The sequence below is a fragment of the Streptomyces sp. NPDC126499 genome, from assembly GCF_040302485.1.
GTDB lineage: Bacteria > Actinomycetota > Actinomycetes > Streptomycetales > Streptomycetaceae > Streptomyces.
This window is the reverse complement of sequence record NZ_JBEOUO010000027.1, coordinates 1-99,545: the sequence shown is the minus strand read 5'-3', so window position 1 is coordinate 99,545 and position 99,545 is coordinate 1. Positions and strand designations below refer to the sequence as shown.

98 protein-coding genes, 1 rRNA gene and 1 riboswitch are annotated in these 99,545 nt (G+C 73.4%); of the genes, 33 read left to right on the top strand and 66 right to left on the bottom strand.

Annotated features, from left to right (window positions below; all coding sequences use genetic code 11):
- The 3 genes from ABTZ91_RS29750 to ABTZ91_RS29740 all read right to left on the bottom strand — a co-directional run.
- On the bottom strand, window positions 1–1,775 hold a 1,775-nt coding region (locus tag ABTZ91_RS29750), incomplete at its 3' end, for an SMC family ATPase (protein ID WP_352080310.1).
- The gene (locus ABTZ91_RS29745) at window positions 1,772–2,941 is read right to left on the bottom strand and encodes an exonuclease SbcCD subunit D (RefSeq protein WP_352080309.1); all 1,170 of its coding nucleotides are present in this window, start codon (window positions 2,939–2,941) and stop codon (window positions 1,772–1,774) included. The genes ABTZ91_RS29745 and ABTZ91_RS29750, both read right to left, overlap by 4 nt.
- Before the next feature lie 54 nt (window positions 2,942–2,995).
- Complete coding sequence (locus tag ABTZ91_RS29740; protein ID WP_352080308.1) at window positions 2,996–3,622, bottom strand: YigZ family protein; 627 nt, start codon at window positions 3,620–3,622, stop codon at window positions 2,996–2,998.
- Between the two features lie 135 nt (window positions 3,623–3,757).
- Between ABTZ91_RS29740 and ABTZ91_RS29735 the strand changes: the two genes are divergently transcribed.
- Entirely contained in the window at window positions 3,758–4,186 is a 429-nt protein-coding gene (locus ABTZ91_RS29735; protein ID WP_352080307.1) for a CoA-binding protein, read from the top strand.
- 66 nt (window positions 4,187–4,252) lie between these two features.
- Here ABTZ91_RS29735 and ABTZ91_RS29730 read toward each other — a convergent pair whose 3' ends face one another.
- Entirely contained in the window at window positions 4,253–4,828 is a 576-nt protein-coding gene (locus ABTZ91_RS29730) for a YbaK/EbsC family protein (RefSeq protein WP_352080306.1), read from the bottom strand.
- A 44-nt stretch (window positions 4,829–4,872) separates the two neighbouring features.
- Window positions 4,873–5,445 (bottom strand): XRE family transcriptional regulator, encoded by a 573-nt coding sequence (locus ABTZ91_RS29725; RefSeq protein ID WP_352080305.1) that lies wholly within the window; start codon window positions 5,443–5,445, stop codon window positions 4,873–4,875.
- A 104-nt stretch (window positions 5,446–5,549) separates the two neighbouring features.
- On the opposite strand from ABTZ91_RS29725, the gene ABTZ91_RS29720 reads away from it, so the two are divergent.
- Entirely contained in the window at window positions 5,550–6,419 is an 870-nt protein-coding gene (locus ABTZ91_RS29720) for a DMT family transporter (RefSeq protein ID WP_352080317.1), read from the top strand.
- Window positions 6,420–6,560: 141 nt separating this feature from the next.
- On the opposite strand, the gene ABTZ91_RS29715 is transcribed toward ABTZ91_RS29720, so the two are convergent.
- Window positions 6,561–7,340 carry an acyltransferase gene (locus ABTZ91_RS29715; RefSeq protein ID WP_352080304.1) on the bottom strand — a complete coding sequence of 260 codons (780 nt, stop codon included), beginning with the start codon at window positions 7,338–7,340 and terminating at the stop codon, window positions 6,561–6,563.
- Between the two features lie 123 nt (window positions 7,341–7,463).
- Between ABTZ91_RS29715 and ABTZ91_RS29710 the strand changes: the two genes are divergently transcribed.
- Window positions 7,464–8,009, top strand: coding sequence for a gamma carbonic anhydrase family protein (locus ABTZ91_RS29710; RefSeq protein ID WP_352080303.1), 546 nt, complete (start codon window positions 7,464–7,466; stop codon window positions 8,007–8,009).
- A 148-nt stretch (window positions 8,010–8,157) separates the two neighbouring features.
- Here ABTZ91_RS29710 and ABTZ91_RS29705 read toward each other — a convergent pair whose 3' ends face one another.
- The 3 genes from ABTZ91_RS29705 to ABTZ91_RS29695 all read right to left on the bottom strand — a co-directional run bounded on the left by ABTZ91_RS29705 (window position 8,158) and on the right by ABTZ91_RS29695 (window position 12,420).
- The gene (locus ABTZ91_RS29705; protein ID WP_352080302.1) at window positions 8,158–8,931 is read right to left on the bottom strand and encodes a DedA family protein; all 774 of its coding nucleotides are present in this window, start codon (window positions 8,929–8,931) and stop codon (window positions 8,158–8,160) included.
- Window positions 8,932–8,979: 48 nt separating this feature from the next.
- Window positions 8,980–11,529: a glycoside hydrolase family 3 C-terminal domain-containing protein gene (locus ABTZ91_RS29700; RefSeq protein WP_352080301.1), complete on the bottom strand. Its 2,550-nt coding sequence runs from the start codon at window positions 11,527–11,529 to the stop codon at window positions 8,980–8,982.
- 453 nt (window positions 11,530–11,982) lie between these two features.
- Window positions 11,983–12,420 (bottom strand): DUF4442 domain-containing protein, encoded by a 438-nt coding sequence (locus ABTZ91_RS29695; protein ID WP_352080316.1) that lies wholly within the window; start codon window positions 12,418–12,420, stop codon window positions 11,983–11,985.
- A 109-nt stretch (window positions 12,421–12,529) separates the two neighbouring features.
- Here ABTZ91_RS29695 and ABTZ91_RS29690 point away from each other — a divergent pair, with 109 nt between their 5' ends.
- The 3 genes from ABTZ91_RS29690 (at window position 12,530) to ABTZ91_RS29680 (ending at window position 15,396) form a co-directional block, all read left to right on the top strand.
- Entirely contained in the window at window positions 12,530–13,621 is a 1,092-nt protein-coding gene (locus ABTZ91_RS29690; RefSeq protein ID WP_352080300.1) for a hypothetical protein, read from the top strand.
- Window positions 13,618–14,934 carry an MFS transporter gene (locus tag ABTZ91_RS29685; protein ID WP_407078055.1) on the top strand — a complete coding sequence of 439 codons (1,317 nt, stop codon included), beginning with the start codon at window positions 13,618–13,620 and terminating at the stop codon, window positions 14,932–14,934. Before ABTZ91_RS29690 ends, ABTZ91_RS29685 begins: the two co-directional genes overlap by 4 nt.
- 78 nt (window positions 14,935–15,012) lie before the next feature.
- Window positions 15,013–15,396: a VOC family protein gene (locus ABTZ91_RS29680; RefSeq protein ID WP_352080299.1), complete on the top strand. Its 384-nt coding sequence runs from the start codon at window positions 15,013–15,015 to the stop codon at window positions 15,394–15,396.
- Window positions 15,397–15,436: 40 nt separating this feature from the next.
- Here ABTZ91_RS29680 and ABTZ91_RS29675 read toward each other — a convergent pair whose 3' ends face one another.
- The 5 genes from ABTZ91_RS29675 to ABTZ91_RS29655 all read right to left on the bottom strand — a co-directional run bounded on the left by ABTZ91_RS29675 (window position 15,437) and on the right by ABTZ91_RS29655 (window position 20,448).
- Window positions 15,437–16,324 carry a GNAT family N-acetyltransferase gene (locus tag ABTZ91_RS29675; protein ID WP_352080298.1) on the bottom strand — a complete coding sequence of 296 codons (888 nt, stop codon included), beginning with the start codon at window positions 16,322–16,324 and terminating at the stop codon, window positions 15,437–15,439.
- Window positions 16,325–16,393: 69 nt separating this feature from the next.
- Complete coding sequence (locus ABTZ91_RS29670) at window positions 16,394–17,239, bottom strand: fused MFS/spermidine synthase (protein ID WP_352080297.1); 846 nt, start codon at window positions 17,237–17,239, stop codon at window positions 16,394–16,396.
- 4 nt (window positions 17,240–17,243) lie between these two features.
- A complete protein-coding gene (locus ABTZ91_RS29665) occupies window positions 17,244–18,104 on the bottom strand; it encodes a patatin-like phospholipase family protein (RefSeq protein ID WP_352080296.1) in 861 nt (286 codons plus the stop codon).
- A gap of 79 nt (window positions 18,105–18,183) precedes the next feature.
- On the bottom strand, window positions 18,184–19,362 hold the full coding sequence (tuf, locus tag ABTZ91_RS29660) for an elongation factor Tu (protein ID WP_352080295.1): 1,179 nt from the start codon (window positions 19,360–19,362) through the stop codon (window positions 18,184–18,186).
- Between the two features lie 312 nt (window positions 19,363–19,674).
- Window positions 19,675–20,448 (bottom strand): DNA alkylation repair protein, encoded by a 774-nt coding sequence (locus tag ABTZ91_RS29655; protein WP_352080294.1) that lies wholly within the window; start codon window positions 20,446–20,448, stop codon window positions 19,675–19,677.
- A 279-nt stretch (window positions 20,449–20,727) separates the two neighbouring features.
- Here ABTZ91_RS29655 and ABTZ91_RS29650 point away from each other — a divergent pair, with 279 nt between their 5' ends.
- The gene (locus ABTZ91_RS29650; protein ID WP_352080293.1) at window positions 20,728–21,456 is read left to right on the top strand and encodes a TVP38/TMEM64 family protein; all 729 of its coding nucleotides are present in this window, start codon (window positions 20,728–20,730) and stop codon (window positions 21,454–21,456) included.
- Window positions 21,457–21,547: 91 nt separating this feature from the next.
- Here ABTZ91_RS29650 and ABTZ91_RS29645 read toward each other — a convergent pair whose 3' ends face one another.
- On the bottom strand, window positions 21,548–22,717 hold the full coding sequence (locus ABTZ91_RS29645; RefSeq protein WP_352080292.1) for a thiolase family protein: 1,170 nt from the start codon (window positions 22,715–22,717) through the stop codon (window positions 21,548–21,550).
- Between the two features lie 130 nt (window positions 22,718–22,847).
- On the opposite strand from ABTZ91_RS29645, the gene ABTZ91_RS29640 reads away from it, so the two are divergent.
- The 4 genes from ABTZ91_RS29640 to lnt all read left to right on the top strand — a co-directional run bounded on the left by ABTZ91_RS29640 (window position 22,848) and on the right by lnt (window position 26,749).
- Window positions 22,848–23,309, top strand: coding sequence for a helix-turn-helix domain-containing protein (locus ABTZ91_RS29640; protein ID WP_352080291.1), 462 nt, complete (start codon window positions 22,848–22,850; stop codon window positions 23,307–23,309).
- Between the two features lie 114 nt (window positions 23,310–23,423).
- Window positions 23,424–24,299 (top strand): undecaprenyl-diphosphate phosphatase, encoded by an 876-nt coding sequence (locus ABTZ91_RS29635; protein ID WP_352080290.1) that lies wholly within the window; start codon window positions 23,424–23,426, stop codon window positions 24,297–24,299.
- 81 nt (window positions 24,300–24,380) lie between these two features.
- On the top strand, window positions 24,381–24,818 hold the full coding sequence (locus tag ABTZ91_RS29630; RefSeq protein WP_352080289.1) for a nuclear transport factor 2 family protein: 438 nt from the start codon (window positions 24,381–24,383) through the stop codon (window positions 24,816–24,818).
- Between the two features lie 119 nt (window positions 24,819–24,937).
- The gene (gene lnt, locus ABTZ91_RS29625; protein ID WP_352080288.1) at window positions 24,938–26,749 is read left to right on the top strand and encodes an apolipoprotein N-acyltransferase; all 1,812 of its coding nucleotides are present in this window, start codon (window positions 24,938–24,940) and stop codon (window positions 26,747–26,749) included.
- 116 nt (window positions 26,750–26,865) lie between these two features.
- On the opposite strand, the gene ABTZ91_RS29620 is transcribed toward lnt, so the two are convergent.
- Complete coding sequence (locus tag ABTZ91_RS29620; protein ID WP_352080287.1) at window positions 26,866–27,771, bottom strand: Gfo/Idh/MocA family oxidoreductase; 906 nt, start codon at window positions 27,769–27,771, stop codon at window positions 26,866–26,868.
- A gap of 55 nt (window positions 27,772–27,826) precedes the next feature.
- Complete coding sequence (locus ABTZ91_RS29615) at window positions 27,827–29,014, bottom strand: FAD-dependent oxidoreductase (protein WP_352080286.1); 1,188 nt, start codon at window positions 29,012–29,014, stop codon at window positions 27,827–27,829.
- Window positions 29,015–29,132: 118 nt separating this feature from the next.
- Here ABTZ91_RS29615 and ABTZ91_RS29610 point away from each other — a divergent pair, with 118 nt between their 5' ends.
- The 3 genes from ABTZ91_RS29610 to ABTZ91_RS29600 all read left to right on the top strand — a co-directional run bounded on the left by ABTZ91_RS29610 (window position 29,133) and on the right by ABTZ91_RS29600 (window position 30,933).
- Window positions 29,133–29,765 (top strand): TetR family transcriptional regulator, encoded by a 633-nt coding sequence (locus ABTZ91_RS29610; RefSeq protein ID WP_352080285.1) that lies wholly within the window; start codon window positions 29,133–29,135, stop codon window positions 29,763–29,765.
- A gap of 52 nt (window positions 29,766–29,817) precedes the next feature.
- The gene (locus ABTZ91_RS29605; RefSeq protein WP_352080284.1) at window positions 29,818–30,345 is read left to right on the top strand and encodes a DinB family protein; all 528 of its coding nucleotides are present in this window, start codon (window positions 29,818–29,820) and stop codon (window positions 30,343–30,345) included.
- Window positions 30,346–30,489: 144 nt separating this feature from the next.
- The gene (locus ABTZ91_RS29600) at window positions 30,490–30,933 is read left to right on the top strand and encodes a hypothetical protein (protein WP_352080283.1); all 444 of its coding nucleotides are present in this window, start codon (window positions 30,490–30,492) and stop codon (window positions 30,931–30,933) included.
- 43 nt (window positions 30,934–30,976) lie between these two features.
- Here ABTZ91_RS29600 and ABTZ91_RS29595 read toward each other — a convergent pair whose 3' ends face one another.
- From ABTZ91_RS29595 to ABTZ91_RS29555, 9 genes are all read right to left on the bottom strand, one after another.
- On the bottom strand, window positions 30,977–31,426 hold the full coding sequence (locus ABTZ91_RS29595) for a hypothetical protein (protein ID WP_352080314.1): 450 nt from the start codon (window positions 31,424–31,426) through the stop codon (window positions 30,977–30,979).
- Between the two features lie 144 nt (window positions 31,427–31,570).
- On the bottom strand, window positions 31,571–32,254 hold the full coding sequence (gene ung, locus ABTZ91_RS29590; RefSeq protein WP_352080282.1) for a uracil-DNA glycosylase: 684 nt from the start codon (window positions 32,252–32,254) through the stop codon (window positions 31,571–31,573).
- 102 nt (window positions 32,255–32,356) lie between these two features.
- Window positions 32,357–33,937: an ABC transporter substrate-binding protein gene (locus ABTZ91_RS29585; protein WP_352080281.1), complete on the bottom strand. Its 1,581-nt coding sequence runs from the start codon at window positions 33,935–33,937 to the stop codon at window positions 32,357–32,359.
- A 148-nt stretch (window positions 33,938–34,085) separates the two neighbouring features.
- The gene (locus ABTZ91_RS29580) at window positions 34,086–34,853 is read right to left on the bottom strand and encodes an SDR family oxidoreductase (RefSeq protein ID WP_352080280.1); all 768 of its coding nucleotides are present in this window, start codon (window positions 34,851–34,853) and stop codon (window positions 34,086–34,088) included.
- Window positions 34,854–34,879: 26 nt separating this feature from the next.
- Window positions 34,880–35,641 (bottom strand): 3-oxoacyl-ACP reductase FabG, encoded by a 762-nt coding sequence (fabG, locus tag ABTZ91_RS29575; RefSeq protein WP_352080279.1) that lies wholly within the window; start codon window positions 35,639–35,641, stop codon window positions 34,880–34,882.
- A 177-nt stretch (window positions 35,642–35,818) separates the two neighbouring features.
- Entirely contained in the window at window positions 35,819–36,202 is a 384-nt protein-coding gene (locus ABTZ91_RS29570; protein WP_352080278.1) for a DUF3037 domain-containing protein, read from the bottom strand.
- The gene (locus tag ABTZ91_RS29565; RefSeq protein WP_352080277.1) at window positions 36,199–37,056 is read right to left on the bottom strand and encodes a HipA family kinase; all 858 of its coding nucleotides are present in this window, start codon (window positions 37,054–37,056) and stop codon (window positions 36,199–36,201) included. Before ABTZ91_RS29565 ends, ABTZ91_RS29570 begins: the two co-directional genes overlap by 4 nt.
- A gap of 111 nt (window positions 37,057–37,167) precedes the next feature.
- On the bottom strand, window positions 37,168–37,332 hold the full coding sequence (locus tag ABTZ91_RS34190) for an integrase (protein WP_407078056.1): 165 nt from the start codon (window positions 37,330–37,332) through the stop codon (window positions 37,168–37,170).
- A 294-nt stretch (window positions 37,333–37,626) separates the two neighbouring features.
- On the bottom strand, window positions 37,627–38,043 hold the full coding sequence (locus ABTZ91_RS29555; protein WP_352080276.1) for a VOC family protein: 417 nt from the start codon (window positions 38,041–38,043) through the stop codon (window positions 37,627–37,629).
- 77 nt (window positions 38,044–38,120) lie between these two features.
- Between ABTZ91_RS29555 and ABTZ91_RS29550 the strand changes: the two genes are divergently transcribed.
- The 5 genes from ABTZ91_RS29550 (at window position 38,121) to ABTZ91_RS29530 (ending at window position 41,822) form a co-directional block, all read left to right on the top strand.
- Complete coding sequence (locus ABTZ91_RS29550) at window positions 38,121–38,714, top strand: TetR/AcrR family transcriptional regulator (RefSeq protein WP_352080275.1); 594 nt, start codon at window positions 38,121–38,123, stop codon at window positions 38,712–38,714.
- A 208-nt stretch (window positions 38,715–38,922) separates the two neighbouring features.
- Window positions 38,923–39,168: a DUF3072 domain-containing protein gene (locus ABTZ91_RS29545; protein ID WP_352080274.1), complete on the top strand. Its 246-nt coding sequence runs from the start codon at window positions 38,923–38,925 to the stop codon at window positions 39,166–39,168.
- A complete protein-coding gene (locus tag ABTZ91_RS29540) occupies window positions 39,161–40,846 on the top strand; it encodes a RecQ family ATP-dependent DNA helicase (protein WP_352080273.1) in 1,686 nt (561 codons plus the stop codon). Before ABTZ91_RS29545 ends, ABTZ91_RS29540 begins: the two co-directional genes overlap by 8 nt.
- 148 nt (window positions 40,847–40,994) lie before the next feature.
- Complete coding sequence (locus tag ABTZ91_RS29535; protein ID WP_352080272.1) at window positions 40,995–41,396, top strand: hypothetical protein; 402 nt, start codon at window positions 40,995–40,997, stop codon at window positions 41,394–41,396.
- Between the two features lie 51 nt (window positions 41,397–41,447).
- A complete protein-coding gene (locus ABTZ91_RS29530) occupies window positions 41,448–41,822 on the top strand; it encodes a hypothetical protein (RefSeq protein ID WP_352080271.1) in 375 nt (124 codons plus the stop codon).
- Window positions 41,823–41,883: 61 nt separating this feature from the next.
- Here the strand turns inward: ABTZ91_RS29530 and ABTZ91_RS29525 are convergent, their stop codons facing one another.
- Complete coding sequence (locus tag ABTZ91_RS29525) at window positions 41,884–42,351, bottom strand: RICIN domain-containing protein (protein ID WP_352080270.1); 468 nt, start codon at window positions 42,349–42,351, stop codon at window positions 41,884–41,886.
- A 156-nt stretch (window positions 42,352–42,507) separates the two neighbouring features.
- Here ABTZ91_RS29525 and ABTZ91_RS29520 point away from each other — a divergent pair, with 156 nt between their 5' ends.
- Window positions 42,508–43,497: an NAD(P)/FAD-dependent oxidoreductase gene (locus tag ABTZ91_RS29520; protein WP_352080313.1), complete on the top strand. Its 990-nt coding sequence runs from the start codon at window positions 42,508–42,510 to the stop codon at window positions 43,495–43,497.
- Window positions 43,498–43,548: 51 nt separating this feature from the next.
- Here ABTZ91_RS29520 and ABTZ91_RS29515 read toward each other — a convergent pair whose 3' ends face one another.
- The 5 genes from ABTZ91_RS29515 to ABTZ91_RS29495 form a co-directional block, all read right to left on the bottom strand.
- Window positions 43,549–44,151 (bottom strand): XRE family transcriptional regulator, encoded by a 603-nt coding sequence (locus tag ABTZ91_RS29515; protein ID WP_352080269.1) that lies wholly within the window; start codon window positions 44,149–44,151, stop codon window positions 43,549–43,551.
- A 112-nt stretch (window positions 44,152–44,263) separates the two neighbouring features.
- Window positions 44,264–45,406 (bottom strand): acyl-CoA dehydrogenase family protein, encoded by a 1,143-nt coding sequence (locus ABTZ91_RS29510; protein WP_352080268.1) that lies wholly within the window; start codon window positions 45,404–45,406, stop codon window positions 44,264–44,266.
- Window positions 45,407–45,410: 4 nt separating this feature from the next.
- Window positions 45,411–46,160: an alpha/beta fold hydrolase gene (locus ABTZ91_RS29505; protein WP_352080267.1), complete on the bottom strand. Its 750-nt coding sequence runs from the start codon at window positions 46,158–46,160 to the stop codon at window positions 45,411–45,413.
- Window positions 46,161–46,162: 2 nt separating this feature from the next.
- Window positions 46,163–47,809: a GMC family oxidoreductase N-terminal domain-containing protein gene (locus ABTZ91_RS29500; protein WP_352080266.1), complete on the bottom strand. Its 1,647-nt coding sequence runs from the start codon at window positions 47,807–47,809 to the stop codon at window positions 46,163–46,165.
- Window positions 47,806–51,078, bottom strand: coding sequence for an amino acid adenylation domain-containing protein (locus ABTZ91_RS29495; RefSeq protein WP_352080265.1), 3,273 nt, complete (start codon window positions 51,076–51,078; stop codon window positions 47,806–47,808). Before ABTZ91_RS29495 ends, ABTZ91_RS29500 begins: the two co-directional genes overlap by 4 nt.
- Before the next feature lie 223 nt (window positions 51,079–51,301).
- On the opposite strand from ABTZ91_RS29495, the gene ABTZ91_RS29490 reads away from it, so the two are divergent.
- Entirely contained in the window at window positions 51,302–51,889 is a 588-nt protein-coding gene (locus ABTZ91_RS29490) for a flavoprotein (protein ID WP_352080264.1), read from the top strand.
- Between the two features lie 70 nt (window positions 51,890–51,959).
- Here ABTZ91_RS29490 and ABTZ91_RS29485 read toward each other — a convergent pair whose 3' ends face one another.
- The 9 genes from ABTZ91_RS29485 to ABTZ91_RS29445 all read right to left on the bottom strand — a co-directional run bounded on the left by ABTZ91_RS29485 (window position 51,960) and on the right by ABTZ91_RS29445 (window position 60,655).
- Entirely contained in the window at window positions 51,960–52,367 is a 408-nt protein-coding gene (locus tag ABTZ91_RS29485; RefSeq protein ID WP_352080263.1) for a RidA family protein, read from the bottom strand.
- Between the two features lie 93 nt (window positions 52,368–52,460).
- A complete protein-coding gene (locus tag ABTZ91_RS29480) occupies window positions 52,461–53,918 on the bottom strand; it encodes an FAD-binding oxidoreductase (protein ID WP_352080262.1) in 1,458 nt (485 codons plus the stop codon).
- Between the two features lie 70 nt (window positions 53,919–53,988).
- Complete coding sequence (locus ABTZ91_RS29475; protein ID WP_352080261.1) at window positions 53,989–54,738, bottom strand: methyltransferase; 750 nt, start codon at window positions 54,736–54,738, stop codon at window positions 53,989–53,991.
- Between the two features lie 109 nt (window positions 54,739–54,847).
- A complete protein-coding gene (locus ABTZ91_RS29470) occupies window positions 54,848–56,074 on the bottom strand; it encodes a Cmx/CmrA family chloramphenicol efflux MFS transporter (protein WP_352080260.1) in 1,227 nt (408 codons plus the stop codon).
- A gap of 373 nt (window positions 56,075–56,447) precedes the next feature.
- The gene (locus tag ABTZ91_RS29465; RefSeq protein WP_352080259.1) at window positions 56,448–56,912 is read right to left on the bottom strand and encodes a group II truncated hemoglobin; all 465 of its coding nucleotides are present in this window, start codon (window positions 56,910–56,912) and stop codon (window positions 56,448–56,450) included.
- 63 nt (window positions 56,913–56,975) lie between these two features.
- Window positions 56,976–57,803, bottom strand: coding sequence for an AfsR/SARP family transcriptional regulator (locus ABTZ91_RS29460; RefSeq protein ID WP_352080258.1), 828 nt, complete (start codon window positions 57,801–57,803; stop codon window positions 56,976–56,978).
- A 344-nt stretch (window positions 57,804–58,147) separates the two neighbouring features.
- Window positions 58,148–59,122, bottom strand: coding sequence for a class I SAM-dependent methyltransferase (locus tag ABTZ91_RS29455; RefSeq protein ID WP_352080257.1), 975 nt, complete (start codon window positions 59,120–59,122; stop codon window positions 58,148–58,150).
- A 274-nt stretch (window positions 59,123–59,396) separates the two neighbouring features.
- On the bottom strand, window positions 59,397–60,143 hold the full coding sequence (locus tag ABTZ91_RS29450) for an alpha/beta fold hydrolase (protein ID WP_352080256.1): 747 nt from the start codon (window positions 60,141–60,143) through the stop codon (window positions 59,397–59,399).
- A complete protein-coding gene (locus tag ABTZ91_RS29445) occupies window positions 60,140–60,655 on the bottom strand; it encodes a hypothetical protein (protein WP_352080255.1) in 516 nt (171 codons plus the stop codon). The genes ABTZ91_RS29450 and ABTZ91_RS29445 overlap by 4 nt, the downstream gene beginning before the upstream one ends.
- Window positions 60,656–61,038: 383 nt before the next feature.
- On the opposite strand from ABTZ91_RS29445, the gene ABTZ91_RS29440 reads away from it, so the two are divergent.
- Window positions 61,039–63,966 carry a BREX system ATP-binding domain-containing protein gene (locus ABTZ91_RS29440; RefSeq protein ID WP_352080254.1) on the top strand — a complete coding sequence of 976 codons (2,928 nt, stop codon included), beginning with the start codon at window positions 61,039–61,041 and terminating at the stop codon, window positions 63,964–63,966.
- Window positions 63,967–63,991: 25 nt separating this feature from the next.
- Here the strand turns inward: ABTZ91_RS29440 and ABTZ91_RS29435 are convergent, their stop codons facing one another.
- Window positions 63,992–64,720 (bottom strand): TetR/AcrR family transcriptional regulator, encoded by a 729-nt coding sequence (locus tag ABTZ91_RS29435; RefSeq protein WP_352080253.1) that lies wholly within the window; start codon window positions 64,718–64,720, stop codon window positions 63,992–63,994.
- Window positions 64,721–65,213: 493 nt separating this feature from the next.
- On the opposite strand from ABTZ91_RS29435, the gene ABTZ91_RS29430 reads away from it, so the two are divergent.
- The gene (locus ABTZ91_RS29430; protein WP_407078054.1) at window positions 65,214–65,930 is read left to right on the top strand and encodes an adenosylcobinamide amidohydrolase; all 717 of its coding nucleotides are present in this window, start codon (window positions 65,214–65,216) and stop codon (window positions 65,928–65,930) included.
- A gap of 177 nt (window positions 65,931–66,107) precedes the next feature.
- Here ABTZ91_RS29430 and ABTZ91_RS29425 read toward each other — a convergent pair whose 3' ends face one another.
- Both ABTZ91_RS29425 and ABTZ91_RS29420 read right to left on the bottom strand, forming a co-directional pair.
- The gene (locus ABTZ91_RS29425; RefSeq protein WP_352080252.1) at window positions 66,108–67,496 is read right to left on the bottom strand and encodes a deoxyribodipyrimidine photo-lyase; all 1,389 of its coding nucleotides are present in this window, start codon (window positions 67,494–67,496) and stop codon (window positions 66,108–66,110) included.
- Window positions 67,497–67,660: 164 nt separating this feature from the next.
- Entirely contained in the window at window positions 67,661–69,220 is a 1,560-nt protein-coding gene (locus ABTZ91_RS29420) for an SDR family oxidoreductase (RefSeq protein ID WP_352080251.1), read from the bottom strand.
- A gap of 262 nt (window positions 69,221–69,482) precedes the next feature.
- On the opposite strand from ABTZ91_RS29420, the gene ABTZ91_RS29415 reads away from it, so the two are divergent.
- Window positions 69,483–69,920, top strand: coding sequence for a Rieske (2Fe-2S) protein (locus tag ABTZ91_RS29415; protein ID WP_352080250.1), 438 nt, complete (start codon window positions 69,483–69,485; stop codon window positions 69,918–69,920).
- Here ABTZ91_RS29415 and ABTZ91_RS29410 read toward each other — a convergent pair.
- A complete protein-coding gene (locus ABTZ91_RS29410) occupies window positions 69,907–70,557 on the bottom strand; it encodes a cysteine hydrolase (protein ID WP_352080249.1) in 651 nt (216 codons plus the stop codon). The genes ABTZ91_RS29415 and ABTZ91_RS29410 overlap by 14 nt on opposite strands.
- Before the next feature lie 128 nt (window positions 70,558–70,685).
- Here ABTZ91_RS29410 and ABTZ91_RS29405 point away from each other — a divergent pair, with 128 nt between their 5' ends.
- Complete coding sequence (locus tag ABTZ91_RS29405; RefSeq protein ID WP_352080248.1) at window positions 70,686–71,162, top strand: pyridoxamine 5'-phosphate oxidase family protein; 477 nt, start codon at window positions 70,686–70,688, stop codon at window positions 71,160–71,162.
- Between the two features lie 175 nt (window positions 71,163–71,337).
- Here the strand turns inward: ABTZ91_RS29405 and ABTZ91_RS29400 are convergent, their stop codons facing one another.
- Entirely contained in the window at window positions 71,338–72,669 is a 1,332-nt protein-coding gene (locus ABTZ91_RS29400) for an aminotransferase class I/II-fold pyridoxal phosphate-dependent enzyme (RefSeq protein WP_352080247.1), read from the bottom strand.
- A 35-nt stretch (window positions 72,670–72,704) separates the two neighbouring features.
- On the opposite strand from ABTZ91_RS29400, the gene ABTZ91_RS29395 reads away from it, so the two are divergent.
- Window positions 72,705–73,400 carry a pyridoxamine 5'-phosphate oxidase family protein gene (locus tag ABTZ91_RS29395; RefSeq protein WP_352080246.1) on the top strand — a complete coding sequence of 232 codons (696 nt, stop codon included), beginning with the start codon at window positions 72,705–72,707 and terminating at the stop codon, window positions 73,398–73,400.
- A 10-nt stretch (window positions 73,401–73,410) separates the two neighbouring features.
- Window positions 73,411–74,076 (top strand): FMN-binding negative transcriptional regulator, encoded by a 666-nt coding sequence (locus tag ABTZ91_RS29390; RefSeq protein ID WP_352080245.1) that lies wholly within the window; start codon window positions 73,411–73,413, stop codon window positions 74,074–74,076.
- Here the strand turns inward: ABTZ91_RS29390 and ABTZ91_RS29385 are convergent.
- The 4 genes from ABTZ91_RS29385 to ABTZ91_RS29370 all read right to left on the bottom strand — a co-directional run bounded on the left by ABTZ91_RS29385 (window position 74,066) and on the right by ABTZ91_RS29370 (window position 77,610).
- Window positions 74,066–74,476 (bottom strand): hypothetical protein, encoded by a 411-nt coding sequence (locus ABTZ91_RS29385; RefSeq protein ID WP_352080244.1) that lies wholly within the window; start codon window positions 74,474–74,476, stop codon window positions 74,066–74,068. The two genes, ABTZ91_RS29390 and ABTZ91_RS29385, sit on opposite strands and share 11 nt — an antisense overlap.
- A gap of 205 nt (window positions 74,477–74,681) precedes the next feature.
- Entirely contained in the window at window positions 74,682–75,692 is a 1,011-nt protein-coding gene (locus ABTZ91_RS29380; protein ID WP_352080243.1) for a DMT family transporter, read from the bottom strand.
- A gap of 176 nt (window positions 75,693–75,868) precedes the next feature.
- Window positions 75,869–76,873 (bottom strand): EamA family transporter, encoded by a 1,005-nt coding sequence (locus ABTZ91_RS29375; RefSeq protein ID WP_352080242.1) that lies wholly within the window; start codon window positions 76,871–76,873, stop codon window positions 75,869–75,871.
- A gap of 41 nt (window positions 76,874–76,914) precedes the next feature.
- Complete coding sequence (locus tag ABTZ91_RS29370; RefSeq protein ID WP_407078053.1) at window positions 76,915–77,610, bottom strand: Clp protease N-terminal domain-containing protein; 696 nt, start codon at window positions 77,608–77,610, stop codon at window positions 76,915–76,917.
- Window positions 77,611–77,806: 196 nt separating this feature from the next.
- On the opposite strand from ABTZ91_RS29370, the gene ABTZ91_RS29365 reads away from it, so the two are divergent.
- The gene (locus ABTZ91_RS29365; protein WP_352080241.1) at window positions 77,807–78,019 is read left to right on the top strand and encodes a hypothetical protein; all 213 of its coding nucleotides are present in this window, start codon (window positions 77,807–77,809) and stop codon (window positions 78,017–78,019) included.
- A gap of 68 nt (window positions 78,020–78,087) precedes the next feature.
- Window positions 78,088–78,516 (top strand): SRPBCC family protein, encoded by a 429-nt coding sequence (locus ABTZ91_RS29360; protein WP_352080240.1) that lies wholly within the window; start codon window positions 78,088–78,090, stop codon window positions 78,514–78,516.
- 67 nt (window positions 78,517–78,583) lie between these two features.
- Here ABTZ91_RS29360 and ABTZ91_RS29355 read toward each other — a convergent pair whose 3' ends face one another.
- Window positions 78,584–79,210, bottom strand: coding sequence for a PadR family transcriptional regulator (locus ABTZ91_RS29355; RefSeq protein WP_352080239.1), 627 nt, complete (start codon window positions 79,208–79,210; stop codon window positions 78,584–78,586).
- 185 nt (window positions 79,211–79,395) lie between these two features.
- Between ABTZ91_RS29355 and ABTZ91_RS29350 the strand changes: the two genes are divergently transcribed.
- Window positions 79,396–80,205, top strand: a complete 810-nt coding sequence (locus ABTZ91_RS29350; protein ID WP_352080238.1) for a PhzF family phenazine biosynthesis protein — start codon at window positions 79,396–79,398, stop codon at window positions 80,203–80,205.
- A 70-nt stretch (window positions 80,206–80,275) separates the two neighbouring features.
- On the opposite strand, the gene ABTZ91_RS29345 is transcribed toward ABTZ91_RS29350, so the two are convergent.
- The 3 genes from ABTZ91_RS29345 to ABTZ91_RS29335 all read right to left on the bottom strand — a co-directional run bounded on the left by ABTZ91_RS29345 (window position 80,276) and on the right by ABTZ91_RS29335 (window position 83,537).
- Window positions 80,276–81,064, bottom strand: a complete 789-nt coding sequence (locus ABTZ91_RS29345) for a CPBP family intramembrane glutamic endopeptidase (RefSeq protein ID WP_352080237.1) — start codon at window positions 81,062–81,064, stop codon at window positions 80,276–80,278.
- Between the two features lie 147 nt (window positions 81,065–81,211).
- Entirely contained in the window at window positions 81,212–82,003 is a 792-nt protein-coding gene (locus tag ABTZ91_RS29340; RefSeq protein ID WP_352080236.1) for a hypothetical protein, read from the bottom strand.
- A 25-nt stretch (window positions 82,004–82,028) separates the two neighbouring features.
- Window positions 82,029–83,537: a glutamate--cysteine ligase gene (locus ABTZ91_RS29335; RefSeq protein ID WP_352080235.1), complete on the bottom strand. Its 1,509-nt coding sequence runs from the start codon at window positions 83,535–83,537 to the stop codon at window positions 82,029–82,031.
- 486 nt (window positions 83,538–84,023) lie between these two features.
- On the opposite strand from ABTZ91_RS29335, the gene ABTZ91_RS29330 reads away from it, so the two are divergent.
- Together ABTZ91_RS29330 and ABTZ91_RS29325 are read left to right on the top strand one after the other, a co-directional pair.
- Complete coding sequence (locus ABTZ91_RS29330; protein ID WP_352080234.1) at window positions 84,024–84,635, top strand: hypothetical protein; 612 nt, start codon at window positions 84,024–84,026, stop codon at window positions 84,633–84,635.
- 302 nt (window positions 84,636–84,937) lie between these two features.
- Window positions 84,938–85,144: a DUF5999 family protein gene (locus ABTZ91_RS29325; protein WP_352080233.1), complete on the top strand. Its 207-nt coding sequence runs from the start codon at window positions 84,938–84,940 to the stop codon at window positions 85,142–85,144.
- Between the two features lie 97 nt (window positions 85,145–85,241).
- On the opposite strand, the gene gcvP is transcribed toward ABTZ91_RS29325, so the two are convergent.
- Window positions 85,242–88,127, bottom strand: a complete 2,886-nt coding sequence (gene gcvP / locus ABTZ91_RS29320; protein ID WP_352080232.1) for an aminomethyl-transferring glycine dehydrogenase — start codon at window positions 88,125–88,127, stop codon at window positions 85,242–85,244.
- 176 nt (window positions 88,128–88,303) lie between these two features.
- Window positions 88,304–88,402: riboswitch (glycine riboswitch) on the bottom strand.
- Between the two features lie 113 nt (window positions 88,403–88,515).
- Here gcvP and ABTZ91_RS29315 point away from each other — a divergent pair.
- Window positions 88,516–88,890: a PRC-barrel domain-containing protein gene (locus tag ABTZ91_RS29315; protein ID WP_352080231.1), complete on the top strand. Its 375-nt coding sequence runs from the start codon at window positions 88,516–88,518 to the stop codon at window positions 88,888–88,890.
- Between the two features lie 106 nt (window positions 88,891–88,996).
- On the opposite strand, the gene ABTZ91_RS29310 is transcribed toward ABTZ91_RS29315, so the two are convergent.
- From ABTZ91_RS29310 to rrf, 11 genes are all read right to left on the bottom strand, one after another.
- On the bottom strand, window positions 88,997–90,433 hold the full coding sequence (locus tag ABTZ91_RS29310) for a DNA polymerase IV (protein ID WP_352080230.1): 1,437 nt from the start codon (window positions 90,431–90,433) through the stop codon (window positions 88,997–88,999).
- Window positions 90,434–90,543: 110 nt separating this feature from the next.
- Complete coding sequence (locus ABTZ91_RS29305) at window positions 90,544–91,167, bottom strand: MerR family transcriptional regulator (RefSeq protein ID WP_352080229.1); 624 nt, start codon at window positions 91,165–91,167, stop codon at window positions 90,544–90,546.
- A 252-nt stretch (window positions 91,168–91,419) separates the two neighbouring features.
- Window positions 91,420–91,902, bottom strand: coding sequence for a bifunctional nuclease family protein (locus ABTZ91_RS29300; protein WP_352080228.1), 483 nt, complete (start codon window positions 91,900–91,902; stop codon window positions 91,420–91,422).
- A 53-nt stretch (window positions 91,903–91,955) separates the two neighbouring features.
- Window positions 91,956–92,699 (bottom strand): MerR family transcriptional regulator, encoded by a 744-nt coding sequence (locus ABTZ91_RS29295; RefSeq protein ID WP_352080227.1) that lies wholly within the window; start codon window positions 92,697–92,699, stop codon window positions 91,956–91,958.
- Window positions 92,700–92,727: 28 nt separating this feature from the next.
- Window positions 92,728–93,690, bottom strand: coding sequence for an FHA domain-containing protein (locus ABTZ91_RS29290; protein ID WP_345490413.1), 963 nt, complete (start codon window positions 93,688–93,690; stop codon window positions 92,728–92,730).
- A 61-nt stretch (window positions 93,691–93,751) separates the two neighbouring features.
- Window positions 93,752–94,735 carry a DUF881 domain-containing protein gene (locus tag ABTZ91_RS29285; protein WP_352080226.1) on the bottom strand — a complete coding sequence of 328 codons (984 nt, stop codon included), beginning with the start codon at window positions 94,733–94,735 and terminating at the stop codon, window positions 93,752–93,754.
- Window positions 94,736–94,740: 5 nt separating this feature from the next.
- Window positions 94,741–95,073: a small basic family protein gene (locus ABTZ91_RS29280; protein WP_015032176.1), complete on the bottom strand. Its 333-nt coding sequence runs from the start codon at window positions 95,071–95,073 to the stop codon at window positions 94,741–94,743.
- Entirely contained in the window at window positions 95,070–95,996 is a 927-nt protein-coding gene (locus tag ABTZ91_RS29275) for a DUF881 domain-containing protein (RefSeq protein ID WP_352080225.1), read from the bottom strand. The genes ABTZ91_RS29280 and ABTZ91_RS29275 overlap by 4 nt, the downstream gene beginning before the upstream one ends.
- A gap of 111 nt (window positions 95,997–96,107) precedes the next feature.
- A complete protein-coding gene (locus ABTZ91_RS29270) occupies window positions 96,108–98,603 on the bottom strand; it encodes a mannose-1-phosphate guanyltransferase (RefSeq protein WP_352080224.1) in 2,496 nt (831 codons plus the stop codon).
- Window positions 98,604–98,717: 114 nt separating this feature from the next.
- Window positions 98,718–99,326 carry a CDP-alcohol phosphatidyltransferase family protein gene (locus ABTZ91_RS29265; protein ID WP_352080223.1) on the bottom strand — a complete coding sequence of 203 codons (609 nt, stop codon included), beginning with the start codon at window positions 99,324–99,326 and terminating at the stop codon, window positions 98,718–98,720.
- 136 nt (window positions 99,327–99,462) lie between these two features.
- A 5S ribosomal RNA gene (rrf, locus tag ABTZ91_RS29260) occupies window positions 99,463–99,545 on the bottom strand; the annotation flags it as partial.

The following is a 99,545-nucleotide window of genomic DNA, read 5'->3' as shown; positions in this document are numbered from 1 at the left end:
GCCCGGTCGCCGCCCGCGTCCGGGGCCGACGGCGCGCCCGCCAGGACCTCCTGGCGGGCGGCCTCGTGGGCCTCGGTGGTGGCGGCGACGGTGGTTTCGGCGGTGGTGCGGATCTCGTCGGCGCGGGTGTAGGCGGCGTAGGCGGCGTCTTCGGCGGCGCGGTCGACGTGGTCGGCGGTGGTGCGCGCGGGGGCCGGGTGGTCGGCGGAGCCGCAGACCTGGCAGGGGGCGCCGGGCCGGAGGGCGGCGGCGAGTTCGGCGGCGATGCCGCGCAGGCGGCGGGACTTGACGTCCAGCCAGTGCTCGTGGGCCTCGTTGCGCCGCTCGCGGGCGGCGGTGAGCCGCTCCCGGGCGGCGGCGAGCTCGGCGGCGAGCTCGTCGCGGCGGCGGGCGGCGGCGAGCCGGCGGCGGGCCGGTTCGAGGCGTCCGGCGAGCTGCTCGGCGCGGGCGGTGGCCTCCTGGGCGGCCTCGACGCGCCGCTGGAGGGCGGCACGGTGCGGCTCCCAGCCGGCCAGCCAGGCGTCGGCGTCGAGCAGGTACTCCTCGTCCGCGCGGGCCTCGCGGTCGAGGGCGGCACGCTCGGCGGCGATCTCGGCGCTGCGCCGTTCGGCCCGGCGGGCGGACTCCAGGCCGCCGAGCTCCTCGCGGAGCCGGCGTTCGACGGCGGAGAGCTGTTCGGCTCCGGCCTCGGCGAGCTCGGGCGGCAGGACGGCCCGGGCGCGCTCGCGGGCGGCGGTCGCGGTGCGGTGGGCGCGCTCGGCGTGCTCGCGCAGGCCGAGCGCGGGGGCGACCCGGTCGGCCTTGAGGGAGCGGTCGAGGGCGGTCTGCCACTGGTCGCGCAGCGGGCGCCGGGCGGTCAGCTCCTCCTGGCGGCGCAGTGCGTCGGCGTGCCGGGCCTGCCGGTCGGCGAGCTCGCGCTCGGCGTCGAGGGCGGCACGGGCGGCGGCCTGTCGTCGCTCGGCGGCGGCCAGCCGCAGGTGGGCGATGTCGAGCGCTTCGCGGGCGTCGCTGCGGGTGAGGGCGGCCCGGGTCTGGACGGCCTCGGCGAGGCCCGGTTCGCCGGGACGCTGCTCGACGGGGTCGGCGGCGGGGCCGGTGGCGCCGGTGGCCTGGGCCATCCGGTGGGCGAGGGCGAGGAGCCGCTCGTCGCCCTCGCGGACCTCGCGCTCGGCGGCCTTGCGCAGCTCGGCGAGGCGGTCCTCGACGGCCGCGAAGCGGCGGGTGTCGAAGAGCCGGCCGAGGAGCTTGCCGCGGGCTTCGGCGTCGGAGCGCAGGAAGCGGGCGAAGTCGCCCTGGGGCAGCAGGACGACCTGGCAGAACTGGTCGCGGCTCATGCCGAGGAGCTGGGTGATCTCCTCGCCGATCTCCTGGTGGGAGCGGCTGAGCGCTCGCCAGGTGCCGGTCTGGGTGTCGTACTCGCGCAGCCAGCTCTGGGCCTTCTCCGTGGTGAAGCCGCCGCCGCGCTTCTTGGGGCGCTGCTGGGCGGGGCGGCGGGTGATCTCCAGGCGCCGCTCGCCCACGGTCAGGTCGAGGGTGACCTCGGTGTACGTGCCGGGGACGGCGTGGTCGCTGCGCAGGGTGGTGCCGGGGCTCTGGCGGGCGCCGGGGACGGCTCCGTACAGGGCGAAGCAGACGGCGTCGAGGACGGAGGTCTTGCCGGCGCCGGTCGGTCCGTGGAGCAGGAAGAGGCCGGCCGACGACAGGGGGTCGAAGTCGATCTCCTGAGTGGTGCCGAAGGGTCCGAACGCGGTGATCGACAGGCGGTGGAGCCTCACCGTCCGCTCACCTCGCGCTCGGCGGAGTCCACCCGCACGTCGTCGAAGGCGCCGTACAGGACCGTGCGCTCGGCCTGGTCGGGTCCGGCGCCTCTGACGTGGGCCACGAAGTCCTCCGCGATCTGCTGGTCGCTGCGGCCGCGCAGCCGGGTGGCGTAGGAGACGAGCGGGTCCTCGTCGGTGCGCTCGGGCTCGAAGACCAGGTTGAGGGTGTGCGGGAAGCGTTCGGTGAGCCGGGCCATGGGATCGGCGGGCCGCACGGGGTCGGTGAGGGTGGCCTCGACCCAGGCGTCCTCGTGACGGCCGAGGGCGGGGTCGGCGAGCAGGTCGTCGAGCCGGCCGCGGATCCGGGCGAGCGGCCGGGGCACGGGGCAGTCGATCCGCTCGGCGGTGTCGATCGCGCCGTCGGGGCCGAGCTCGATCAGCCACGTGGTCTTGCGGTGGTCGGCCTCGGAGAAGGAGTAGGCGAGGGGCGAGCCGGAGTAGCGGACCCGGGGCGTGAGGGTCTGGCTGCCGTGGAGGTGGCCGAGGGCGACGTAGTCCACGCCGTCGAAGACTCCGGCGGGCACGGCGGCGACGCCGCCGACCGTGATGTCCCGCTCGCTGTCGCTGGCTTCGCCTCCGGCGACGAAGGCGTGGGCGAGGACGACGGAGCGGGTGCCCGCGGGGCGGGTCGCGAGGTCGGCGCGCACGCGGTCCATGGCGGCGGCGAGCACGGACTCGTGCCCGGCCTTCTCGGCGCCGAACCGCTCGCGCACCAGGGCCGGTTCGAGATAGGGCAGGCCGTAGAGGGCGACGTCGCCGTGGGCGTCGGAGAGGACGACGGGCGTGCCGACGCCGGCCGGGTCGGTGCGCAGGTGGATGCCGGCGCGCTCGATGAGGCCGGCGGCGACGCCGAGCCGGCGGGCCGAGTCGTGGTTCCCGGAGATCATGACCGTGGGCACGCCGGCGTCGGCGAGCCGGTGCAGGGCGGTGTCGAAGAGCTCGACGGCGGCGAGCGGCGGCACCGCCCGGTCGTAGACGTCGCCCGCCACCAGGACCGCGTCGACCTCGCGCTCGCGCACCGTCGCCACCAGGTGGTCGAGGAACGCGGCCTGGGCGTCGAGCAGGGACACCCGGTGGAACGAGCGTCCCAGGTGCCAGTCCGACGTGTGCAGAAGCCTCATGATCCCTGAGCGTATCGGTGGGGTACGACAACGCCGGCGGCCGAGCGGGCCGGCTCAGGCATCTCCGTACGCCTCCCCGCCCGGTTCGAAGGTCGCCTCGCCCGCCGTGACGTCGGCGAGCCAGGCCGTGAAGTCCGTCACGTCGGCGTCGGGGAGCCCGATCTCGATGGTGACGGCGGCCCCGTAGGTCACCTCGCGCACCGCGCGGCCGGTGGCGCGCAGGTCGTTCTGGAGCTTGCCGGCCCGCTGGTGGTCGACGGTGACGGTGGCGAGCCGGTAGCGGCGGCGGGTGACGGTGCCGAGGGCGTCGAGCGCCTCGCCGACGACGCCGCCGTAGGCGCGGATGAGGCCGCCCGCGCCGAGTTTCACGCCGCCGTAGTAGCGGGTGACGACGGCGGCGACGTAGCGCATCTCGCGGCGCAGGAGCATCTGGAGCATGGGCACGCCGGCGGTGCCGCCGGGCTCGCCGTCGTCGGAGGCCTTCTGGACGGAGGCGTCGGCGCCGACGACGTACGCGAAGCAGTTGTGGGTGGCGGTCGGGTGCTCGCGGCGGACGCGTGCGACGAAGGCCTGCGCCTCCTCCTCGTCGGCGACGGGCGCGAGCGCGCAGATGAAGCGCGAGCGGTTGATCTCGGTCTCGTGGACGCCCTCGCGGGCGAGCGTCAGGTACTGCTCCTGCATCCGGCCAGCCTATGCGCCCGCGCGCCGGGTCCCGTACGGGACGGTCTCGGGGTCGGATCAGGGTCGGGCCGGGAATGACCGACGGTCACCGGCCGTTCACCGGAGCGAACAGTCATTCACGGAAGGCAGCGTCAGATGAGCGTCGAGACCAGGGCCGCCGAGGCCGAGTCGGAGACCGTCCGCCGGATCCTCACGGAGAGCGGCGACACGTGGGCGATCGTGGGGCTCTCCGGCAACCGCTCGCGCGCGGCCTACGGGGTCGCGGCCACCCTCCAGCGCTTCGGGAAGCGGATCGTGCCGGTCCACCCGAAGGCGGAGACGGTGCACGGGGAGCGGGGGTACGCGTCGCTGGCGGACATCCCGTTTCCGGTGGACGTGGTGGACGTGTTCGTGAACAGCGGCCTCGCGGGCGGGATAGCGGACGAGGCGGTCGCGGTCGGCGCCAAGGCGGTCTGGTTCCAGCTCGACGTGATCGACACCAAGGCGTACGCGCGGACCCGCGAGGCCGGTGTGGACATGGTGATGGACCGCTGCCCGGCGATAGAGATCCCGAAGCTGGGCTGAGGCCGGACCGGCTGGGCCCAGCGCGGATCGGCTGGGCCCCGCGCGGATCGACGGGCTGAGCTCGGGTCAGCCGGACTGCGGTTCGGGGGCGATTCCCAGGCCCTCCAGGACGACGGCACCGGGCAGCTCGGCGAAGGCCTTGCCCGGCAGGATGAGCTTGCCGCGCCGGCGTCCGCTGCCGACGAGCACCCATTCGGTGTCGACGACGGAGGCGTCGACGAGCACCGGCCAGTCCGCGGGCAGGCCGATGGGGGTGATGCCGCCGTATTCCATGCCGGTGTCGCCGGTCGCGGTCTCGACGGGGGCGAAGCGGACCTTGCGCGAGCCGAGTTCGCGGCGGACGGCGCCGTTGACTTCGACGCGGGTGCCGGAGCGGACCACGCAGGCGGCGAGGGTGGTGGTCTCGCCGCGCTTGCCGGCGACGATCACACAGTTCGCGGACTCGTCGAGCAGCTGCTGTCCGTGGTGCTCGACGAAGACGGCGGTGTCGGCGATGGCCGGGTCGGTGTCCACGTAGAGGATCCGGTCCGCCGGCACGGTTCCGCGCCAGGCCCGCAGGGCGGCGGCGACGGGAGCGGTGAGCAGGTCGAGGCAGTCGGGGGCGGGCCGGGCGTCGTCGAAGTCTCCGATGGGTGCGCGCATGTCCGCCACGCTAACAAGCCCGCGGCCGGGGGCGGTTGGGCGTCTCAGCGTACGGGCGGGATGGAGACGGCCATCGTCATCTCGACCGTCTCGTCACCGTGGTTGCGGTAGGCGTGCGGCACGTTGCTCTCGAAGACGGCGGAGGTGCCGGCCGGGACGGTGTGCTCCTCGCCCTCCACGACCAGGGTGAGGGTCCCGGAGGTGACGTGGAGGAGTTCGGTGGTGCCGTCGGGGTGCGGGTCGGAGGCGCTGCCGTCGCCCGGCATGAGGGTCCAGTGCCAGAGCTCCAGGGGGCCGCGGGCCTCGGTGCCGGCGAGGAGGGTGGTGTGGCTGCCGGTGGAGGTCGACCACATGCGGACGGCCTGGTCCGGCGGCACGAGGCGGACCTGGGGGTCCTGGTCGTAGTCGAGGAGGGTGGTGATCGAGACGCCGAGGGCGTCGGCCAGTTTGACCGTGGTGCCGACGCTGGGGTTGGTGCGGGCCTGCTCGATCTGGATGATCATGCCGCGGCTGACCCCGGCGCGGGCGGCGAGCGCGTCCAGCGTGAAGCCGCGTTCGTTGCGCCAGCGCTTCAGGTTGCGGGCGAGCGACTGGGTGAGCTGATCGAGGTCCGACACTTTCCGTCCAATATTGTGAATGACAGAGTTCAATACGCTGTACTACCGTGTGGTGCACCCGATTGTTCACTGCACTGTACTGCGAGGCCCTTCCCATGACGGCACTGACGGCGCTGTTCGCCCTCGCCACCAGTCTCCTCTGGGGCCTCGCCGACTTCGGCGGCGGACTGCTGACCCGCCGTTTCCCCGCGCTGACCGTCGTGGTGGTCTCCCAGACGATCGCCGTCGTCGTCCTCGGCACCCTGGTGCTCGCCACCGGCGCCCTGAGCGAGGCCGGCCCCCGGCTCTGGTACGCGGTGGCGGCCGGTGCCGTCGGTCCCGTGGCGATGCTCGCCTTCTACAAGGCGCTCGCGCTCGGCCCGATGGGCGTGGTCTCCCCGCTGGGCTCGCTCGGGGTGGTCGTGCCGGTCGCCGTGGGACTGCTCCTGGGCGACCGGCCGGGCCTGCTCCAGTTCGCCGGGATCGTGGTGGCGATAGCGGGCGTGGTGCTCGCGGGCGGCCCGGAGCTGCGGGGCGCGCCGGTGCAGCGGCAGGCGGTGCTGCTCACCCTGGTCGCCGCCTTCGGATTCGGCGCGGTCATGGCCCTGATCGCCGAGGCCTCCACCACCCTCACCGGCCTCTTCCTCGCCCTCTTCGTGCAGCGCGTGACCAATGTGGCCGTCGGCGGCGGCGCCCTGTGGCTCTCCGTCCGGCGCGGCGGGCGGGCGCTTCCCGAGGGCGGCGGCGGCCCGCGGGCGGTCGCGGCCGCGGTGCCGGCCCTGGCCTTCGTCGGCCTCGCGGACGTCGCCGCCAACGGGACGTACGCGCTCGCCGCGCAGCACGGCCCGGTGACGATCGCCGCGGTCCTCGCCAGCCTCTACCCGGTGGTGACGGCCCTGGCCGCCCGCGGGGTGCTCAAGGAACGGCTCCGGTCGGTGCAGGCGGCGGGAGCGGGCCTGGCGCTGGTGGGCACGGTGCTGCTCGCCACGGGTTGACCGCCGGCTCGGCGCGCCTTCGGCCCACGAGAGGCCGGGCCGAAGCGCGGTCGTACCGCTCCTCGGTCCGCCAAGCCGGGCCTCCGGCGCCCCGCGTCCTGAGTCCGCCACGCGCCGGGCCGGGCCTCCGGCGCCCCCCCTTCAGCTCGCCGGCTCGGAGGACAGGCCGTTCAGGTGGTCGAGCTCGTCCAGGCTCAGTTCGGCGAGGACGGCCAGCTGCTCCGGGGTGATGCCGGCCGGGATCGGCTTGGGGGCGGGGGTGCGCAGGGGCGGCTGCCAGCCGCGTTCCGGGTCGTAGGAGCGGACCACCTTGGCGGGCGCGCCCGCCACCACGGCGTGGTCGGGGACCTCTCCGCGTACGACCGCCCCGGCGGCCACCACCACGTTCCGGCCGAGCCGGGCGCCGGGCAGGATCACGGCACCGGTGCCGAGCCAGCAGCCGGGACCGATGACGACGGGCTCCGCGCGCGGCCACTGCCGGCCCACGGGGACGTCCGGGTCGTCGTAACTGTGGTTGGTCGAGGTGATGTAGACGTACGGCCCGCAGTAGGTGTCCGAGCCGATGGTGATCGGCGCGTCCGCGATGACGTGGCTGCCGCGGCCGAGCACGACGCCGTCGCCGAGGGTCAGCACGGTGTCCGCGCCGAGGTCGAGGTCGGGCAGCATGCCGGCGGTCAGGGTGACCTGTTCGGCGATGATGCAGCAGGCGCCGATCTCGATCCACGGCTCGCCGAAGACGGTGCCCTGGGGGAAGGCGAGCCGGGTGCCCTCGCCGAGCCGGCGGAAGCGCAGCCGCCCGGGGTGCTCGGCGGTCACGGCACCCGCCTGCTGGATCCGGCGCCAGCCGCTCTGCAGGGCGCGGGCGACCACACGGCGCCGCCAGGCGGTCAGCGATGAGAACGTGTTTCTGTTCCGGGGCACCCGGACACCGTAGTCGGCGGCGTCATGGCTGATCAGTGCGGTGCGCTGTGATGTCCGTCATGGGACCGGACTAGTGTTCCGCCCGAGGCGCGAGTGACGATCCGAGCGAGCAGGAGCGAGAAAATGGCAGAGGTGCCGGAGGTGTCGGGGGCTTTGATCAGGGCCGTGGGCGGCAAGGAACCGAAGGTCGATCCGACGGCCTTCACGGCGCCGACCTCGGTGGTCCTCGGCGAGGTGACGCTCGGGCCGCGCGCCAGCGTCTGGTACCACGCGGTGCTGCGGGCGGACTGCGGGCCGATCGAGGTCGGCGAGGACGCCAACGTCCAGGACAACTGCACGGTCCACGTGGACCCGGGCTTCCCGGTGTCGATCGGCGCGCGCGTGACGGTCGGCCACAACGCGACCGTCCACGGCTGTGTGATCGAGGACGACGTACTGGTCGGCATGGGCGCGACGATCCTCAACGGTGCCCGGATCGGCACCGGTTCGCTGGTCGCCGCGCAGGCCCTGGTCCCGCAGGGCATGGAGGTGCCGCCCGGCTCCCTGGTCGCCGGCGTCCCCGCGAAGGTGCGGCGCCCGCTGACCGAGGAGGAGCAGGCGGGCATCCGCCTCAACGCCGAGATGTACCTGCACCTGGCCAAGGATCACGCCGAGGCGTTCGGGGGGTAGGTGCCCCGGGGGCGGCCGCACCGGCCGCCCCGTCCGGGGGCGGCCCTCTTCGGCGCCCCTCTTCGGCGGCCCACGGAGCGGCCCTCCTCGGCGGCCCTACGGCGCGGCCCTCTTCGGCGGCCCTATGGTGCGGCCCTGCTCGGCTGCCCTAGTCCGCGGCGGCCCGCGCCGGGGCGGCCACCGGCGCCGCCGCGGTCGCCGCCGCCCCGACCGGCGCCAGGCCCTCGTCCGTACCGGTCGCCCCGGCGGTCACTCCCGTGGTCACCCCGGCGGTCGCCTCGGTGCCGACGGCGGCCGGCCCGCTCTCGGCGGCGTGCGCCGCGGCCTTCCTGGCGCGGTTCTTCAGGACGAGCATCGAGGTGAGGCCGAAGAGGACCGCGAGTACGAGCCCCAGCCACGAGAAGCGCTTGAGCCAGGCCTCGGCGACGATGCCCACCGAGTAGATGACGGCCGTGGTGCCGCCCGCCCAGAGGATGCCGCCGAAGACGTTGGCGAGGGCGAACTTCCAGTAGGGCATGCGCAGCACGCCCGCGAGCGGCCCGGCGAAGATCCGCAGCAGGGCGACGAAGCGGCCGAAGAAGACCGCCCACATGCCCCACTTCTGGAAGGAGCGCTCGGCGAGGGCGATGTTGGCCTCGCCGAAGTGCTTGGGGAACCTCTTGCCGAGCTTCGCGAGCAGCGGCCGGCCGCCCTTGCGGCCGATCGCGTAGCCGATCGAGTCGCCGATGATCGCGCCGGCGGTGGCGCAGGCGCCGAGGACGTACGGGTCGATGTCGCCGTGCTGGGAGGCCAGCAGGGCCGAGCTGACGAGGACGATCTCGCCGGGCAGCGGGATGCCCAGGCTCTCCAGGCCGATCACCACCCCGACCAGCGCGTAGACGGCGACCGCGGGGATCGTCTCCAGCCACTCCTGGACGTGCACGCGCCTTACCTCTCCCGTATCGCGACCGAACCCCGGCAGCCTACCCGGTCACCGTGCGCCGACGACGGCCTCGGCCCGCAGCGGCAGCACACGGGAGGACGCCCCGGCGCGCACCTCGCGGCGGCCGGTGCCCGGGACCCAGCGGTGCCGGGCCTCGTCCCAGGAGGAGAGGGTCCGGGCGGCCACCGGGATCGTGATCCGGCGGCGCTCGCCGGGGGCGAGCCTGAGGCGCCGGTAGCCGGCGAGGAGCCGGTGCGGCTGGTCGACGCCGACGGCGGCGAGGTCCGGCGACGGGCCGACGTACACCTGCGCCACCTCGATGCCGGTGCGCCGTCCGGTGTTGACGACGGTGAAGGTGACGTGCAGCCCGTCGTCGACGGGGACGGCGCTCAGCCGCTCGTAGGCGAAGGTCGTGTACGACAGTCCGTGGCCGAACGGGAAGAGCGGGGTGACGTCCTCGGCGTCGTACCAGCGGTGGCCGACGTGGATGCCCTCGCCGTACACCTCGACGCCGTTCACCCCGGGGTAGCGGCGCGGGTCGCCGGCGGTGGGGTGGGCGTCCTCGGAGAGCGGGAAGGTCTGGGTGAGGCGGCCGCCGGGGTCGACGTCACCGAAGAGCACGGCCGCGGTGGCGGGGCCGCCCTCCTGGCCCGGGTAGTACATCTGGAGCACGGCGGCGGTGTCGGCCAGCCACGGCATGGTGACGGCCGACGAGGTGTTGAGGACGACGGTCGTGCGCGGGTTGGCCGCGGTGACGGCCCTGATGAGGGCCTCCTGGCGGCCGGGCAGGGCGAGGCTGGTGCGGTCGCGGCCCTCGGTGGCGTCCTCGTAGGCGAACAGGATGGTGCTGTGGGCGGCGCGGGCCGCGGCGACGGCCTCGGCGACGTCGGCGGCCCGACTCGCGCCGTTGGCCGCGCGCAGCCGGAAGCGCTGGCCGTCGGTGCCGCCGTGGGCGGTGACGGCGATGCGGTGGGTGCCGGCGGTGAGCCGGTGGTCGGCGCGGCGCACGGTCAGTCCGTCGGCGGCGCGCCCGCCGACACCGCCGGTGAAGTACGTGGCGACGCCGGCCTGGAAGAGGTCGGCGCCGTCCAGGGTGACGGTGGGCCGGCGGCCGCTGTAGTGGACGAAGAAGCTCCAGTCGTCGTCGGCGGTGGTGGTGAGGGTGCCCTCGTAGGTCCAGATCTCGCCGGCGGCGACACCGACGTCGTCGAGGGAACGGGCGGGATCCGTGGGCGCCGCGGCGTCGCCGAGGGACAGGGGCTTGCCGAGGACGTCCTCGCCGACGGCGTACGTCACGGTGGCCCGGTCGCCGGCCCGGGTGCGCAGGGCGTCGAGCGGGCTGGTGGCGGCGTCGGGGACGACATGGGCGCTGCCGCCGCCGCTGACGAAGGGCACGGAGCCGGTCGGGCCGATGACGGCGAGGGAACGGGCGGCCCGGCCGGTGAGCGGCAGCGTGCCGTTCTCGTTGCGCAGCAGGGTCGCGCCGGCGGTGGCCACGCGGAGCGCGAGGCGGGCCCCGGCGGCGGCGTCGCGCTCGGGCCGGGCGTCGGCCTGCTCGTCGAGGAGGCCGAAGCGTTCGCGTACGGAGAGGATGCGGCGTACGGCGGTGTCGACGACGGTCTCGTCGATCCGCCCCTCGCGGACGGCGCGGCGCAGGGCGGCGCCGTAGTGGGCGCCGCCGGGCATCTCCATGTCGCAGCCGGCGGTGAGGGCGGGCCCGGTGGAGTGGACGGCGCCCCAGTCGCTCATGACCCAGCCGTCGAAACCCCACCGGTCCCGCAGGATGTCGGTGAGCAGCGTGCGGTTCTCGGTGGCGTACGTGCCGTCCACCTTGTTGTACGCGGCCATGACGGAGCCCACGCCGGCGGCGACGGCGGCCTCGAAGCCGCGCAGTTCGGTCTCGTGGAGGGTCTGTTCGCCGGCCCGTACGTCGACGGTCATGCGGTCGCGCTCCTGGTTGTTGAGGGCCAGGTGCTTGACGGTGGCGATCAGGCCCTCGGCCTGGATGCCGCGGATCTGCTCGGCGACGAGGTCGGCGGAGAGCAGGGGGTCCTCGGAGAAGGTCTCGAAGTTCCGCCCGGCGTAGGGGGTGCGGATGAGGTTGACCATCGGGGACAGCAGGACGTCCTGGCCGAGGGCGCGGCCCTCGCGGCCGAGCGCGCGCCCGTAGGCGCGGGCGAGTCCGGGGTCGAAGGCGGCGGCGAGCATGACGGGCGCGGGCAGCGCGGTGGCCTTCTTGTGGACGCGGACTCCGGCGGGCCCGTCGGCGAGCCGTAGCGCGGGGATGCCGAGGCGTGGCACCCCGGGCACGTATCCGGCCTGGCCGAGCCGTTCGGGGTCCGTGGCGCCGTGCAGCAGGGCGGTCTTCTCGTCGAGGGTGAGCCGCGCGAGCAGTCCGTCGACCCGCTCGCCGGCCGCGCCCGCCGCACCGGCTCCGGCGGCTGCGGATCCGGCTCGTGCCGTCCCGACGGGCACGGCGCTGAACGCCGCCGCGCCGGCGAGCGCGAGCAGCAGCCGCCGCCGGGAGAGTCGTCGGCGCGGTGGAGCGGCGGCGGTGGTCGGCTCGCCCTGGGGGTCCGGGGTGGGTGCGTGGGACACGGCGACGCTCCTTCGAACCGGCACGATTCCTGCGATCATGCGTTGATCGCACTATGCGTGACGGTGCGTCGGTTTTGTCGCCGCCGTGCCGGGACGGGGGCCGAGGTGGTCCGGTCGAACCGGTCAAGCAACCGGCCATCGCCGTCGGGCCGTGGCCACGGAGGCCGACCTCGCCCCCGGTCACCGCGGCGGGCCCGGGAACGCGGCGGGTCGGCCGAGGCCCGAGGGCCGCTCAGCCTCTCCGTGACCGCACGCGGGTCAGGGACTCGGCGCAGGCTCCAGTGGTGGAGCCGGCCGAGACCCCGCCCCCGTCACCGCGGCGCGGGGGCAGGAATGCGGCCGCGGTCCCCGAGTCGGCGGGCCGCAGCCCACCCCGGCCCCAGGCCCGGGCCGACCTCACCCCCGCCCCCCGCCGCACCGCACCGAGCCCGGCCCCTCCCCGCCGCGCGTGCCTCAGGAGTTCGGGCGCAGCGTCCAGACGACGGTCATCTCGCCCGTCACGGCGCCGTCCTCGCGGGTGAGGGCGATGTGGACGGGGAACTCGGGGCGCCGACCGGCGTCGAGGTCGGCGACGACCTCGGCGGCGGGGCGGCCGAGGGTGGCGGTGGCGGTGACGACGCCCATCGCGAGCTTCTTGTAGCCGATCTCGGCCTTCACGGCGAGGGGCACCGCGCGGTTCAGCTGGTCGCCGAAGGCGGCCAGGACGATGGCGCCGCTGGCGGACTCGGCGAGGGTGAACATGGCTCCGGCGTGCGGGCCGCCCACGTGGTTGTGGTAGTCGGCCTGGTCCGGCAGGCGCACGACGGCGCGCTCGGCGGTGGTCTCCAGGAACTCCAGGTTGAGGGTCCTGGCCATGGGCACCGTGGCGGCGAGCATCTCGCCGACGGTCATCTGGTCTGCGCTCATGAGCCGCGATGTTACCCGCGAGTAGCAGTCTTCGCCATCCCCGCACGGGGGCGGCCGTAGCCCGCCACCGGCCGCACCTCTATCGTTACTGGCCATGTGGCCAGGACAGCAGCCGCCCGGGGGCGAGCAGAACCCGCAGGACCAGAGTCAGAACCCGTACGCACAGCCGGGCGCGCAGCCCGGTGGTTACGGCCAGCCGAATCCGTACCCGCAGCAGCCGGGTACGCAGCCCGGCGGCTACGGACAGCCCAATCCGTACCAGCAGCCGACGGTGGCTCAGCCGGGCGGCTACGGACAGCCGAACCCGTACCAGCAGCCGACGGTGGCGCAGTACGCGATGCCGGGCCCGGCGCAGCCGGGCGGCGACGGCGGGAAGAAGAAGCAGACGACCGTGGTGGCGATCGTCGCCGCCGTGGCCGTGCTGGCCGCCGCCGGTGTCGCCGGCTATCTCGTCCTCGGCAAGGACGACGAGAAGAACGACCGGGCCGATGACCCCAAGCCGACGCAGTCGGCCTCCTCGGCCCCGGCCGGCGGCCCGGCGTCCCCGTCGATCGACAACCCGCGCGACGGGGCCGACCACCAGCCGACGATCCCCGGCTGGAAGGTCGTCTACAACCCGAAGTACGGCACGCTCTTCGACGTACCGCCGGGCTGGGAGGTGTCGAAGCCCGGCACCGCCACCGGCTTCGAGGACGAGAAGAAGGGCGACGGCTCTCCCGTCGTCTCGATGTCCGCGCCCGCCTACCTCAAGAGCAGCTGGTGCGCGGTGGACACCGACCACAACGGCACCGAGGAGACCTGGGGCCTGAGCTCGGCGGGCACCAAGGGCGGCCAGGGCGCCAAGGACACCGCCGAGGCGGCCTACAACGAGGCCGGCAACTGGGTGTGGGCCGGCTACGCCCAGCACATGCCCAAGGGCACCATCAAGATCTCCAAGGCCGTGCCGTACACCACGAAGGCCGGTCTCCAGGGCAGCATGGCCACGGCCGTCGCCCCCGGCATCAAGAAGCGCCACAAGTGCGAGACGGACGGCAAGTCCGTCGCGTTCTCCTTCAAGAACGCCAAGGGCGACTTCTCCTCCTTCGTGCTGTACGCCGCCAAGGGCGTGAAGGACGAGCTCCCGGACGCCACCATCCAGCAGATCGTCTCCACCGTGCGGCTCGCCCCCGAAGCCCCGGAGTCGTGATCCTCACCCGCCCCCGCACCCGCAGACCCGACTGGGCCGGGCGCAACTACCTGCTGCTGACCGCCGCCGCGATCGTCACCAACCTGGGCACCCACGGCGCCCTGATCGCGGCGGCGTTCGCCGTCATCCAGTCGGGCGGCGACGGCGGGGACGTCGGCCTGGTCGCGATGGCCCGCACCCTGCCGCTCGTCCTCTTCCTGCTCATCGGGGGAGCGATCGCCGACCGGGTGCCGCGGCACCGGGTGATGGTCGCCGCCAACGCCCTCAACTTCGTCTCCCAGGCGGTGTTCGCCGTCCTCGTCCTCACGGGCGAGGCGCGGCTGTGGCAGATGATGCTGCTGACCGCGCTGTGCGGCACGGGGCAGGCGTTCTTCAGCCCGGCGGCCGAGGGCATGTTGATGTCCAGCGTCAGCGGCGAGCAGGCCAGTCGCGCCTTCGCCCTCTTCCGGATGGCGATGCACGGCGCCGGCATCGGCGGGGCCGCGCTCGGCGGCGCGCTGATCGCGGCCGTCGGACCCGGCTGGGTCCTCGCGATCGACGCGGCCGCCTTCGCGGTCGCGGGAGCGCTGCGGGCCTTCCTCGACGTCCGGCACATCCCCGGGCGCGCGCCGGGCGGCGGGCTGCTCGCGGATCTGCGGGAGGGCTGGGACGAGTTCGTCGGCCGCCCGTGGCTCTGGTCGATCGTCGCGCAGTTCTCCATCGTGGTGGCGCTGGTGGGCGCGGCCGAGTCGGTGTACGGACCGCTGGTCGCCCGCGACGAACTGGGCGGCGCACGGCCCTGGGGCCTGGCGCTGGCCGCGTTCGGCGTGGGCACCCTCGGCGGCGCGCTCCTGATGGCCCGGTGGAAACCGCGCCGGATGCTGCTCGTGGGGACCCTGTGCGTGTTCCCCATCGCCCTGCCGTCGGCGGCGCTCGCCGTGCCGCTCGACGTGGTCGGGCTCTCGGTCGCGATGTTCGTCAGCGGCGTGGCGATCGAGGTCTTCGGCGTCTCCTGGATGACCGCGCTGCACCAGGAGATCCCCGAGGAGAAGCTGTCCCGCGTCTCGGCCTACGACTGGTTCGGCTCGACCGCCATGCTCCCCCTGTCCACGGCCCTGGCCGGGCCGGCGGAGAGCGTCTTCGGCCGGAGCAACGCGCTGTGGGGCTCGGCCGCCCTCATCGTGCTCGTCACGGCGCTGGTACTCCTCGTGCCGGACGTACGGAATCTGTCGCGCCGTACGAAGCAGGTGGCGGGGGCGCCGGGCGTCCGAGCCGGTCAGGCCGGCGAGGGCGAGCAGGCGGGCGAGGGCGAGCAGGCGGCGGTGAAAGCCTGAGCCCGCCCGGCGTTCGGCGGGAAGATCGGGAAGGCTCGTGGGTGGCGTTCGACGGGAAGATCGGGAAGGCTCGGGGGCATGTTTTCCGTGGTGCAGAACGTGGCGATCGACTGTGCGGATGCCTATGAGCTGGCCCGGTTCTGGAGCGGTGTGACCGGCCGTCCGCTGCATCCCGACAACCGGCCCGGTGACCGGGAGACCCAGGTCCTCCTGAAGGAGGGCCCGGTGCTGTACTTCAACCAGGTGCCCGAGGGCAAGACCGGCAAGAACCGGATCCATCTGTGTCTGCGCCCCGAGACCTCGCGCGACGAGGAGGTGGACCGGCTCCTCGGCCTCGGCGCCGCCTTCGTCGCCGACCACCGCAATCCCGACGGCACGGGCTGGGCCGTCCTGGCCGATCCCGAGGGAAACGAGTTCTGCGTGCTGCGCAGCGCGTCGGAGCGGGCGGCCGCGGACTCCTGATCGCCGGCTCGGGTGAGCCTGGGCCCGGGCGGAGAAGCGTCTACGCGACCCGGCAGCGGTCCCGGACCTCGGGGCAGGGGCGGAAGCCGGCGGAGGTGTAGGTGGCGACGGCGGCCGTGTTGGCGCTCGGGGTGCAGACCAGGGCGCTGGACGCGCCCAGGTGCCGGAGCGTGGCCGCCGCGGCGAGGGTGACCGCCGTGCCGTGGCCGCGGCCGCGGTGGTCCGGGTGGACGCCCATCGGTTCGAGCACGCCGGGTCTGCCGGGACCGGCCGACCAGACCGTCACCGACGCCACCGCGGCACCGAGGCCGTCGTACGCGAGCAGGCTCCGGGCTTCGGCGTACGGCAGTCCGGTCGCCATCGCGTGCCACCGCTCGGCCGTGAAGCTCGACCCGTCGAACGCCGCCCGGTGGACGGCGGCGTACGCGGCCGCCCGCTCCGGGCCGACCACCTCGATCCGTACGCCCGGGTCCGGCACGGCCTCCGTGAGGTCGCGGCGCAGCGGCGTCCAGGGCTCGTCGAGGCCCCAGCCCGCCTCGGACAGCAGATCGTCCACCAGGGCGCCCGCCGGGGCCTCGATGTTCACCCGGCCTGCGGGCAGCACGCCGCGCTCCGGGTCCGTCACGTCCGCCACGATCCGCCGCGCCGGCTCCTCGTCGCGCCGGGCCTCCGGCGCCATCGCGAGCCGCAGCAGCGTGGGGCCGTCCAGCAGCCCCACGGCGAGGATCCGTCCGTCCCGGTGCCAGGTCCTGACCGCCGCGGCGGTCGCCCGCGCACCCCGACGCCAGAACCAGCCCAGGTCTCCCGGATGCAGCTGCACGGGTGCCCCGTCGTCCTGCCATGCGCGCAGTGCGTCCACGGCCTCGCGCAGGACGTCCACGGCCTCGCGCGGCCCGTCGGTTCCCGGCGTCCCCAGCACGATCGTCATGAACCGATCACACACCACCGCGCCGTCGGACCGCATCCGGTTTCCGCCGCCCCGGCCCCGGGCGACGGGTCAGCCGATGCCGAAAGCGCCGTTCGGAGGGACGGGGGACGGGACGGCGTCGGCGTCGTGGACCGGGCGGGCGCCTGTGGTGAGGCGGGTCAGGGCCTCGCCTCGTTCCACCCGCGCCGGGAACGGGTCGGCGGCGGTGCGGCGGGCGAGCGGCGCGGTGTCGATCTCGCGGTCGGAGGCGAGCAGCACCGCGTTGCCGAAGCGGCGGCCGCGCAGGACCGACGGTTCGGCGATCAGCGCGAGCTCGGGGAAGACGGCGGCGAAGGTGGCGAGCTGGGAGCCGAGGAAGGCGAAGGGCGCGCCGTCCGCCAGGTTGGCCGCGTACACGCCGCCGGGGCGCAGCACCCGCCGGGCCTGCCGGGCGTACTCGACCGAGGTGAGGTGGGCCGGCACCCGCGAGCCGCCGAAGACGTCGGCGATCAGCAGGTCGGCGGAGGCGTCCGGTGCGGTCTCCAGCCAGGCGCGGGCGTCCGCGCCGTACACGCTGATCCCGCAGTCCTCCGGGAGCGGCAGGTGCTCGGCGACGAGGGCGATCAGGCCCCGGTCGGCCTCGGCGACCCGCTGCCGGGAGCCGGGCCGGGTCGCGGCGACGTAACGGGGCAGGGTGAGCGCCCCGCCGCCGAGGTGCACGACGTCCAGCGGGGCGCCCGCCTCGGCGGCGAGGTCGACGACGTGGGCGAGCCGCTGGGCGTACTCGAACTCCAGGCGCGTCGGGTCGTCGAGGTCGACGTACGACTGGGGCGCACCGTCGACCGTGAGCAGCCAGCCCCGCTCGGTGTCGACGTCGGGCAGGAGCCGGGCGGTGCCCCGGTCGACGTCACGGATGACGGGAATCTGCTCGTTCACGCCCTCATTGTGCCCACAGCTCCGCGACGGCCCGGGCGTGGGCGGCGGCCTGCGCCCGTCCGGCGCGGGCGGCCGGGACCCGGAGGGCGGGGTCGAGCGAGCCCTGTCCGAAGACCTGCCGGGACTCGGCGTCCGGCGTGACGACCTCGACCCGCGCGCCGGCGGCGGCGAGGTCGGCGCCCTGCCGGGCCGGGGAGAGGATCACCTTGTTGCCGGTGGCGCTGGGCGCGATGACGACGACGCGTTCGTAGCCGGCGGCGAGGTGGGCGTTGGCCGTGGAGTGGACCCCGCCGTCGATCCAGCGCCGCCCGGCGACCTCGGCGACCGGCCAGATGCCGGGGATGGCGCAGCTGGCGGTGACGGCGTCGGTGAGCGGGACGCCGGAGTCCGCGTCGAAGGCGGTGAGTTCGCCGCTGTCGGCGTCGACGGCGGTGATCAGCAGCCGCGGCCGCTCGGGCCATTCCACGGCGGGCCCGAGCCGGCCGGCGACCACCTCGCGCCGGGCCTCCGGCGCGACGGTCCGCGCGGCGCCCGCCAGCCGGCCGAGCTTGCGCCCGTACGCCTCGGGGGTGCGCGAGCCGAGGACGGCGAGCGTGTACTTCAGGATGGCGCCCATGCCGAGGCGGGCGGGGAGTTCGCCGTCGGGTTCGGTGAGCTGGCTCTCGTAGAGCGTGTCGAGGGAGAACTTCCCGGAGGCGAGCTGCGCGCCGACGACCGCGCCGGCGGAACTGCCGACGATCAGATCGGCGGTCGTGAGGTCGGTGCCCGCCTCGGCGAGTCCCTGGAGAACCCCGATCGCCCATCCCGCGCCGGCCATCCCGCCCGCGCCCAGTACCAGTGCCCTACGCGTCACCATCTCGCTCATGGTCCAAGTCTGGAGGAGGGGGTGGGGCAGGCGGCGGGCGGGGGCCGGTCCACCACGCCCCCGCCCCGACGCCCCCTCCTCACAGCACCTCGGTCACCGTTCCCGCCCCGACCGTCCGTCCGCCCTCGCGGATCGCGAAGCCCAGTCCCGGCTCCAAGGGGACCGGGCGGCCCAGCTCGACGGTCACGGTGACCGTGTCGCCGGGGCGGGCGAGGGGGGCGGCGCCGAGGTCGACGGTGCCGACGACGTCTGCCGTACGGAGGTGGAACTGCGGCCGGTAGCCGGTGCCGATCGGGGTGGCGCGGCCGCCCTCGCGGGCGGACAGCACGTACACCCGGGCCGTGAACCGGGTGCGCGGCACGACGCTGCCGGGGCGCGCCACGACGTCGCCTCGGCGGACCGCGCCGCGCGGGACGCCGCGCAGCAGCAGGGCCACGTTGTCGCCGGCCTGTCCCCACTCCATGGGACGGCCGAACGTCTCGACCCCGGTGACCACCGTCTCGGTTCCGGCGCCGAGCACGTCCACCCGGTCGCCGACCCGGACCGTGCCGCGCTCGACGGCGCCGGTCACGACCGTGCCGCGGCCGGAGATGGTGAGCACGCTCTCGACGGGCATCAGGAACGGGGCGTCCACGTACCGCTCGGGCACCGGCACATACGTGTCCACCGCGTCCAGCAACGCCTCCACGGACGCGGTCCAGCGCGGGTCGCCCTCCAGGGCCCGCAGGCCGGAGACGCGCACCACGGGCACGCCGTCGCCGCCGTAGCCGTGCGCGGTGAGCAGTTCCCGTACCTCCAGCTCGACCAGGTCGGTCAGCTCGTCGTCGGCGCCGTCGGCCTTGTTGAGGGCGACGACGATGTGGTCGACGCCGACCTGCCGGGCGAGCAGGACGTGTTCGGCGGTCTGCGGCATGATCCCGTCGAGGGCGGAGACGACGAGGATCGCCCCGTCGAGCTGGGCGGCTCCGGTGACCATGTTCTTGATGTAGTCGGCGTGCCCGGGCAGGTCGACATGGGCGTAGTGGCGGGTGTCGGTCTCGTACTCGACGTGCGCGGCGTTGATGGTGATGCCGCGCCGCGCCTCCTCGGGGGCCCGGTCGATCCGGTCGAAGGGCACGTACGTGGTGGGGCCGCCGTCGGTGCGCTCGCTGAGGACCTTGGTGATGGCGGCGGTGAGGGTGGTCTTGCCGTGGTCGACGTGGCCCATGGTGCCGATGTTGAGGTGCGGCTTGGTGCGCGCGTAGGCCTGCTTGGGCATGGCTGATTCGCTCGATTCGGGTGTGCGAAGCGTGTGTGGGGACCCCGGGGCCGGACCGACCCTCCCCCTGTGGGGTCCGCCGGACGATCCGGGAAGGGTCAGCTTCGGTCGCCGCCGAGCGTCACGGGCGCGGCGGGCACGGCAGGCGCGGCGAGCACGGCAGCCTTCGGCACGTCCGCGACTGCGGACGGCGCTGTGGGAAAGGCGTACCGGGACATGCCCCGATCATGGCCGCCCGGAGCGTCCGCGTCGATCGAATTACGGGGCGGCCAGGGGCCCTTCGGGCTCGACGGGCTGGGAGGGCGCCGGGGCTCAGAGGTTCCTGAGGGCCTCGCGCACCGAGAGCGGGGAGAGCCGGGAGGTGTTCCGCGCGACGAAGGCGCGGACCTCGGCGGGGGCGGTCTTCGCGTACTCGCGCAGGCTCCAGCCGATCGCCTTGCGGAGGAAGAAGTCCGGGTCCCCCGAGCGCAGCAGGCAGTAGGAGAAGAGCCGCTCGGCGTCGGTGGCGTCCTTGAAGCGCAGCTGGTGGAGCAGGGCGGTGCGAGCCACCCACACGTCCTCGTCGGCGATCCACTCGTCCATGCGGGCGGCGAGCGCGGGGTCGGCGGCGACGAGCCCGCCGACGACGTGGGCGGCGAGGTGGTCGACCGTGTCCCACCAGGAGACGGTGGTGACGAGGTCGCGCGCCACCGGCAGGAAGGCCGAGGAGCAGCGCTTCACGTGGCGGCGGAGGTAGTCGACGGCGAAGTAGTGGTATTCGCGCTCCGGCAGGGCGAAGCAGCGCAGGGCGACGGCGGTGCAGTCGGCCTCGTCGGGGGCGGGGAGTCCTTGGAGGACGGTACGGGACAGGGCGCGGCGCTCGGGGGTGCGGATCCCGAGGAAGGGGGCCGCGCCCTTCATGTACGCGACCATCTCCTGGGCCCGGAAGGGGTTCCCGGCGGCGGGGTAGAGCGCGGTGAGCCGGGCGAGGACGGTGTCGGCGAGGTCGCTCGGCGGGACGAGCGCCGGGGCGTGCCGGACGGTGTCCGCGGCACCCGAGGTGGCGGCGGGGTTCGCCGCGGCGGTCGCCGGCTCGCTGTCACTCACGCGGCCACTGTAAGCGCGGGCACGGTGCGCGCGGGCGCTGTGACGCGGGCCCATGGCGGGCGCGGAGCCACGTCGGGCGCGGGGCCATGGGGGACGCCCAGCCATGGCCCGGGCCGTGGCGGGCGCGGGGGCACGGCGGACGCCCAGCCATGGGCCCGGGCCATGGCGGACACGGGGGCACGGCGGACACGGGGCCACGGCGGACACGGGGGCATGGCAGGCGCGGGGCCATGGCGCACATTACGGCGATCACACACGGGTGTCGGCTACTCTCCCCGGATGCTCCTCTCGCCCAAGGCCCGACTGGCGTACCTCGCCGTGATCCTGCTCGCCGCGGGCGTGTCGGTGCTGCTCTTCGAACCGCAGCGGCTGCTGTCGGCGGGCTGGCCGCCGCAGGTGAGCGGTGCGGGCGCGGTGCTGGTGTTCGGTCTCGCGTACGGGGTCTGCACGGCGGCACTCGTCCCGCGACCGATCCTCAACCTGGCGGCGGGCGCGCTGTTCGGCACCCAGGCGGGCTTCGCGGCGGCCCTGGGCGGGACGGTGCTCGGCGCGGGACTCTCGTTCGCGCTCGGCCGGACGCTCGGGCAGGAGGCGCTGCGGCCGTACGTCCGGGGGCGGTGGCTGCGGGCGGCGGACGGTCAGCTGAGCCGGCACGGCTTCCGCTCGATGCTGGCGATCCGGCTGTTCCCCGGGATGCCGTTCGCGGTGGCCAACTACGCGGCCGCCGTCTCCCGGATGCGGTACCTGCCCTTCCTCCTGGCGACCGGCCTCGGCTCCGTACCGAACACCCTGGCCTACGTGGTCGCCGGCAGCCAGGCCACCTCGCCCACCTCCCCCGCCTTCCTGGTCTCCACGGGGTTCATCGTGCTGTCGGCGTCGGTGGCCGCGGTGGTGGGCTGGCGCAAGCGGCACCGGTTGAGGGAGGTGGCGGCCGGCGCCTCGGCCGCGAGGCCGCCCGAGGCGGTACGGGAAGCGGCGGCAGCGGGCGCGGCCACCCGAGAGACCTGAGCCTCCCGGGGCCGACCGGTCCCCGGCCGGGGACCGGGGCGCGCGACACCTGAGCCCCCCGCCGCCCGAACGCCGCCCCCGGCCCCCGTTCTCACATCGCTTCGACGATCATCGCGTTGGCGAGCCCGCCGGCCTCGCACATCGCCTGCAGGCCGTAGCGCCCGCCCCGGGCGCGCAGCGCGTGCACCAGGGTCGTCGTCAGGCGGGTGCCGCTCGCGCCCAGCGGGTGGCCGAGGGCGATCGCGCCGCCGTGGACGTTGACCTTGGCGGGGTCGGCGCCGGTCTCCTGCTGCCAGGCGAGGACGACGCTCGCGAAGGCCTCGTTGATCTCGAAGAGGTCGATGTCGTCGAGGGCGAGGCCCGCGCGGCGCAGCACCTTCTCCGTGGCGGGGATGACGCCGGTGAGCATGAGGAGCGGGTCGGAGCCGGTGACGGCGAAGGAGTGGAGGCGGGCGAGCGGGCGCAGGCCGAGGGCGCGGGCGGTGTCGGCGGCCATGACGAGGACGGCGGAGGCGCCGTCGTTGATCGGGCTGCTGTTGCCGGCGGTGACCGACCAGTCGATCTGCGGGAAGCGTTCGGCGAAGCCGGGGTCCTGGAAGGCGGGCCTGAGGCCGGCGAGGACCTCGGGGGTGGTGGAGGGGCGCACCGACTCGTCGCGGCGGACGGTCCCGTAGGGGACGACCTGGTCGTCGAAGAGTCCGGCCTCCCAGCTCCGCGCGGCCTTGGCGTGCGAGTCGGCGGCGAACTCGTCCATGGCCGCCCGGCCGATGGACCACTTGGCGGCGATGAGTTCGGCGCTGATGCCCTGCGGCACCAGGCCCTCCGGGTAACGCTCGGCGACACCGGGGCCGAAGGGGTCGGCGCCGGGCGGCACGTTGGACCACATCGGGACCCGGCTCATGGACTCGACGCCGCAGGCGACGGCGATGTCGTACGCGCCGGACGCCACCCCCTGCGCGGCGAAGTGCACGGCCTGCTGGGAGGAGCCGCACTGACGGTCGACGGTGGTGGCGGGCACGGTCTCGGGCAGGCCCGCGCCGAGCCAGGCGTAGCGGGTGGTGTTCATGGCCTGTTCGCCGACCTGGTCGACGGTGCCGCCGATGACGTCGTCGACGAGAGCGGGGTCGATGCCGGTGCGGTCGATCAGGGCGCGCAGGGTGTGCGAGAGCAGCGCGACGGGATGGACGTCGGAGAGGGCTCCGCCTGGCTTGCCCTTCCCGATCGGCGTACGGACGGCTTCGACGATGACGGCGTCACGCATGACACGGCTCCCGAGTGGTCGAGGGACGACGGGCTTGGTGGGTTGGAAAACTGGATGCGCACTCGCCGGTAACATAGCCCAGAGAGTTGGATTCTCAAACCCTCTCTGTCGGCTGCCTTAGGCTTGGCCCATGAAGGCCGCCCCCCGCCCCTGCTCCATCGCCGACACGCTCGCGCTCGTCGGCGAGAAGTACTCCCTCCTCGTCCTGCGCGAGGTCTTCCTCGGCGTCCACCGCTTCGACCGCATCGCCCGCAACACGGGCGCGCCGCGCGACATCCTCACCACGCGCCTCAAGCGCCTGGTCGAGGCCGGGATCCTGGAGAAGGCGGCGTACAGCGAGCGGCCCCCGCGGTACGAGTACCGGGCCACGCCGGCCGGCCGGGAGCTCGGGCCCGTGCTCATGACCCTGATGGCCTGGGGCGACCGCCATCTCCGCCCCGAGGACCGCCCGGTGGTCCTGGAGCACAGCTGCGGCGCGGTGCTCAGCCCGCGCGTGGTCTGCGCGCACTGCGGCGAGGAGGCGGACCGGGCGAGCCTGACGACCCATGTACGGGCGCCCGGCTGGACGACGGCGGGACCCGTGGAGAACTGAACCGCCGGGCCGGGGCCCGCGCCCGAGCCCTGGGCACGGTCCTGTCACTTCGGGACGGTACGCTGCGCACCGACCTTCTGACCGCACACGTACATACGGGACGGCCCTGGCCCCATGAGTTGGTTCGAATCATTCATCCTCGGACTCGTCCAGGGGCTGACGGAGTTCCTTCCCATCTCCTCCAGCGCGCATCTGCGGCTCACCGCCGCCTTCGCCGGCTGGCACGACCCGGGGGCCGCGTTCACGGCCATCACCCAGATCGGCACCGAGACGGCCGTCCTCATCTACTTCCGCAAGGACATCGCGCGGATCGTGTCCGCGTGGTTCCGCTCGCTCTTCGACAAGGCGATGCGCGCGGACCACGACGCTCAGATGGGCTGGCTGGTCATCGTCGGCTCGATCCCGATCGGCGTCCTCGGCGTCACGCTCAAGGACCAGATCGAGGGCCCGTTCCGCGATCTGCGGCTGATCGCCACCACGCTGATCGTCATGGGCATCGTGCTCGGCATCGCCGACCGGCTCGCCGCCCGGGACGAGATCGGCGGCCGGCACCGCGCCATCCGCGAGCGCAAGACGCTCAAGGAGCTCGGCGTGCGCGACGGCCTCATCTTCGGCGTCTGCCAGGCGATGGCCCTGATCCCGGGCGTCTCCCGCTCCGGCGCCACCATCTCCGGCGGTCTGCTCATGGGGTACACCCGTGAGGCCGCGGCCCGTTACTCCTTCCTGCTCGCCATCCCGGCCGTACTCGCCTCCGGCGTGTTCGAGCTGAAGGACGCGGGCGAGGGCGGCCACGTCTCCTGGGGGCCGACGATCTTCGCGACCGTCATCGCCTTCGCCGTCGGTTACGCGGTGATCGCCTGGTTCATGAAGTTCATCACCACCAAGTCCTTCATGCCGTTCGTGATCTACCGCATCATCCTGGGCATCGTCCTGTTCGTCCTGGTCGGCACGGACGTCCTCAGCCCCCACGCGGGCGAGTCGGCGGGCTGACACCCCCCGTCCGCGCCGCCCCGGACAGCGGGGCCGCGCACACCCCTTGGCGCCGCTCCCCCACTGCCCGACACTGAACCGATGACACAGCGCGTGGACCTCGCGAACGTGATGGACCGGCTCGCCGTCGACGACGTGATCACCGGTTACGCCATGGCCGTGGACGACTCCGACTGGACCGCGTACCGGGCGCTGTTCACCCCGGACGGGCGCGCCGACTACCGCGGTGCGGGCGGCGTCGAGGGACCCGCCTCCGAGGTCGCCGACTGGCTCGCCGGGACGATGCGGCTCTTTCCCGTACGACAGCACCTCATCGTCAACCGGCGCGTACGCGTCCAGGACCTCGGGGGCTCTCCCGGCGACGAGGCGACCGCGCGCGCCGACTACGTGAACCCCATGCGGTTCGCGTCGGGCGAGGACTTCGTGTGCGGCGGGCGCTACGCCTTCACGCTGCGCCGCGCGGACGGCGGCTGGCTGCTGTCCTCGGTGGTGGTCGAGGAGAGGTGGCGCCGGGGCTGAGAGCCCGCAGGCCGGGAAGGGGGAAGAGGACCGGCCGAGAGCGGCGCGCCCGAGGGCCTGTCGAGCCGCCCCGCGGGGCCGGTCGCGCGCACACTGGAGGCGACACCTGGAGGCAGGGTATGCGGACTCCGTTCGCCCGGCGCTCGACCCCGGCCGGCAGGGCCGCGGCCGGACCGGGACCTGGCACCACCGCCGACGCCACGACGGGCCCCCACACCGGCGCGGGCGCGGGCCCCGGCGCGGGCACGGGCCCGGGCCCCGGCCCCGGCGCGGGGACTGGTCCGGGCGCGGGCACTGGTCCGGGCGCGGGCCACGACGGTGGCACCGGCGCGGCTCCCGGCGCGGGCCATGACGCCGGCACCGGCACCGGGCAGAACTACGTCGCCGCCGACACCGTACGGACCCGGACCCGGGCCCGGACCCGGCTGCCGGGCATCGGCCGGTCCGCGCTCGCCGTCGCCCTGGGCGCCCTGCCCGCCCTCGCCTTCCCCGCCCCCGGCCTGTGGTGGTGGGCGTACCTGGCCCTCGTCCCCTGGCTGCTCCTGATCCGTACGGCGCCGAGCGCGCGCCGGGCCGGTCTGGACGGCTGGTGCGGGGGCGTCGGCTTCATGCTGGCCGTGCACCACTGGCTGCTGCCGAGCCTCCACGTCTTCATGCTCCTGCTCGCCGCCCTGCTCGGACTGCTCTGGCTGCCGTGGGGCCGGCTCGTGCGCGGCCTGCTCGGCGGCTCGCCGTCCCCGCGCCGGGCCGCCGCCGCGCTGCTCGTGGTGCCCTCCGGCTGGCTGCTGATCGAACTGGTCCGTTCCTGGGAGGGCCTCGGCGGCCCCTGGGGGCTGCTCGGGGCGAGCCAGTGGCAGGTGCCGCCCGCGCTGCGACTCGCCTCGGTCGGCGGGATCTGGCTGGTGAGCCTGCTGGTGGTGGCGGTGAACACGGCCGTCGCCCTGCTCGTGGCCGTGGCGCCGGTGCGCAGGACCGCGCTGGTGGGGCTGGTCGGCTGCGCCCTCGTACTGGGGCTCGCCTGGTGGGGCACCGCACCGCCGCGTCCCACCGGCACCGTACGGGTGGCGGTTGTCCAGCCCGGTGTCCTCGACCCGCCGGGCGGCGCCGAACGGCGGTTCGCGCGGGGCGAGGAGCTGACCAGGACGCTCGCCGGGCAGCGGCTCGACCTGGTGGTCTGGGGCGAGAGCAGCGTGGGCGCCGATCTGGACGCGCGGCCCGACCTGGCCGCCCGGCTCGCGGCGCTCTCGCGCTCGGTGGACGCGCCGGTCCTGGTGAACGTGGACGCGCGCCGCTCGGACCGCCCCGGCATCTTCAAGAGCGCCGTGCTCGTCGACCGGGACGGGCCGACCGGGGACCGCTACGACAAGATGCGCCTCGTGCCGTTCGGCGAGTACATCCCCGCGCGGGCCGTGCTCGGCTGGGTCACCTCGGTCGGCAAGGCGGCCGGCGAGGACCGGCAGCGGGGCACCGCGCCGGTCGTGATGACGCTGCCGCCGCCGGACGGGAGCGAGGGCGCGGGGCTGCGGGTCGGGCCGCTGGTCTGCTTCGAGTCGGCCTTCCCCGACATGACCCGGCGGCTGGCCCTGGACGGTGCCGACGTGGTGGTGGCCCAGTCGGCCACCTCCACCTTCCAGGACAGCTGGGCTCCGGCCCAGCACGCCTCGCTCGCGGCGCTGCGGGCCGCGGAGTCGGGGCGGCCGGTGGTGCACGCGACGCTGACCGGGATCAGCGCCGCGTACGGCCCGGACGGGCGGCCCGTGGGCACGACCCTGGGCACCGGGACCAGCGGCGCCGCCGTCCTGGACCTGCCGCTCGGCGGGGGCGTGACGACCCCGTACGTCCGTCTCGGCGACTGGGCGGTCCACGGGGCCGTCGCCGTCCTCGTCGCGCTGTGCGTGGTCGAGGCCGTGGGACGGCTCAGGCGGCGCTGAGGCAGAGGCGCGGGCGGTGCGGCGGGCCGGGAGGACCGGCGGGAGCCGGCCTACCGGGAGGACCGGCGGGAGCCGGGAGGACGGCGGGGACCCGAAGGACCGGCGAAAGCCGGGGGTCAGGTGGCCTGGGCGAGTGCCTGGCGCACCACGTGCTCGCACAGCTCGTGCGTCAGGAGGGCGTCGCGGGCGCTGAGCGGCCGGCCTTCGCGTACGGCTTCGAGGAAGGCGATGACGGCCTGCTCGATGCCGCGCTGGCGGGCCACCGGCACCCAGTCGCCGCGGCGGCGCACGGTGGGCTGGCCCTTGTGGTCGACGATCTCGGCGAGGTTGAGGACCTGCCGCTTGGTGTCCTGGCCGGAGACCTCCAGGATCTCCTCGGTGGAGCCGTTCAGCCGGTTCATGATGCCGAGGGCGGTGAAGCCGTCGCCGGACAGCTGGAGCACGACGTGGTGCAGGAGCCCGTCGCGGACCCTGGCGCGTACGTCGGTGTGCTCGACCTCCCCGGGGAGCAGGAAGCGCAGGGTGTCGACGACGTGGATGAAGTCGTCGAGGACGAAGGTGCGCGGGTCCTCGGGCAGGCCGATGCGGTTCTTCTGCATGAGGATCAGGTCGCGCGGGTGGTCGAGGCACTGGGCGTAGCCGGGGGCGAGCCGGCGGTTGAAGCCGACGGCGAGGCTGACCGCGTGCTTCTCGGCGAGTTCGACGAGCCGCTCGGACTCGGCGTACTCGTAGGCGAGCGGCTTGTCGACGTACGTGGGGACCCCGGCCTGGAGGAGGCGGGTGGTGATCTCGGGGTGCACGGGGGTCGGGGCGTGCACGAAGGCGGCGTCGAGTCCGGCGGAGAGCAGCGAGTCGAGGTCGCGGTGGCGCCGCGCGGCGGGCACGTGGAGGCTGTCGCCGACCAGGTCGAGGGTGGCGGGGGTGCGGGTCTGGAGGTGGAGTTCGATCCCGGGAAGGGTGGACAGGACGGGGAGGTACGCCTTCCGGGCGATGTCGCCGAGTCCGATGCAGCCGACCTTCACTTCGGTCTCCCTTGCCGTCGTTCCCCGGCCCCCGCGGTGGGGCCGTTCGCGCCGGTCAGCTTACGCGGGGCGCTGCGGCGCCGACCGGGGGGCGCCAGTCGGCGATGCCGTCGAAGCCGCGCAGGATCAGTCCGGGGCCGAGGCGGGAGAGGGTGGTCACGGCGGTGTCGCGCAGGGCGACGGCGGGGCGGGCGGAGAGCAGCGCGAGGCGGCCGGTGCGGGCGGCCTTGCGGACCAGGGCGGTGGTGCGGGGCAGCCGGTCGGCGGTGTACTCGGTGAGCGCGGCCGGCACGGGCAGGCCGCGGCCGGTGTGGTGGGCGAGGACGATGGCGTCCTCGACGGCCTGGTTGCCGCCCTGGCCGAGGGTGGGCTGCATGGCGTGGGCGGCGTCGCCGAGGAGGGCGACGCGGCCGCGGTGGAAGGCGGGCAGCGGGTCGATGAGGTGGTGGACGTCGTGCCGGAGGACGCCGGTCTCGCCGGCGGCCTCCAGGATGGCGGGCACGGGGTGGTGCCAGTCGCCGAAGAGGCGCGTGAGCTCGGCCTTCTCGCCGTCGGCGGCGCGGGCCCCGGCGGGCGCCGCGGCCATGGCGTACGCGTAGACGCGGCCGTCCTTGAGGGGCTGGCTGCCCCAGAGGCGGGCGGGGCCCCAGGTCTCGTGCGGGGCGAAGGGCCGCTCGGGGGCGGGGATGACGGTCCGCCAGGTGGTGAAGCCGGAGTAGCGGGGGCCGGGGTGGCCGGGGAAGAGGGCGGTGCGGACGGTGGAGCGGAGGCCGTCGGCGGCGACGACGAGTTCGGCCTCGATGGCGCCGTCGGGGGTGGAGACGCGGGCGGGTCGACGGGCGTCGCCGGCGTCGTCGAGGCGGGCCGGGGTCGCGGTGCGGACGGCGGCGGCGGGCAGGGCCGAGGTGAGGAGGTCGACGAGGGTGGCGCGGTGCAGCAGGACGAGCGGGCCGCCGAAGCGGGCGGCGGCGGCCGTGGCGTCGGTGCGGCAGAGCCAGCGGCCGTCGGGGCGGCGCATGCCGCCGTCGCCCTGCCAGGCGGCGAGGTCCCGGACCGGGTCGCCGAGGCCGATGACGTCGAGTGCGCGCAGGGCGTTGGGGGCGAGGGCGATGCCGGCGCCGACGGGGGCGAGGCCGGGGGCGCGTTCGAGGACGGTGACGTCCCAGCCGCGCTGTCGCAGGGCGACGGCGGCGGTGAGGCCGCCGATGCCGGCTCCGACGACGACGGCACGGTGCTGTTCCATGACTCCCCCTTGGGGCGGCGACAGTGGACTACGGATGTAGTGAGCCTCTCGGAGCGACCGTACTACAGCTGTAGTCAACGGGACAGTCTCGGGGCGCCGGGGTCGATAGATTGCTCTCATGACCGCAGCACCCGCTTCCGACGCCCCGCCCACCCGCGCCGAGCTCATCGGGGACGCGGCCCTCGACCTGCTCGTGGAGCGCGGGATGCGCGGGCTCACCCACCGCGCCGTGGACGAGCGGGCCGGACTCCCCCAGGGCTCCACCTCCAACCACGCCCGCACCCGGCAGGCCCTCCTGGAGGCCGCCGTCCGGCGCCAGGTCCAGCGCGAGGCGGACGTCCTGGCCCCGCACGAGCTGCCCGCCGCAGACGCGGGCCCCGACGCCCTGGTGGACGCGCTCGCGCTGGCCCTGCACCGCTATCTGACGGACCACCGGGCCCTGCTGGTCTCCCGCTACGAACTGGCCCTGGAGGCCACCCGCCGTCCCGAGCTGCGCTCGTTCTTCGACTCCGCCGGAGCCGTCTTCCACGGCCCGCTGATCGCGATGATGGCCGCCGCCGGGTCACCCTCGCCCGAGCGCCACGCGCTCTCCCTCATCGCCTGGTCCGAGGGGCTGATGTTCTCCTGCGCCGCCGGCTCCTTCCACGCGGCGGTGCCGAGCCGCGCGGAACTGCGCACCGGCTTCGACGAGCTGCTGCGTGGGATGCTGGGCGGCTCGCCGGGCAGGTCGCCGGGGGGCGAGCGCGGCTGAACCACCGTCAATCCACTGGCCCCGCGGGGCGATCATCGGCGACGATGCGGGCATGACTGCCGAACGCATCGCATCCACCCCCCGCGTCGACCCGGACACCCTCACCGGCGAGCGCGCGGCCCTGGAGGAGTGGCTCGACTTCCACCGGGCCACCCTCGCCATGAAGTGCGAGGGCCTCGACGACGCCCAGCTGCGCACCGCCTCCGCCCCGCCGTCCGACCTCAACCTGATGGGCCTGGTCCGGCACATGGCCGAGGTCGAGCGCGGCTGGTTCCGGCGGACCCTCGCGGGCGAGGACGCCGGCTGGATCTACTGCACCGAGGAGGACATGGACCGGGACATCCATGCCACCGAGGAGGACACCTGGGAGGAGGCGTACGCCACCTGGCAGGGCGAGATCGCCCAGGCCCGCGCCCACGCCGCCGGGCGCGCGCTCGACGACGTCGGCACCGGGAAGCACCGCTCGGGGAAGACGTACAACCTCCGCTGGATCTACCTGCACATGATCGAGGAGTACGCCCGGCACAACGGCCACGCCGACCTCCTCCGGGAGCGCATCGACGGCGCCACCGGCGACTGAGCCGCACCGGGGACCTCGACGCCACGGGCGCGGGGGTCAGCCCGCGGCGGGGTGATCACTCATGCGGGGCATTCCCGGCGAGTAGGGGTGTGAAAAAGCTGCTCGCCCCGCAGAGTTGCGCGAGTGCATGGAACCAGAACACGAGTGACGCTGTTCGCCGGGGCGGCCATGGCCGCCCTGTCGGGCTGCGTCGCGGTCGAGCCGCCGCCCGCGGCCCCCGCACCCGCCCCCCGTCTCTCGGCCGAGACCCCCGGCCAGGACGTCGCGCCCCAGATCGTGCAGGGCCCCGCCCGCGAGGCCCTGGAGGCCGCGATGCCCGATCCGCCGGCGCCCGAGCCGCGGTCTGCCGTCGAGCGGCACCGGACGGACGAGGGCGAAGGGGCCGAACCCGCGCGCCCGCGCCGCACCGAGAAGCCGCGCCCCACCTCCGTACCGAAGCAGCGGCACCGGCATCCGGAGGTCGAGATTCCCGGGCTCGCGAAGGTGCCCCGCGGCCGGGCGGACGTCTGCGAGCTGGGCGAGCGGTACGGCGGCTGGAGCCCCCGCAGCGAGCAGGCGAAGATCTGCCGGGGCACGTACGGCCGCTAGGACGGACGCCGCTCCCTGATCCGGCCCGATCGGCGGGACACCCCTAGAACCCGCCCGGAAGGCGCCGCAACCGCAGCTCCAGGCGCTCGATCGCGGCCCGCACCCCGTTCCCGTAGCCGTCGTGGTCCAGGGCCTCGGCGGCGGCGCGGGCCCGGTCCAGATGGACGCGGGCCGCGTCGGGGCGGGCCAGTTTCACGTAGTCGGCGGCGAGGTTGAGGTGGAGCGAGGGGTACAGGGCGCGCAGGGCCACCGCCGAGTCGTGGCGGGCCGGCCGGTCCTCGTCCAGGCCCTCGGCCGCTGACAAGGCCCGCAGGTCCCAGGCGAGCTCGGCGTCGGGGTCGTCCTGGGCGTCGGCCATGTAGTGGGCGAGGGTGCAGCGGTGCAGCGGGTCGCCGTCCGGTCCGAGCTGGTCCCAGATATCGCCGAAGCGGTTGCGGGCCTCTTCGCGGTCGCCGCCGTGGAGCAGCATCATCGCCTGCCCGATCCTGGTCATGACGGGATCGTCCGCCACCTGCTGCCCGGTCACTCGGCCTCCTCGCGTTCTCGTCGGCCCCCTCGCTCCGAGACTGCCGGATCCGGCGCCGGGTGCGGCTCCGCCGCGCCGGACCCGGCCTGATCGTCACGACACCCGGCGTGTTCAGCCGAGGTCGGGGATGCGCCAGTCGATCGGCTCGTGGCCCTGGGCGGCGACGGCCTGGTTGATCTGGGTGAAGGGCTGGGAGCCGAAGAACTTCTTCGCCGACAGCGGCGAGGGGTGGGCGCCCTTCACCACGGCGTGGCGGCTCTCGTCGATGAGCGGGAGCTTCTTCTGGGCGTAGTTGCCCCACAGCACGAAGACGGCCGGGTCGGGGCGGGCGGCGACGGCAGAGATCACCGCGTCGGTGAACTTCTCCCAGCCCTTGCCCTTGTGCGAGTTGGCCTCGCCGGCCCGGACGGTGAGCACCGCGTTGAGCAGCAGGACGCCCTGCTCGGCCCACGGCATCAGATAGCCGTTGTCGGGGATCGGGTGGCCGAGCTCGGCCTGCATCTCCTTGTAGATGTTCCGCAGCGAGGGCGGGGTCTTCACGCCCGGGCGGACGGAGAAGCACAGACCGTGGCCCTGGCCCTCGCCGTGGTACGGGTCCTGGCCGAGGACCAGGACCTTCACCTGGTCGAACGGGGTGGCGGCGAGGGCGGCGAAGACCTCCTCGCGCGGCGGGTAGACCGGCCCCTTGGCCCGCTCCTCCTCGACGAACTCGGTGAGCTGCTTGAAGTAGGGCTTCTCCAGCTCCTCGCCGAGGACGCCGCGCCAGGACTCGGGCAGCATGTCGGTGTCGGTCACGTCAACAACCTCCGGTGGGCTTCGTTGTACTCCATACGAGAACCTACCGGGGAGCACTGACAACGCCGTCCGCCCGGGTCCCCCGGGGACCCGGGCCGTCGGCTACCAGCTGGTGCGGCGGCTGAGCTCCCACATCTGCATGACGGTCTGCGGGTCGAGCGCCCGCTCGCCGCCCGCGATGTCCTCGCTCGCGGCGATGTACAGCTTGCCCTGCCACAGGGGCAGCAGCCGGACGTCGCGCACCATGATCTCCTGGGCCTGCTTGAACTCGTCCGTGACGGCCGCGCGGTCGCTCTCGCGCCGGGACTTCGGGAGGAGCTCGCCGGTGATCTCGGGGCTGACGTACGGGGTGCCGAGGACGTTCTCCTCGCCCACGAACGGGGCGATGAAGTTGTCCGGGTCCGGGAAGTCGGGGAACCAGCCTCGGCCGAAGACGGGGTACTCGCCCTTCTGGTAGCCGGCCTGGAACTCCTTCCAGGGCTTGCCGTGCAGGGTGACCTCGAAGAGGCCGGACCCCTCCAGCTGGCGCTTGAGCTCGGCGAACTCGGGCGCGGTCGAGGAGCCGTAGCGGTCGGTGGTGTACCAGAAGTCCAGCTCGACCGGCTCGGTGATGCCGGCGGCGCGCAGGATGGACTTGGCCTTGGCGGGGTCGGGCTCGCCGAAGCGGTCGTAGAAGCTGGTGGTGTGGCCCGCGATGCCCTTGGGGACCATCGAGTACAGCGGCTCGGCGGTGCCCTGGTAGACCTTGTTGACCAGTTCCTCGCGGTTGACGAGCTGGGCGATGGCCTTGCGGACGGGCAGCTTGGCGACCGAGGCGTCCTTGGTGTTGAAGACCAGGTAGCGGATGTCGGCGCCGGTGGACTCGACCAGCTGGAGGCCCTTGTTCTCCGGCTTGTCGGCCTGGAGGTCGACGACCTCGGCGGCGGTCAGACCGCGGTAGGTGGCGTCGATCTCCTTCTCCTTCAGGGCGGTGACCATCGCCTCGGACTCGGCGAAGTACTTGATGGTCACGCCGCCGTTCTTGCGGTCGGCGAAGCCCTTGTAGCTCGGGTTGCGGCTGAGCTCGGCCTTCTCCTTCTCCTTGTACTCGTCCAGGACGTACGGGCCGGAACCGACGAGCTTGCCGTCGGTGCGGAGCCGGTCCGCCGGGTACTCGGCCGGGTCGACGATCGACATGGCCGGGGTGGCGAGGACGAAGGGGAAGGTGGCGTCCGGCTTGTTCAGCCGGAAGACGACCGTGTCGGGCGCGACGACCTCGATCTTGTCGAGGGAGCCCAGCATGCCGTTGGGGCCGCCCTTGTGGTTGATCGTGCGGATCCGCTCGATCGAGTACTTCACGGCCTCGGCGTCCAGCTTGTGACCGTTGGAGAAGGTCAGCCCCTCGTGGACCCGGCACTCGAAGACCCGGCTGGAGGAGCCCTCCTTGAACCTGCAGTCCGCGGCGTCCGACTCGGGCGTCGTCCGGCCGGTCGGGAAGCTCACGAGAGTCTGGAAGACATTCCGGAAAAGCTCCCAGGAATTGTCCCAGGCGGCGGCCGGATCGAGCGTCGAGGGCGAGCTCGTCGTCCCCACGACGATTCTCTGTTCCGTTGCGGATTCACCGTCCGAAAACACACCGCATCCGGACAGGAGGGATATGGACGCAAGGGCTGCAGCGGCCTGCAGACTGGTCCGGTTGAACACGTGCACGCTCCTCGTTCAGCCTGGGGTCGGCCGACGATACCGCAGCGCCCCGCCAGGTCAATGATCGGCCCGGGCGGGGCACTTGAGGCATTCTCTGAACAACCGGGGCCAAACCGGTCAGGAATTCAGGAAAGTGTCCGGATATCGGTCACCCGACACCGGCGTTCAGGAAAATGCCGCCGTCGACGACCAGTGTCTGGCCGGTGATCCAGTCCGACTGGGCGGAGGTCAGGAAGGCGGCGGCACCCCCGATGTCCTGCGGCTCTCCGAGCCGGCCGAGGGGGTAGGAGGCGGCCGCCTCGGCCTCCCGGCCCTCGTAGAGGGCCGCGGCGAATTTCGTTCGCACGACGGCCGGGGCGATGGCGTTGACCCGGACCGCGGGTGCGAATTCGTGCGCCAGCTGGAGGGTGAGATTGATCATGGCCGCCTTGCTCATTCCGTACGCGCCGACGAACGGCGAGGCGGCGATTCCGGCGACCGAGGCGATGTTCACGATCGCCCCTCCGTGTTCCTTCTGCCACGCCCGGTACGTGTGCTGGGCGAAGCCGAGCGCCGAGACCACATTGGTCTCGAAGACCTTCCGGGCGACCGCCAGGTCGAGTTCGGCGATCGGCCCGAAGACCGGATTGGTGCCGGCGTTGTTGATCAGGAAGTCGACCCGGCCGAAGGCCTCCATGGTGGCGGCGACGGCGGCGGCCTGGTGGGCCTCGTCGTGCGCCTTGCCCGGCACCGCGATGACCCGGTCGGCGCCGAGCCGTTCCACGGCCTCCTTCAGGGCCTCCTCGCCGCGTCCGGTGATGCAGACCCGGTCGCCGCGGGCGACCAGCGCCTCGGCGACGCCGTAGCCGATGCCCCGGCTGCCGCCGGTGACGAGGGCGACCTTGCCCGAGGGCTCGGGCAGTGCGTTCGCGCTCATGTGCGTTCTCCTCCCGCGCCGTGGCGTCAGTTGAGCGGGCCGCCGGCCACGTACAGGACCTGGCCGGAGACGAAGCCGGCGTCGTCGCCCGTGAAGAAGGCGATGGCGTTGGCGATGTCCTCGGGCCGGCCGACGCGCTGGACCGGGATCATGGACGCGGCGGCGGCCTGGAACTCCTCGAAGCCCATGCCGACCCGCTCGGCGGTCTGCGCGGTCATCTCGGTGACGATGAAGCCGGGGGCGACGGCGTTGGCGGTGATGCCGAACTTGCCGAGCTCCTTGGCGAGGGTCTTGGTGAAGCCCTGGAGACCGGCCTTGACCGCGGAGTAGTTGGCCTGGCCGCGGTTGCCGAGCGCCGAGGAGGAGGAGAGCGAGACGATCCGGCCGAAGCCGGCGTCGACCATGTGCTTCTGGCAGGCCTTGGCCATCAGGAACGCGCCCTTGAGGTGGACGTTCATGACGGTGTCCCAGTCCGCTTCGGACATCTTGAAGAGCAGGTTGTCGCGGAGCACGCCCGCGTTGTTCACGAGGATCGTCGGCGCGCCGAGCTCGGCGACGACACGCGCGATCGCGGCCTCCACCTGGGCGCTGTCGGAGACGTCACAGCCGACGGCGAGCGCGGTGCCGCCCGCGGCGGTGATCTTCTCGACGGTGTCCTTGCAGGCCGCCTCGTCGAGGTCGAGTACGGCGACGGCCCGGCCCTCGGCGGCGAGCCGGATCGCGGTGGCGGCGCCGATGCCCCGCGCCGCACCGGTGACGACGGCTACGCGCTGCTCGGTGGTGGACATGCTTGTTCTCCTCGCCCTTGGATCGTCCCTGGATACGGCGGGTACCGCGGCCGCTCGCTCTCCCGCAGGTGAGCGACCGCTTAGTATCGACCGTAGACGAGACGCTAGAAGCCCTGGCACCCGGTGTCAACGGCCCACCGGGTGCACCCGATCACTCCGCGCGCCGCCCGGCGCCGTTCAGCGCACGAGCAGGTCGAGCAGGCGTTCCACCTCGGCCTCGGGATCGGCGGTCAGGCCGGTGTGCACGGGACCCGGCTGGACCACCGTCGAGCGGGGCGCGATCAGCCAGCGGAAGCGCCGGCCGGCGTCGTCGCGGGCGGCCTGCCCGGCGGCCTCGCCGCCCGCGCAGACGCCCTCGACGGCGTGCAGCGCGGCCCGTACGCCGGTGACGTCGGCCGCCGGGTCGAGCGCGGCCAGTTTGGCCTCGTCGAGATGGGTGCGGGCGGCCACGAAGGAGCGGGCGCGGCAGTAGACGACCACGCCGGCGTTGAAGCACTCGCCGCGTTCGACGCGGGGCACCACGCGCAGCAGCGCGTACTCGAAGACATCGCGGTCGGTCACGGGGTGCTGTCCTTCTCCATGGCGTGCTCGGTGGCCTGCGGCCGCGGGGCGAGGCGTTCGGCGAGCCAGCCCGGGGGCTGCTGGGGCCGGCGCTCGGTGCGCGGTCCGAGGGTGATCCGCTCGTGGATGGTCGCGGCGCGCGGCAGCAGGGCCTCGACGTACGCGGCCCGCAGCTCGTCGGCGCTCGTGAAGCCGGGCTCGTCGACCAGCCACGCGTCGGGCACGTCGGCGGCGACCTCGGTGAGCAGCTCGCGGGTGACGAGCGGCGCGAGCTCGGCGGCCGCGGCGGCGACGTCGGGCGAGAAGGGGGCGAGGGCGTGGTCGGAGGCGTCGTACGGCTTGGCGGCGGAGGCGGCGGCGCCGGGCCAGTTGTGGTGCCAGATCATGGTGGCGCCGTGGTCGATGAGCCACAGGTCGCCGTGCCAGACCAGCATGTTCGGGTTGCGCCAGGACCGGTCGACGTTGTTGACGACCGCGTCGAACCAGACGACCCGTCCGGCCTCCTCGGGGTCGACCGCGTAGGCGAGCGGGTCAAAGCCGAGCGAGCCCGGCAGGAAGTCCATGCCGAGGTTGAGCCCGCCGCTGGCCTTGAGGAGCTCCTGCACCTCCTGGTCGGGCTCGGACAGTCCGATGACCGGGTCGAGCTGGATGGTGACGAGCTCCGGCACCCGCAGCCCGAGCCGGCGGGCGAGCTGCCCGCAGACGACCTCGGCCACCAGGGTCTTGCGGCCCTGTCCGGCGCCGGTGAACTTCATGACGTACGTGCCGAGATCGTCGGCCTCGACGATCCCGGGGAGCGAGCCGCCCTCACGCAGGGGCGTGACATAGCGGGTCGCTACGACCTCTTGCAACACTTTCCCAGGCCACCCATCTCTTCAACCTTGCCATCCACGGAAGGCTTCTCCGGAGCGTAGAGGCCGGGAACACGGGTCGACAGCGCTGGGGAGAATCTGGGGAGTTTCGGCCTAGCGAGCTGATCCCCGGCGCTCCCCAAGCAGACCGTCGATGGTGCCGCGTCCCTTGCTGCCGGCCTCCGGCATGAAGTGAGCATAGTAACCGAGAGTGATCGCAGGCGAGGAGTGTCCGAGCCACCGAGCCAGGGTCACGACGGACTCTCCGACTTCCGACATGATCGAGGCGCAGGTGTGCCGAAGCACGTGGTGAGCAGCAAGGAAAACTTCTGACTCTTCCCCTTCGGCAGGGTGGAGACAGCCTTCCAAGGAACGCCTGTACTCGGCCCCGAACGTGAAGCAGGCCGCGGCTGCAGATCAGCCAGGGAGTGTCCGCCGGCATCGACGGCACGCTCCGCGCCGACCACGGCTGGGCCCCCGAGGGGGCGGACCTCCTGGGGTCCCCGGCGGCGGCTACGCCCTCCGGTCCCCGATGGCAAGGCCGTCCCATAGAGATCACTGAGGCGCTGGAGGTCAGCTGGTGACGTACTGCTCGCGGTACTCCGCGGTCGGGGCGATGGGTGTGATCACGTCGATCAGGACACCGTTGGGATCGGCCACGATGAAGTGCCTTTGCCCGAAGTCCTCACTGCGCAGGTCCAGGACGGGGTGAAGCCCTTCGCTGGTGACCAGCCGTTCCCATTCCGCGTCCACGTCCTCCACCTCGAAGTTGAGCAGCAGGCCCTGTGCGGGGACCCGGTGGCCCGCAGGAACCGTCGGGTGCCTGTGGTCGAGCAGGGCGAGCTCGTACCCGGGGTTCCCCGGCTGGCGCAGACTGACGTACCAGTCGGCCTGGAACGTCGTCTCGAACCCCAGCAGCCGGGTGTAGAAGTCGTAGGACTCTCGCAGCTTCGCCGTGCCGATCACGGGATAGAAGCCGGTCAGTTTCATGCGTGCACCTCTTTCACATACCATCAGTATGCGAATGACGCTATTCACATACTGACGGTATGTCAATGAGGAGCGCGATGCGACAGCACGGCATCCGGGCACAGCGGCGGGAAGAGACCAGGCAGGCGCTGGTGCGGGAGAGCAGGCGCCTGTTCTCGGGCAGCGGCTACGCTGCGGTGGGCCTGGCGGAAATCGTCCAGGCAGCCGGAGTGACCAAGGGTGCGCTCTATCACCACTTCACCGGCAAAATGGATCTCTTCCGCGCCGTCCTGGAGGAGATGCAGCAGGAAGTGGGCCGACGCGTGGCCGCGGCCGCCGACGCCCACGACGATCCTTGGACCCAACTGATCGCTGGCTGCCAGGAGTTCCTCGCCGCGACCACCGATCCGGACATCCAGCGCGTCATGCTGGTCGACGGGCCTGCCGTGCTGGGATGGAGCCAATGGCGGGCGATGGACGAAGCCGCCTCGGCCCGCCACCTCGCCGACGCGCTGTCCTCCCTCATCGACGCGAGGATCATCGCCCCGCAGCCAGTCGCACCACTGGTCCACCTGCTGTCAGGGGCGATGAACGAGGCCGCGCTGTGGCTCGCGACCTCCTCCGACCCCGAGGATCTGGACCACACCAAAGCCGCACTGACGCAACTCCTGCAGGCCCTGCGAGCCCGTTGAAACGTCGGCGCCTCCTACGGAAGCCCCCTGAGCATCAACCGCGTCACCGCGATCGCCCAGCCTGTCCTCGTCCTTCACCACGCGTCAGCGTGAGGTGGGAAAAGGCATGACCCAGGGTGATGGCCGGGGAGGAACACCCGGCCCTGAACGGCCGACCGCCTCCGACGGCGCGGTGGGATTCCCCGCGTGAATCGGGTAGCGGTACCTCATGAGCGACGCACAGGACCCCAGCAAGGATGTCGAGGACTGGGTGACCGGCGACGAGCCGGCCACCGGCCCGCAGCTGAGTTATCTCCGGACCCTGGCCCGTGAGGCGGGCGAGGAGGTGCCGCCCGACCTGACGAAAGCGGAGGCGTCCAGGATGATCGACCGCCTTCAGGGGGCTTCCCCCCGCACGGCTGGGAACGGGAAGCCGGACTCCGGCTCGGCGGAAGACGGGGCGGGCGGTGGCTGACACCGCCGACCGGCTCCGAGCGGCGGCCAGGACGGCGTTCGGCTGGCCGGAGCTGCGGCCGGAGCAGCTGAGGGCGATGCGGGAGGTCATGGCGGGGCGCGACACCCTGGTCGTGATGCCGACCGGGGCGGGAAAGTCGGCGGTCTACCAGGTGCCCGCGCTGCTGCTCGACGGCCCCACCGTCGTCGTCTCACCGTTGCTCGCCCTCCAGCGGGACCAGATCGCCGGGCTGCTGGAGCACCGCGCCCCGCAGGCCGTCGCCGTCAATTCGGCCCAGTCCGCGGAGCAGACGGAGGAGGCGTGGCAGGCGGTGCGCGCCGGGGACGCCGAGTACCTCTTCCTCTCCCCCGAGCAGCTGGCCAAGGACGAGGTGCTGGAGCGGCTCTCACGGCTGTCGCCGGCGTTGTTCGTCGTCGACGAGGCGCAGTGCGTCTCCGCCTGGGGGCACGACTTCCGGCCCGACTACCTCCGTCTGGGCCAGGCCGCCCGGCGCCTGGGCCGTCCGCCGCTGCTGGCGCTGACGGCGACGGCGGCTCCCCCGGTACGGCAGGAGATCGTCGACCGGCTCGGCATGGAGGAGCCGGCTCTGGTCGTCGCCGGTTTCGACCGGCCGAACATCGCCCTTCACGTCGTACGGTTCCAGGACGACGACGACAAGCGCCGCGCCGTGGTGGAACGGGCGGCCGGCGAGCCGAAGCCGGGGATCGTCTACGCCGCCACCCGCAAGGACACCGAGCGGTACGCCGAGGAGCTGGCCGGCCTGGGTCTGACGGCCGCCGCCTACCACGCGGGCCTGCGCAGCGGTGAGCGGTCGCGGGTGCACGACGCCTTCCTCGACGGAACGCTCGACGTCGTCGTGGCGACCTCGGCCTTCGGCATGGGCATCGACAAGGAGGACGTACGCTTCGTCCTCCACGCCGCCGTCCCCGGCTCCCTGGACGCGTACTACCAGGAGATCGGGCGGGCGGGCCGGGACGGAGAACCGGCGGTCGCCGTGCTGCACTACCGGCCGGAGGACACCGGCATGCAGAACTTCTTCGCCGCCCGCACGCCCGGCCGCGAGACCCTCGGCGAGGTCGCCCGGCAGCTCGACGGGCGGCACGAGCCCCTGGACCTGGACGAGCTGCGGGACGAGACGGGGCTGTCCCGCAACCGCCTCACCGCCGCCGCCAACCTCCTGGAGGAAGCGGGCGCGGCTCACACCGACGACCGGGGCGCCTTGCGTCCCGCGTCCGGTGTGTCCGCCGACGAGGCGGTCACCCGGGCCGACGAGGCCGCGCAGACCCACCGCAGGCTGGAGCGGACGAGGGTCGAGATGGTCCGCGCCTACGCGGAGACCACGGGATGTCGCCGCAGGTTCCTCCTGGGCTACTTCGGCGAGCCCTACGAGGCGCCGTGCGGGAACTGCGACGTGTGCCGGGCGGCCGCACCGGGCACCCCCGACGCGGCACCGGCCGCGGAAGGGCCCGGGGCCGCGGTCGCGGAGCGGGACCAGACGCCGTCCCCTTTCCCCGCCGGGGCACGGGTCCGCCATCCGGAATGGGGCGACGGCACGGTCCTCAGCGAGGAGGACGACCGGATCACCGTCCTGTTCGACACCATGGGCTACCGCACCCTGTCGCTCGCGACCGTCGCCGACCACGACCTGCTGTCGGTCCTCGAACCACCGCCCGGCTGACACCGGCCCCTACGGCACCCCATGAAGGTCCGGGCCGGCTCCGGTTTCGGGGCCGGAAACGAGTGCGCCCCGTGCGCCCCCGTACGAGCGTCCGCGAGCCCCTGTGCCAGGGGCATGTGCCGCCACCGCGGTGTCTATGTTGATCGACATGTCACGGTTTCTGACCTGCTGCGCCGCACTCGTCGGCCTGCTGCTCGCCGCGTCCGCCCCTGCCACGGCGACGCCCCCGGCCCCCACCGAAGGCATCGCCCCTTCGCCACGGGCGTCGGTCCTCTTCGACATCTGGTTCAACCAGTTCGGCTACTCACCCACCAAGAACCTCACCGTGGGCCGCCACTGGTACACGCTCTCCGCCGACTGCGACGGCGGCGGCTCGGTGGCGGGCCAGCTGTACCACTCCGCGCTCGGCGTGGACAAGAAGGTCGGCTCGGTCTTCCTCGTGCCCTGCGGGGGATCGCGGAACGTCACCTACAACGTGCAGGGCGGTTGGTACTACTTCTACTTCCTCTCCGGCGTCGACAACACCCGTGTCATCGGTGAAGGCGCCTGACCGCGCGCACTCCCGTCCCGTCTCTCTCCCGCACCGCTCGGAAAGGCCCTCATGCGTGCTGTTCTCGTGGCCGTGACCACGGCTCTCACCCTCGGTCTCGCCGGCGTCCCGGCGGCGTCGGCCGAAGCGACCCCGTCGGCTGCCGCCGCCTCGTTCGACGTCTGGTTCAACGGTCACGGCTACTCGCCGAAGGCCGACCTCGCGGCCGGCGCGCACAGCGTCTCTCTCCGCGCCGACTGCGACAGCGACGTCGTGGCGGGTCAGCTCTACCACGTGACCTGGGGACGCGACCGGAAGGTCGGCAACGTGGTGAGGATCCCCTGCGGGGGATCCGCCCACCCGCTCTACCAGCTGAGCGGTGGTGAGTACTACTTCTACTTCCTGTCCGGCGTCGACAACACCCGTGTGGTGGGTGCCTGGGCCTGAGGGGCCGGAGCCGGAGCCGGGGCCGGGCCCGGCCCCGGCTCCGGCCGGCGTGGTCAGTGCCTCAGTGCCACAACTGATAGCTGGAGCTGTTGCACCTGAACGTGCGGACACCCTGTTCGCTGTCGTCCAGGCACAGCCCCGTCGCCCTGTTCCCCAGGGTGATGTTCGGCCCGACTCCCACGGCAAGCCACTGCTGGTTGCGCGACTGGTGGTCGCACTGTTCCGTCTTCAGGCTGCCCGCCCACCCTCCTTCGTCCACCAGGCAGTCGGCCGTCACGAGGTTCTGCAGCACCGCGTAGGCGCCGTCGACCCGGTGGACCTCCCATTTCTGCCAGGCGTCGCCATGACACCGGAACGTGCGCAGCCCCGCCTCCTGACTGTCGTCAAGACACAGGCCCGTGTACACGTTCTCGAACGTCTGCAAGGGGGCGGCTCGTTCCGCCGCGGGGGAAGCGGGAGCCGGTGAGGCGGTGGTCAGGGAGCACGCTGCCGTGAGGATCACCGCACCGGCCATGATTCGGATGCGCATGAGGCCGACGGTAGGGACCTCGGGGCCCGGCCGATGGCTCGGCGGCCCCGGATTCACCCCAAAGGACGCCCCGCCCGGCGGGCCCCGTCCCGGGAACGGCAACAAAGATTGCCCGGCAAGGCGGTGGACCGCACCCTGGCGGCGGAGGTGATCGCCATGACCGGCGCCAACAACGACACCAGGAACCGAACCTCGTACGACGTCATCGTGATAGGCGGCGGGGCGGGCGGGCTGAACGCCGCGCTCGTGCTCGCCCGGGCCCGCCGCTCCGTCGCCGTCGTCGACTCGGGGGAGCCCCGCAACGCCCCCTCGGCCCACATGCACAGCTTCCTCTCCCGTGACGGCGTGCCCCCGCTCACCGTGCTGGAGGCCGGCCGGGCGGAGATCGCCCGCTACGGCGCGGTCCGGATCGAGGGCCGGGTGGACCAGGTGGAGGCCGGGGTGGCCGGCGGGTACGTGGTCCGGCTGGAGGGCGGCGCGAGCCTGGACGCCCGGCACGTGGTCCTCGCCACGGGTCTGCGCGACGAGCTGCCCGAGATCCCGGGCGTGCGCGCGATGTGGGGCGAGGACGTGCACTTCTGCCCGTACTGCCACGGCTACGAGGTCCGCGACCAGCCGATCGTCGTGCTCGGCGTGCACCCGGCCTCCCCCGGGCAGGCGCTGCTGCTGCGCCAGTGGTCCCGGCACGTCGTGTACGTGCCGCACAGCCGCCCGCTCGACGACGAGGAGCGCGAGCGCATGGACGCCCGCGGGGTCGAGGTGGTCGAGGGTCCGGTGTCCACGCTGCTGAGCAAGGACGGGCGGCTGCACGCGGTGGAGCTGGCCGACGGGCGGACGGTGGAGTGCGCCGGGGTGTTCCTGTTCCCGAGGATGACGCCGAACGACGGGGCCTTCGACGGCCTCGGCTGCGAGAAGGACGAGCAGGGCTGGCTGGTCACCGACCGGGCCGGCCGCACCAGCCGCCCGGGCCTGTGGGCCGTGGGCAACGTGGTGGACCCGCGGGCCCAGGCCGTGACCGCGGCCGGCATGGGCGCCGCGGCCGCGTTCGCCCTCAACCACGACCTGGTGGACGAGGAGATCGAGCGCGATCTCGCCGCGCACCGCGCCGCCCGGGAGGGCTCGGAGGTCTCCGTCACCGCGTCCTGAGCGGACGCGCGACGGCCACCGCGCCGCCTCCGCCCCGCGCCCGCCGCCGGCTCACTCGCCGGAGGCGGGCGTCCGGCGTGTCGGGCGGGCGCGTACGTGCATCCGCTCGCCCTGGCGGCCGAAGACGCTGAGGACCTCGACCGGCCCCTCCCCCGTGCTGCCGAACCAGTGCGGCAGCCGGGTCTCGAACTCGGCCACCTCGCCGGGGCCGAGGACCAGGTCGTGGTCGGCCAGGACGAGCCGGAGCTTCCCGGAGAGCACGTACAGCCACTCGTAGCCCTCGTGGGTGCACAGCTCCGGGCTGGAGCGGCTCGCCGGCAGGATCATCTTGTAGCTCTGCAGCGGTCCTGGCTGGCGGGTCAGCGGCAGCACGGTGTTGCCGTTCACGGCGTGCGGCTTGAGCCGGACGCGCGGGTCGCCCACCTCCGGGGCGCCGACCAGTTCGTCGAGGGGGACCTGGTGGGCCTGGGCGATCGGCAGCAGCAGTTCGAGGCTGGGGCGGCGCTGTCCCGCTTCGAGGCGCGACAGGGTGCTCTTGGAGATGCCGGTGGCCTCCGACAGCGCGGCGAGGGTGACACCGCGGGCGGTACGCACCCGCTTGAGCCGGGACCCGACAGCGGACAGGGCCTGGGTGATCGTCGGTGACTGCTCCACGTCGTCATTAGAACGATCTGTTTCTGAAGTCGCAACCAGAGGTGCGGTTTTCGGACCGCGAGTGCCCCGCTCCCGGCCATGTCGGCCGGGAGCGGGGCACGGGCGGGGCGCTTCAGAGGCCGAGGGACCGGCCGATCAGTTCCTTCATCACTTCCGTGGTCCCGCCGTAGATCGTCTGCACCCGGCTGTTGGCCCACTCGCGGGAGATCGCGCTCTCCTTCAGGTAGCCGTAGCCGCCGTGGATCTGCAGGCAGCGGTTGGCGATGTCGACCTGGAGTTCCGTCGTCCACCACTTCACCTTGGCCGCGTCCGTCACCGAGAGGCGTCCGGCGTTGAGTTCGGCGACGCAGTGGTCGAGGAAGACCTGGGCGATCGTCAGTTCGGTGTCCATGGTGGCGAGCTGGAAGCGGTTGTGCTGGAAACTTCCCACGGTCTGCCCGAAGACCTCGCGGGTCTTGGCGTACTCGAGGGTGTCGGCCAGCATCCGCTCGGCGGCCGCGACGGCCACGGTGGCGATGCTGAGGCGCTCCCGGGGCAGCCCGGCCATCAGGTAGGCGAGGCCCGCGTTCTCCTTGCCGATCAGGTTCTCGGCCGGCACCCGGCAGTCGTCGAAGAACAGCTCGCAGGTGTCGCTGGCGTGCCAGCCCAGCTTCTCCATGCGCCGGCCGCGGGTGAAGCCGGGCGTGCCGCGCTCCACCACGAGCAGGCTGATGCCCTGGGCGCCGCGCTCGGGTGCGGTCTTGGCGGCGACCACGACGACGTCGGCGTTCTCGCCGTTGGTGATGAAGGTCTTCTGCCCGTTGAGGACGTAGGAGTCGCCGTCGCGGACCGCCGTGGTGCGGATGTCGGCCACGTTGGAGCCGGCGTCCGGCTCGCTCATGGCGATCGCGGCGATCAGCTCGCCCGAACACAGCCCCGGCAGCCACCGCTTGCGCTGCTCCTCGGTGGTCCGCTCGGCGAGATAGGTGGCGATGACGTCGTTGTGGGCGACGAAGCCGGGGGCCGTCGCCCGGGCCCACATGATCTCCTGCGAGAACACCACCGGATAGCGGTAGTCCGGCTCGCCGCCCCCGCCGTACGCGGGGTCCACGCCGATGCCGAGGAGTCCCGCCTGCCCGGCCTTGCGCCACACCTCGCGGTCGACGATGCCCTCCCGCTCCCACCGGGCGTGGTGCGGCAGCACCTCGCGGTGGAGGAACTCCCGGCAGGTGACCCGGAACTGCTCGTGCTCGGCCTCGTACCTGCTGCGTGGCATGCCGTCACCCCTTCCCGGGGTCGGTGTCGTCGACGATGGTGGCCAGGGTGTCCTTGGGGCGCTGGACGGCGGCGAAGTGGCCGCCCTCGATCTCGACCCGTCGGACCGGGGCCGTGCTGTGCGCGGCCCACTGCCAGACCTTCTGCGGCGGGGCGTGGAGGTCCTCGCGGGCGGCGATCAGGGTGAGCGGGAAGTCCACCCGCAGCTCGCGCGCCTCCCGGGCGAACTCGCCGCGCACGGCGTCGTCCTCCCGGAGCATCCGCAGCAGGATGCGGCTCATCGTCGGGTCGGCGAGCACGGCGGGCGGTGTCCCGCCGTCGGCGGCGGTCCGGCTGAGCAGTTCCTCGTCGGACACCGCGTCGAGCAGCGGGCCGGGCCGCTGGAGCGCGGGCGGGATCGCCCCGGAGAGTACGGCCCGCTCCGGGGCGACGCCGACCTGGCGGGTCACCTCCGCGGCCACCGCCAGGCTGGTGGTCGCGCCGAAGCTGTGGCCGAAGGTGGCCCACCGCAGGCCGGGCGTCCGCTCGCGTTCGGTGAGCAGATCGGCCACCACCTGCTCGGCCATGCACCGTACGAGGGCGTGGTAGCCGGCGGCCTTGCGCTCCTGGCGGCGGGTGCCGCGGCCCGGCGCGTCCACGCCCCGGACCAGCAGGTGCGGCTCGCCGAGCTGCTGCCAGCCGCGGTAGACCAGGGAGGTCGCCCCGGCGTGCGGAAAGCAGTAGAGCCGCACCGGGGGCCTTGATACGGGCTGCACGGTCACTCCTTCGTGCTCCGGGCCAGCTTCTCGGCCAGCATCAGGGTGGTGAGGTTGGTGGGGGCGCTGGGGATGGTCGGGAAGAGCGAGGCGTCGGCGATCCGCAGGTTCTCGGTGCCGTACACCCGGCCTTCCTGGTCGGCGACCGCCCACGGGTCGGTCTCCGGCCCCATCCGGCACGAACCGGCCGCGTGCCAGCCGGGGTTCATGATGTGCCGGACCCCGCTGCGCAGCACGCCGTCGTGGGCGACCATGCGGTCGCTCCAGAACTGGGTCTTGACGAGCCGGCTCGCGAGGCCCGGGGACCGCAGGAAGCTCCAGGCCCGGCGGACGCCGTGGCACAGCCGTTCCACGTCCTCGGGGTCGGTGCCCAGGCCCAGTTCGATGACGGGCGAGGCGTACGGGTCGGCGCTGTCGAGGAAGACCCGGCCGCGGGAGCGCGGGCGCATCAGCATGACCGAGATGCCGACGACGAGCGGCCAGCCGAGCCGGTCGACGAAGCCGGGGACGGTGTGGCTCTCCACGTTGTTGAGCAGCCCCACCTGGACGTCGACGTCGTCGTCGTAGCCGCTGCTCATCCGGGCCGCGACCTGTCGCCAGGGCAGGCCCGGGGTGCAGACCCCGTCGGCCGGCCGGGACCAGATGACGACCGAGGGGTGGTCGACCAGGTCGCGGCCCACGCCGGGCAGGTCCGCCACGGGGGTGATGCCGAGGGCGGTGAGCAGTCCGGCGGCGCCGACGCCCGAGCGCTGGAGGATGACGGGGGTGCCGACGGCGCCGGCGCTGAGCACGACGTGCCGGGCCCGGATCGTGGTGAGCCGGCCGTCGTGCTCGGCCTCCACGCCGACGGCACGGTTCTTCTCGAACAGCACCCGGGTGACGCGCAGGCCGGTGCGCAGGTGGAGGTTGGGCAGCTCGCGGACGCCGCTGAGGAAGGCGGTGGAGGCGTCGATGCGTTCGCCGTCCACGGCGTTGCCGGGGATGGGGCCGACGCCGGCCTCGCCGCCGTCGTTGAGGTCGGGCAGGTCGGCGATCCCCTGCCGGTTGCACTCGTCCCAGAAGGCCGCGTCCAGCGGGTGGACCCGGTCGCGCGGGGTGCGGCGGATCGGCAGCGGTCCGCTGTCGCCGTGCAGCCGGCCGGGGTGGTCGGCGTCGTTCTCGATGTCCTTGTAGAAGGGCAGCACCCGCTCCCAGGACCAGTCGGGGTTGCCGGCGGCCTCCCAGGCGGCGAAGTCGCGGGGCAGTCCGCGCAGGGCGATGGCACCGTTGACGGCGGAGCCGCCGCCGACGACCTTGCCGAGCTGGTACGGGAAACGTTCCCGCAGCGCCCGCGCCGCCGCCCGGCCGCCGGCCTCCCCGGTCCCGGGCGCCGGCGCGCCGCCCCGGACCAGCTCTTCCAGGCGGTCGCTGGTACGGAGGTTGGCCCGGTAGTCCCAGTTGTGGCCGGCGAGCACGAGCCGTCCCGCGTCGGCCAGCGGGTGGGCGCGGTCCCGGGGGCGCGGCTGGTCCTCGCCGGCCTCGATGAGCAGGACGTTCCCGGAGTCCCGGGCGGCGAGCCGGGCCGCGGTGACGGCGCCGGCGGAGCCGGCTCCGACGATCAGGTACTCCCACGCGCGCGTGTCCGCGGCGGGGTCGTGGTGGGTGGTCACGCTGCGGGCTCCTCGACCTTGGCGATCAGTTCGGCGAAGGACGCGATCGACGCGTTCATGAACAGGCCCTCGACCATCTCCTGCTCCGTGTCGGGCTCGATGCCGAACTCGGTGCGCAGCAGCGCCAGCAGGCCGACGGCGTGCAGGGAGTCGCCGCCGATGTCGAAGAAGCCCTCCTCCACGCCGAAGTCGCCGTGGCCGAGCTGCTGGGTCCAGAGGGCGAAGAGCCGCTCCTCGACGCGGCTGCGCGGCGCGACCCGGGCGGAGGCGGTGTCGGAGTCGTCGTTCCACGGTGTCGGCAGCGCCTTGTGGTCGATCTTGCCGTTGCCGGTCAGCGGCAGGGTGTCCAGGGTGAGGAAGCGGCTGGGCACCATGTAGCCGGGCAGCAGGGCGGTCAGTGCCTCGCGCAGTTCGGCCGGGTCCGGTTCGGCGCCGGGCTCGGGCACCACGTAGGCGGCGATCTGCCGCTGTCCGGTACGGGCGTGGGCGGGGGCGGTGACGAGCGCGGTGCGCACGCCCGGCCGGCGCAGCAGGGCGGCCTCGATCTCGCCCAGCTCGACCCGGTAGCCGTTGATCTTCACCTGGAAGTCCTCGCGGCCGAGGATCTCGATGTCGCCGCCGGGCAGATAGCGGCCGAGGTCGCCGGTGCGGTAGACGCGCTCGCCGGTGACCGGGTGGACGAGGAAGCGTTCGGCGGTGCGCTCGGGGTCGCCGAGGTAGCCCTGGGCCACGCCGGTGCCGCCGATGAAGATCTCGCCGGTGACGCCGACGGGCGAGGGCTCCAGCCACTGGTTGAAGACGTGCATGGTCTGGTTGGCGAGCGGTTTGCCGTAGGGGATGCTCGACCAGTCGGGGGAGACGTTCTCGATCGGGTGGTGGATCGACCAGATCGAGCCCTCGGTGGCGCCGCCGAGGCTGATCACCCGCATCGCGGGGATCTTCTCGCGGATCCGGTTCGGCAGGTCGACCGGGATCCAGTCGCCGCTGAGCAGGGCGAGCCGCAGCCGGCAGCCGCGCGGCACTCCCCCGTCGCCGAGCGAGTCGATCCACATCCGCATCGGGGCGGGGACGCTGTTCCAGAGGGTGACGCCGTAGCGGCCGATGAGCTGCGACCAGTGGGCGATGTCGTTGCCGCGCGCCGGGTCGGGCACGACGATCGCGCCGCCGGCTCCCAGGACGCCGAAGACGTCGTACACCGACAGGTCGAAGCCGGTCGGGGCGAGCGCCATCGTGCGGTCGTCCTCGCCGACGCCGAAGCGCCGGTTGATGTCCTGCACGGTGTTGGCGGCGCTGCGGTGGGTGATCATCACGCCCTTGGGCTCGCCGGTGGAGCCCGAGGTGAAGATGACGTAGGCCAGGTCGTCGGGGCCCTGCCGGCGCTCGGGGCGCTTCGCGGAGCACGCGCGGGTGGCCTCGTCCTCGGCGGTCACCACCGTCACGCCCGCCGGCCAGGCCAGGGTGTCGCGCAGTTCCGGTTCGGTGACCACGGCCCGTACGGAACACCGGGCGAGGAGCTTCAGACGGCGCTCCTCGGGCAGTTCGGGGTCGATGGCCACGTAGGCGGCGCCGGAGTGCAGGACGCCGAGCAGCGCGGCGTACTGGGCGGCGCCCGGCCGCATCGACACGGCGACGATCTCGTTCGGCGCGGTGCCGGGGTCGTCCATGAGCCGGTGCGCGATGCGGTGGGCGTCCTCGGTGAGGGTGCGGAAGGTGGTCTCGGTGCCGGGCGTGACGACGGCGACGGCGTCGGGGCGGCGGGCCGCCGCCTCGGCGACCAGCTCGTGCAGCAGCGCGGGCGGGATGTCCTCGGCGGTGGCGTTGGCGCGCTCCCGCTCCTCGCGCTGGTCGGCGGGCAGCGGCACGATCCCGCGGGTGGCGTCCCACACGGAGGGGTCGTCGACGAGCCGGTCGAGCAGGGTCACGTACGCCTCGAACATGGCCTCGAGGGTGCCCTCGGGGAACAGGCCCTCCACCGCGTTCCAGTTGACGGCGAGGCGGCCGTCGAGTTCGAGGATCTGGTTCTCCAGCCACACCTGCGGGGTCCGGCTGTGGTCGTGGACGAGTTCGCCGAAGGACTCCAGGCGGCCGGCGTCCCGCGTGCCGTCGCCGAGCGTGCTGGAGAAGACGACGGGCATGGCGGCCCGGCCGTCGTCCCTGCGGCGGGCCAGGTCGCGCAGCACCTTGATGCCGCTGTACGAGGAGTGCGCCAGGTCCTGAAGGGCCTGGCGCTGCACGGCGCGCGCCCGCTGCTCGAAGGTCTCCTCGGCGCGGCCGCCGACGGCGAGCAGGCCGGGGGCGAGGAAGTCGCCCATGACGGCGTCGAGCTGCGGGTGCAGCCCGAGCCGGTGGAACTGGGTGACGGTCAGGGTGAACTCCTGCCGCCGCGACCAGGTGCGCACCACCTCGGCGTACGCGGCGAGGAGCGCGCCGGACGGGGTGAGCCCGTGCCGGGCGGCCGCCGCACGCAGCGCCTGCCAGCGCTCCGGCGCGAGCACGGCCCGGTGCCGTACGAAGCGGGGGGTGCCGAGCTGTTCGGGCGCGGCGGCGAGCGGGAGTTCGGGTGCGGGCGGCAGGGTGTCGAGGCGGTCCGCCCAGTAGGCGGCGGCCTCCCGGCCGAGGGCGTCGTCCCTCAGTTCCTCCTGCGCGAGCACGTAGTCGCGGAACGACAGCTCCAGCGGCTCCGGTCGCCGGTCGGGCTCGTCGTAGAAGCGGCGCCACTCGTCGAGGAGCAGGCGCAGGCCGCGCATGTCGAGGAAGAGCAGGTCCACGGCGACGTGCAGCCGGACCCGGTCGTCGGCGAGGAGGGTGGCCCGGACGTCGAACTGCGGGGCGCGGTCGGCCGGCAGCACCTGCTCGGTGAGCTCGGCGCGTATGCGGTCGATCTCGGCGTTCTGTTCCTCGGTGGCACGGCCGCGGAGATCGGTCGCGCGGATGACGTACGGCTCCACCTCGTCGACGGCGAGGACCCGCTGGGTCTGGTCGGGGCCGGCCACCGTGCGCAGGGCGTCGTGCCGTGCGACGACCTTCCGCAGCGCCTCGGTGAGCCGGTCGAGGTCGAGGCCGGGACAGTCGAACTCCAGGTAGTACTGGCTGGAGATGCCGCCGAGCTCCAGGCCCTTGTGGCGGCCGATCAGATAGGCCTGCTGGATGTCGGTGAGCGGGAACGGCTCGTGACGTTGCTCGGGCCGCGGCTTGAGGTCGGGCAGCCGGGTGTCGTCCAGGCGGGGGTGGCCGGCCCCGCCGCGCAGTTCCGCGAAAAGATCCTCCATGGAGGTCCGCCCCTTTTCATCAGATGCCCTGACGGGCTTTCGAATTCCGTTACGGAAAAGGAGGCTAGGAGGGGTGGCAAAGGGCCTCAATACGGTCCGACCGTAGGGACGACCGTAGGGTTTGGCCCGCACTCGACGACCGCTCGACCCGCGACTGACTCCCCTGTACCGCAACGGACTTGACCATTGACCTGGGGTGGGAGCACGGCGACATCATCGGGGCATGGAAAACATTCGGAACTCCCCGGGGACGGCCGGGAAACGCATACTTGTCGGCGGCACCGGATCGATTGCGGTGACCCGACTTCCGTCGTATATCGAGGAGATGCGCCGGCAGATCCCCGGCAGCACGTTCACGGTTCTGCTCACCCACACCGCGACCTCGTTCATCGCGCCGGAGAGCCTGGCGCTGTTCGCGGAGCGGGTGGTGCACGGGGAGTCCCCGGCCGACTGGCCGACGGACAAGCCCTCACGGCTGGCCGGCGACCACGACATCCTCGCGGTGCTGCCCGCCACCGCCCACACGCTGGCCGCGGCGGCGGGCGGGGCCGCGCCCAACCGGCTGATGACGGTGGCGCTGTCGGTGGACTACCCCGTCGTCTACTTCCCGGTGATGGGCGCGAAGATGTGGCACAAGCCGGCCGTGCAGCGCAACATCGCGCGGATACGGGAGGACGGCGCGCTGGTCAACGAGCCGGAGTGGCACGACGGTTTCGACCCGACCACCGGCACGGTCAGCCACCACCCGGCACTTCCGTCGCCCACGACGGTGGCCACGGTCATCGAGGACCTGCTCGCCAAACAGCACTGAGCCCCAGGAACGCCTTCAGGCCCCGCCGGAGAACCGGCGGGGCCTGAAGCTGTGTGCGGGTGGTCGGCTGTCAGTCGGTGATGGCGGTGGCCTCGATCTCGATGAGGAAGTCGGGTTCGGCGAGGGTGGCGACGCCGACCAGGGTGGTGGGCCGGACGACGTCCGCGCCCAGCTTGGCCGCGGCGCGTTCGGCGCCGGCCGTGATGGCCTCCCACTTGTCGAGCGACCAGTCGACGACGTAGACGGTCAGGCGCAGGACGTCGTCGAAGGTGGCGCCGGCCGCTTCGAGGCCGGTGGCGATGTTGAGGTAGACCTGCTCGGTCTGGGCGGCGAGGTCGCCCATGCCCACGGGTTCGCCGTCGGCGGTGCGCGGGGTCTGGCCGCTGAGGAACACCACCCGGCTGCCGGTGCCGACGGCCAGCTGCCGCCATCCGTAGGGCTTGGGGAGACCGGGCGGGTCGATGGGCTCGACTGCCATGACTGTCCTTTCTCGACGTGCCGTGCGGGCAGGGTCGGCTCGCCCCTGCCCGCACGGCGGCGGTGTGGGTGTGGGTCGGGTGGAGGAGCGGGGTCAGCTGTGCTCGCGGCAGGTCGCGTAGTACTTGCGCAGCAGGCTGACGAGCTCGGGGTCGAAGCGGGAGGCGAAGAGCAGCTCGGCCGGCGGGGTGAACTCCGGGTCCAGTTCGTTCGCCCAGGCGAGGGTGGCCGGGCGCAGGTCCATCTCGATCCAGTGGTGCCACTCGACGGGGATGGTCCAGTCCTGCTCGTAGCCGATGCCCATCTGGTGGTCGATGAGGACGTCCACGATCTCCTCGCGGGTGCCCGTCCTGAGCGGCTGCCGCAGCGGGGCGAAGCGGTCGAGGTCGGCGACCGGCTCCTCGCCGAGGATGCGGGCGGCGAAGTCCTGGGCCAGGAGCGGGGAGAGGTGCAGGCCGTCGCGGTAGGTGCCGGTCATGATCCACAGGCCCTGCATGCCGCCCTGGCCGAGCAGCGGGAAGCCGTCCATGGACACGGGGCGGTTGCCGACCTGGACCTTGGCGACGTCGCTGTTCCACAGGTTGCGGCGGACCTGGCGGTGGGCGCACTGGAGGAGGAAGACCAGGTCGCGCATCTCGGCGGTGTCGCGGGGCTCCACGGAGATGACGTTGGTGGCGCCCAGGTAGACGTGCCCGTCGCCGCGCGGGACGACGTGCAGACCGCAGGCGAAGGAGCGGTTGGGGGTGCGGATGACGCTGTCCGGGGTGGTGCCGTCGACGGTCTTGATCAGGGAGGAGACGCCGTAGCCGCTGACGAGGCGGGGGACGCGGGAGCCGATGGGCAGGCTGTCCAGGAGCTCCTGGGTGTTGGCGCCGGCGGCCAGCGTGACGTGGTCGGCGCTGATCGTCCGCCCCGAGGTGGTGACGACACCGGTGACGCGCTCGCCCTGGTGCACGACCCGGGTGGCGAACTCGGGCACGAGGGTGGCGCCGGCCCGTACCGCCGCCTGTTCGAGCCGCTCCAGGAGGGCGGCGGCGTTGACGGCGTGCTCGCCCGGTATGTGGAAGGCCTTCAGCGGGCGGGAGATCGGCTCGGCGTCCACCCAGTCGAGGTCGGCGGGATCGACGTCCTCGAAGGGCTCGTCGTAGCGGGTGAGCTCGGCCAGGATGGCGTTGTAGTTGGCGTCGTCGATCTCGGCCGTGCCGATGGTGTTGAGGATGACGGTGGTGCCGTCGGCGGTCTTCACGGGGGTGCCCTCGGTGCCCGCCTCCAGCTCGCCCAGCCACTGCGGCCACAGCCGGCCGGCCTGGATGCCGAGTTCGAGCTTGGCGCGGCCGTGCTCGGTGGCGAGCAGGGAGGTGGTGACCTCGCCGAAACAGCCGAGCATGGCGCCGGCCGCGGCGGATCCGGCCCAGGGGCGGTGCGGCAGGCCGAGCACGGCGACGCGCTGTCCTCGCTGTGCCAGCACCCAGGCGAGCGAGAGTCCGAGGACTCCGTTGCCGGCGATGACGACGTCGAAGCCGGTACCGTTCGCGTTCCCGTTGGCGCTCATGACATTCCAATCTTCCCGGGGCGGTCTGCCGCCCTGTCGTGAATGCGAATTCGTCGGAACAGGTGCTGGGTCAGCCGCGCAGGAACTCGTACATGGTGAAGTCCATGTCGACGATTCCGCGCTCGTCGGTGTGGGCCGCGACCACGGGGGACGCGGGGAAGTCCGCGGCGGGCAGTCCGACGGTCTCGCTGCGGTGGCGGCGGCCCCGGAAACCGGCGTCGGCGGCGGCGCGCAGCAGCTTGTCCTTGTTGCCCATGGCCTCGCTGGTGCCGATGTAGACGCGGCCTTCCGGCGCCAGGTGGGCCACGGCGTCGCGGAAGAAGCGGCGCACCATCTCGTAGCCGGGGTCGAAGACCGCGCGTTCGATCTGGCCGGCGTAGGGGCGGCTCTCGGGCGCCTCGATGAACGGGGTGTTCCAGAAGACCAGGTCGAAGGGCTCGGCGGGCTCCAGGGCGTCGAACAGGTCGCTGGCCAGGGCCGTGACCCGGTCGGAGACGCCGTGCCGGGCGGCGTTGCGGCGGGTGTTCTCGGCCGCCGCCGGGTTGATGTCCAGGGCGACGACGCGCTCGGCGCCGCGCTGGGCGGCGATCACCGCCGCGATGCCGGCGCCGCAGCCCATCTCCAGGAAGCGGACGCCCTTCTCGTAGGGCACCCAGGAGGCGAAGAGCGCGGGGCCGGGGTCGGTGTAGGGCGGGAACACCTCGGGAAGCAGTTCCCATTCCTGGTCGAGCAGGGTGAAGGTCGTCTGCGTCGGACGGTCCGGGCTCTGGATCTGTGACACCACCCAATTTCCGAGTTCGTAACCGAGTTCGTTGTCCATGAGATCCTCCGTGAGGGGAGCCGGCGGAGGAATTCCTTCGGGAGAATTCCTCCGCGGCTCCGGTCGATGGATGTACGGGGAGCGCGGACCGGGGAGCGGCAGGGCGAGGTCAGTTCTCGCCCGTCCGCGGGCTCCGCGCCCGGCTGCGGGCCATCGTCCGGTCGATCAGGACGACCGGGATGGTGATGAGGGCCAGGCCGGCGCCCAGCCAGGGGATGGAGGTGAGTCCGGCGCCGGCGCCGAGGGCGACGCCCGCGAGGACCGGGACCAGGCTGATGCCGAGCTGGAACATGGAGACGGCGGTGGCTCCGGCGAGTGTCGGCGCGTCGGCCGCCACGGTGAACACCCGCCCGTAGATCGCCGGGTTGAGCACGAATCCGGCGACGCCGAGGAGCAGCACCAGGGCGACGACGGCGATCGGCCGTTCGGCGAGGAGCGCGAGCAGCACCGAGGTGACGAGGATGCCGCCGGCCCCGATGAGCAGGGCGTGGTGGGGTCGCCCGTCGGCGATCCGGCCGCCGATGGACAGGCCGACGAAGGCGCCGATGCCGAACAGGACGAGGATCGGCGGCACCCACACGGCGTCGACTCCGGTGATGTCGGTGAGGAACGCCGCGAGGTAGTTGTACGAGATCATGTACGCGGCGGTGCTCAGCAGCGTCGCCGCGTACACCACCCACAGCTGCGGCTGGCGCATGGTGCGCAGTTCGCGGCTGACGCTGGGCTCCTGGGCCGCCGTGGTCGCGGGGACGGCGACGGCCGTCGAGACGGCGCCGAGGACGGTGAGGGCGACGACCGCCCAGAAGCCGCCCTCCCAGCCGGTGAAGTGGCTGAGGAAGGCGCCGGCCGGTCCGCCGCCGACCATGGCGATGCTCAGTCCGCTGACCACCACGCCGGAGGCGCGTGCGGTGCGGTCGGGGGTGACGAGTCCGATGGCGGTGACGGCGGCGACCGCCCAGAATCCGGCGTAGGCCAGGCCGCACAGGAAGCGGGTGACGATCAGGACGGCGAAGTTGTCGGTGACCAGGCCGATCGCGACGCACAGGGCGAAGACGACCTGCGAGGTGACCAGGGTGGTGCGCCGCGGCCAGCGGAGCGTCAGGACCGCGAGGGGCGGTCCGCCGATGACGACGCCGATGGCGAACGCGGAGATCAGGGCGCCGGCGGAGGAGAGCGAGATGTTCAGGTCGTCGGCGATGTCGGGGAGGACTCCGGCGAGCAGGAACTCGGCGCTGCCCATCGCGAACAGGCTGAACGCGAGCAGGTAGACCGCGAGCGGCAGCCGGTCGCCGGTCTTGCGCGGGGTGGCCTCGTGGGCTTCGGTCTGGACGCTCATCGGCCACCGCCGAGCGGACGGGGAGTGGTCGGACGCATGGGGCGAACTCCTTGTTCGGACGGTTCGGAGCGGTGCGGATCAGGGCGGGTGCGCGGCGGTCCGCCGGGCGCGCGGAGTCCGGTGCCCTCGGGCTCCCGGGGCTCCTTCGGCGGCCGCGCGGGCGGCGCGGAGGCCGCCGCGATCCGCTCGATCACGGTGATCACTACGGGTCCCCATGCTGGAACCGAGCGTGGCGGACGGACAACATTTGTTGCCGTTTCCGGGACGTGCGGGCGGGATCCGGCGGGGCCGGTTCCGGGCTTCGGTCAGCGGTCGGTCGGCACCCGGGCGGTCGGCACCCGGGCCGGTCGTCACCGGGTCGGTCGTCACCGGGTCAGTCGTCACCGGGGAGGGCCTCGCCCCAGCCCCACTTCTTGATGGTGGTACGGCTGGAGGGGCCGACGCCCGGCTGGGAGTTGGCCATCGCGCGGCGCGAGCCGAACTCGATGTAGCCGACGAACGCCGAGCGGAACTCCGCGTCCTCGGGGAGGCCCACGACGTCCATCGCCTCCAGCATCAGCTCGACCCACCGCGCCCGCTGCTCGGGCTTGATGGCGCGGTTCCGGTGCCGGGAGACCATGTGCGGGTAGCCGCCGTGCTGTTCGGTGTAGCGCTCGGGGCCGCCGAGGACCTCGCCGAGGAAGGTGGCGACGTGCTGCGGGTGGTCGTCGTCCATGTAACGGAAGAGCGGGGCGAGGATGTCGTCCTTGCGGACGCGCCGGTAGAACTCCTCCGTGAGCCGTTCCAGCGCCTCGGCGCCGCCGGCCCACTCGTACAGGGTGGGGATCTTCTCCGTCACTGTGTCACCTCTTCTGAGGGGTGCTCGATGTCGTGGGTGCGGTGCGCCAGGGTGTGTCGTCGCTCAGGCCGCGTACAGGTCGAAGGTGGGCGTGGGCGGGCCGCCCTGGGCGACGGTGTCGAGCCGGGGGTCGACCGCGAGCATCGCCTGGTGCAGGCGCTGGAGTTGCGGGGCGGGTTCAAGTCCCAGGTCCTCGATCAGCCGCCGGCGCAGCCTGCGGTAGAGGTCGAGGGCGGCGGACTGCCGTCCGGAGCGGTAGAACGCCACCATGGCCTGGGCGTGGAACCGCTCGTGGGCCGGGTGCCGCTCGGTCAGTCCGACGAGTTCGGAGAGGAGTTCGGTGTGCCGGCCGAGCCGGAGTTCGGCGTCGACGCGCCGCTCGGTGGCGAGCAGCCGGCTCTCCTCCAGGGCGGCCGCGTGGATCCGGAGCGCGGATCCTGCCCGTACGTCCACGAGCGCGGGGCCGCGCCACAGCGCCAGGGCCTGGCGCAGCAGCCGCGACGCGAGCTCGCTGTCGCCGTCCGCGAAGGCCTCGTGGCCGGCCCGGGCCGCCCGCTGGAAGGCGTAGGCGTCGACGTCCTCCTCGGCGACCCGCAGCAGATAGCCGCCGTGTCCGGTGGCGAGGACCCGGCGGGCCGTCGCCGTCGCGTCCGGGCCGCCGAGGGCGGTGGCCAGGACGCGGCGCAGCCGCAGGATGTAGGTCTGGAAGGTGGTGTGCGCGCTGCGCGGAGGCACCGGCCCCCACACCTCCTCCCACAGGGTGGCGACCGGGACGAGCCGGCCCGGGTGGAGGGCGAGGAGCGCCAGGATCTGGCGCGTCTTCGCCGCCGTCGGGACGGCCTGGACGCCGTCCGACTCGGCCTCCAGCGGGCCGAGAATCCGTATCTTCACGCTTCCTCCGTCACTCGCACATGCCTCGGCCGGTTTCCCGTTCCCACGGGGCGACCGCTCTGGGGAGGAACGTAGAAGTGCGGGGTCAGGGCCCTCAATACGGTGGGACCGTAGGGCTGACCGAAGAATCTGCGGTGGGGTTCGCCCTACGGTCACGCGGACGTACGAAAGACGGCCCGCGGCGGGTAGGCCGCGGGCCGTCCGAACTGCCGGGGACATGGCCGGGAGAATGTGCGCGAGGGTGCGAGGGGAATCGTGTCGGGGTCCGCGAGGGCCGAATGGACGTCGATTCCCACAGGTTATTCGGGCACCCGCCCACGACTACTAAGGAATTACGGAGACAATCAGGCGCGGGGCCGGCACAGGCGGGCCGTGTGCACGGTGACCGCCGTGAGGTAGAAGGCGTCGGGGCGCCACAGGATGCCCGTGCAGGCGTCGCCGTCCAGGAGCTGTTCCACGGTCAGCCGGTCGACGAGGTCGAGCCGGTCGCCGAGGTCGTCGAGCAGGCGGCGGAGCCAGGTGTGCAGATGGCGGCGCGCGGCCAGGTCGAGCGGGGCGGGGAAGTCGATCAGGAAGGTGCGGCTGCCGGTGGGGACGAGTCCGGCGGAGGCGAGCAGGCACGGCCAGTCCTCGACCACGGAGGTGGCGCCCGGCAGCCGGGCCCGCGCGGCGGCGTACCGCTCCTCGACGGCGGCGTCCAGGCGGGCCTGGAGGCCGGGTTTTCCGATGCCGATGTCGCGCGGCAGGAAGCGCGGCGGCAGTCCGCGTTCGGCGACGGCGAGCAGTCCGCCGGGCCGCAGGGCGGACGCCAGGCCGCGCAGCGCCGCCTGCTGGTCGCCGAGGTGACGGCAGACGTTGCCGGTCCAGACGAGGTCGGCCGGTCCCAGCCGGGCGAACTCCTCGGGCCGTTCGGCCCGCCGGGTGGTGAGCCGCCCGGTCAGCCCGTGCTCGGCGGCACGCGCCTCGGCGCGGGCGAGGAGCGGGGCGGACCGGTCCACGGCGACGACGTCCGCGAGCGGGAAGGCGGAGGCCAGGACGCAGGAGGCCACGCCGGGGCCGCTGCCGACGTCGACGATCCGGCGGACCGCCGCCGTCACCCGGTCCTCGGGTCCGAGCAGGCCCCGCAGCCAGTGCGCCGCGTCGGTCAGGAAGCCCGCGTGCAGGTCCGCCTCGTGCTCAGCCTCGTGCGCCGGCTCGTGCTCAGCCTCGTGCGCCGGCTCGTGCTCAGCCTCGTGCGCCGGCTCGTGCTCAGCCTCGTGCGCCGGCTCGGCGCCGGGGGCCTCGTCGTCGAGGCCGGGGGCGCGGTGTGTGGGTGTCATCTGGTCACCTCCGGCGGCCAGGATGGGGACGCGGGCGGTGCCGGGCAATTCCTGTTGCCGATTCCGGAACGGGCCCAGGCCGGAACAGGCCCGGTCTCGGACAGACCCGAGCCAGAACGGGCCCGAGCCGGAGCAGACCCGGGCCGCAACAGGCCCGAGCCGGAACAGACCCGGTCCGCAACAGGCCCGGTCTCGGACAAGCGCCCCGTCACGAACAGGCCCGGTCTCGGACCGACCCCCGTCCGGACCAGGCCCTGCCGGTGAGGTCCCCTGCTCAGTACGCGGCGGCCGCCGCCAGCAGGCGGCGGGCGGCGGCCGGGCGGATGAGGTCACGGGCGAAGGTGTCCAGGAGTTCGCGCTGGGCGGTGAGCGGGAAGTAGTGGTCGCCGGGGAAGGTCGCGACGCGCAGGGCGCGCCGGGTGCACCGGCGCCAGCCTGCCAGGTCGAGCCCGGTGACGGTGCGGTCCTGGAGGCCGCCCATGGCGGTGATGGGGCAGTGCACGACGTGGCGCGGGTCGCGCCGGTAGGACTCCATGACGGTGCGGTCCGCGCGCAGGGCGGACAGGGCGCGGGCCGCGCGGCGCGGGTCCCGGTCGACCGGTGGCATCCGGCCGAGGTCGCGGAGCCTGCGGATCATCGCCGCGTCGGACAGGTGGCCGACCGCGCGCTCCGGCGCGGCCCGCTGCGGCATGCCGGAGCCGGAGACGTAGAGCCGGTCGGCGACGGCGTCGTGCTCCCATTCGAGCCGGGCGGCTATCTCGTACGCGAGGAGGGCGCCGAAGCCGTGCCCGTAGAGCGCGAACGGCCGGTCGCACATGCGGGCCACGTACGGCATGATCTCGGCGAGCAGCGGCTCCAGGCTGTCGCAGGGGCGGGTGCGCGGGTGGCGGCCGCGGCCGGGCAGCTCGACGGGGGTGACGACCACCGAGGGGTCCATGGCCTCGATCCAGGGCAGGTACACGCCGGCCGAGACGCCCTCGAAGGGGAGACAGAACAGCCGCACCGAGTTGTCGCCGCTCATCGGCCCACCGGCCCCGCGAGCAGGTCACGGGCGTCGTCCGGGCACCGCGGGGTGCCGCCGCGCAGCAGGACGGCGTACGCCTCGGTGGCCTGTTCGAGGAGACGGAGGCCCACCCGCCGGTCCATCAGCTCGCGGGCGTAGCGCCAGGCGAAGGTCCAGGTCCTGTCGTCGCGCCGGATCAGGGTGGCGCACATCGGGCCGGCCGACGGCCCCTGGTCGCCGGGCAGTCCGGTGGCCGACTCGCGGGCGAGCCGCTCGGCGAGGCGGGCGTCCTGCACCTCGGGGCGGGTGGCCCGCCAGTCGACGACCTGGAGCCGGAAGGCGGGGCCGAGGACGGTCTGCCAGGCCTGTTCGTACACCAGCGGCAGGAGTCCGGTCAGGGACAGGACGAACCGCTCGGTGCGGTCGCCGTCGACGGGGGCAGGGCCGGGGGCGGGGGCGGGGGCCGGTCGCGGCGGCAGGGCCGGACGGACGGCCCATAACGGGCGAAGCTCCTCACTGGTCGCGGTCACGCGAGCACCGATCCTTCCGTCAGATTTCGCCATTAGGCGGCGGGAGAATATGTCAGGTCCCGGCGGGAGCTCTTATCCCGGCCTCACCGGTCACCGCCGCAATGCCGTGCAGACCGTACCGGTGCGGTCCCCGCGCGCATCAATACGGTGGGACCGAAGCAATGGCCGAAGGAATACTCACCATTCCCTCGGGTGGCGGGAGGCCGTGTTAGCGTCGGGCGCATCAGAGGTGTACGCCGTTCACCGGTGATCGGGGGATCGAAGTGGGGGGACTCGGTTTTTCTCCACTCCGCCCGCTGAAGCCCTTTCCGCCCGGGCGGCGACGGATTGATCATGACCGGGAATTACCCTTGACGGCGCTGGTCGGCAGGAGGTTCAGGGCGGTGCCCCAGGAACTGTTCGGCAGAAGCGAAGAATGCAAGATCATCACAGAGATGCTCGCGTCCGCGAGAGCGGGCACGGGCGCGGTCGCGCTGATGGAGGGGATCATCGGGACGGGCAAGACCTCCCTCCTGCGCTGGGCCGAGGACACCGCCCGCGAGCAGGGCATGGTCGTGCTCTCCGCCACGGCCTCCCCCACCGAGCAGCGCTTCTCCCTGGGGGTCGTGCACCAGCTCCTGGGCACGCTGCCCGAGACGGCGGACGGATGGGAGCGCGCCTTCGCGGCGAGCGCCGGGGGCGACGGCCGGCCGGCCGAGGCCGACTACCCGCTGCTCGCGGAGCTGTGCGCGGGTGTGGGCCGGGCCGCGCGCCGCACCCCGATCCTGCTGACGGTCGACTGCGTGCAGCACGCCGACCGCACGTCGCTGCTGTGGCTGGGCTTCCTCAGCCGGCGGCTCGACAACCTGCCCGTGGTGCTCCTGGCCACCAAGCGCTGCGGCGAACCGGCCAGCGACCAGCACCTGTTGGTCGAGTTCATGGAGGGCGTCCGGCCCGATCGCCACATCCATCTGCACGACCTGAGCCCGAGCGCCGCCTCGGACCTGGCCGCCTCCCTGTGCGGCCACGACCACGCGTCGGTGGACGCGCTGGTCGCCGACACGGGCGGCAACCCCTATCTGCTGACCGAGCAGATACGCACCGTGCCGGCCGGATCCGGCGGGCCGCCGCCCGGCGGGGCCGGGCACGCGCACCCGCACTCGCCGGACGCCCCCGCCGGCCGGACACCGGCGGAACCGCCGGACGAGCGGATGCGGCTGCAGGCGGTCAAGGAGCGCATCCTGTGCATGCTCCGGCGCCTCGACCCGCACTGCCTGGAGGTCGCCCGCGCAGCCAGCATCCTGGGCTCGCCGCTGGACCCGGCGATCCTGGCGGACCTGTGCGACGTACCGACGGAGGACGCCTGCCGCAGCCTGTCGCGGCTCACCGAGTCGGGGCTGCTCTGTCCGGACGCCATGACGTTCCGGCACCCGCTGCTCGCCGGACTGCTGTACCAGGACATCCCGTGCGCGGAACGCGCCGAACTCCACCGGCACGCCGCCCGGTTCATGTGGCGCCGCAACGCGCCGCGCGAGGACGTCGCCACCCACCTGCTGCGCTCCCACCGACTCGACGAGCCGTGGATGACACGTCTGCTGCTCGACGCCGCGCAGGGCATGGTCGGCCGTGACCCGGCCGGGGCCCGGCGTCTGATCGAGAAGGCCGTCCTGCACGGCGTGCCGGACGAACTCGCCGCCCGCGCCGAGGGCCTGCGCATCCAGGCCCTCACCGCCCTGGACCTGCCGGCCTCCGCCCGGGCGCTCAGCGCGCACGCCGCCGGGCAGCTGACGTCGGAGGACCGGCTCCAGGAGGCGCTGCGGCTCTCGGACATCCTGCTCCGCCTGGACGAACTCTCCTGCGCCCGCGAGGTCCTGGAGGACGCGCGCGAGGAGATCGGCGTCCTGGACGCCTCGGCCGAGGCCCGGCTGCGGGAGCGGCTCACGGACATCCGGCTGCACGAGGGCACCTACCGCCCGGGGAGCGGCGACGAGGGCCAGGACCGGCTGGAGCGGGTGCTGCTGCTGCGCACCGCGTCGGGCGACTCGGCGCAGGCGGCGCGGCGGATCGCCGACCGGTTCCTGGCCGTGCCCCGTGCCCCGTACGGTTCGCCCACCTGGTACCACGCGCTGCTCGCGCTGCTGTGGGCGGGCGACGCCGACGAGGCCCGGCGGCACATGGACACCGAGGTGCGGCTCGCCCGCGCCGAGGGCACCGTGACCCGGATCGCCGAGGCCCTGGCCGTACGCGGTCTGGTGCAGCTGCACCGCGGGCAGCTCGCGGACGCCGAGGACGACGCCCGCCAGGCCCTCGACCTGCTCACCCGGATCGCGGCCGCCGCCTACCACGCGGGGGCGCTGGCCCGAAGCGTCCTGATCGACGTGGCGCTGGAGAAGGACGACATCGCCGCGGCCGGCGCGCTGCTCGACGAGGCGCCGCCGCTGCCCGGCGAGCAGCCCCTCACCTGGTGGCGGCTGCACCTGCTGCACAGCGCGGGTCGGGCCCTGGGCCGGCTCGGGCAGGCCCAGCGCGGACTGGCCCTGATCGCCCGCTGCGAGGAGGAGCTGGCCCGCCGGGGCGTCGTCAACCCGGCGGTGCTGCCCTGGCGTTCCACCCGCTCCGCCCTGCTCCTCGCCCAGCGCAACATGGCCGCGGCCCGGCGTGCGGCCCGCGAGGAGACCGAGCTCGCCCGCCGCTGGGGCGCCCCCTTCGCCCTGGGCCGCGCCCTGGTCGCGCAGGCGTCGGCGAGCTCGGGGGACGAGGCGCTGCGGCTGGCCGACCAGGCCCTGGAGATCCTGGAGCCCGCCCCCACGCCGCTGTTGTTCGCCCAGGCCCTGTACGAGGCGGGGCGCGCCCACCGGCAGATCGCCAAGGTCCGCCGCACCCGTGAACTGCTGCACCGGGCCAATGAGTTGGGCATTTCGCTCGGCGCCGACGGACTGGTGGAGGCGGTCCAGCGCGAGCTGCGGTACGCCGGTGGCAGGCCCGATCCGCGCAAGGACTCCCCCGAGTCCCTGCTGACGCCGGCCGAGCGGCAGGTCTCGGAACTGGCGGCGGGCGGGATGAGCAACCGGGACATCGCCCACATGCTCAAGGTGAGCCTGCGCAACGTGGAGTCCCATCTCACGCACTCGTACCGGAAGTTGCGGATCAGCGGCCGGCACGAGCTGGCCAAGCACTTCCCGCCGGAGGAGAAGGAGTCCGCGGCGGCGCCGGTGCTGCTCTACCAGCCCCGGGCCACGCTCACTCCGCGGCACCAGCCCCGGGCCGCGCTCGCTCCCCAGCACCAGGCCCGGGCCACGCTCGCCTCTCGGCACGAGCTGCGGACCGGCTGACGGGGGGCGGGCCTCGCCGGCGTGCCTACGTGGCGTGCTTACGCGGCGTGCTTACGCGTTCGGGGCCGCCGGTCGCATCCCCATCCGTCTCGGCCTCCCGAGGGCCGGGCGACGGGTCCTGCGGGGCGGCGGACGGCTCCGGCCGGGCCCGCCACTGCGCGAAGGCCCCGTCGAGCAGGGCGCGCAGTCCGGCGGCGAACCGCTCGTGGTCGCTCATCCCGGCCACGAGCGGGGCGACACGCCGTACGGTCGGATAGTCCTCGGTGCCGTCCTCGCCCGCCGCCGGGCAGGGCACCAGGCCGGGCGCGCCGGCCCGGGCGGCGACCAGGTGGCCCACCAGGTACTCCCAGATGGCGACGTGCAGGCGCGCGGCCTGCGCGTCGCTCATGCCGTTGCGTACCAGGGTGTCCAGGATGAACTCGGAGAGCCGCATCGAGGTGGCGCCGAGCAGGCGTCCGTCCAGCATCTCGGCGGCGATCCAGCCGTGCTCCTCCAGGACCCGGTGCGCGCTCTGGGCCGCCGCCACGATGGCCGTACGGGGGTCGTCCCCGGGGTCCGGCAGCTCGATGCGCCGGGACACCTCGTCGAACAGCAGGCGCATCAGCTCGCGTTTGTCGCTGACGTGCTTGTAGACGGCGGCGGGGGCCTTGCCCAGTTCGCCGGCGAGCTTGCGCATGCTGAGGCCGGCCGCGCCCTCGCGCTCCAGCACACGCAGTCCCGCCGCGACGATGTGCGGACGCGTCAAAGGCTGCATCGCGCGCTCCGTGGTCGGGGACGTGGGGACTCGGGTACTCGGGGAGCGACATCGTCTCTCACCGGGGCGGTCTCCGGCACGGGATCGGAGGCGACGAAACACGACTGTCGTGTTTCCCGCGACCGCCGGTCATGCCGGAGGCCGGGCCCCCTCCGTGTCGGGGCCAGGCCTCAGCCGGCCCCGGGTCCCGCCGCGGCGCCCCGGCGTCAGGAGGCGGGCGCCCTCGATCGCCGCTCTCCCGGCTGAGCAGGTTGCCGAGCAGTCCGGGAAAGCGTTGCTCGAACTCCGGCCGAAGGCGCAGCAGCATGCCCGTCCCGTGCTGCGCTGGAGGATCACCCGGCGGGCGGGGGGTACGGGACCGGGCGGGCCGCGCTGAACGGGCGCGGCGGGGGGTGCGGGAACGGGCGGTCAGGGCGCGGGACCGGGCGGGCCGCGCTGAACGGGCGCGGCGGGCAGGGTGCGGGGCCCGTCGGCCGGGACGTTAGGGTGCGGGGTGCTTCTCAGACCCTCCGCATCCTCCGGATCCGTTGCCTCCACCCCGCCGTCCGCCCTGTCCGACGCCGTGCTGCTCGGCCACGAGGAGGACGGCCGTCGATGGCCCCTCCTGGTGTGGGCGCCCGGTCCCGGCACCCGCATGGTGTCGAGCGCCGTCCTCGGCGGCGGCATCGGCGAGCGCGCCTGGGTGCTCAACGCCCAGGTGCCACCGGGCTACGCGCGCCTCGACCCGGTCGCCCATCTGCGCACCCTGGCCGAGCGCGCCGGTCTCGACGGCCTCGGGGTCGGCCTGATGACGGCGGCCCCGGTCACGGGCCGCCACTGCGCCGCCGACGGCGGCGTCGAGGCCGTGGTCACGGCCGGGATCGGGGTACGGGGCTGGGCCGCGGCCCCCGACGACGGCGCGGGCACGGTCGGCCCGCCACGCCCCGGCACCATCAACATCATCGTCTCGCTCCCCGTGCCGCTCAGCGACGCGGCCCTGGTCAACGCCGTCGCCACGGCCACCGAGGCCAAGGTCCAGGCGCTGGTGGAACTGGGCGCCGACGCCTCCGGCACCCCCACCGACGCGGTCTGCGTGGCCTGCCCGCCCGCCGACGGCACGCCCCCCGAGCCCTTCGCCGGCCCGCGCTCCCTGTGGGGCGCCCGACTGGCCCGCGCGGTGCACCGTGCGACCCGGGCGGCCTGCGCGGAGGCCCTCGCCCGGGACGCCTGACGGCCCGGCCCGGCCCGCCTGGCGCGGCCACGAGGCCACCGGGTCACCGGGTCACCGGGTCATGGCGACGGCGGCGGCAACGGCAACGACGGCGCCGACCGGCGCGCGTACAAGACCCCGCCGCACCGGCCCGTCCCCCGCCCGCCGCGCGGAGTCACCCGACGCGCCCGGCGCGCGTCACCCGCCGGGATCGGCCGGCGCCCCGCGCGCGGCGCGGAACCGGGCCAGTCCGTCCGCGAGGCCGATCACCGGCTCCGGGTAGTCGAGCGCCGCCCGGTCGCGTCCGGTGAGCCGCCACGGCTCGTGGATCTCGCGCGCCCCGAGCCCGGCGAGCTCGGGGAGCCAGCGGCGTACGTAGGCGCCGTCCGGGTCGTACCGCCGGCCCTGCCGGACCGGATTGAGCACCCGGTTGGGCCGGGTGTCCGTGCCCGTACCGGCCACCCACTGCCAGTTGAGCTGGTTGTCGGCGACGTCACCGTCCACCAGCAGGTCGAGGAAGTGGCGGGCGCCCTCGCGCCAGTCCACGTACAGCGTCTTGGTCAGGAAGGAGGCCGCGACCAGCCGTCCGCGGTTGTGCGTCCAGCCCTCGTGGGCGAGTTGCCGCATCGCCGCGTCCACCAGCGGGTAGCCGGTCCGGCCCGCCCGCCAGGCCGCCAGGTCCGCCTCGGCCTCCGGCCCGCGCCGCCACCGGTCGTGCCGGGGACGGTAGTCCTCGGTCGCGGCGCCGGGCCGGGCGGCGAGCACCTGGTGGTGGAAGTCGCGCCAGCACAGCTGCCGTACGAACGCCTCCGCACCGGCCCCGCCGCGCCGCCGCGCCCGGTGCACCGCCTCGACGGCCGAGACGGTGCCGAAGTGCAGGTGGGGCGAGAGCCGTGAGGTGGCGTCGGCCGCGAGGTCGTCCTGCCGCTGCTCGTACGTGTCGCCGTGCCGCGCGAGCCAGGCCGCGAGCCGTCCGCGGCCCTCGCTCTCGCCGCCGGTGGCGAGCCCCGGGGACACGCCCGGCACGGCGGAGCGCGAGGGCGGCTTCCCGGAGCGCACTCCCGGCGGCACCCGTACGGCGCGGGGCGGGGCGAGCGGGGTGCGCAGGGGGGCGGCGGCCCAGCGCCGGAAGTAGGGAGTGAAGACGGCGAAGTGGTCGGAGCCCTGCGGGACGAGCTCCCCGGGCGGTACGGCGGTGGTCACGGCGTCGTGGACGCGGAGCCGGCAGCCCTCGGCCTCCAGCGCGCGGCGCAGCCGTTCCTCGCGGGCCTGCGCGAAGGCGGAGCATCCGGCCGCCATGTGCACCTCGTCGGCCGCGGCCTCCCGGACCACGGCGCACACCTCGGCCACCGTGTCCCCGCTCCGCTGGACCAGCCGGCCACCGCGCTCGCGCAGGGCGCGGTCCAGGTCCGCGAGGCAGTCGGCGAGGAAGGCGAGCCGGTTCGGCGCCGCGAACCCGGCCCGGTCGACGGCCGGGTCGCGCACGAAGAGCGGCACGACGTCCCGTCCGCCCGCGACGGCGGACCGCAGCGGCGGATGGTCGTGGACGCGGAGGTCGGAGGTGAACAGGACGACGGAGACGTTCATGGCTTCCCTTCCGGGACGGTGGGCGAGAGCGGCCGACGGCCCACGACACACGGCTCGCGCTTCACCGGGCCCCGGCCCCCGCCGCCTTCTCCCTGGCCCGGTCCACCGGCCCCCGGCCCGCGTTCACCGCCCCCCGCCCGCGCCGCCTTCTCCGCGGTCCGCGTTCACCGGTCCCCGGCCCCCGCCGCCTTCTCCGCGGTCCGCGCCCCCTTCCCCCCGGCCCGCGCCGCCTTCTCCGCGGTCCGCGCGATGTTCCGCGCCATGCCACCGAAGACGACCGCGTGGAACGGCGCCACGCTCCACCAGTAGAGCTGCCCGGCGAGCCCGCGCGGGTGGAACAGGGCGCGCTGGTGGTAGCGCGTGCGGCCCGCCTCGTCGCGTTCGGCGCGCATCTCCAGCCAGGCCAGGCCCGGCAGTCGCATCTCGGCGCGCAGGCGGAGCAGCCGGCCGCGTTCGATCTCCTCGACGCGCCAGAAGTCGAGCGCGTCGCCGACCCGCAGCCGCTGGGCGTCACGGCGCCCTCGGCGCAGGCCGACGCCGCCGACGAGCCGGTCGAGCCAGCCCCGTACCGCCCAGGCCAGCGGGAAGGAGTACCAGCCGTTCTCGCCGCCCACGCCTTCGATGACCCGCCACAGCTGGTCCTCGCCGGCGTCGACCGTGCGGGCCCGTTCGTCGGTGTACAGGCTGCCGCCCGCCCAGTCCGGGTCGGTGGGCAGCGGGTCGCTGGGCGCTCCGGGCAGCGAGGCGGAGGACCAGCGGGTGGAGACCTGCGCGTCCCGCACACGCCGGAGGGCGAGTTCGAGCGCCCGGTCGAAGGACAGCGGTCCGCCCGGCGGGTCGGGGACGAAGCGGCGGATGTCGTCCTCGGCGCAGACCACCTCGTGCCGCAGGGACTCGGCCAGCGGGCGGGCGAGGGAGGCGGGTACGGGGGTGACGAGTCCGATCCACTGGCTCGACAGTCCCGGGGTGAGCATCGGGACGGGGACGATGAGCCGTCGCGGAAGGCGGGCGACGGCCGCGTAACGGATCATCATCTCCCGGTACGTGAGGACGTCCGGCCCGCCGATGTCGAAGCTCCGGTTCACCTCCGCCGGCATCTCGGCGCTGCCGACGAGGAAGCGCAGCACGTCCCGCACCGCGATCGGCTGCACGCGGGTGCCGACCCAGCTCGGCGTCACCATCACCGGCAGCCGTTCGGTCAGGTAGCGGAGCATCTCGAAGGAGGCCGAACCGGAGCCGATGACGACGGCGGCCTTGAGGACGGTGGTGGGGACACCCGAGCCGAGCAGGATCCGGCCGACCTCGGCGCGGGAGCGCAGATGGGGCGAGAGTCGGTCCTCCGGCACGTCGCGGGGCGTGAGGCCGCCGAGGTAGACGAGGCGGCGCAGGCCGGCGGCGCGTGCCTCGGCGGCGAAGGTGCGGGCGGCGCGCCGGTCGGTCTCCTCGAAGCCGGTGCCGGAGCCCATGGAGTGGACGAGGTAGTAGGCGACGTCGACGCCGTCGAAAGCGGGCCGCAGGCTGTCGGCGTCGGTGACGTCACCGCGGACGATCTCGACGCGGTCGGCCCAGGGATGGTCCTGGAGGTGGGCCGGGGTCCTGGCGAGGCAGCGCACCCGGTATCCGGCGTCGAGGAGCTCGGGGACGAGCCGCCCGCCGATGTAGCCGCCCGCCCCGGTGACCAGGCAGAGGGCGCCGCCGGGCGCCCCCGTCTGAGGACCTGCCATGCCGCTCGGTTCCTTCCGTGGGGTTCTGTCCCGGACCGTGTCCCGGACCGTGTGTCCCGTCCGTGTCAGTCTTCCCTGCTTCCCCTGGTGTCTCTTCCTCCCCTTCCTCTCCCTCCTCCACTTCCGCCCCTTCCTCTCCTTCCCTTTCCCCTTCCGTCCCTCGCTCGGATGGGCCGTTCCGGTTCTCATGGCGCACAGGGGGTTCCTTCCGCCACCATGGCGCGCAGACGTGCGGGATTCCGGTGATCCGAAGGGGTGCGGTATGAGCGGTGTGGGGCGCAGGTCGGTCGTCGCGGCGGCCGGTGGAGCGGGCCTGGTGGCGGCCCTCGCGGCCTGCGGCGGGAACGCGCAGGACGGTGGCGACGGCGAGGGCTCCGTCGGTGGAGCGGACGCGTCCGGCGGTACGGAGCAGGAGGCGCCGCTCACGACGACCGGTGAGGTCCCGGTGGGTGGCGGCAAGGTGCTCGCCGACCGGGGGCTGGTCGTGACGCAGCCGAAGGAGGGCGAGTTCAAGGCGTTCTCCTCGCGCTGCCCGCACCAGGGCTGCCACGTCGGCAGCGTGACGGACGGGGTCATCGTCTGCCCCTGCCACCAGAGCCGGTTCGACGCCTCGGACGGCAGCGTGAAGAAGGGCCCGGCGACGCGGCCCCTGGAGCCGGTCCCGATCGAGGTGATCGGCGACGCGATCAGGCTCGGCTGACCCGGCGGGGGTCCTGCCAGCAGTCGAGGACCTCGTCGGTGGTCGTGACGGTGGCGACGAGAGCGAGGGTGTGGCGGATCAGCGCGGGCGTGTAGTCGGCGGGCACCCCGGCGATGGCGTCGCCGGGCACGACGACGGTGTAGCCGAGGTTGACGGCGTCGAAGACGGCGTTGGGGATCGCCACGTTGGCGGATACCCCGGTGACGACCAGGGTCCGGCAGCCGAGGTTGCGCAGCAGGGCGTCCACGTCGGTGCCGGTGATCGGCGAGAGGCCGTGCAGGCGCCGTACCACCAGGTCCTGCTCGGCCACCTCGATCGGTTCGGCGATCCGTACGGCGGGGCTTCCGGGGTGCTGTTGTACGGGGAGCCGGGCGGCGGCACGGAAGAGGCGGGCGTTGCGGCCGGCTCCTCGCCCGTCGGGGCGGCGCTCGGCGACGGCGTGCAGGACCTGCACGCCGGCCTCGTGCGCGGTGGCGACCAGCCGGGCGACGTTGCGCAGGGCGCCGGAGGATCGCGCGGCGGCGGCGAGTTCGGGCAGGGCGCCGTTCCGGCCGACCACGCCCTCCTGGCACTCGACGGTGAGCAGCACGGTGCCGTCGGCCGCGAGCTGTTCCCTGAGCCGTTCCCTCTGCGTCACGACGCCTCCTCACTCGCCCCGGTGTCCACCCCCGCCCGGGGGCACCTTGCACGGCGGCACCTTGCACGGCGGCGGCGCAGCCCCCATGATTTCTGACACTCCATCAGAAATCCAGAAGGGTGCGGACGATGGCCGTCGCACAGCGCCGTGGACGCCGGATCATGATGACTCCGGCCGAGCTCGACTCCTTCCTCACCGAACAGCGCACCTGCCGGGTCGCGACCGTGTCGGCGGACGGGCGCCCGCATGTCAGCGCCCTCTGGTTCGCCTGGGACGGCACCTCGCTTTGGCTCTACTCCCTCACCCGCAGCCGCCGCTGGGCGGAACTGCGGGCCCGGCCGCACCTCGCGGTCGTCGTGGACGACGGCGAGGAGTACGGGGAGCTGCGCGGGGTGGAGCTCTCGGGCACCGTGGAGTTCGTGGGCGAGGCGCCGCGCACCGGGGAGCCCTGCCCCGAACTGGAGGCGCCGGAGCGGCTGTTCGCCGCCAAGAACTTCGGCCTCGACGCCATGCCGCACGACGGCCGGCACGCCTGGCTGCGGCTCACCCCGGACGCCGTCGCGTCCTGGGACTTCCGCAAGATGGGCTCCCCGCCCGCCCCGTAGCCTGCGCCCGGTCGGCCCGCAGCACCTCGACCGCCGCACGGCGGGACGGCCGACGGCCGACACCGGCGCGCCGGACGACGCGGATGCGCCACCGCACCGACTGCCGCACCGGGGCGAAGGCCACGCCACCCACCGACGGACGGCCCGCGCCGCAACCCCGGGCCCCGCCCCCCCCTCAGCCGTAGCTCCTGGCCGGTGCCGGCCCCGCCGCGTAGGCGACCGCGTCGGCGAGGGGTTCGATGTCGGCGCGCGTGATGCCGGAGACGGTCACGCGGATCGCCGGTCCCGCGTCCATCCGGAAGCGGGCGCCCGGCGCCACCGCCCAGCCCGCACCGAGGAGCCGGGCGACGGCGCCGGTCTCGTCGGTGACCGGCACCCACACGTTCATGCCGCTGCGCCCGTGCGCCTCGACCCCGCGCCGGGCGAGGGCGCGGACCAGGCCGTCGCGGCGCGCCCCGTACGAGGCGGCCACGGCCGCCGGGTCGACGGCCCCCGTGGTCCACAGGTGGACCACGGCGCGCTGGAGCAGCCGGCTGACCCAGCCGGGGCCGAGCCGCTGCCGGCCGAGGACCCGGTCGACGGTCTCGGGGTCCCCGGTGAAGGCGGCGATCCGCAGGTCGGGGCCCCACGCCTTGGCCACCGAGCGCACGAAGACCCATCTGCCCCGCCCGGTGGTGAGGGGGTGCAGGGGCTGCGCGACGATGCCGTGCCCGTGGTCGTCCTCGACGAGCAGCACGTCCGGGTGGTCGTCGAGTACGGCCCGCAGCGCGGCGGCGCGGGCGGCCGTGACGCAGGCCCCGGTCGGGTTCTGGGCCCGGTCGGTGACGATCACCGCGCGCGCCCCGCCCCCGAGCGCCCGCGCCACGGCCGCGGGCAGGGGCCCTTCGTCGTCGACGGCGACCGGCACGGGCCGCAGGCCGAGGGCCGGCACGAGGTCGAGGAGGCTGCCCCAGCCCGGGTCCTCGACGGCGACGGAGTCACCCGGCTTGAGGTGGACGGCGAGGACCCGCTCGACGGCGTCGAGCGAGCCGGACGCGACACCGACGGGCCCGGCCGGGACTCCGCCCTCGTCGAAGGCGGCCCGCGCGAGCCGCGCGAACTCCTCGTCGACCGGCGCCTCCCCGTACATCGGCGGCCGCTCCGCGTACTCGCGCGCGACCTCCGCGAACACCGCCCCGAGCGGCGGCAGCAGCACGGGGTCCGGACTGCCGTTGCTCACGTCCCGTACGCCGGCGGGGGCCTCGACCCGGATCGAGCCGCGTGCGGTCGTGGCGGGCGCGGGACGCACCCGGCTGCCGCGCCGGCCGTCCGTCTCGATCACCCCGCGCTCGCGCAGGGTGCGGTAGGCGGCGGCGACGGTGTTGGGGTTCACACCGAGCGTGGCCGCCAACTCCCGCATGGGCGGCAGCAGTTGTCCGGGCTTGAGCTGCCCGGAGCCGACGCCCCGCTCCACGCTGGCGGCGATCTCCGATGCGCGACGACCTTCGATCCGATACTCTCCTAGCACAAAGCCAAGTATGCACTAGTGCAATAGGAGACGCAATGACGGACACGACGGCGACCGCCACCGGAACCGCGCGGCCGTCCTACGAGCCCACCGAGCGGACGATCCCCACCCGGTCCCGCGAGCGTGCCTCGTACGACCGCGAGCTGGTCCACTCGATACTCGACGAGGCCTACGTCTGCCACCTCGGCTTCGTCCGCGACGGCGCGCCCGTGGTGCTGCCCACCCTCTACGGCCGGATCGGCGAGCGCCTGTACGTGCACGGATCGACCGGCTCCCGGCCGCTGCGGACGGCCGGTCGCGGCGAGGCCGCCCCGGGCCTGCCGGTCTGCCTCACGGTGACGCACGTGGACGGCCTGGTGCTGGCCAGGTCCGCCTTCCACCACTCCCTCAACTACCGCTCGGTCGTGGTGCACGGCACCGCCCACCAGGTCACCGACCCCGAGGAGCTGCGCACCGCGCTCGACGCGCTGGTCGACCACGTCGTGCCCGGCCGCTCCGCCGACTCCCGTCCCGGCAACGCCAAGGAGATCGCCGCGACCGCGGTCCTGCGCCTGGACCTCACGGAGGTGTCGGCCAAGGTCCGCACGGGCGGTCCGAACGACGATCCGGAGGACGCCGGGCTCCCTCACTGGTCCGGTGTGATCCCGGTCCGGCACGGCTACGGCACCCCGGTCCCGGCCGCCGACCTCGACCCGGCGATCGCCCTGCCCGACTACCTCGCCGCCCTCTGAGGAGCCGTCCGTGTTGATCCACCCCTGGGACGCACCCCATGACGAGCACGAGTGGCGGAGTTGGCTGGCCGAGCACGACTTCGGCCAGCTCGCGGTCAACGGCGGCCCCGGCGAGCCGCCGTGGGTGCAGCCGACGCACTTCCGTTACGAGCCCGAGCCCGGTCCGTACGGCCGGGTGATCACCCATCTCGCGCGCCCCAACCCGCTCTGGCGCGACCTGGAGCACAACCCGGCCGTGCTGCTGAGCGTGGTCGACGACCACGTCTTCGTCCCCGGCCACGGGACGGCCCCGGCGGGAGCCCCGCCCGAGCACGGCACCCCCACCTCGTACTACGCGGCCGTCCAGCTCCGCTGCACCGCGCACGTCGTCGACGACCCCGAGGAGAAGGCCGAACTGCTCCAGCGGCAGGTCGCCCACTTCCAGCCGGAGGGCGGCACCGCCCCGGTGCGGGCCGGGGAGGCACCGTTCGGGCGGATGCTGCCCGGCATCCGGGTGCTGTGCCTGGAGGTGACCGATGTGCGGGCGAAGTTCAAGTACGCGGGCAACAAGCCGCAGGAGGTCCAGGACCGGGTGGCGGCCCGGCTCGCCGAGCGCGGCGGACCCGGCGACGCGGCGGCCCTGTCCCACCAGGCCCGCCGCCGCGCCACCGGCCCGGCCACCGGCCTCAGCCGCTGATCCACCGCTTCAGCGCGTCGACGACGCCCTCCGGCGAGGTGTTGAAGCAGAGCCGGATCCTGGGCTCGGCCTCGCCGAGGACGTCGACCAGCCGCTCGAACAGCAGCGTGTGCTCGGGCAGCATGCGTACCCCGCCACCGATCATCGCGAGGCCGAACTCCTGGTCCTTCAAGTGCTCGCGCACGGCCCGCTCGGCGCTGTCCGGGTCGCCGTCGATCAGACACGAGACGGCGTCGAAGCCCGCCTCGCGCACCAGGGCGTGGCCCGCCTCGATCCGGGCGCCCATCGCCGCCTCGTCGAGGCCGGGCGTCCGGCTGTAGTCGAGGGCACGGGGATGCAGGCCGATGGTCAGCACCTTCGTGCCGCGCGGGAGGGGAGGCGGCGTCGTCGTCCGTTCCATGAAAAGGGCTCCTCGTGTGGGCAGTTGGCGCTCCGTCGATCAAGGACAGCGACGGGCCCGCGCCGGTCTATTCCGCCCGCACGGGAATCCGCCGCACCGCCGCCGCGCCACGCCTCCGCTCGGCCGCCGTACGGGACTACTCCGCCCGCACGGGAATCCGCCGCACCGCCACCGCGCCCCGCCTGCGCTCGGCCGCCGTACGGGACTACTCCGCCCGCACGGCAATCCGCCGCACCGCCGCCGCGCCCCGCCTGCGCTCGGCCGCCGTACGGGCTTCCGCCAGGGCGAGTCCGGTGACGGCGACGAGCAGCAGCAGGGTGCCGGCGAGGGTCGCCGCGGTGAGCCGCTCGCCGAGGAGCGCGACCGCGACGACCGCCGCGCTCACCGGCTCCAGGAGCATGATCACGGAGACGGTCGCGGCGCGGACCACGGCCGCTCCGGCGAAGTAGAGGGCATAGGCGAGGGCGGTCGGCACGGCCGCCACGTACGCCAGCAGCCCGAGCATGAGCAGCGGGGAGTCCGTGTGCGGCAGGAGTCCTTCGGCGGCGGCCATCGGCAGCAGTCCGACCGCCCCGACGGCGAAGGCCCAGGTGGTGGTCGACAGCGCGTCCGCGCCGCCGCCGTCGCGGCCGAGCCATCGGGTGAGCAGGGTGATCGCCGCGTATCCGGCGGCCGACACGAGGGCGAGGGCGACACCGAGCGGCCGGACGTCGGCGCCCCCGCCGCCGAGCACGAGGACGCCGAGCCCGGCGAGCGCCCCGGCGACGGCGGCGGCCCCGCCTGCCCCGATCCGCTCGCCCATGAGGACCCGGGCGCCGACGGCGATGAGCACGGGCCCGGCGCCGAGGGTGACGACGGTGCCGACGGCGAGGCCGGTGGCCTCGACCGCGGCGAAGTAGGCGCTCTGGAAGACGGTCAGGCCGATCCCCGTACCGAGGACGCGGACGAGACGCCGGCGGCGCGGTTCGGCGGGCGCGGCCGGGGCCACGGCCCCGCCCCGCGCGGCGGACCGAGGCCCACGGCGCAGCGCGAGCGCGCCGAGCAGCAGGACGAGGCCGCCGACGCAGCGCCAGAAGGACAGGGCGAGCGGCCCCATGTCACTGGCCCGGAAGACCAGCGAGGCGGCGGCGCCGGCCGTGCCCCAGGCGATTCCGGCGACGATCAGATAGGTGAGGCTCCGCCCGGTGGACAGGGCGGAAGCAGGAGTGTTCGACACGTGTGTTCTCCGCGTGAAGACGGGGTGGGTGTGGTCGCTTCGCTCCGCGGGCGGGCAGCGACGAACCGCTCGGGGGCCGTGTGTCGGCCCGCCCGAGCCCGGTCTTCGTCAGCGGAAGGTGCCGCCCGCGCTAGGCGGCGGGAGGCGGCAGAACGGTCGCGTGCATGATCGGCACCCTACGGGGTGGTCCCGCGGCCGGACAACCCGGCCTCTTCCGGGACGGCGTCCGTCGCCCCGCCGGCCGCCGAGCCCGCGACCGGCTCGTCCGTGGTCGCCCGGGGCGTCGAGGACTGGGCGATGAAGGCGCCGACGAGGACCACGGCGCCGCCGATGATCTGCGGCGCCGCCAGGTGCTCGCCGAGCAGCACCCAGGCGAGCACGGTCGCGACGACCGCCTCCAGGCAGGCCACGACGCCGGCGACCTGCGGGGAGAGCCGGCGCACCGAGACGACGCCGGTGACGTACGCGAGGACGGTGGCGATCAGGACGATCCAGCCGAGCAGCAGCCAGGCGGGGGCGCCGGTGCCGTTCATGTCGGCGCTGCCGGCGAGGAGGGACCAGTCCATGCGCCAGGGGCGGGCGACGACGGTGAGCACGAGGGCGCCGACGAGGAGGCCGTACGCGATGACGCCGAGCGGGTCGGCGGGTTCGGCCTCGGTGCCGCCCTGGTCGGACAGGACGAAGTAGCCGACCTGGCAGCAGGCGGCGGCGAGCGCGAGGAGCAGTCCGAGCAGGTCGAACCTCAGCCCGGACCAGACCTGGACGACGCAGGCGAGTCCGCCGACGGCGAGGACGACGCCGAGGGCGGCGGCGCGGGTCACCGGCCTGCGCTGGACGAAGCGGACCCAGCCGAGGACGAGGGCCGGGGCGAGGTACTCGATGAGCAGGGCGACGCCGACCGGGATGCGGGAGATGGCGGCGAAGTAGCAGGCCTGGACACCGGCGACGGCGAGCAGTCCGAAGCCGGCGAGCAGGGCGGGCTTGCGGCGCACCAGGTCGCGGTGGCGCCAGGCCAGCGGCAGCATGACGAGCGCGGCGCCGGCCACCCGTAGCCACACCACGTGCAGCGGGTCGAGTCCCGCCTCGATGAGCGGCTTGGCCGCGACACCTGAACCACCGAATGCGAAGGCCGAGGCCAGGGCGAGTCCCAGGCCGGCGCTTCTCCCCTGAGACGCGTGCATCGGGCCATCATGACAGGAGCCGGTCAGGCGTGTAACCCCCGTTACACCTGTTGAGACGGGTCCCCGATCCGGGCGGCGAGGGCGGCCCGGTCGACCCCGGCCCGGCGCAGTACTTCGGCGGCCCGGTTGTCCGGGTCGGCGGCGAGTGCGGCGAGCAGGTCGAGGCCCCGGGCCCGGCGGTCGCCGCGCCGTGCGGCCCGTTCGCGGGCGCCCGCCAGGGCGGCGGCTGCGGCCGGCGACCAGCCGCCGGCGCCGTCCCCGGCGCCGCGCACGGCGGGGAGGGCGGAGCCGGTGTCCTCGACGGATCGCTGCCAGTGCAGGCCGTAGCCGATGGAGCGCTGGACGAGATAGCCGAGGACCCGGGCGAGCCGGTGGTCGTCCTCGAACGCGGCGGCGGCCTCGGGGTCGGTCTCGACGAGGGAGTGCAGCAGGTGTGCGGTGTCGATCTGCCGGTCGCCGTCCCGCAGGGCCCGGCGCCGGGCAGCGGTCACCACGGCGACGAGCTCCGGGGTCAGACCGTCCTCGAGTCCGGCCCGGCGCGCCGCGGGCAGCGGCCGCAGCGCCCGGGGGGTGAGGCCGTGCGCCGCCGCACGGTCGGGGCCGGGGCGGTCGGTGGGCGAGGGGTGGCGACCGGGTACGGGAAGGTGACCGGACGCGGAGAGGTGACCGGGTGCGGGGAGGTGACGGTGGGGCACAGGGCCGCGCGGGGCGGGGGCCGGAGGGACGGGAGGCTGCACCCTTCCACCTCATCAGCCCGCGGGCGCGCGAGCATCCCCGGCGAGGAGCATGTGCGCATCCCACCGGAGTCGTGCACGGGCGAGCGGTTCCTCCTCCTTACGGATGAGATCGCGCGACGTCGCCTCCCGGGGCGCGCGCCGCCTTGCCCTGCGCCCCGTTCGCAACCACAGGCCCGTCTCGTATCGTCTTTCAGGCATGTTCTGGATGGTGGCTCTGCTCGCGCTGGACGGGCGGCAGTACGTCTACCGGGTGTACGCACCGCGGGAGGCGTTGCCGGCCGATCTCTTCTGGGCCGCGTTCCACTGCCACGACGAGAGCGGCGGACCGCGCGCCTCGGACTGGTTCGACTCCGCGCAGATCTGGTGGATCGACGGCGAGACCGCGGACCTGACGGTTCATCAGTATTGAATGTTCGCGCCGCTACGGCTACGTTCCGCGACACCGAAGGCCGACTGTACGCGTGAAGGGGTGGTCCCATGGCCGAAGTCAGCGCGGAGGCACGGATCGAGGCACCGGCCGAGAAGGTGTGGGCGCGGCTCACCGACTTCGCCTCGTACGGGGAGTGGAACGCCACCCACACCGGCTTCCCGAACGGCGGCCCGGCCGTACTGGAGACCGGCGCCACCTTCACGGAGAACATGAAGCTCATGGGCTTCCCCGCCGAGGTGACCTGGACGGTGGAGGAGCTGGAGCCGGCGCGGGTGCTCGCGATCCGGGGCAAGGGCCCGATGGGCGTCGACGTCGGCACGCGCTACTCGCTCACCGCCGACGGGCCGGCCACGGTCGTACGGATCGACGGCGCGTTCACGGGCGCGGCCGTCTCCCTGATGGCGGGCAGACTGAAGGACTCGGCCACCACGGCGCTGACCGAGTCGCTGCGCAGGCTCGCCGGCCTGGTGACCTGACCCGCCGCACGGACGAGGAAGGGCCCCGCGGCGGATCGCCGCGGGGCCCTTGGGGCGCCGCTCGGGCTCAGTGCTCGTCGGCGAGGATCAGATACAGCTTCTTGCGGGCCTCGGTGATGACGTCGACGGCCTTCTGCCGCTGCTCGGCACTGCCGGTCTTCCAGACCTGGCCGAACGCCTCCATCAGACCGAAGCCGGCCTGCCGGACCTCGTTCAGGGCCTCCCAGTCGACGCCGCGCCCGGCCTCCTCCCACGGGGCCTCCGGCCCCGCCTCGGCCTCCGCGCGCCCGGCGTCGGTGAGCGTGAACAGCTTCTTGCCGCCGTCGCTCGCGCTGGTGATCAGACCCTCGTCCTCCAGGAGCTGGAGGGTCGGGTAGACCGATCCGGGACTGGGCTTCCAGGCGCCGCCGGTGCGCTCGCCGATCTCCTGGATCATCTCGTAGCCGTGCATCGGGCGGTCCTTCAGCAGGGCCAGGATCGAGGCGCGCACATCGCCGCGCCGCGCCCGGCCGCGGCCTCCGCCGCGCCCGCCCCCGCCCCGGCCACCGAAGCCGCCACCCCAGGGGCCACCGCCGAAGGCTCCCGGCCCGAAGGGGCCGAAAGCGGCGCGCCGCCCCTCGAATTCACCGCGAGGGCCGGGCCCGCAGTACCCACGACCGTGTCCGTGCTGGTGCTCGTGTCCATGTGTACGCATCGCAACGCTCCTTCCATCGGGATTCATCGTCGAACTGTCGCGATGCCTCAACGATATATCGGAACAGTTCGTTCGGCAACACCCCGAGCGCCACCGGGCCTGCCCGCGCCCCCCCCAGCCGACCGGGCCAGCACTCCCGAATTGGCCTTGGCCTGCCGTTTTCCGCTTCCGGTACGTTCCGGCTCATGCGGATTCGAATCGTCGACGCCTTCACCGACCGGCCCTTCTCCGGCAACCCCGCCGGAGTCCTGCTCCTCGACTCCTTCCCGGAGGACGCCTGGCTCCAGCGGGTCGCCGCCGAGGTCAACCTGTCGGAGACCGCCTTCGCCCACCCGCTGCCGCCGGGCGGCGAGGCGGACTGGGCCCTGCGCTGGTTCACCCCCACCACCGAGGTCGACATGTGCGGCCACGCCACCCTCGCCACCACCCACGTCCTGCGCGACGAGGGCCTCGCCACCGGCACGGTCCGGTTCACCGCGCGCTGCGGCGTGCTGCTCGCCACGGCGGAGCCGGACGGCACGATCACCCTGGACTTCCCGACCTCCTCCCTGACCCCGGTCCCGGTCCCCGCCGGCCTGGCGAAGGCACTGGGCGCCGAGCCGGTCGCCGTCCACGACACCGCCGCCCACGTCGGCGACCTGGTCGTCGAGCTCGCGGACGAGACGACGGTGCGCACGCTCAGCCCCGACTTCGCGGCCCTGAAGCACCTCTCCCAGCGCGGCGTCATCGCGACCGCCCGCGCCGACCGCCCCGAGGGCGCCTACCAGTTCGTGTCGCGCGGCTTCTTCCCCGCCGTCGGCATCGACGAGGACCCGGTCACCGGCAGCGCCCACACCGCGCTCGCCCCGTACTGGTCCGCCCGCTTCGGCCGCGACGAGCTGACCGGCTTCCAGGGCGGCGCCCGCACCGGCATCGTCCGCACCCGGCTGCGCGGCGAGCGCACCCACCTCAACGGCCACGCCGTCACCGTCATCGACGGCGAACTGCACGCCTGACACACCGCCACACGACGCAGGGGCGTACGGCCGGTGCCGTACGCCCCTTTCCTCGTCCGCGCCGCTCACGTCACGGCGTCGGCAGCCAGCCCACCTTCCCGGCCAGCAGCCCGTAGCCGACGAAGGCCACGATGTCGAGCAGCGCGTGCGCGACCACCAGCGGCCCCACCCGCCCCCAGCGCCGGTACAGCCACACGAACACCACGCCCATCACCACGTTGCCGACGAAGCCGCCGATCCCCTGGTAGAGGTGGTACGAGCCGCGCAGCACCGCACTCGCCGCGAGCGAGGCCGTCGCCGACCAGCCGAGGCCGTCGAGCCTGCGCAGCAGATAGCCGACGACGATCACCTCCTCCACCACGGAGTTCTGGATCGCCGAGAGGATCAGGACCGGGTACTTCCACCACACCTCCGGCAGCGACTCGGGCACCACCGTGAGGTTGAACCCGGCCGCGCGCACCGCCAGGTAGAAGGCGAGGCCCGCGCTGCCGATCCCGGCCGCCACCAGCGCCCCGCGCCCGAGGTCGGGCCACGGCCTGCTCCGGTCGAAGCCGATCGCCCGCAGCCCGCGCACCCCGCCGCCCTCGCGCAGCAGCAGATGGGCGACCAGGGCGACCGGCACGAGCGCGGTGGCGATGCCGAAGAGCTGCCAGGCGAGGTCCAGCCAGGGCCGCCCGGGCGCGTAGGAGCCGTTGAGCGTGGCCGCCTGCTCCTTCAGCGCGCCCGGCCTGGTCAGCGCGCCGACGAAGCTGATGAGGGAGGACACCGCGCTCGCGCCCAGCGAGAGCGCGAGCACCAGCAGCGTCTCGGAGCGCAGGATCCGGCGCGGCCCGTCGGGGGGCAGGGAAGCGTCCCTCACTCGATGCTCCGACACCACGCCCGTCTCCCCTTCCCCATCATCCGCTGGGTACGGGAACCCTACCCAAGGGTGCCGGGCCGTGGTGTGGGGTCGTCTCCCGCGACGAAGAGACCGCGCGGCACTCGTGCACGCGGCACCGCCCCCGGGTCAGCCGCGTCGGAAGCCGTCGACGGCCACGAAGATGTTGTAGACGAAGAGCGAGAGGCCGACGAGGAGGAACGCCAGACGGACGAGGGTGCGGAAGACCTTGCGGATCCACGAGTACGCGGCGAACGCTTCGCCGGGCCTGTCCGGGTGGTAGGCGACCCGTACGGTCGGGGCGTTGCCCGCGACGTCGGCGGTTCGGGCCCTGCCGTGCAGGTCGGTGTAGGCATACTTCCGGGGGCCGCGGTACACCGCCTCGACGGTGATGCCGTACCGGGGCAGGTACCACTCGTGGTACGGCGTCCTCATCCCGTAGAGACCGAGCACGACGATGCCGAGGGTGACCGGGTTGCCGATCAGGAAGGCGACCGCGAGGACCCACGACCCCACGATCGCCATCGCCACGGCCACCCCGACGGTCACGAGGGCGACGCCCCACGCACAGATTCTGAGCGTGCGGAAGTACGCCCCGTCCTCGGACTCCGCCGGCGAACCTTCGGTGACGAGGGCCGCGCCGTCGGGCTCCCGGTCTTCGGGCAGGCGCGCGGTGACCGCGTCGGCGAACACCGTGGCCGCCGCCGCGCTCACGCCCCGCACCCGGAACACGGCCGGGGTCGCACCGGCCGGGGCGGTGAGCTCCACGGCGAGGGCACGGCCCTCCGCGCGGACCTGGCGAACGGCCTGGAGCGGGATCCGCCTCTCCCTGCGCCGGCGGCTCAGGACGAGGGCGTCTTCCTCTGCCTGGAGGGTTCCGCCGGAGCCGCGGAGGACGGGTATGGGAGAGGTGGTGGACATGGGCGTCGATCGTAAGGGCAGCCCCTCAGAGGGTGCCGTCCACCCCCACCGGCCAGGTGTGCACCGGCTCCCCGGTGTGCATCAGTTCGCGGTAGCGGCGGGTGGTGGCCGCGAGGGCCTCGGAGCGGTCGAGCCCGGACTCCAGGGCCTTGCGGAAGGTGTCGGCCTGCCAGGAGGCGCCGTTCACCCGACGCCGGCAGCGCTCCTCGATCACGCCCAGGTAGAAGTCCCGGTCGGCCCGCTCCACGTGCCAGGCGTCGAGACCGGCCGCGGCCAGCGGGAGCAGTTCGTCCAGGACGAGCTTGACCGCGGGGACGGTCGCTACCCCGCCGGAGCGGCCCGCGCGGGGCCAGCGCAGCTCGGCGTCGATGCCGTGGCGGCACGCGGTGTCGAAATTGTGGTCGGCGTCCTCGAAGGCCATCCGCTTCCAGATCGGCCGGGACTCCTCGGCGAGCGCCCGCACGAGTCCGTAGTAGAAGGCGGCGTTGGCGATGACGTCGGTGACCGTCGGCCCGGCGGGCAGCACCCGGTTCTCCACCCTGAGGTGCGGGACGCCGTCGACCCAGCCGTACACCGGACGGTTCCAGCGGTAGACGGTGCCGTTGTGCAGGACCAGTTCGTGCAGCCGGGGCACCCCGCCCTCGTCCAGGACGCGCAGCGGGTCCTCGTCCTCGCAGATCGGCAGCAGGGCGGGGAAGTAGCGCAGGTTCTCCTCGAACAGGTCGTAGACCGAGTCCACCCAGCGCTCCCCGAACCAGGTGCGCGGACGGACTCCCTGGGCCTGGAGCTCGGGCGGCCGGGTGTCGGTGGCCTGGAGGAACAGCGGGGGCCGGGACTCGCGCCACAGCTCCCGGCCGAAAAGGAAGGGCGCGTTGGCGCCGACGGCGATCTGCACGCCGGCGATCGCCTGCGCCGCGTTCCACACGGCGGCGAAGCGGGGCGGGGTGACCTGCAGGTGCAGCTGCACCGACGTACAGGCGGCCTCGGGCACGATCGAGGCGGAGGTGCAGTGCAGCCGCTCGACGCCCTGGATGTCGAGGGTGAAGTCCTCCCCGCGGACGGCGAGGATCTGGTCGTTGAGGAGCGTGTAACGGTCGGCGGCGGAGAGGTTGGAGAGGACCGCGTCGTCCTGGGTGAGGGTCGGCAGTATTCCGATCATCACGACTCCGGCGCCGACTTCCTTGGCCTTGCGGTCGGCATATCCGAGCCCGGTACGGAGTTCCTCCGCGAGCCGGTCGAATACATGGCCGCCGAGCGGGTGCGGGGCGATGTTCACTTCCAGGTTGAACATTCCGAGTTCCGTCTGGAAATCGGGACTGGCGATGCGGTCGAGCACCGGCGCGTTCAGCATCCGGGGCCGGCCGTCCTCGCCCGCGAGATTGAGTTCGATCTCCAGGCCCATGAGATTGCGGGGCCGGTCGAACCGCTTGTCCGCGAGCAGCCGCGCGAGGGCGGCGAGGCATTGCTGGAGCTTCCTGCGGTAGCGCTGACGGTCGGACGGGCCGAACCCGTCGGCCACGACCTTCTCCCCCATCGAAGCGTCCCTCCCGAGTGGGCAGCCGCCACGACGGCCGCGAGCGTCACGGACGATGATGCCCCGGAGGACTGATCCATAACGCCTGCGGGACGTATGTGTCGGCCGTTACCCTGGAGCGGGTTCTCCACCGGCAGTCCCCCTGGGCAACGAACAATGGACATATACCAAAGTCATATTGTTCCGTGAGTCGAGGGCCGGTTTCGGCCGACCGGTCCGGTGGGGAAAGTGCAGGCAGACGTTCCGCCGGAGGCCGGCATTCCACCGAATCGCCCCGGGAATACGACCGAATGACGCCTTGTCAGGAATATCGGCGCCCTCTAGCGGAAACACTGTGTGAACACGTGTCGTATAAACTCCGCGCACGAGGCAGAGTGTTGGCGCTTGGCCATGGGACCCATGGCCCCCCTCTCTGACCCCGTCGCTGACAGCGCCGTCGTACCTGCCCACGCTTCACCGTGTCTCCTGAGTGAGAGGCGACCCACCATGCTCCGACCCTCCCCGGCCCCCGCGCCGGCCCTCCGCAGTGTCCTCGCGGCCCTCGGATCGCCCACGGCGGTCCGCGAGCCCCGAACGCCGGCCCTGCGGGCCGCACAGGGACCGCTGAGCCCCGAACTGCCCCTGCCCGTCCACCTCCTGGGCATGCCCGGCGCCACCGGAGCCGCCGGTGCGACAGGGCCGCAGCCGCCCAGGACCCTGCTGGCCGGCTGGCGCTTCCTGATCAGGAACGGGGACCGGGCGATCGCCGCCGCCGACACCATGCTCACGCCCGACGGCTGGTCCTTCTCCCATTTCTTCGAGGGGCCCTACGTCACGGCCACCGAGCGGGCCCTGATCCAGGCCGAGGCGCTCGTCACCCCGTACCAGCCGCGGCTGCTGTCCGTACCGCAGCTGTACATGCTGACACTGTGGCTGCACGCCGACACCGAGGCGGACGGCGCCAGCACCGAACCCGGCCCGGACGACCTCCTGGTGCCGCTCGCCCCCGCCCCGCCCGGCATCGCCGCCAACCGCCCCTACCGGGTCGCCGATCTCCTGCCCGTCATCGGAATGCGTCTCGCGCCGCCGCCCCTCCTCGGGTCAGCGGCGCCCGCCTGATCCACCGCACGCGCACCCGCGCCCCGGGACCGCCGGTCCCGGGGCGCACTGCTGTCCGAGGAAGCTCCCGTTCGGACTAGCCCACTGGGACCATTCCGAACCCCCCGAAGAGAGGGGGAGGTTGACCTGAACCGCCCCTGCGGGTGATGCGTCTTCCCCGGAGAGGACGAGCTGCCGCGAAATCCCTGCGGAACGCCGTCCTTGGGGCAAGACTGGGACCGGAACCGAACCGACCTACGGGGGCGGCCATGCCAACGAAGAGCCGCAGGACATCCACTACGACGCAGCGAAAGAACCCACCCATGTGCCAGCACCAGCCTGCCTGTCCCACCGCCGACTCCGCCGACCGGGAGGCCGCCCGACGCGTGGCGCACCACCCGGAACAGGGATGGAGCCTGCTGTGCAACGGGGTCCTGATCTTCGAGGACACCGGTGAGCTGCTGCCGGACGGGCGGATCATCGCCCCCCACCGCCCGCTGACGGCGGCCCGGGTGACGACGGCGGCCTGACGGAGCCACGGACGAAGGCGAGGGCCGGCCCGGAGAAGTCCTCCGGACCGGCCCTCGACGCATGCGCCGTGATGTTCCGCCGTCAGGCGTCAGGCGCTCAGTTGTCGTACTCGTCCAGCGGCGGGCAGGAGCAGACCAGGTTGCGGTCGCCGAAGGCACCGTCGATCCGGCGGACCGGCGGCCAGTACTTGTCGGCGGCCGACACACCGGCCGGGAAGACCGCCTCGTCACGGGTGTACGGGTGGTTCCACTCGCCGCCCAGCGCGGCCGCGGTGTGCGGGGCGTTGCGCAGCGGGTTGTCCTCGGCCGGCCACTCGCCGGAGCCGACCTTCTCGATCTCCGCCCGGATCGCGATCATCGTGTCGCAGAAGCGGTCGATCTCGGTCAGGTCCTCGGACTCGGTGGGCTCGATCATCAGGGTGCCGGCCACCGGGAACGACATGGTCGGCGCGTGGAAGCCGTAGTCGATCAGGCGCTTGGCGATGTCGTCGACGCTGACGCCGGTCGCCTTGGACAGCGGGCGCAGGTCGACGATGCACTCGTGGGCGACCAGACCGGCCGGGCCCGTGTACAGCACCGGGTAGTGCGGCTCCAGGCGCTTGGCGATGTAGTTCGCCGCGAGCACGGCGACCTGGGTGGCGCGCTTGAGGCCCTCGCCGCCCATCAGGCGCACGTACGACCAGGAGATCGGCAGGATGCCGGCGGAGCCCCACGGGGCGGCCGAGATCGGGCCGACGCCGGTCTCCGGCCCCGCGGTGGGCTGAAGCGGGTGGTTCGGCAGGTACGGGGCGAGGTGCGCGCGCACCGCGACCGGGCCGACGCCGGGGCCGCCGCCGCCGTGCGGGATGCAGAAGGTCTTGTGCAGGTTCAGGTGCGAGACGTCGCCGCCGAAGTGGCCCGGCTTGGCGAGGCCGACCAGGGCGTTGAGGTTGGCGCCGTCGACGTACACCTGACCGCCGGCCTCGTGCACCAGGCCGCAGATCTCGGAGACGTGCTCCTCGAACACACCGTGCGTGGACGGGTAGGTGATCATCAGCACCGACAGCTCGTCGCGGTACTGCTCGATCTTGGCCCGCAGGTCCTCGACGTCGACCTCGCCGTCGTCGGCGGTCTTGACGACGACGACCTTCATGCCGGCCATCACGGCGGAGGCGGCGTTGGTGCCGTGCGCGGAGGACGGGATGAGGCAGACGGTGCGCTGCGTGTCGCCGTTGGCGCGGTGGTACGCGCGGACGGCGAGCAGACCGGCGAGCTCGCCCTGGGAGCCGGCGTTCGGCTGGAGGGACACCTTGTCGTAGCCGGTGACCTCGGCGAGGCGCTCCTCCAGCTCGGTGATGAGGGTGAGGTAGCCCTGCGCCTGCTCCACCGGGGCGAACGGGTGCATCTGACCGAACTCCGGCCAGGTCACCGACTCCATCTCGGTGGTCGCGTTCAGCTTCATGGTGCAGGAGCCGAGCGGGATCATGCCGCGGTCGAGCGCGTAGTCGCGGTCGGCCAGCTTGCGCAGGTAGCGCAGCATCGAGGTCTCGGAGCGGTGCGCGTGGAAGACCGGGTGGGTCAGGTACGCGTCGGTGCGCAGCGCGTCGGCGGGCAGCGCGTCCTCGGTGACGGCGTCGAGGGCGTCGATGTCGGCGGTGACGCCGAAGGCGGTCCAGACGGCGGCGATGTGGGCGCGGGTGGTCGTCTCGTCGCAGGACATCGACACGTGGTCGGCGTCGACCCGGTACAGGTTGACCCCGCCCTCGCGGGCGGCGGCGACGACCGCGTCGGCGCGGCCCGGGACGCGGGCGGTGAGGGTGTCGAAGAAGGCGCCCTGGATGAGCTCCACGCCCCCGGCGCGCAGGCCGGCGGCCAGGATCGCGGCGTAGCGGTGGGTGCGCCGGGCGATCTGCTTCAGGCCGTCGGGGCCGTGGTAGACGGCGTACATGCCGGCCATGACGGCGAGGAGGACCTGCGCCGTACAGATGTTGCTGGTGGCCTTCTCGCGGCGGATGTGCTGCTCGCGGGTCTGCAGGGCCAGGCGGTAGGCCTTGTTGCCGTCGGCGTCGACGGAGACGCCGACCAGGCGGCCGGGCAGGGAGCGGGCGTGCTTGTCCTGGACGGCCATGTAACCGGCGTGCGGGCCGCCGAAGCCCATGGGGACGCCGAAGCGCTGGGTGGTGCCGACCGCGATGTCCGCGCCGAGCGAGCCGGGCGAGGCCAGCAGGGTGAGGGCGAGCAGGTCGGCGGCGACGGTGACGACGGCGCCGAGCTCGTGGGCCTGGTCGATGACCGGCTTGATGTCGCGGATCGCTCCGGAGGCGCCCGGGTACTGGAGGAGCACGCCGAAGACGCCGCGCTCGGCGACCTCGGCCGGGATGCCGGCGGACAGGTCGGCGACGACGACCTCGACACCGGTCGGCTCGGCGCGGGTCTCGATGACGGCGATGGTCTGCGGCAGGGCGTCGGCGTCGACGAGGAACACGCCGTCCTTGACCTTGCCGACCCGGCGGGAGAGCGCCATGGCCTCGGCGGCGGCGGTGCCCTCGTCCAGCAGGGAGGCGCCGGAGGTGGGCAGACCGGTCAGGTCGGCGACCACGGTCTGGAAGTTGAGCAGCGCCTCCAGGCGGCCCTGCGAGATCTCCGGCTGGTACGGCGTGTAGGCGGTGTACCAGGCCGGGTTCTCCATCACGTTGCGGAGGATGACCGGCGGGGTGAAGGTGCCGTAGTAGCCGAGGCCGATCATCGGCGCGAGGACCTGGTTGCGGTCGGCGAGGGCACGCAGCTCGGCCAGTACCTCGGCCTCGGTGCGGGCGGCCGGCAGGCCCAGGGCCTCGGTGTTCTTGATGACGTCCGGCACGGCGGCGGCCGTGAGCTCGTCCAGGGAGCCGTAACCGACCTGGGCGAGCATCTTGGCCCGCGCCTCGGCGTCGGGTCCGATGTGCCGCTGTTCGAAGGGGATGCCCTGCTCGAGCTCGGAGAGCGGAGTGCGGTTGGCGGTCATGTACGGGGGCCTCCTGGTCGTCACGACCTTCGAGGGGCACCTCGGCGCGGGTGCCCGGACGGCCTCCCCCTCTGTCATCCAAACCTGAGAGCTTCACCGGCCCGCCTCGCGGAGGACCGGCTTTCACCGTCGGTGAGAGCGGATGCCGTGACGCCCGCCCTGCTTTCCAGAGTGACCTCGTCCGCGCGGTACGGGGGCCTGAGAGATTCCGGGGAGGATTTGCTCCTTCGGCGCCTCCGAAAGCCTTCTCCGGAGGACTCTCCCGCGCGGGGTCGACAGCCACAGCCAGCCTACCAGCGCCGTTCCTTCTCCCATCGCTCAAGTGGCCGACATCCCAGATGTGCACTTTCGTAGGGGTGTAGCGCAGTTGCGACCCGTTGGAGGGACCGTGCAGACCGATATCGATCCGCGCAGCCTGATCGGCCGCAAGGCCTACGACCGGGACGGGAACAAGATCGGCACCGTGGACGAGGTGTACCTCGACGACGCCACGGGGGTCCCCGAATGGGCCGCCGTCCGCACCGGCCTCTTCAGCCGTGACGCCTTCGTCCCCCTGGAGCCGAGCGAACTGGTGGGCGACGCCCTCCACGTCCCGTACGAGCGCGCCCTCATCAAGGACGCGCCCGACTTCGGCGTGGGTCGCCATCTCTCGCCGGAACAGGAACTCCAGCTCTACCGCCACTACAACCTCACGCTGCCTGCCGTGCCCCAGGACGCCCCGGACCGTGACTTCGGCCGTCTGGCGGGCCAGGAGGAGGCGTGACGGCCGCCTGAGCGCCGGGCCTCGGCCGTCTGAGCACCGGGCCGTCGGAAGCTTGAGCGCCCGGCTGCCGGCCTGAGCGGGGCGGCACGGCCGGCTCCGGGTCCGGTCAGGCCGCCGCGCCCGTCGCGCCGCCCGGGACGAGCGGCAGCGGATCCGAGGGCTCCAGGTCCGGGTCGTCGACCGGGAAGGTCCGCACGCGGCCGGGCGGCGAGCCCGGCTCCTCGAAGCGGACGGTGACCCGTCCGACCCCGCTGCCCTGCACCCAGCCCGGCCCGTACACGGCGTGCCGCACGTCGTGTCCCGGCGACCAGCGCCGCTCGGCGGTCTCGGTGGCCGTCGCGGGCGCGGCCGGAACGGGGTCAGAGGTGGCCGCTTCCCCGGGCCCGTCCGCCTGCGTCCCCGCCGCCCCGGTCCCGGTCCCGGTCCCGACCGCTGTCCCGGTCCCGGTCACCGCCCCGGCCGCGGCCTCCGCCTCGGCCTGCGCGAACAGGTCCTCCTGCGTGTAGTCGGCCAGCCCGCTGACCCCCACCCCCAGCAGCCGCACGCCGCCCGTCGTGTCCACCAGGTCGAGCAGCCGCGCCGCCGCCTCCTTGACCACCACCGGGTCGTCCGTCGGCCCCCGCAGCGTCTCCGACCTGGTCAGCGTCGAGAAGTCGTACCGCCGGACCTTCAGGACGATCGTCCGCCCCGAGTGCCCGGCGCCCCGCAGCCGCCCCACGCACCGCTCCGCGAGCCGCTCGACCTCGAGGCGGATCCGCAGCCGGTCGTGCAGGTCCACGTCGAAGGTGTCCTCCACGGAGACCGACTTGGCGTCCCGCTCGGCCACCACGGGCCGGTCGTCGTGCCCGAGGGCCATCCGGTACAGGGAGCCGCCGTGCGCCCGCCCCAGGAGCCGTACGAGCTCGTCCTCGCCCGCCTCCACCACCTCGGCGACCGTGGTGATCCCGGCCCGCCGCAGATGCTCGTCCGTGGCCGGCCCCACCCCGGGGATGATCCGCACCGAACGGGGCCCGAGCAGCTCCCGCTCCGTCCCGGGCTCGATCAGCACGAGACCGTCCGGCTTGGCCTCCTCCGAGGCGATCTTCGCGAGCATCTTGGACCCGGCGAGCCCCACCGACCCGGTCAACCCGGTCGTGACGAGGATGTCCCGGCGCAGCCGCTCCCCCGCCACGCGCGCGCTCGCGCTGTCGTCGGCCACTCCTCCCGCCTCCAGGTCGACGAAGGCCTCGTCGAGGCTGAGCGGCTCCACCAGCGGCGACAGCCGCCCGAGCAGCTCCATGACCTGCCCGCTGATCGCCCGGTAGAAGGCGAAGCGGGGCACCAGATACGCCGCGTTCGGCGCGAGCCTGCGTGCCTGCGCCATCGGCATCGCCGAGTGCACCCCGAAGCGCCGTGCCTCGTACGAGGCCGTGGCGACCACCCCGCGCGGCCCGAGCCCGCCGACGACCACCGGCTTTCCGCGCAGACTCGGCTTCGACGCCTGCTCCGCGGCGGCGAAGAAGGCATCCATGTCGAGATGCAGGATCGTGGGCGCGGCTCTCACGGTTCCGATGCTGCCCTACGCCACTGACAATCGGCCCGCACGCGCGTGCGGGTCGTGCGTGCGGAGGGGGACCCGCGGGTCAGACGGCCCGGTCCCCGCGGGACCCGTGGTCAGACGGCCCGGTCCCGGCGTCGGCGCGCCAGTTCGTCGGCCGGGTTGTGCCCGATCAGCGTCTCGCCGGTGTCCACCCGCTCGCCGTGCAGCTGCGAGAGCGCCGCCTCGACGTCCCGCCACACCACGCCGACGGCGATGCCGAAGACGCCCTGCCCGCCCTGGAGCAGGTCGACGACCTCGTCCGGCGAGGAGCATTCGTAGACGGTCGCGCCGTCGCTCATCAGCGTCATGCGCTCCAGGTCGCGAAAACCCCGGGCCCGCAGGTGCTGCACCGCCGCCCGGATGTTCTGCAGCGCCACCCCGGTGTCCAGGAAGCGCTTGACGATCTTGAGGACGACGACGTCCCGGAAGCTGTAGAGCCGCTGCGTCCCCGAGCCGTAGGCGGGCCGCACGCTCGGCTCGACGAGACCGGTGCGCGCCCAGTAGTCCAACTGGCGGTAGGTGATGCCGGCCGCCGCACAGGCCGTCGGGCCGCGGTAGCCGATGGCGTCCGAGCCCACGTCCGCGGCCGCGCCCTCGTCCGTACCGAAGTCGCCCACACTGCCGTGAAGCGGATACGGGCCCTTCTCCCCGGGGGCACGCCCCAGGAAGCCCCCTGCCGTACCGTCGCCGCTGCTCATCACGCCGACCCTCCGTCCTTGACCTGCCCACACGAAGGTAGGCAGTCACTCGGGGTGCGTCAACGATCGCCACACTCGGCACGCCGAGTGATAATCACCCTGAGAGTGGTTTCTCGTGCCCCACTCCGGGGAAAGGCTACTCGAATGCTCCGAGGGCGCTCTCCGGCGACGTCCCCATGGCCGCCGGCGGCTCCCCCTGACGGGTGACCCAGGCCGTCGTCCGATGGCCGACCGGTCCCCTGCACCGGTCCCCTACTGGTTGCCCTGGTTGCCCGTCCCGAAGTCCTCCGGCGAGATCTGGTCGAGGAACTCGCGGAACTTCTCCACCTCGTCCTCCTGCTCGTCCGGAATCGCGATCCCCGCGTCGTCGAGCACCCCGTCACTGCCGTAGATCGGCGTACCCGTGCGCAGCGCCAGCGCTATCGCGTCGGACGGCCGGGCGCTCACCTCGACGCCACTGGCGAACACCAGCTCGGCGTAGAAGACGCCGTCCCGCAGATCGGTGATGCGGACCTCGGTGAGCTCCTGCCCCACGGCCTCCAGGACGTCCTTGAAGAGGTCGTGCGTCAAGGGCCTGGCCGGGGCCATGCCCTGCTGCGCGAAGGCGATCGCCGTCGCCTCCCCCGGTCCGATCCAGATGGGAAGGTAGCGGTCGCCTCCCACTTCACGCAGGAGCACGATCGGCTGGTTGGACGGCATTTCCACCCGGACACCCACAACGTCGAGCTCGTTCACACAGCAACCCTAGGACGTGCCCGACCGGTTTGGGTAGTCGGGCCGTCCCGGGATCACTGCAGACGGAGTCCCAGAGCGGTCTGGACCAGTGCCGCGTGGAGCCGTACGGAGAGCCCGGCGAGCTCCTTCGCGGTCGCCTCCGCATGGGCCCTGGTCTGCGGATTGCGGTGCCGGCGCAGCGGCGCCACCATCTGCTCGACCAGGCCGGCCTCCCGGTCGGCGGCGGCCTTGACCGCCCGCAGATGCCGGGGTTCGAGCCCGAATCTCCCCAGATCGGCCACCAGCTTCGCGACCGTGACGGTCTCGGCGTCGTAGCCGCCGCCCTCCGCCGGGCCGATCAGGCCGTACGACTCCCATTCGGCCAGCTCGGCCTCGGTCACCTCGGCGGCGGCCAGCAGCTCCGCCCGGCCGATCCGGGCCGCCGTGGGGCGCTCGCCGTCCGCCTCCCAGGCCCCGTCCAGCAGGTCCCGCTGGGGGCTGGGCGAGGGCAGCTTGATCTGTTCGCCGCGGGCCAGGGCGTCCAGATGCTCGCGGATCACCTTGAGCGGCAGGTAGTGGTCCCGCTGCATCCGCAGGATCTGGGCGAGCCGCTCCACGTCCTGCGGGCTGAACTTGCGGTACCCGGAAGCCGTCCGCCGGGGCTCGACGAGCCCCTCGGCCTCCAGGAACCGGATCTTGGAGATGGTCACTTCGGGAAACTCGTCGCGCAGCTGGCTCAGCACCGTCCCGATGCTGAACAGCCGGTCGCCCGCGGCGGCGGTGCCGAGACCGGCACCGCCCGTCGGTGTACGCAGCATGGACCTTCCCTGAAGGTTCTCCGGAGCGTCACACGCTCCGCTGGCTCGCGAAGAAGACGAGCCGGTACTTGCCGATCTGCACCTCGTCACCGTTCGAGAGCACGACCGAGTCGATCGGCTCCCGGTTGACGTACGTGCCGTTGAGGCTGCCGACGTCCGACACCGTGAAGGTGCCGTCCTGCCCGCGCCGGAACTCCACGTGACGACGCGACACGGTCACGTCGTCCAGGAAGATGTCGCTCTGCGGGTGACGGCCGGCCGTGGTCAGCTCACCGTCCAGCAGGAAGCGGCTGCCCGAATTCGGACCGCGGCGCACGATCAGCAGCGCCGAACCGGCCGGCAGCGCCTCCACGGCGGCGAGCGCCTCGGGCGACAGCGCCGGGAGCGAGGTCTGCCCGGTGACCTCCGAGTCGTAGGCCTCGAGCCCCGAGATGGAGATCGTCGAGGTCGTCTCGGAAGCCCGCTCCGGAGCCACCCCGCCGCGCAGCGGCGCGCCGCAGTGGGAGCAGAAGCGGCTGTCCGCCGTATTGCGGTGACCGCACCTCGTACACACCGGCATGGACGCGTCCTCCTGCCGCGGCTGCCCCGCGGAGGTCTGGGTCGCATACGGGTCGGGGACGAACCCTCCACCCGTACTCGAGGCTGATGGTTCTCCGAAACCTATGCGCGCGGCACCGGCAGGGTCAACAGAAGACGCGCCCTGTGTGCCCGGAATGTCGCCACCCTGGCCACCGACCTCGTCACGGAAGAGCGGGCGTTCGACGCCCTGTTCCTCACCCTGCGCGTGGCGCGGCGCGCGATGCTTGGCGTTGCCGCCGTCCTCGCGTCCGCTCTTCCCGAACAACTTCGCAAACAACTTCACGGGCGATTCCCCTTGACCGAAACAGACCCGCCCGTGGGGCAGGACGAACCCTGACTGAACACACCTGCCGACCCGGACATCTTCACAACGTCCGTGGCCACTCGACAGTTTCCACCACGCACCACCCATGTGGTGCGCCGACCCCCCGCAAGGTCATGCCCTTGCCTCCGAGGCGTCATCGACCCCTGCCTCACTGCGAGGACGACCGAGCGTAGTCAGGCCGCTTCGCAGGTCGCAAGGCGTCGACGACGATCTTCCCTGAACGCTGCACCGTGGCCGTCGCCTGCTCCTTCTCCAACGTCTGGACGACACCGCCGGGGATGTTGAGCGCGGGCTCGAGATCCTCCGGCTTCCCGATGACCTTGAAGACGTACGGAGCGGCCACCTGCGTTCCATCGATCCGAAGATCGCGTCCGCTGCCCGAGAAATAGCTGTCCGCCACCACCCGCACGTCGTTGACCTGGATCGCCTCCGCGCCCGCCGCCCGCAGCTCCTGAATGGCGTCGAGCAGCATGTCCGACTCGATGGCCCCCGTGGAGTCCGTGATCGTCAGCGTGATCCCCGGCCCCTCGGCGGCGACCGTGCCGGCCAGGATGCCGAGCTGACGCTCCTTCTCCTGGGTCTGCCGGCGCGCCTCCTCGGCCTGGTCCGAGCTGGTCTCCAGCTCCGAGCGCTGGCCCTCCAGACGCGTCTTCTCGTCCTCCAGGCGCTGGGTGCGGTCGTCGAGTTCGTCGAGGATGCGCACCAGGTCCTCCTGGCGGGCACCGCGCAGCGCACTGTTGTCACTGGTCGACCGCACCTGGATGGCGAGCCCGAGACCGAGCACGAACAGCAGGAGCGCCACGACGAGTTGGGCGCGGGTCACCCGCGGCGGCCACAGGCTGGCGGCCAGCCGCTGCCGGCCGGTGACCCCGGAGCCGGCCGACGCCTGCGGCCGGGGCGGCGCGGGGGGCTGCCCCTCGGGCGTGGCGTGGGGCTGGAGCTGCGGCTGCTCCGGGCGCCGGGGCTGCGGCTGCGGCTGCGGCTGCGCGGGAGGCTGGGGCTGCGACTGGGGCCGCGCGGGAGGCTGCGGCTGCGCCTCGGGCAGCGGCTCGTGCCGCCCCTGGGGCTCGGGCCGCGCCTGCGGCCGGGACTCCTCCGGCTCCTGCGCCGGGTTCTTGTCGTTCTCGCTCATCGGCCTCACGCCCGGAACACGTGCCGCCGGATGGCGGCCGCGTTGGAGAAGATCCGGATGCCGAGCACGACGACCACACCCGTCGACAACTGCGCGCCGACGCCCAGCTTGTCGCCGAGGAAGACGATCAGCGCGGCCACGACCACGTTGGACAGGAACGACACCACGAAGACCTTGTCGACGAAGATCCCGTCGAGCATGGCGCGCAGCCCGCCGAAGACCGCGTCGAGGGCGGCGACCACGGCGATCGGAAGATAGGGCTCGACCACCGCCGGAACCTCGGGCCGGACCAACAGTCCGACCACGACTCCCACGATCAGGCCCAGTACGGCGATCAAGATGTGCCCTTCCCTGTCTCGGCCGTGGCCCGCCCGGTGGCCTTCGCCCCGGCTCCCCTCGGCTCTGCTGTACGTACGATCAGGCTCGGCGCGGCGGGCAGACGCACCTCGCCCTGTGCCGAGATACTGGTACGGATCCCGAAGTTCTCCCGCAGCGCGTGCAGGTACTGACCGTCGGCGCTGTCCTGGAACGCGGTGCTCAGCCGCTGACCGTCGCCGACGGCGAGGATCGTGTACGGCGGCACCAGCGGCTTGTTGTCGACCAGTATGGCGTCACCCGCAGCCCGGATCGCCGACAGCGCCGTCAGCCGCTGCCCGTTGATCGCGACCGCCTCGGCGCCCGACTCCCACAGGCCGTTCACGACCCGCTGCATGTCCCGGTCGCGCACCCGCCCCGTGTCGGCGAAGCCACTGCTCTCCCGCGGACCGCCGCCGCCCGCGTCGGTGCCCTTGGCATCGTCGACGACGAGCCGGACGCCCGGCCCCTGGACCGGGATCGCTCCGGACAGCAGCGCCACCAGCTCGGCCTGGTCACCGCCGTGCTGCTCCAGCGCCTTGCGCTGCCGCTCGCCCACCTCGGCGCGGATCCGCTCGACGTCCTGCTCCAGCCGGTCGGCCGCCGAGGTCTCCGACTCGATCCGGTCGATCAGCTCCTGCCGCTCCTTGGCGACGACCGGCGCGGACACCCGCGCCTCGGCCGCGCCGAGCGTCACCACGGCGGCCGCGAGCACCAGACCTGCCGCGAGTCCGAGCTTCGCCCGGATCGTACGGGGCAGGCCACCGCCCTCGGCCGCGCGCCGGGCCGACGCCTCCGCGTACCCGTCGTCGAGGGCGTGGTCGATCACGTTGTTCAGCAGCGACATCGACGCGTCCGGGCGCGGAGGGGGCGTTTCTGTGCTCCGAACGGGGGGCTGCTGCGACATGCCGCACATCGTCGCACGTCGTACGCCCTACCGCCGAATGGCCCCTCCGAAGGGGCGGGAGGTACCGCCCGGTACCTCCCGGCCCGACAGCCCCGTACGGGGACCGCTCACTCAGTGGCCCGCGCTGTCCACCACGGCCGACCACTCGTCGAGCAGGGCCTGCGCGGAGGCGTCGTCGGGGCCCTCCGCCCACAGGTGGGTGACCGCCTCCGCCGGGTCGGGCAGCACCATCACCCAGCGCCCGTCGGCCTCGACCACCCGCACACCGTCGGTGGTGTCCACGGACCGGTCGCCGGCCGCCTCGACCACCCGGCGCATCACGAGCCCCTTGACCGCCCACGGGGTCGCGATGTCCCGCTTCAGCACATGGGCCCGCGGGATCCGCGCGTCGATCTGGCTCAGCGTGAGCTGGGTCCGCGCGACCAGACCGATCAGCCGCACGAAGGCCGCGGCGCCGTCGAAGACGCTGCTGAACTCGGGGACGATGAATCCGCCCCGGCCGTCGCCGCCGAAGATCGTCGTGTCCTCCCGGCCGACCCTCGTCAGGTCGTCGGGCGAGGTCGTCGTCCACTCCACCTGCGTGCCGTGGTACGCGGCGACCTGCTCGGCGATCCTCGTGGTGGTGACCGGCAGCGCGACCCGCCCGGACCGCCGCTCGGCCGCCACCAGGTCGAGCAGCACCAGCAGCGCCCGGTCGTCCTCGATGATGCGGCCCCGCTCGTCGACGAGCGAGAGCCGCTCGCCCACCGGGTCGAAGCGCACACCGAACGCGGCCTGCGCCGACGCCACGATCTCACCCAGGCGTACGAGTCCGGCCCGCCGGCTCTCGGCGGACTCGGTCGGCCGCGACTCGTCCAGACCCGGGTTGATCGTCAGCGAGTCGACCTGGAGCCGTCCGAGCAGGCTCGGCAGCACGAGGCCGGCACTGCCGTTGGACGCGTCCACGACCACCTTCAGGCCCGCTTCGGCGATCCCGGAGGTGTCGACGTTCCGCAGCAGCGATCCCGTGTACGAGTCGAAGACGCTGGCCGGGAAGGACAGGTCGCCGATCTCGCCGGGGAACGCCCGCCGGTATTCCTGCCGTGCGAAGACCCGGTCGAGCTTGCGCTGTCCCGCCTGCGACAGGTCCGCACCGCGCTCGTCGAAGAACATGATGTCGACGGAGTCCGGCACACCGGGCGAGGTCCGCACCATGATCCCGCCGGCGCTGCCCCGGGCCGTCTGCTGCCGCGCCACCGGCAGCGGCACGTTCTCCAGGTCCCGTACGTCGATGGCGCTGGCCTGCAGCGCCGAGATCACGGCCCGCTTGAGCGCTCGGGCACCCCGGGAGTGGTCACGCGCAGTGGTGACGGTCGCGCCCTTCTTCAAAGTGGTCGCGTACGCGCCTGCGAGCCGCACCGCCAGCTCGGGCGTGATCTCCACGTTGAGGATGCCGGAGACACCTCTCGCGCCGAACAGGTGGGCCTGCCCGCGGGACTCCCAGATGACGGAGGTGTTGACGAACGCGCCGGCCTCGATCGTCTTGAACGGGTAGACCCGCACGTTGCCCTGCACGATCGATTCCTCACCGATCAGGCACTCGTCGCCGATGACGGCCCCGTCCTCGATCCGGGCCGCCCGCATCACATCGGTGTTCTTGCCGATGACGCAGCCGCGCAGATTGCTCTGCTGCCCGATGTAGACGTTGTCGTGGACGACCGCCTTGTGCAGGAAGGCGCCGCTCTTGACGACGACGTTGGAGCCGATCACGGTGTGCTCGCGGATCTCGGCGCCCGCTTCGACCTTGGCGTAGTCACCGATGTAGAGCGGCCCGCGAAGGACGGCGTCGGGATGGACCTCCGCTCCTTCGGCCACCCACACGCCCGGGGAGATCTCGAAGCCGTCGATGTCGACCTGGACCTTGCCCTCGAGGACGTCGGCCTGGGCCTTGACGTAGCTCTCGTGGGTGCCGACGTCCTCCCAGTAGCCCTCGGCGACGTAGCCGTAGATGGGCTTGCCTTCCTTCATCAGCTGCGGGAAGACATCGCCCGACCAGTCGACCGGGACGTCGGCCTGCACGTAGTCGAAGACCTCGGGCTCCATGACGTAGATGCCCGTGTTCACCGTGTCCGAGAAGACCTGCCCCCAGGTGGGCTTCTCCAGGAACCGCTCGACCTTTCCTTCCTCGTCCACGATCGTGATGCCGAATTCCAGCGGATTGGGCACGCGGGTCAGGCAGACCGTGACGAGGGCGCCCTTCTCCTTGTGGAAGGCGATGAGGTCGGTGAGGTCGAAGTCGGTGAGTGCGTCTCCCGAGATGACGAGGAAGGCGTCGTCCTTCAGCGCCTCCTCGGCATTCTTCACACTCCCCGCGGTGCCGAGCGGCTTCTCCTCGTTCGCATAGGTGAGCTCCATTCCGAGCTCTTCGCCGTCACCGAAGTAATTCCTGACGAGTGAGGCGAGAAACTGCACGGTGACGACGGTCTCGTTGAGACCGTGCCTCTTGAGCAGTCGCAGGACGTGCTCCATGATCGGCCGGTTGACCACCGGCAGAAGAGGCTTGGGCATGCTCGAGGTCATGGGGCGAAGGCGAGTGCCTTCACCACCGGCCATCACGACGGCCTTCATGTCGGAAGCGTCCTCCTTGAAGAGACGACGGTCCTGCCGACTTCACCTGTCCGCTCAACGCGCCCTTGGGCTTCTTCGTTCATGCCGGCGCCGTTGTCGGCAGGGCGGACGGGCTCAATCGGCCTCGGTATCCGCCTTCACGAGTCGGCGGACCTGGACCACGTAGAGGATCCCTGCCCACCAATACAGAGTTGTACCCCATCCGGCGAAGGCCCACCCGAAAACTTCGGCGAGTGACGCCAGCCATCCGTTTCCGTCACTGAGAAGCAGCAGCGGGAACGCGTACATGAGGTTGAAAGTGGCAGCTTTCCCGAGGAAGTTCACCTGCGGCGGCGGATACCCGTGCCGGCGGAGGATTCCCACCATGACCAGCAGCATCAGCTCGCGGGCCAAAAGGGCGGCGGTCAGCCAGAGCGGCAGGATCTCCCGCCAGGTGAGCCCGACGAGGGTGGAAAGGATGTACAGCCGGTCGGCGGCCGGGTCGAGCAGCCGGCCGAGGCTGCTGATCTGGTTCCAGCGCCGGGCGAGCTTGCCGTCGAGATAGTCGCTGACACCACTGAGGGCAAGGACGAGCAGCGCCCAGCCGTCACTCTTGGGCCCACCGAACTCGGGGCGGAGGATCAACCACAGGAACAGCGGTACGCCGACGAGGCGCGCCATGCTGAGGATGTTGGGGATGGTGAGGACCCGGTCCGTCTGAACGCGGGTCTCCTGGACCTCCACCCGGGGGCCTCCTGTGGAAACGAGCCGAACGATGCCCCATGACCTTACCCTCAGCCACGATGACGGGGTGCACGGGGGTCGCCGTGAACGCAGAAAAGCCCCGCACCAAAAGGTGCGGGGCTTTCCCACAATGATCGTTCGGCGGCGTCCTACTCTCCCACAGGGTCCCCCCTGCAGTACCATCGGCGCTGAAAGGCTTAGCTTCCGGGTTCGGAATGT

What these genes read in the sequence shown, in the direction of transcription:
- ABTZ91_RS29745 (WP_352080309.1), bottom strand. Translation starts at nt 2,941, where the DNA reads ATGAGGCTTCTGCACACGTCGGACTGGCACCTGGGACGCTCGTTCCAC.
- ABTZ91_RS29740 (WP_352080308.1), bottom strand. Translation starts at nt 3,622, where the DNA reads ATGCAGGAGCAGTACCTGACGCTCGCCCGCGAGGGCGTCCACGAGACC.
- ABTZ91_RS29735 (WP_352080307.1), top strand. Translation starts at nt 3,758, where the DNA reads ATGAGCGTCGAGACCAGGGCCGCCGAGGCCGAGTCGGAGACCGTCCGC.
- ABTZ91_RS29730 (WP_352080306.1), bottom strand. Translation starts at nt 4,828, where the DNA reads ATGCGCGCACCCATCGGAGACTTCGACGACGCCCGGCCCGCCCCCGAC.
- ABTZ91_RS29710 (WP_352080303.1), top strand. Translation starts at nt 7,464, where the DNA reads ATGGCAGAGGTGCCGGAGGTGTCGGGGGCTTTGATCAGGGCCGTGGGC.
- ABTZ91_RS29695 (WP_352080316.1), bottom strand. Translation starts at nt 12,420, where the DNA reads ATGACCGTCGGCGAGATGCTCGCCGCCACGGTGCCCATGGCCAGGACC.
- ABTZ91_RS29690 (WP_352080300.1), top strand. Translation starts at nt 12,530, where the DNA reads ATGTGGCCAGGACAGCAGCCGCCCGGGGGCGAGCAGAACCCGCAGGAC.
- ABTZ91_RS29680 (WP_352080299.1), top strand. Translation starts at nt 15,013, where the DNA reads ATGTTTTCCGTGGTGCAGAACGTGGCGATCGACTGTGCGGATGCCTAT.
- ABTZ91_RS29675 (WP_352080298.1), bottom strand. Translation starts at nt 16,324, where the DNA reads ATGACGATCGTGCTGGGGACGCCGGGAACCGACGGGCCGCGCGAGGCC.
- ABTZ91_RS29665 (WP_352080296.1), bottom strand. Translation starts at nt 18,104, where the DNA reads ATGAGCGAGATGGTGACGCGTAGGGCACTGGTACTGGGCGCGGGCGGG.
- tuf (WP_352080295.1), bottom strand. Translation starts at nt 19,362, where the DNA reads ATGCCCAAGCAGGCCTACGCGCGCACCAAGCCGCACCTCAACATCGGC.
- ABTZ91_RS29650 (WP_352080293.1), top strand. Translation starts at nt 20,728, where the DNA reads ATGCTCCTCTCGCCCAAGGCCCGACTGGCGTACCTCGCCGTGATCCTG.
- ABTZ91_RS29645 (WP_352080292.1), bottom strand. Translation starts at nt 22,717, where the DNA reads ATGCGTGACGCCGTCATCGTCGAAGCCGTCCGTACGCCGATCGGGAAG.
- ABTZ91_RS29640 (WP_352080291.1), top strand. Translation starts at nt 22,848, where the DNA reads ATGAAGGCCGCCCCCCGCCCCTGCTCCATCGCCGACACGCTCGCGCTC.
- ABTZ91_RS29635 (WP_352080290.1), top strand. Translation starts at nt 23,424, where the DNA reads ATGAGTTGGTTCGAATCATTCATCCTCGGACTCGTCCAGGGGCTGACG.
- ABTZ91_RS29630 (WP_352080289.1), top strand. Translation starts at nt 24,381, where the DNA reads ATGACACAGCGCGTGGACCTCGCGAACGTGATGGACCGGCTCGCCGTC.
- lnt (WP_352080288.1), top strand. Translation starts at nt 24,938, where the DNA reads ATGCGGACTCCGTTCGCCCGGCGCTCGACCCCGGCCGGCAGGGCCGCG.
- ABTZ91_RS29615 (WP_352080286.1), bottom strand. Translation starts at nt 29,014, where the DNA reads ATGGAACAGCACCGTGCCGTCGTCGTCGGAGCCGGCATCGGCGGCCTC.
- ABTZ91_RS29610 (WP_352080285.1), top strand. Translation starts at nt 29,133, where the DNA reads ATGACCGCAGCACCCGCTTCCGACGCCCCGCCCACCCGCGCCGAGCTC.
- ABTZ91_RS29605 (WP_352080284.1), top strand. Translation starts at nt 29,818, where the DNA reads ATGACTGCCGAACGCATCGCATCCACCCCCCGCGTCGACCCGGACACC.
- ABTZ91_RS29595 (WP_352080314.1), bottom strand. Translation starts at nt 31,426, where the DNA reads ATGACCAGGATCGGGCAGGCGATGATGCTGCTCCACGGCGGCGACCGC.
- ABTZ91_RS29580 (WP_352080280.1), bottom strand. Translation starts at nt 34,853, where the DNA reads ATGAGCGCGAACGCACTGCCCGAGCCCTCGGGCAAGGTCGCCCTCGTC.
- fabG (WP_352080279.1), bottom strand. Translation starts at nt 35,641, where the DNA reads ATGTCCACCACCGAGCAGCGCGTAGCCGTCGTCACCGGTGCGGCGCGG.
- ABTZ91_RS34190 (WP_407078056.1), bottom strand. Translation starts at nt 37,332, where the DNA reads ATGTCGGAAGTCGGAGAGTCCGTCGTGACCCTGGCTCGGTGGCTCGGA.
- ABTZ91_RS29555 (WP_352080276.1), bottom strand. Translation starts at nt 38,043, where the DNA reads ATGAAACTGACCGGCTTCTATCCCGTGATCGGCACGGCGAAGCTGCGA.
- ABTZ91_RS29550 (WP_352080275.1), top strand. Translation starts at nt 38,121, where the DNA reads ATGCGACAGCACGGCATCCGGGCACAGCGGCGGGAAGAGACCAGGCAG.
- ABTZ91_RS29545 (WP_352080274.1), top strand. Translation starts at nt 38,923, where the DNA reads ATGAGCGACGCACAGGACCCCAGCAAGGATGTCGAGGACTGGGTGACC.
- ABTZ91_RS29535 (WP_352080272.1), top strand. Translation starts at nt 40,995, where the DNA reads ATGTCACGGTTTCTGACCTGCTGCGCCGCACTCGTCGGCCTGCTGCTC.
- ABTZ91_RS29530 (WP_352080271.1), top strand. Translation starts at nt 41,448, where the DNA reads ATGCGTGCTGTTCTCGTGGCCGTGACCACGGCTCTCACCCTCGGTCTC.
- ABTZ91_RS29525 (WP_352080270.1), bottom strand. Translation starts at nt 42,351, where the DNA reads ATGCGCATCCGAATCATGGCCGGTGCGGTGATCCTCACGGCAGCGTGC.
- ABTZ91_RS29520 (WP_352080313.1), top strand. Translation starts at nt 42,508, where the DNA reads ATGACCGGCGCCAACAACGACACCAGGAACCGAACCTCGTACGACGTC.
- ABTZ91_RS29510 (WP_352080268.1), bottom strand. Translation starts at nt 45,406, where the DNA reads ATGCCACGCAGCAGGTACGAGGCCGAGCACGAGCAGTTCCGGGTCACC.
- ABTZ91_RS29495 (WP_352080265.1), bottom strand. Translation starts at nt 51,078, where the DNA reads ATGGAGGATCTTTTCGCGGAACTGCGCGGCGGGGCCGGCCACCCCCGC.
- ABTZ91_RS29490 (WP_352080264.1), top strand. Translation starts at nt 51,302, where the DNA reads ATGGAAAACATTCGGAACTCCCCGGGGACGGCCGGGAAACGCATACTT.
- ABTZ91_RS29485 (WP_352080263.1), bottom strand. Translation starts at nt 52,367, where the DNA reads ATGGCAGTCGAGCCCATCGACCCGCCCGGTCTCCCCAAGCCCTACGGA.
- ABTZ91_RS29480 (WP_352080262.1), bottom strand. Translation starts at nt 53,918, where the DNA reads ATGAGCGCCAACGGGAACGCGAACGGTACCGGCTTCGACGTCGTCATC.
- ABTZ91_RS29475 (WP_352080261.1), bottom strand. Translation starts at nt 54,738, where the DNA reads ATGGACAACGAACTCGGTTACGAACTCGGAAATTGGGTGGTGTCACAG.
- ABTZ91_RS29470 (WP_352080260.1), bottom strand. Translation starts at nt 56,074, where the DNA reads ATGAGCGTCCAGACCGAAGCCCACGAGGCCACCCCGCGCAAGACCGGC.
- ABTZ91_RS29455 (WP_352080257.1), bottom strand. Translation starts at nt 59,122, where the DNA reads ATGACACCCACACACCGCGCCCCCGGCCTCGACGACGAGGCCCCCGGC.
- ABTZ91_RS29450 (WP_352080256.1), bottom strand. Translation starts at nt 60,143, where the DNA reads ATGAGCGGCGACAACTCGGTGCGGCTGTTCTGTCTCCCCTTCGAGGGC.
- ABTZ91_RS29435 (WP_352080253.1), bottom strand. Translation starts at nt 64,720, where the DNA reads ATGCAGCCTTTGACGCGTCCGCACATCGTCGCGGCGGGACTGCGTGTG.
- ABTZ91_RS29425 (WP_352080252.1), bottom strand. Translation starts at nt 67,496, where the DNA reads ATGAACGTCTCCGTCGTCCTGTTCACCTCCGACCTCCGCGTCCACGAC.
- ABTZ91_RS29420 (WP_352080251.1), bottom strand. Translation starts at nt 69,220, where the DNA reads ATGGCAGGTCCTCAGACGGGGGCGCCCGGCGGCGCCCTCTGCCTGGTC.
- ABTZ91_RS29415 (WP_352080250.1), top strand. Translation starts at nt 69,483, where the DNA reads ATGAGCGGTGTGGGGCGCAGGTCGGTCGTCGCGGCGGCCGGTGGAGCG.
- ABTZ91_RS29405 (WP_352080248.1), top strand. Translation starts at nt 70,686, where the DNA reads ATGGCCGTCGCACAGCGCCGTGGACGCCGGATCATGATGACTCCGGCC.
- ABTZ91_RS29395 (WP_352080246.1), top strand. Translation starts at nt 72,705, where the DNA reads ATGACGGACACGACGGCGACCGCCACCGGAACCGCGCGGCCGTCCTAC.
- ABTZ91_RS29385 (WP_352080244.1), bottom strand. Translation starts at nt 74,476, where the DNA reads ATGGAACGGACGACGACGCCGCCTCCCCTCCCGCGCGGCACGAAGGTG.
- ABTZ91_RS29375 (WP_352080242.1), bottom strand. Translation starts at nt 76,873, where the DNA reads ATGCACGCGTCTCAGGGGAGAAGCGCCGGCCTGGGACTCGCCCTGGCC.
- ABTZ91_RS29365 (WP_352080241.1), top strand. Translation starts at nt 77,807, where the DNA reads ATGTTCTGGATGGTGGCTCTGCTCGCGCTGGACGGGCGGCAGTACGTC.
- ABTZ91_RS29360 (WP_352080240.1), top strand. Translation starts at nt 78,088, where the DNA reads ATGGCCGAAGTCAGCGCGGAGGCACGGATCGAGGCACCGGCCGAGAAG.
- ABTZ91_RS29355 (WP_352080239.1), bottom strand. Translation starts at nt 79,210, where the DNA reads ATGCGTACACATGGACACGAGCACCAGCACGGACACGGTCGTGGGTAC.
- ABTZ91_RS29350 (WP_352080238.1), top strand. Translation starts at nt 79,396, where the DNA reads ATGCGGATTCGAATCGTCGACGCCTTCACCGACCGGCCCTTCTCCGGC.
- ABTZ91_RS29340 (WP_352080236.1), bottom strand. Translation starts at nt 82,003, where the DNA reads ATGTCCACCACCTCTCCCATACCCGTCCTCCGCGGCTCCGGCGGAACC.
- ABTZ91_RS29335 (WP_352080235.1), bottom strand. Translation starts at nt 83,537, where the DNA reads ATGGGGGAGAAGGTCGTGGCCGACGGGTTCGGCCCGTCCGACCGTCAG.
- ABTZ91_RS29330 (WP_352080234.1), top strand. Translation starts at nt 84,024, where the DNA reads ATGCTCCGACCCTCCCCGGCCCCCGCGCCGGCCCTCCGCAGTGTCCTC.
- ABTZ91_RS29325 (WP_352080233.1), top strand. Translation starts at nt 84,938, where the DNA reads ATGTGCCAGCACCAGCCTGCCTGTCCCACCGCCGACTCCGCCGACCGG.
- gcvP (WP_352080232.1), bottom strand. Translation starts at nt 88,127, where the DNA reads ATGACCGCCAACCGCACTCCGCTCTCCGAGCTCGAGCAGGGCATCCCC.
- ABTZ91_RS29305 (WP_352080229.1), bottom strand. Translation starts at nt 91,167, where the DNA reads ATGAGCAGCGGCGACGGTACGGCAGGGGGCTTCCTGGGGCGTGCCCCC.
- ABTZ91_RS29295 (WP_352080227.1), bottom strand. Translation starts at nt 92,699, where the DNA reads ATGCTGCGTACACCGACGGGCGGTGCCGGTCTCGGCACCGCCGCCGCG.
- ABTZ91_RS29290 (WP_345490413.1), bottom strand. Translation starts at nt 93,690, where the DNA reads ATGGGTGGTGCGTGGTGGAAACTGTCGAGTGGCCACGGACGTTGTGAA.
- ABTZ91_RS29285 (WP_352080226.1), bottom strand. Translation starts at nt 94,735, where the DNA reads ATGAGCGAGAACGACAAGAACCCGGCGCAGGAGCCGGAGGAGTCCCGG.
- ABTZ91_RS29275 (WP_352080225.1), bottom strand. Translation starts at nt 95,996, where the DNA reads ATGTCGCAGCAGCCCCCCGTTCGGAGCACAGAAACGCCCCCTCCGCGC.
- ABTZ91_RS29270 (WP_352080224.1), bottom strand. Translation starts at nt 98,603, where the DNA reads ATGAAGGCCGTCGTGATGGCCGGTGGTGAAGGCACTCGCCTTCGCCCC.